Annotated in this window: 103 protein-coding genes, 2 rRNA genes and 3 pseudogenes (2 of these 108 running past the window's edge); 36 read left to right on the top strand and 72 right to left on the bottom strand. The window is 43.7% G+C overall.

The window, feature by feature from the left end:
• Positions 1-438, bottom strand: partial view of a hypothetical protein gene (locus tag NI389_RS13125; RefSeq protein ID WP_308360318.1) — the 5' portion only. Its footprint begins 84 nt before the window's first position; only the first 438 of its 522 coding nucleotides appear in the window; it begins with the start codon at positions 436-438; its stop codon lies off the left edge, out of view.
• Between the two features lie 370 nt (positions 439-808).
• On the opposite strand from NI389_RS13125, the gene NI389_RS13120 reads away from it, so the two are divergent.
• Both NI389_RS13120 and NI389_RS13115 read left to right on the top strand, forming a co-directional pair.
• The gene (locus tag NI389_RS13120) at positions 809-1858 is read left to right on the top strand and encodes a hypothetical protein (protein WP_308360317.1); all 1050 of its coding nucleotides are present in this window, start codon (positions 809-811) and stop codon (positions 1856-1858) included.
• A gap of 78 nt (positions 1859-1936) precedes the next feature.
• Positions 1937-2587 carry a hypothetical protein gene (locus NI389_RS13115; protein WP_308360316.1) on the top strand — a complete coding sequence of 217 codons (651 nt, stop codon included), beginning with the start codon at positions 1937-1939 and terminating at the stop codon, positions 2585-2587.
• Between the two features lie 17 nt (positions 2588-2604).
• Here the strand turns inward: NI389_RS13115 and NI389_RS13110 are convergent, their stop codons facing one another.
• From NI389_RS13110 to NI389_RS13080, 7 genes are all read right to left on the bottom strand, one after another.
• Positions 2605-3444, bottom strand: a complete 840-nt coding sequence (locus tag NI389_RS13110) for a glycosyltransferase family 8 protein (RefSeq protein ID WP_308360315.1) — start codon at positions 3442-3444, stop codon at positions 2605-2607.
• A 217-nt stretch (positions 3445-3661) separates the two neighbouring features.
• On the bottom strand, positions 3662-5512 hold the full coding sequence (locus tag NI389_RS13105) for an Lnb N-terminal periplasmic domain-containing protein (protein WP_308360314.1): 1851 nt from the start codon (positions 5510-5512) through the stop codon (positions 3662-3664).
• Positions 5513-5551: 39 nt separating this feature from the next.
• On the bottom strand, positions 5552-6028 hold the full coding sequence (locus NI389_RS13100) for a DUF3015 family protein (RefSeq protein WP_308360313.1): 477 nt from the start codon (positions 6026-6028) through the stop codon (positions 5552-5554).
• 435 nt (positions 6029-6463) lie between these two features.
• Positions 6464-7744, bottom strand: a complete 1281-nt coding sequence (hemL, locus tag NI389_RS13095; protein ID WP_308360312.1) for a glutamate-1-semialdehyde 2,1-aminomutase — start codon at positions 7742-7744, stop codon at positions 6464-6466.
• Positions 7745-7755: 11 nt separating this feature from the next.
• Entirely contained in the window at positions 7756-8772 is a 1017-nt protein-coding gene (locus NI389_RS13090) for an aspartate carbamoyltransferase (protein WP_308362559.1), read from the bottom strand.
• Between the two features lie 140 nt (positions 8773-8912).
• Positions 8913-9347, bottom strand: a complete 435-nt coding sequence (locus tag NI389_RS13085) for a CopD family protein (RefSeq protein WP_308360311.1) — start codon at positions 9345-9347, stop codon at positions 8913-8915.
• A gap of 13 nt (positions 9348-9360) precedes the next feature.
• Positions 9361-11043, bottom strand: coding sequence for a chloride channel protein (locus NI389_RS13080; RefSeq protein WP_308360310.1), 1683 nt, complete (start codon positions 11041-11043; stop codon positions 9361-9363).
• 312 nt (positions 11044-11355) lie between these two features.
• Here NI389_RS13080 and erpA point away from each other — a divergent pair, with 312 nt between their 5' ends.
• Entirely contained in the window at positions 11356-11694 is a 339-nt protein-coding gene (gene erpA, locus NI389_RS13075; protein ID WP_208842400.1) for an iron-sulfur cluster insertion protein ErpA, read from the top strand.
• A gap of 33 nt (positions 11695-11727) precedes the next feature.
• On the opposite strand, the gene NI389_RS13070 is transcribed toward erpA, so the two are convergent.
• The 3 genes from NI389_RS13070 to NI389_RS13060 all read right to left on the bottom strand — a co-directional run bounded on the left by NI389_RS13070 (position 11728) and on the right by NI389_RS13060 (position 14873).
• Entirely contained in the window at positions 11728-12576 is an 849-nt protein-coding gene (locus NI389_RS13070; RefSeq protein ID WP_308360309.1) for an HDOD domain-containing protein, read from the bottom strand.
• Between the two features lie 111 nt (positions 12577-12687).
• Positions 12688-13350: a hypothetical protein gene (locus NI389_RS13065; protein ID WP_308360308.1), complete on the bottom strand. Its 663-nt coding sequence runs from the start codon at positions 13348-13350 to the stop codon at positions 12688-12690.
• Between the two features lie 2 nt (positions 13351-13352).
• Positions 13353-14873 carry a CYTH domain-containing protein gene (locus NI389_RS13060; RefSeq protein ID WP_308360307.1) on the bottom strand — a complete coding sequence of 507 codons (1521 nt, stop codon included), beginning with the start codon at positions 14871-14873 and terminating at the stop codon, positions 13353-13355.
• 249 nt (positions 14874-15122) lie between these two features.
• Between NI389_RS13060 and NI389_RS13055 the strand changes: the two genes are divergently transcribed.
• Positions 15123-15770 (top strand): TIGR04211 family SH3 domain-containing protein, encoded by a 648-nt coding sequence (locus tag NI389_RS13055; RefSeq protein ID WP_308360306.1) that lies wholly within the window; start codon positions 15123-15125, stop codon positions 15768-15770.
• Between the two features lie 34 nt (positions 15771-15804).
• Here the strand turns inward: NI389_RS13055 and NI389_RS13050 are convergent, their stop codons facing one another.
• On the bottom strand, positions 15805-16296 hold the full coding sequence (locus NI389_RS13050; RefSeq protein ID WP_208842395.1) for a winged helix-turn-helix transcriptional regulator: 492 nt from the start codon (positions 16294-16296) through the stop codon (positions 15805-15807).
• Positions 16297-16432: 136 nt separating this feature from the next.
• Between NI389_RS13050 and putA the strand changes: the two genes are divergently transcribed.
• Positions 16433-20233, top strand: a complete 3801-nt coding sequence (gene putA, locus NI389_RS13045) for a bifunctional proline dehydrogenase/L-glutamate gamma-semialdehyde dehydrogenase PutA (protein WP_308360305.1) — start codon at positions 16433-16435, stop codon at positions 20231-20233.
• Positions 20234-20435: 202 nt separating this feature from the next.
• On the top strand, positions 20436-21659 hold the full coding sequence (locus NI389_RS13040) for an HD-GYP domain-containing protein (protein WP_308360304.1): 1224 nt from the start codon (positions 20436-20438) through the stop codon (positions 21657-21659).
• A 76-nt stretch (positions 21660-21735) separates the two neighbouring features.
• On the opposite strand, the gene NI389_RS13035 is transcribed toward NI389_RS13040, so the two are convergent.
• Positions 21736-22722 carry a general secretion pathway protein GspB gene (locus NI389_RS13035; RefSeq protein ID WP_308360303.1) on the bottom strand — a complete coding sequence of 329 codons (987 nt, stop codon included), beginning with the start codon at positions 22720-22722 and terminating at the stop codon, positions 21736-21738.
• A 6-nt stretch (positions 22723-22728) separates the two neighbouring features.
• Positions 22729-23643 carry an ExeA family protein gene (locus NI389_RS13030; protein WP_308360302.1) on the bottom strand — a complete coding sequence of 305 codons (915 nt, stop codon included), beginning with the start codon at positions 23641-23643 and terminating at the stop codon, positions 22729-22731.
• 90 nt (positions 23644-23733) lie between these two features.
• Here NI389_RS13030 and NI389_RS13025 point away from each other — a divergent pair, with 90 nt between their 5' ends.
• On the top strand, positions 23734-24846 hold the full coding sequence (locus tag NI389_RS13025; protein ID WP_308360301.1) for a tRNA nucleotidyltransferase: 1113 nt from the start codon (positions 23734-23736) through the stop codon (positions 24844-24846).
• Positions 24847-24895: 49 nt separating this feature from the next.
• On the opposite strand, the gene NI389_RS13020 is transcribed toward NI389_RS13025, so the two are convergent.
• Genes NI389_RS13020 through folB form a run of 3 tightly spaced genes read right to left on the bottom strand, consistent with a single transcriptional unit; the run spans position 24896 to position 26553 of the window.
• Positions 24896-25702 (bottom strand): undecaprenyl-diphosphate phosphatase, encoded by an 807-nt coding sequence (locus tag NI389_RS13020; RefSeq protein ID WP_308360300.1) that lies wholly within the window; start codon positions 25700-25702, stop codon positions 24896-24898.
• A complete protein-coding gene (gene folK / locus NI389_RS13015) occupies positions 25702-26187 on the bottom strand; it encodes a 2-amino-4-hydroxy-6-hydroxymethyldihydropteridine diphosphokinase (protein ID WP_308360299.1) in 486 nt (161 codons plus the stop codon). The genes NI389_RS13020 and folK overlap by 1 nt, the downstream gene beginning before the upstream one ends.
• Before the next feature lie 15 nt (positions 26188-26202).
• Positions 26203-26553, bottom strand: a complete 351-nt coding sequence (gene folB / locus NI389_RS13010) for a dihydroneopterin aldolase (protein WP_308360298.1) — start codon at positions 26551-26553, stop codon at positions 26203-26205.
• Between the two features lie 157 nt (positions 26554-26710).
• On the opposite strand from folB, the gene plsY reads away from it, so the two are divergent.
• Entirely contained in the window at positions 26711-27289 is a 579-nt protein-coding gene (gene plsY / locus NI389_RS13005; protein ID WP_372588633.1) for a glycerol-3-phosphate 1-O-acyltransferase PlsY, read from the top strand.
• On the opposite strand, the gene tsaD is transcribed toward plsY, so the two are convergent.
• The 3 genes from tsaD to NI389_RS12990 are packed head-to-tail and all read right to left on the bottom strand — an operon-like array spanning position 27275 to position 29269.
• Positions 27275-28288 (bottom strand): tRNA (adenosine(37)-N6)-threonylcarbamoyltransferase complex transferase subunit TsaD, encoded by a 1014-nt coding sequence (gene tsaD, locus NI389_RS13000; protein WP_308360296.1) that lies wholly within the window; start codon positions 28286-28288, stop codon positions 27275-27277. The two genes, plsY and tsaD, sit on opposite strands and share 15 nt — an antisense overlap.
• Positions 28289-28346: 58 nt before the next feature.
• Positions 28347-28940 carry a YjaG family protein gene (locus NI389_RS12995; RefSeq protein WP_308360295.1) on the bottom strand — a complete coding sequence of 198 codons (594 nt, stop codon included), beginning with the start codon at positions 28938-28940 and terminating at the stop codon, positions 28347-28349.
• Positions 28937-29269: a putative signal transducing protein gene (locus tag NI389_RS12990; protein WP_208842385.1), complete on the bottom strand. Its 333-nt coding sequence runs from the start codon at positions 29267-29269 to the stop codon at positions 28937-28939. Before NI389_RS12990 ends, NI389_RS12995 begins: the two co-directional genes overlap by 4 nt.
• A gap of 55 nt (positions 29270-29324) precedes the next feature.
• Here NI389_RS12990 and NI389_RS12985 point away from each other — a divergent pair, with 55 nt between their 5' ends.
• The 3 genes from NI389_RS12985 to NI389_RS12975 all read left to right on the top strand — a co-directional run bounded on the left by NI389_RS12985 (position 29325) and on the right by NI389_RS12975 (position 32316).
• Entirely contained in the window at positions 29325-29717 is a 393-nt protein-coding gene (locus NI389_RS12985) for a DUF2721 domain-containing protein (protein ID WP_308360294.1), read from the top strand.
• A 65-nt stretch (positions 29718-29782) separates the two neighbouring features.
• Positions 29783-31312, top strand: a complete 1530-nt coding sequence (locus NI389_RS12980) for a DUF3369 domain-containing protein (RefSeq protein ID WP_308360293.1) — start codon at positions 29783-29785, stop codon at positions 31310-31312.
• Positions 31313-31422: 110 nt separating this feature from the next.
• Positions 31423-32316, top strand: coding sequence for a LysR family transcriptional regulator (locus NI389_RS12975; RefSeq protein WP_308360292.1), 894 nt, complete (start codon positions 31423-31425; stop codon positions 32314-32316).
• Here the strand turns inward: NI389_RS12975 and ubiA are convergent.
• On the bottom strand, positions 32313-33185 hold the full coding sequence (gene ubiA, locus NI389_RS12970; protein ID WP_308360291.1) for a 4-hydroxybenzoate octaprenyltransferase: 873 nt from the start codon (positions 33183-33185) through the stop codon (positions 32313-32315). The two genes, NI389_RS12975 and ubiA, sit on opposite strands and share 4 nt — an antisense overlap.
• Positions 33182-33718, bottom strand: coding sequence for a chorismate--pyruvate lyase family protein (locus tag NI389_RS12965; RefSeq protein ID WP_308360290.1), 537 nt, complete (start codon positions 33716-33718; stop codon positions 33182-33184). Before NI389_RS12965 ends, ubiA begins: the two co-directional genes overlap by 4 nt.
• 157 nt (positions 33719-33875) lie before the next feature.
• Here NI389_RS12965 and NI389_RS12960 point away from each other — a divergent pair, with 157 nt between their 5' ends.
• The gene (locus NI389_RS12960; protein ID WP_308360289.1) at positions 33876-34265 is read left to right on the top strand and encodes a flagellar basal body-associated protein FliL; all 390 of its coding nucleotides are present in this window, start codon (positions 33876-33878) and stop codon (positions 34263-34265) included.
• Here the strand turns inward: NI389_RS12960 and glpG are convergent.
• The 6 genes from glpG to NI389_RS12930 all read right to left on the bottom strand — a co-directional run bounded on the left by glpG (position 34243) and on the right by NI389_RS12930 (position 39488).
• Positions 34243-35079: a rhomboid family intramembrane serine protease GlpG gene (gene glpG / locus NI389_RS12955; RefSeq protein ID WP_308360288.1), complete on the bottom strand. Its 837-nt coding sequence runs from the start codon at positions 35077-35079 to the stop codon at positions 34243-34245. The genes NI389_RS12960 and glpG overlap by 23 nt on opposite strands.
• The gene (gene glpE, locus NI389_RS12950) at positions 35064-35381 is read right to left on the bottom strand and encodes a thiosulfate sulfurtransferase GlpE (protein ID WP_308360287.1); all 318 of its coding nucleotides are present in this window, start codon (positions 35379-35381) and stop codon (positions 35064-35066) included. The genes glpG and glpE overlap by 16 nt, the downstream gene beginning before the upstream one ends.
• A 126-nt stretch (positions 35382-35507) precedes the next feature.
• The gene (gene tdh / locus NI389_RS12945; RefSeq protein ID WP_208842377.1) at positions 35508-36533 is read right to left on the bottom strand and encodes an L-threonine 3-dehydrogenase; all 1026 of its coding nucleotides are present in this window, start codon (positions 36531-36533) and stop codon (positions 35508-35510) included.
• A 43-nt stretch (positions 36534-36576) separates the two neighbouring features.
• Positions 36577-37773, bottom strand: a complete 1197-nt coding sequence (locus tag NI389_RS12940; RefSeq protein ID WP_308360286.1) for a glycine C-acetyltransferase — start codon at positions 37771-37773, stop codon at positions 36577-36579.
• A 120-nt stretch (positions 37774-37893) separates the two neighbouring features.
• A complete protein-coding gene (gene gmhB, locus NI389_RS12935) occupies positions 37894-38445 on the bottom strand; it encodes a D-glycero-beta-D-manno-heptose 1,7-bisphosphate 7-phosphatase (RefSeq protein ID WP_308360285.1) in 552 nt (183 codons plus the stop codon).
• Positions 38445-39488: a glycosyltransferase family 9 protein gene (locus NI389_RS12930; RefSeq protein WP_308360284.1), complete on the bottom strand. Its 1044-nt coding sequence runs from the start codon at positions 39486-39488 to the stop codon at positions 38445-38447. Before NI389_RS12930 ends, gmhB begins: the two co-directional genes overlap by 1 nt.
• 119 nt (positions 39489-39607) lie before the next feature.
• Between NI389_RS12930 and NI389_RS12925 the strand changes: the two genes are divergently transcribed.
• Entirely contained in the window at positions 39608-40336 is a 729-nt protein-coding gene (locus NI389_RS12925) for a 3-deoxy-D-manno-octulosonic acid kinase (RefSeq protein ID WP_308360283.1), read from the top strand.
• 30 nt (positions 40337-40366) lie between these two features.
• Here NI389_RS12925 and hldE read toward each other — a convergent pair whose 3' ends face one another.
• The 3 genes from hldE to NI389_RS12910 all read right to left on the bottom strand — a co-directional run bounded on the left by hldE (position 40367) and on the right by NI389_RS12910 (position 43885).
• Positions 40367-41806, bottom strand: coding sequence for a bifunctional D-glycero-beta-D-manno-heptose-7-phosphate kinase/D-glycero-beta-D-manno-heptose 1-phosphate adenylyltransferase HldE (gene hldE, locus NI389_RS12920; RefSeq protein WP_308360282.1), 1440 nt, complete (start codon positions 41804-41806; stop codon positions 40367-40369).
• Positions 41807-41809: 3 nt separating this feature from the next.
• Positions 41810-42394 carry an SIS domain-containing protein gene (locus NI389_RS12915; RefSeq protein ID WP_308360281.1) on the bottom strand — a complete coding sequence of 195 codons (585 nt, stop codon included), beginning with the start codon at positions 42392-42394 and terminating at the stop codon, positions 41810-41812.
• A 72-nt stretch (positions 42395-42466) separates the two neighbouring features.
• A complete protein-coding gene (locus NI389_RS12910; protein ID WP_308360280.1) occupies positions 42467-43885 on the bottom strand; it encodes a capsule assembly Wzi family protein in 1419 nt (472 codons plus the stop codon).
• A 191-nt stretch (positions 43886-44076) separates the two neighbouring features.
• Here NI389_RS12910 and waaA point away from each other — a divergent pair, with 191 nt between their 5' ends.
• Together waaA and NI389_RS12900 are read left to right on the top strand one after the other, a co-directional pair.
• Complete coding sequence (waaA, locus tag NI389_RS12905) at positions 44077-45348, top strand: lipid IV(A) 3-deoxy-D-manno-octulosonic acid transferase (protein ID WP_308360279.1); 1272 nt, start codon at positions 44077-44079, stop codon at positions 45346-45348.
• Positions 45345-45887: a DUF1415 domain-containing protein gene (locus NI389_RS12900; protein ID WP_308360278.1), complete on the top strand. Its 543-nt coding sequence runs from the start codon at positions 45345-45347 to the stop codon at positions 45885-45887. Before waaA ends, NI389_RS12900 begins: the two co-directional genes overlap by 4 nt.
• A gap of 100 nt (positions 45888-45987) precedes the next feature.
• Here NI389_RS12900 and purL read toward each other — a convergent pair whose 3' ends face one another.
• Complete coding sequence (gene purL, locus NI389_RS12895) at positions 45988-49872, bottom strand: phosphoribosylformylglycinamidine synthase (RefSeq protein WP_308360277.1); 3885 nt, start codon at positions 49870-49872, stop codon at positions 45988-45990.
• Between the two features lie 541 nt (positions 49873-50413).
• Here purL and NI389_RS12890 point away from each other — a divergent pair.
• On the top strand, positions 50414-50572 hold the full coding sequence (locus tag NI389_RS12890) for a hypothetical protein (protein WP_208842369.1): 159 nt from the start codon (positions 50414-50416) through the stop codon (positions 50570-50572).
• On the opposite strand, the gene tadA is transcribed toward NI389_RS12890, so the two are convergent.
• On the bottom strand, positions 50563-51054 hold the full coding sequence (gene tadA / locus NI389_RS12885) for a tRNA adenosine(34) deaminase TadA (protein WP_372588602.1): 492 nt from the start codon (positions 51052-51054) through the stop codon (positions 50563-50565). The genes NI389_RS12890 and tadA overlap by 10 nt on opposite strands.
• 160 nt (positions 51055-51214) lie before the next feature.
• On the opposite strand from tadA, the gene NI389_RS12880 reads away from it, so the two are divergent.
• Positions 51215-52516 (top strand): inosine/guanosine kinase, encoded by a 1302-nt coding sequence (locus tag NI389_RS12880; protein WP_308360276.1) that lies wholly within the window; start codon positions 51215-51217, stop codon positions 52514-52516.
• A 57-nt stretch (positions 52517-52573) separates the two neighbouring features.
• Here the strand turns inward: NI389_RS12880 and glsB are convergent, their stop codons facing one another.
• From glsB to rplU, 7 genes are all read right to left on the bottom strand, one after another.
• Entirely contained in the window at positions 52574-53491 is a 918-nt protein-coding gene (glsB, locus tag NI389_RS12875; protein ID WP_308360275.1) for a glutaminase B, read from the bottom strand.
• A 103-nt stretch (positions 53492-53594) separates the two neighbouring features.
• Positions 53595-53903, bottom strand: coding sequence for a ribosome hibernation-promoting factor, HPF/YfiA family (hpf, locus tag NI389_RS12870; RefSeq protein WP_308360274.1), 309 nt, complete (start codon positions 53901-53903; stop codon positions 53595-53597).
• A gap of 294 nt (positions 53904-54197) precedes the next feature.
• Positions 54198-54572 (bottom strand): DUF3718 domain-containing protein, encoded by a 375-nt coding sequence (locus NI389_RS12865; RefSeq protein ID WP_308360273.1) that lies wholly within the window; start codon positions 54570-54572, stop codon positions 54198-54200.
• 77 nt (positions 54573-54649) lie between these two features.
• The gene (folA, locus tag NI389_RS12860; protein WP_372588601.1) at positions 54650-55141 is read right to left on the bottom strand and encodes a type 3 dihydrofolate reductase; all 492 of its coding nucleotides are present in this window, start codon (positions 55139-55141) and stop codon (positions 54650-54652) included.
• 61 nt (positions 55142-55202) lie between these two features.
• Positions 55203-56363 (bottom strand): Obg family GTPase CgtA, encoded by a 1161-nt coding sequence (gene cgtA, locus NI389_RS12855; RefSeq protein WP_308360272.1) that lies wholly within the window; start codon positions 56361-56363, stop codon positions 55203-55205.
• 288 nt (positions 56364-56651) lie between these two features.
• A complete protein-coding gene (gene rpmA, locus NI389_RS12850) occupies positions 56652-56909 on the bottom strand; it encodes a 50S ribosomal protein L27 (protein WP_005490996.1) in 258 nt (85 codons plus the stop codon).
• Between the two features lie 19 nt (positions 56910-56928).
• Positions 56929-57240: a 50S ribosomal protein L21 gene (gene rplU, locus NI389_RS12845; protein WP_208842362.1), complete on the bottom strand. Its 312-nt coding sequence runs from the start codon at positions 57238-57240 to the stop codon at positions 56929-56931.
• Between the two features lie 365 nt (positions 57241-57605).
• Between rplU and ispB the strand changes: the two genes are divergently transcribed.
• Positions 57606-58577, top strand: coding sequence for an octaprenyl diphosphate synthase (gene ispB / locus NI389_RS12840; RefSeq protein ID WP_208842361.1), 972 nt, complete (start codon positions 57606-57608; stop codon positions 58575-58577).
• 113 nt (positions 58578-58690) lie between these two features.
• Here ispB and rpoH read toward each other — a convergent pair whose 3' ends face one another.
• The 4 genes from rpoH to ftsY form a co-directional block, all read right to left on the bottom strand.
• A complete protein-coding gene (rpoH, locus tag NI389_RS12835; protein ID WP_308360271.1) occupies positions 58691-59557 on the bottom strand; it encodes an RNA polymerase sigma factor RpoH in 867 nt (288 codons plus the stop codon).
• Positions 59558-60050: 493 nt separating this feature from the next.
• Positions 60051-61037 carry a permease-like cell division protein FtsX gene (gene ftsX, locus NI389_RS12830; protein WP_308360270.1) on the bottom strand — a complete coding sequence of 329 codons (987 nt, stop codon included), beginning with the start codon at positions 61035-61037 and terminating at the stop codon, positions 60051-60053.
• Positions 61034-61711 (bottom strand): cell division ATP-binding protein FtsE, encoded by a 678-nt coding sequence (gene ftsE, locus NI389_RS12825; protein WP_208842358.1) that lies wholly within the window; start codon positions 61709-61711, stop codon positions 61034-61036. Before ftsE ends, ftsX begins: the two co-directional genes overlap by 4 nt.
• 140 nt (positions 61712-61851) lie before the next feature.
• Entirely contained in the window at positions 61852-64173 is a 2322-nt protein-coding gene (ftsY, locus tag NI389_RS12820) for a signal recognition particle-docking protein FtsY (protein ID WP_308360269.1), read from the bottom strand.
• 281 nt (positions 64174-64454) lie between these two features.
• On the opposite strand from ftsY, the pseudogene rsmD reads away from it, so the two are divergent.
• The 11 genes and pseudogenes from rsmD to purD all read left to right on the top strand — a co-directional run bounded on the left by rsmD (position 64455) and on the right by purD (position 76514).
• A pseudogene (gene rsmD, locus NI389_RS12815) lies at positions 64455-65035 on the top strand (16S rRNA (guanine(966)-N(2))-methyltransferase RsmD).
• A gap of 152 nt (positions 65036-65187) precedes the next feature.
• The gene (rpsU, locus tag NI389_RS12810) at positions 65188-65403 is read left to right on the top strand and encodes a 30S ribosomal protein S21 (protein ID WP_208842356.1); all 216 of its coding nucleotides are present in this window, start codon (positions 65188-65190) and stop codon (positions 65401-65403) included.
• Positions 65404-65423: 20 nt separating this feature from the next.
• Positions 65424-65870, top strand: coding sequence for a GatB/YqeY domain-containing protein (locus NI389_RS12805; protein WP_308360267.1), 447 nt, complete (start codon positions 65424-65426; stop codon positions 65868-65870).
• Between the two features lie 131 nt (positions 65871-66001).
• Positions 66002-67759: a DNA primase gene (gene dnaG / locus NI389_RS12800; RefSeq protein WP_308360266.1), complete on the top strand. Its 1758-nt coding sequence runs from the start codon at positions 66002-66004 to the stop codon at positions 67757-67759.
• A 103-nt stretch (positions 67760-67862) separates the two neighbouring features.
• On the top strand, positions 67863-69719 hold the full coding sequence (gene rpoD / locus NI389_RS12795; protein ID WP_208842353.1) for an RNA polymerase sigma factor RpoD: 1857 nt from the start codon (positions 67863-67865) through the stop codon (positions 69717-69719).
• A gap of 71 nt (positions 69720-69790) precedes the next feature.
• Positions 69791-70666 carry a 50S ribosomal protein L11 methyltransferase gene (prmA, locus tag NI389_RS12790; protein ID WP_308360265.1) on the top strand — a complete coding sequence of 292 codons (876 nt, stop codon included), beginning with the start codon at positions 69791-69793 and terminating at the stop codon, positions 70664-70666.
• 344 nt (positions 70667-71010) lie between these two features.
• Entirely contained in the window at positions 71011-71991 is a 981-nt protein-coding gene (gene dusB / locus NI389_RS12785; protein WP_308360264.1) for a tRNA dihydrouridine synthase DusB, read from the top strand.
• Positions 71992-71993: 2 nt separating this feature from the next.
• Positions 71994-72284 (top strand): DNA-binding transcriptional regulator Fis, encoded by a 291-nt coding sequence (gene fis, locus NI389_RS12780; RefSeq protein WP_005491017.1) that lies wholly within the window; start codon positions 71994-71996, stop codon positions 72282-72284.
• A 423-nt stretch (positions 72285-72707) separates the two neighbouring features.
• Positions 72708-74294: a bifunctional phosphoribosylaminoimidazolecarboxamide formyltransferase/IMP cyclohydrolase gene (purH, locus tag NI389_RS12775; RefSeq protein ID WP_308360263.1), complete on the top strand. Its 1587-nt coding sequence runs from the start codon at positions 72708-72710 to the stop codon at positions 74292-74294.
• A 95-nt stretch (positions 74295-74389) separates the two neighbouring features.
• Entirely contained in the window at positions 74390-75211 is an 822-nt protein-coding gene (locus NI389_RS12770; protein WP_308360262.1) for a class I SAM-dependent methyltransferase, read from the top strand.
• A 16-nt stretch (positions 75212-75227) separates the two neighbouring features.
• On the top strand, positions 75228-76514 hold the full coding sequence (gene purD, locus NI389_RS12765) for a phosphoribosylamine--glycine ligase (RefSeq protein WP_308360261.1): 1287 nt from the start codon (positions 75228-75230) through the stop codon (positions 76512-76514).
• 617 nt (positions 76515-77131) lie between these two features.
• Here purD and NI389_RS12760 read toward each other — a convergent pair.
• The 11 genes and pseudogenes from NI389_RS12760 to NI389_RS12710 form a co-directional block, all read right to left on the bottom strand.
• On the bottom strand, positions 77132-78100 hold the full coding sequence (locus NI389_RS12760) for a PstS family phosphate ABC transporter substrate-binding protein (RefSeq protein WP_208842348.1): 969 nt from the start codon (positions 78098-78100) through the stop codon (positions 77132-77134).
• A gap of 86 nt (positions 78101-78186) precedes the next feature.
• The gene (phoR, locus tag NI389_RS12755) at positions 78187-79503 is read right to left on the bottom strand and encodes a phosphate regulon sensor histidine kinase PhoR (RefSeq protein ID WP_308360260.1); all 1317 of its coding nucleotides are present in this window, start codon (positions 79501-79503) and stop codon (positions 78187-78189) included.
• Between the two features lie 103 nt (positions 79504-79606).
• Entirely contained in the window at positions 79607-80296 is a 690-nt protein-coding gene (gene phoB / locus NI389_RS12750; RefSeq protein WP_308360259.1) for a phosphate regulon transcriptional regulator PhoB, read from the bottom strand.
• 155 nt (positions 80297-80451) lie between these two features.
• Positions 80452-81402, bottom strand: a complete 951-nt coding sequence (locus NI389_RS12745; protein WP_308360258.1) for a porin — start codon at positions 81400-81402, stop codon at positions 80452-80454.
• A 382-nt stretch (positions 81403-81784) separates the two neighbouring features.
• Positions 81785-82849, bottom strand: coding sequence for a class II fructose-bisphosphate aldolase (fba, locus tag NI389_RS12740; RefSeq protein ID WP_208842344.1), 1065 nt, complete (start codon positions 82847-82849; stop codon positions 81785-81787).
• 118 nt (positions 82850-82967) lie between these two features.
• On the bottom strand, positions 82968-84143 hold the full coding sequence (locus NI389_RS12735; RefSeq protein ID WP_308360257.1) for a phosphoglycerate kinase: 1176 nt from the start codon (positions 84141-84143) through the stop codon (positions 82968-82970).
• A 33-nt stretch (positions 84144-84176) separates the two neighbouring features.
• Positions 84177-85196 (bottom strand): erythrose-4-phosphate dehydrogenase, encoded by a 1020-nt coding sequence (gene epd, locus NI389_RS12730; protein WP_308360256.1) that lies wholly within the window; start codon positions 85194-85196, stop codon positions 84177-84179.
• Between the two features lie 98 nt (positions 85197-85294).
• The gene (locus NI389_RS12725) at positions 85295-85927 is read right to left on the bottom strand and encodes an exonuclease domain-containing protein (protein WP_308360255.1); all 633 of its coding nucleotides are present in this window, start codon (positions 85925-85927) and stop codon (positions 85295-85297) included.
• Positions 85927-87764, bottom strand: a pseudogene (locus tag NI389_RS12720) (DUF294 nucleotidyltransferase-like domain-containing protein). Before NI389_RS12720 ends, NI389_RS12725 begins: the two are co-directional and overlap by 1 nt.
• A 62-nt stretch (positions 87765-87826) precedes the next feature.
• Positions 87827-89551, bottom strand: coding sequence for a sodium:solute symporter family protein (locus NI389_RS12715; RefSeq protein ID WP_308362555.1), 1725 nt, complete (start codon positions 89549-89551; stop codon positions 87827-87829).
• A gap of 11 nt (positions 89552-89562) precedes the next feature.
• Positions 89563-89826 carry a DUF4212 domain-containing protein gene (locus NI389_RS12710; RefSeq protein ID WP_208842340.1) on the bottom strand — a complete coding sequence of 88 codons (264 nt, stop codon included), beginning with the start codon at positions 89824-89826 and terminating at the stop codon, positions 89563-89565.
• 422 nt (positions 89827-90248) lie between these two features.
• Between NI389_RS12710 and NI389_RS12705 the strand changes: the two are divergent.
• Positions 90249-93670, top strand: a pseudogene (locus tag NI389_RS12705) (PAS domain-containing hybrid sensor histidine kinase/response regulator).
• A 90-nt stretch (positions 93671-93760) separates the two neighbouring features.
• On the top strand, positions 93761-94591 hold the full coding sequence (purU, locus tag NI389_RS12700) for a formyltetrahydrofolate deformylase (RefSeq protein ID WP_308360254.1): 831 nt from the start codon (positions 93761-93763) through the stop codon (positions 94589-94591).
• 34 nt (positions 94592-94625) lie between these two features.
• On the opposite strand, the gene NI389_RS12695 is transcribed toward purU, so the two are convergent.
• Entirely contained in the window at positions 94626-95279 is a 654-nt protein-coding gene (locus NI389_RS12695; RefSeq protein ID WP_308360253.1) for a response regulator transcription factor, read from the bottom strand.
• Between the two features lie 93 nt (positions 95280-95372).
• The gene (gene acs / locus NI389_RS12690) at positions 95373-97313 is read right to left on the bottom strand and encodes an acetate--CoA ligase (RefSeq protein ID WP_308360252.1); all 1941 of its coding nucleotides are present in this window, start codon (positions 97311-97313) and stop codon (positions 95373-95375) included.
• Between the two features lie 350 nt (positions 97314-97663).
• Here acs and NI389_RS12685 point away from each other — a divergent pair, with 350 nt between their 5' ends.
• Complete coding sequence (locus NI389_RS12685; RefSeq protein WP_308360251.1) at positions 97664-98827, top strand: DcaP family trimeric outer membrane transporter; 1164 nt, start codon at positions 97664-97666, stop codon at positions 98825-98827.
• Positions 98828-98899: 72 nt separating this feature from the next.
• Here the strand turns inward: NI389_RS12685 and recA are convergent, their stop codons facing one another.
• On the bottom strand, positions 98900-99949 hold the full coding sequence (gene recA, locus NI389_RS12680; RefSeq protein ID WP_208842337.1) for a recombinase RecA: 1050 nt from the start codon (positions 99947-99949) through the stop codon (positions 98900-98902).
• Between the two features lie 58 nt (positions 99950-100007).
• On the bottom strand, positions 100008-100505 hold the full coding sequence (locus NI389_RS12675) for a CinA family protein (RefSeq protein ID WP_308360250.1): 498 nt from the start codon (positions 100503-100505) through the stop codon (positions 100008-100010).
• A 20-nt stretch (positions 100506-100525) separates the two neighbouring features.
• Here NI389_RS12675 and mutS point away from each other — a divergent pair, with 20 nt between their 5' ends.
• A complete protein-coding gene (mutS, locus tag NI389_RS12670) occupies positions 100526-103129 on the top strand; it encodes a DNA mismatch repair protein MutS (RefSeq protein ID WP_308360249.1) in 2604 nt (867 codons plus the stop codon).
• A 114-nt stretch (positions 103130-103243) separates the two neighbouring features.
• Here mutS and rpoS read toward each other — a convergent pair whose 3' ends face one another.
• From rpoS to NI389_RS12620, 10 genes are all read right to left on the bottom strand, one after another.
• Positions 103244-104239, bottom strand: a complete 996-nt coding sequence (rpoS, locus tag NI389_RS12665; RefSeq protein WP_208842335.1) for an RNA polymerase sigma factor RpoS — start codon at positions 104237-104239, stop codon at positions 103244-103246.
• Between the two features lie 49 nt (positions 104240-104288).
• Positions 104289-105116 carry a peptidoglycan DD-metalloendopeptidase family protein gene (locus tag NI389_RS12660; protein WP_308360248.1) on the bottom strand — a complete coding sequence of 276 codons (828 nt, stop codon included), beginning with the start codon at positions 105114-105116 and terminating at the stop codon, positions 104289-104291.
• 58 nt (positions 105117-105174) lie between these two features.
• Positions 105175-105816 (bottom strand): protein-L-isoaspartate(D-aspartate) O-methyltransferase, encoded by a 642-nt coding sequence (locus NI389_RS12655; protein WP_308360247.1) that lies wholly within the window; start codon positions 105814-105816, stop codon positions 105175-105177.
• Positions 105817-106563 (bottom strand): 5'/3'-nucleotidase SurE, encoded by a 747-nt coding sequence (gene surE / locus NI389_RS12650; RefSeq protein WP_308360246.1) that lies wholly within the window; start codon positions 106561-106563, stop codon positions 105817-105819.
• Positions 106564-107589, bottom strand: a complete 1026-nt coding sequence (truD, locus tag NI389_RS12645; protein WP_308360245.1) for a tRNA pseudouridine(13) synthase TruD — start codon at positions 107587-107589, stop codon at positions 106564-106566. It abuts the gene before it with no gap.
• Positions 107583-108062, bottom strand: a complete 480-nt coding sequence (gene ispF, locus NI389_RS12640; protein ID WP_308360244.1) for a 2-C-methyl-D-erythritol 2,4-cyclodiphosphate synthase — start codon at positions 108060-108062, stop codon at positions 107583-107585. Before ispF ends, truD begins: the two co-directional genes overlap by 7 nt.
• Positions 108059-108760, bottom strand: coding sequence for a 2-C-methyl-D-erythritol 4-phosphate cytidylyltransferase (gene ispD / locus NI389_RS12635; RefSeq protein WP_308360243.1), 702 nt, complete (start codon positions 108758-108760; stop codon positions 108059-108061). The genes ispF and ispD overlap by 4 nt, the downstream gene beginning before the upstream one ends.
• Positions 108757-109038, bottom strand: a complete 282-nt coding sequence (ftsB, locus tag NI389_RS12630; RefSeq protein ID WP_308360242.1) for a cell division protein FtsB — start codon at positions 109036-109038, stop codon at positions 108757-108759. The genes ispD and ftsB overlap by 4 nt, the downstream gene beginning before the upstream one ends.
• A 13-nt stretch (positions 109039-109051) precedes the next feature.
• Positions 109052-109696 carry a hypothetical protein gene (locus NI389_RS12625; protein ID WP_308360241.1) on the bottom strand — a complete coding sequence of 215 codons (645 nt, stop codon included), beginning with the start codon at positions 109694-109696 and terminating at the stop codon, positions 109052-109054.
• 70 nt (positions 109697-109766) lie between these two features.
• Positions 109767-110246: a DUF2947 family protein gene (locus tag NI389_RS12620; protein WP_308360240.1), complete on the bottom strand. Its 480-nt coding sequence runs from the start codon at positions 110244-110246 to the stop codon at positions 109767-109769.
• A gap of 47 nt (positions 110247-110293) precedes the next feature.
• On the opposite strand from NI389_RS12620, the gene NI389_RS12615 reads away from it, so the two are divergent.
• The 3 genes from NI389_RS12615 (at position 110294) to NI389_RS12605 (ending at position 112602) form a co-directional block, all read left to right on the top strand.
• Entirely contained in the window at positions 110294-110518 is a 225-nt protein-coding gene (locus NI389_RS12615) for a DUF1653 domain-containing protein (RefSeq protein WP_308360239.1), read from the top strand.
• A 61-nt stretch (positions 110519-110579) separates the two neighbouring features.
• On the top strand, positions 110580-111416 hold the full coding sequence (locus NI389_RS12610) for an AAA family ATPase (RefSeq protein WP_308360238.1): 837 nt from the start codon (positions 110580-110582) through the stop codon (positions 111414-111416).
• A gap of 1 nt (position 111417) precedes the next feature.
• The gene (locus NI389_RS12605; protein ID WP_308360237.1) at positions 111418-112602 is read left to right on the top strand and encodes a vWA domain-containing protein; all 1185 of its coding nucleotides are present in this window, start codon (positions 111418-111420) and stop codon (positions 112600-112602) included.
• Positions 112603-112629: 27 nt separating this feature from the next.
• Here the strand turns inward: NI389_RS12605 and NI389_RS12600 are convergent, their stop codons facing one another.
• The 3 genes from NI389_RS12600 to NI389_RS12590 form a co-directional block, all read right to left on the bottom strand.
• Positions 112630-112998 (bottom strand): hypothetical protein, encoded by a 369-nt coding sequence (locus NI389_RS12600; protein ID WP_308360236.1) that lies wholly within the window; start codon positions 112996-112998, stop codon positions 112630-112632.
• 283 nt (positions 112999-113281) lie between these two features.
• Positions 113282-113396 (bottom strand): 5S ribosomal RNA (rrf, locus tag NI389_RS12595).
• Positions 113397-113526: 130 nt separating this feature from the next.
• Positions 113527-115343: ribosomal RNA gene (locus tag NI389_RS12590) — 23S ribosomal RNA — on the bottom strand (it continues 1067 nt past the right edge of the window).

Below are 115343 nucleotides of genomic sequence, written 5' to 3'. Positions count from 1 at the left end.
ACGATAGTTCCAACCACAGTCGGTACGATTCAAACCTTCCGATTTAGATGTACAAAATGATAATTCGCCATTTTCTGTCATCATTAACTCTGTAATTTTGAAAAAATAGCGACCATTAACGGTAATCACACCACCATTTTGAGTAAAATCAATAAACTTCAATCCTTTATCGTTCGCATACTCTAAACGCCAACGCGTACCCGGTAAGGTATCTAACGTTGCTTTCGCATCATTATTGCGTAGTTTGTACTTAACACTGCCATCTGAAGTGACCCACACTAAGTCTTTACGATTATCAGCATTAATATCAACGATATGAAGCGTTTTAACATCTTCATTGACGAGCAGGCTTTGCGTTTCGCCATATTCGTTAGCAACGTCTGCAAAAGTAAGATTTGTCATTCCTAATGCGCAAAGCGCAAGAAGTGTTTTTTTCATTTTTATTCCCTAAAAAAATGTTAGCGCACCTAAAATCGCGCCAAGACATTTAACAATAAAAACACATAAATTGCGAATACTTGGGGGAATTTAAGTACAAAAATTTAAAGACCCAAATAAACTGCATAGGTTATCCCTATAAAACAATAAATTAAAACTGTAAGACTGTGTAACTAGAATGAAACTAAATCATTAACTATATTAACAAAGAAATTACTCACATTTGCTCAATAACGGCGAGTCACAGCTGACCTAGAATTCTTTTAGTCATTCAGCCAATGTAGAAAAAAGAAATAAAAACACCTTAAACCCTTGATTAATAAAATAAATAACTTAAACATCTAAATTCACCGCAGAAAAAGGAATGATTATGGCAACATCTGACCAAACGGTACCGCTGAAGCCAGCAGTAAAAAATCCAAACAACATCGAAGCAAAAAAATATTATATCTTTAATGAAACGGGCAACATCATGATGGCTAGTACCATTGATGCCAACACCCCGCTTTCGGAGTCAGTACAAAAAGTATTTGCCGAAGTGTCCGTATTTTTCGCTGGTATGTCACGAGCGATCACAACGACGAAAAACCCCGCGACGAATAAACCTTACTCGTTGTACAACTACGAAGCTCTGCAAAATATTATCAGTGGTTCCGGCCTTTTCGTACACGTCACTGAAGAAGATGTAAAATACGAAACCAAGAGCTTTGGCGCTGACTTCAGCAAAGAACTGATTGAATCCTTATTAGGCCTTGCAACGGGTGCAGGTGAAATGAGCTTCGCGTCAGCCATGGTCTCTTCGATAGGTAAAGAAGGTTTGAACATCTCTGGGTCTTCAAGCCAAACCAATAGCAAAGTCGGTAATATTGTATTTGTTTGCGAATATTTAATGGGTATGCCAATTGTCAGCGCAATCGTTGTGTACGCCGATTGTCAGCAAAATAAGCAGCAATTAAAACTAGGTCCTTGCTTTAGCGAATCCTCTATGTCGACATCTTGGACACTTCACAAAGACACGTACATGTTTGTAACCCCCTCCTTTATTCGCTCGTACGCGGGTGACCTCGATTCAATTAACTCGGATCCGGATTATTTGCAATTGATCAATTGGCTAAGTGGCTTACTCACACAAACTCCAACTATTAATGATATTGTTGATGCCAAAACGTTTGTCGCAATTCCATCAGGAACCGCTCTCGCGACAGGCACGACTTATCGAATTCAAGGTCAGTTCTTACCTGTAGAAGCTGGCAAAGTGAAATTCGCTGAAGGAGATGGCGTAATCACTGCTGCAAACTGGGGCACAGACGCCATCGATTTTACCGTGTCTGGCACGCAAACTGCGGCATCGACGCTTCAGGTGCTCGACAAATCGGGCAACGTGGTCGCAGAATCTGCCGAAACGTATACGATAGGTTAATCGCTATTCTTCAAACATGCGCCCTACTAAGGGCGCATGTTGAATTATTCATTATCTTAAAACTTGGAGTGACCGCGTTTGACTTGGTTTCGTTCTCTTACAAAATTGTTTACGCAGTCAAAACCTGTTCAACGTAACGAACTGCCCGTTCATTATTTTTTTAATGCCACAGGACATATCTTGTTCTCCACGTGCCATACCTTGGATCAACCCGTACCACAATCCGTTGCTGACCAATTCTCACAAGTCAGCGCATTGCTAGGGGGAATGATGAAAGTGGTCACGACAACGCTTAACCCACATACAGGACAGTACTACTCCCCGTTCAACTACCACGCCTTAAATCAACTTATTGAGCGCAGCGGACGCTTTATAAAAACCTCTAATGAAATACTTACGGTCCCCAACTCAACACTCTCTTCGGCGCAATATCTAGGACTTGCCGAAGTATTACTCGGATTTACCCTACCCGATGTTCATCTTCCACCTATTCGTTCAATTGTTTCAAGTTTTGCGAATGAAGCAAAGCGAATGGCTCTAGCTGACAACCAAAACGACATACGAGCAGCACATATTCTTTTTATCTGCGAGTATATTGGCGGGATCCCTCTCGTCTCAGTACAACTTTTTTCTATTGATAATCGACTGCATAAGACTTTATTGATAGATAAAGCTAAGTCGACATCACAAGTTTGGCGAATAGAGAAAGACTCGTATTTGTTTACTTAGCTTTAAGTGTAGATATATCAGTTAGGTACAAACTGTTCACTGCATAGTCTAATTAACCAATTTGGCATTGGATATTTGGTATACACGCTCTCTAAATATCGCTCCCAAGCCAATTTCCTCAATTTCCTTATTTCTGAGTCATTAATAATACCGGAGTACATGGTTGCAAAGTCTCGTAAATATTGAACGTCGCGTCGTCGGCTATTTTTCGTATAACCTTTTCCTGCGTAATGAATAAAATCAGCTTTGTGATAACCCTGTTTGCCAAACATATCCATACGATTAAAGCGTGAAGGAAGCGCTTCATGTTCTAAATTATGTTTAAACAACAGGTAATTGAAATAAGTTTGCTCATAAAATCGAATTCGATTGCAAACCGATTGCAAGCCTTGTAGATCTGCAAAATCAAAAAGCTTACACGGCTTAGAGGCTAAAATAACCCCGACGTTATAATAAATCGGCTTCCCATTTTGCAAAGGCCAATCCACCTTTCCCAAATATGATTCTATCAATGCTCTTTCGGCACTGCGGTCTTGGCTTTCCCCTTCGTTCAGCATATAAACCACATCTGGATTTTTGAACTGCTCAAAGATGTCTGCAGCATGAGGGGAAATGAGAATATCGGCATCTAAGTAAAGTACACGGTCATATTCATTGAGTAACTCTCCTATTCTCAGCTTTTCAGCCCACGCAGGACTTGCATGATATTGAGGATTAATGACATCAATCTTATAGCTCAACGCATCAGATATGATGAGGTCTGCCCCAACTCGCTTAGCGTAATATTTAAAACTCAGTATCGCAGCCTGATACATAGGATTATCGCCAATTGCTAACGTAAAAATTGCCTTTTTCATAGACACATCAACACCAAAAGAAACCAATAAGGGTACATTTGTATCATATCAGGAACAAAATAAACAATTTATTACCGAGCAACACCCGTCAATAGAAATAAATTTAGTTTGGATTTCTAAGATAGGGATGAAAAGGTTTGTAGAGAAAACGATGTTTACAATTCAATTCCTAGAAAACTTGGTTTTTTATATATTAAAGTTTTTAGCCTTTTTACTATTACCAATACCAACCAACTTCCACGCCAACCAAATTTTCCTTAATTTCTTTCTGATAGCGGTAGTTAAATCGCAAATCCATAGCATCGTTTACTTTATGTCTAAACGTCGCTTTGAGCGCTGTTGCTTGTTGATCAAAGCCATATTTTCGTTCTAGTTGAATATTCCAAGCCTGAAGGTCATTTAAATAGCCATTGAGAATCAAATTAGTGCTCAAAAAAAGGCCTGAACTATCGAGTTTAGTATCGTGAAATCCGGCACCGAAGAAACCAGCCAATGAAACAGAATCTTTAATAAAAGAACCTGCATAGCCGTAACCAGCATGTACAAAACCAGCTAAGGGGGGATTGTTGTTATTAAGCTTTCTTTGCAGGCCTACTTGTAGGAACCATGAGTGACTCTGGTCACCGGGTAGCATAGTATAATTTTGCCTCACATTCAGAATATTCACTAAATTCAAAGATTCTATTGTTGTAGCTTTGTTTTGGGAAATTCGCATCTTGATTTCTCCCATGGACAGACCTGAATGCCTGACATGTCCGTAACTTGAATCAAGCGGATCATAATAGGCTGGTCTAATTGAAAGTATTCCCCAAGAATCTGATTCTGTATGAAACAAACCGAGCGATGACCTGCTTAAAGGACGACCAAGGTCAGGTACATTTGATGAATTAAATAGAACGTGCCCATTACCAGAAGGTAATTGATACCTAAGTGATAACACTTTTGAATAATGAAGATTATTGGGGTCTTGCTCTTTCAATTCAGGTTGTCGTAGAAATTGATAATAGTCAATCAAAGTGTCCAATACATTGTGCTGAGAGGGAATAGATTCGTTTTCAAGAGCCTCGATTGATAGTTTTTCTGGGTTTTCAGCAAAGTAAGTTACTAAGGCTATTTCTGACTCAGATAGTTTTGCATAGCGCTGATAAAGACGACTCTGTCTAGACGGATGATATTTCCGCTTTTTTATTTTTTCGGGCTGAAATTGCGCTAGCTGTTGTACGACAGTTTGGGGGGCAACCCAAGGTTTCCAACTTTGTGAGGCCGGGATGTTTAATACAAGATTAAGTGCATTAGCCATGAAAAAAGCACAGTTTTTATTTAAAAAGTAGTAAGTAAATTTCCTATTTTGCAGTTCCCATAAGTGGGCTATAAGAAAAATACGTTCTTCATCCGTAAGGTCTAGTTGATACTCCCATAGGTCACGGAACTCATTCTCACCGTAGTTTTGTAAATGATAGAAAAAGCCCTGAGTAGTGAACGAAGAGCTATATCCACCTACCAATCCTTTTATTATGTAAATCAGCATGTTCTCATCTGGAGGAACATCTGCACCAAAGTTAATAGCAGGATCGTATAGTCTACCTAATGATGAAGTGTTCAGTTTGAGGAGTAAATGGCCGTAATAAGATGCTGGATTTCCTAAATACCCAGTTGCAAAAACCAAGCTAATCGAATCAATTTGGGTATAATTCTTGAATTCCTCAAAGCTAGGGCATTTAATATTCTTAATTTTTTGATTGAATACAGGTAGTTGACTTTCCAGCCAAATTTTACGTGCTTTGTATTTACACAGCGCATGATTATTAGGATTGTTCCCTACCGGTTCATTAAATGCACGAAGCGTATTTCTAAGCTCTTGCTCCGGTGAAAAGTCCTGATATTGTGATAGATAAAACCCATCATTAGAAACGGTTGGCTCACCTTGCTCATTTAGAAAAAGGAGCTGATGCCACTTTTTTTCATTCGCTAACTGAGGAATGAGGCCTGAATCAATAGATTGACTAATAGCAATTTTCGGTGAAAGCAGTGTTGCTAAAAGTAACACTGCATAAAAGTAATATCTCATTGTAAAATGGCGTCACTCTGCAAGTGAAACCTCAATACATTAGATAGCTGCAACTAGTGCATTGTAAAACGCAATTGATTTTGCCTTTTTATCCGCAGAATTAAACTCTGTAGATGCCAAGTTTGACGACATCTCCGAGCGAATACCGCTGATCACTTCCATATGACGAGTTGAATTAACTTCCATGATGTTTAATAGAGCAACAAGGTGTTCACCTTCGCCACGAGCAGCTTCTTCAGATAAGTTATCATAGCTTTCAAGGATAAATTTCGCCGCAGTTACCGTTTTACCATTACATGTCTCTGGACTTGCTGTAGCAGAAGTTACCGCCGTTGTACCGATATCCCAAATAATGTTTGACGTTACTGCTAGCACTTTATTGTTTTGGAAAAGAGCTGCACCAATACCACAGTCAGAAAATGGGTTTGGACCTGTGCCAACTTTTTTATCTTCAGCATGTACATTCACAGACATGACAGCAAGCAATGCTAAACTAGTAAACATTTTTGATTTCATTTTCGCAGTTCCTTTTTTGCGTTTTTGGAAATATTTCAGGTCGGGTTTGTACATAAAAAAGGAATTACTTGCAACAAATTATTGTAACTTATGTAATTTAATGAACAATCCATGTGGTTTCAGTATGATATTTGAACTATTTTCAGGTATTTCTATTTTGTAATGACATTTCATTTTTGGCTAATTATGAACTAAAAAATCATTTGAGGTGACTTTCTCAAGTTTGCTGACGAATAGATTGATTCTCAACCATATATAAATGGCTCACAGGATTAACGTTTTCACATACTTTGAGCAAGGCAAAAGCGGGGAAATTAAGAAAAAGTTAGGTTAAACATAAAATGATTGATGACGAGAGAAAATAGGGTCACGTCATAATCATTCTCATAGAGAATGGGGACACTGTCCCCCCTCTTTTTTTAACACTGACAACATTTAAAGCTTAGCAAACACGCGTTCCGCAGCATCAATTGTTGCCTGAATGTCGGCATCACTGTGCATAGTGCTGACAAAACCTGCTTCAAACGCAGAAGGGGCAAGGTATACTCCCTCTTCCAACATGAGATGGAAGAAACGTTTAAAACGTTCAACGTCACATTCTGTTGCTTGTTGATAACTCGTCACTTTCTCAGCTGTCGTGAAGAAGAAACCGTACATACCACCAGCGTAGTTTGTGGTCAAAGGAATGCCCGCTTTGTCAGCCGCCGCTTGGAAACCTTCGCATAGCGCTTTGCTTTTCGCTTCTAGCGATGTGTGAAGCTCAGGCGCGTCAAGTAATTCGAGCGCTTTCAAACCTGCAGCCATAGCAATTGGGTTACCTGACAACGTACCCGCTTGGTACACTGGACCTACCGGCGCAATGTAATCCATTATTTCACGCTTTCCACCAAATGCGCCCACAGGCATGCCACCACCAATGACTTTACCTAAACAGGTTAAATCTGGCTTAATGTCGTAATATGCCTGAGCACCGCCTAGCGCAACACGAAACCCCGTCATAACTTCATCAAAAATCAGAACACTTTGGTATTCATCACAAACGGTGCGTAAACCTTCTAAAAAGCCATCAACCGGTGGTATGCAGTTCATATTACCCGCAACTGGTTCGACAATAATACACGCTATCTCTTCTGGATATTTTGCAAAAATAGCACGCACTTCTTCTAGGTTATTGAATGAAACCGTTAGCGTGTGCTTCGCAAAATCCGCAGGGATCCCTGGTGAATTTGGCACACCCATTGTTAAGGCGCCAGAACCCGCTTTCACCAATAATGAATCCGCATGACCATGATAACATCCTTCAAATTTCAGAATTTTATCACGACCTGTGTAACCACGAGCCAAACGGATAGCGCTCATTGTTGCTTCCGTACCGGAGCTCACCATGCGCACTTTTTCGATAGATGGAACCAGTGATTTTACTTTTTCCGCCATCAAAATTTCGGTTTTGGTAGGTGCGCCATAGCTCAGGCCATTTTCAACCGCGTTCAACACAGCAGCTTTAATCTCTGGGTGATTGTGGCCTAAGATCATCGGCCCCCAAGAGCCGACATAATCAATGTATTTGTTATTATCTGCATCAAAAGTATATGCACCTTCTGCACGAGTAATAAACAGAGGCGTTCCACCAACGCCGTTGAAGGCACGAACTGGCGAGTTTACCCCACCAGGAATAGATTCTTGCGCTCGGGCAAAAAGTTCTTGGCTGATAGTCATGCTTTATCCTATTAGCTGTTGCGTTTACGGCTAAACCAAGGCACCTCGGCCTCGTATTTTTCCACTACATTATCGACACCTAGCGTTAACGCAAAAAGCGCCATTCGGATTAAAACGCCATTTTGAACCTGGCGGAAAATTGCTAAGTTGTCGTTGCTATTCAAATCATTATCAAGTTCATTTGCATCTAGACGACTGTCTCGAGGCAACGGATGCATCAATACCGATTCAGGCTTACAGTGAGCGTTGTATATCGCTTGACTGATTTTAAACCCACCACGGTATTTATTTGCTTCTTCTTGTGACGGGAATCGTTCTTCCTGAATACGTGTTTGATACACGATATCCGCAGCCAAATTACCTTCCATTTTTGACACCAACTCTATTTGGTGCCCAGCATTTGATACTGTATCTAGAATGTAATCTGGCATTTGCAATCCATCAGGTGCCACCATAGTAAATTTTACGTTTTTGTAATGACACAGAAGTTTTGACAAAGAATGGACCGTACGACCATATTTTAAATCACCAACCATGGCGATGTGAAAACCATCCACGTTTTTACCGTAGCGTTCCAGTTCACGCTCAATGGTCAGCAAATCCAGTAAAGCTTGAGTTGGGTGTTCATTTGGACCGTCACCACCATTAATGACTGGTACGTCAGAGCCAGTCGCAAATTCAGCAACAGAGCCTGCATCAGGATGGCGCATTGCAACCGCATCCGCATACGCTGAAATTACGCGAGCTGTGTCATAGAGCGATTCGCCTTTGGCAAGCGCAGAACTTTGCATACCGGTTGTTTCACGGACCAAACCACCCAATAAATTGAACGCCGTACCAAAACTGACACGAGTGCGCGTACTTGGTTCAAAAAACAGATTTGCTAAAATTGCTCCTTCCAACACACGCGTACGCTTGTGTTTTTTTGCGTATGGCTCCATACGTTTGGCCACCGCAAAGATCTGCTCAATAGCGTCTCGATTGAGCTGATTTACAGAAAGAATATGTTCACCTTGGAAACTTAACATGGAGGCAATTCCTAAATCACAATTTGATATCGGGTTTGCATTACGCTCACCCATCCCAACGCTTTGTTCTGTATAGTCGAATAAGACCACACATTCACCAAACCATTTGGCCGGCGATTTTAACAGAATTTGTCTTAATTTTAGAGTGCTGGTTTCACAATCGCTAAAAATACGATGGCAAGTAAAACCAACACCGGGAACTCATTGAAAATACGATAAAAACGATCACTTCTTCGATTTCTATCATGCTTAAAATCCGCTAACAGTTTAAAACAATAACCATGATAAATATAAAGCGCGATCACCAGCACTAATTTATAGTGAAGCCACATACTCATTCTGAACCACTCTCGACCGTATTCCATGATCATGAGCAATCCAAATACGGCGGTGAAGATGGCAAAAGGCGTCACGAAATAAAGTAGGCGACGTTCCATGATTTTTAACATCGCGCTGGCATTTCGGTCTTCTGTCATGGCGTGATAAACAAACAATCGCGGTAAATAAAAGATCCCAGCGAACCAAGCAACCATAAAAAAGACATGCAAAAATTTATAAATTAGTACGACGCTCATCTTGCCCTCAAATTTAAAGTAAGGTTTGTCGGTGAGTAATAATATTACGCAGTTGATCCCAACGTAAAATTCCCATAATTTGCTGTTTATCTTTACGGTTATAGACGTAAACCGCTCCACTGCGCTTATCTTTTAAAATGTCGAATGCGTCCGCGAGTGTAGCTTGATTGGACAGTCCTTGTAGGGGAATATACGAAATAGACACACTGCCCTCGCCGGTTAGACTCAAATCATATTCCGCCAAGCGGTAGCCATTTTGCTCATCGTAAACGATGAGCGGCGTTTGACTGTTTACCGCGCCCAATGTGTCCTTTATTTGCTCTTTATCATCGGAGTAGAGCAGTTTAAAGTCTTCTTCCATTTCAGCCATGATCCCTACTTTTTGCAACGCTTCAGTGGCCGGTGAAACTTGGTACGGCAGTCCTTGAAAATCGAGCTGCTGCAAGAAAATTGAACGATTCCCAAACACTTGCAGTGCAGTCACGTAGGCTGTCGAAATCACCAACATAGCCGGAACAATGATTTGTGGGCTAGAGGTTAATTCCATAACGGCAGTGAGCGCTGCCAGCGGCGCGTGTAACGTTGCAGCTAAAAGCCCCGCCATTCCTAATACGCCGTAGGTACCGCTGACATCAACACCAGGACTAATCCATTGACCAAAAAACGACATTAAGGTGCCCATGACAACCCCGAGCCCAATCACCGGCCCTATCAATCCGCCAGGAATACCAAGGCCTATAGCAAACAAGGTGGCCAATAATTTAGCTATCAAAATGGTGGTGAGTAATTGAATGTCGTCAGGTGATTGCAAAGCTTGTGTAATCGCACTCATTCCAGATCCCATCGCTTCGGGCACTAAATAACCGATACCGCCAGCTATCAATCCAGCCAACAGCAACCGTGGGAACATATTGATAGATTTGAACGTACGAATGATGAGCATTAAATTTTGATTGAACGCAAATGCCACTGCACCAAGTGCAGCTCCACAAAGTACTAAAAATGGATAGTGCCATCCAGAGAGCGGGTTAATCGTGATCAGGGCTAATTCTGAATCAGTTCCAAAAACGTTTTGCGTTAACAGCGCCCCCGTTACCGCAGCAAGCATTATAGGCACGAAGATGTGAACTTTATATTCCCTTAGCACGACCTCCATTACAAATATCACCGCCGCAAGCGGCGTATTAAACGATGCAGCAATACCCGCAGCGACACCGCATCCACCTAGAGTTCTCGCTGCATTTAGAGGTAAATGCATGCGTTCAGCTAAAATACTGGCACCGGTCGCCCCTAAATGAACTGATGGACCTTCTCGCCCTACCGAAAAGCCACAGATTAAAGCGACTGCCCCACCGAAAAACTGGTTTGCCGTATTCCAGATTGGCATTTGACCGTAGTGATGCTTAATACGATGAATGACGAATGGGATCCCAAGACGATAATGTTTAAACCCTGTCATATCGGCAAACACAGCGATGAACAATGCGGCCATAACAGGAAGCACTACACGGTCGGCTTCGGAGAGTGAACTAAAATTATCCGCAGCCGTTAGATATAGACCTTGAAAGAAGTGAATAGATAGTCTGAAAAGAATAATTAACACCGCAGCGATCAGTCCGGCTGCGATGCCTAGCAAGCACAATTGAATAGATGTTTTTGGTATTGCTAATCGACGCCTCAACGTATCCAGCGACATTGACGTATTCCTACTTTCAGTATGTGGCAAGTTTACCAAACAATGTGGAATAAGTCTTTGTGCAAGCGCAAGGTTTTAGAAATATCTGAACGCTTTAAAGTGATCTAGGTATTGGTACTCTGCCACGACGTAGTTTTCCGACGCTTCACGCCACAATACTTTGTTTTTCCTATATAAACCCGAATCAAGAAACCTTACAGTCGCTATCGCGTGCCTTTGTTTCGTATTTGGTATGCGACTGTGAGCTATACTTGATTAAAATACTCAGGTATTAGATAATTCGCCTATTCAAGTTTTGGGGCTTTTAGTGACATGTCAGAACAGATTCCAATTAAATTTACAGATGCTGCGGCAAACCGCGTAAAAGAGCTTATCGATGAGGAAGAAAATCCGAATCTGAAATTGCGCGTTTATGTAACCGGTGGCGGTTGCTCGGGTTTCCAATACGGTTTTACATTTGATGAGAAAGCCAACCCTGGCGACCTTGAAATCGTCAAAAATGGCGTAACGATGGTTGTTGACCCAATGAGTATTCAATACTTGGTGGATGGTGAAGTTGACTATACTGAAGGTTTGGAAGGCGCACGCTTCTTCGTAAACAACCCGAATGCAACGACAACATGTGGCTGTGGCGCAAGTTTCAGCGTTTAACGGTTGTAATCACTAAAGGTGCTGCTCGCGCCTTTAGTGAATGAAAATTTCTTCAGCGTCCTCTTTAATATCTACATATTCATCATCATGAATATCCAAATTCAGCATTACACTGTCTTTAAAAACATACCAATCAGCCGAACTTCTAAAACGTTTTCCTTCATTAACAAGGTTTTCCGCCAGTTTTAATGCAGCAAAAGTCAATTTATCTTCTTGATTCACACCAGACTCATTTAAAAACTCAGGATCGTGATGGCGCAAGATCATTTGGCAAATATTCTTTGGTAAATGCCAAGACGACGCCAAATAGTAACCAACGACTGTATGGGTAGTTACAAATTGCTGACGTTCATAATACTCTAACGTTTGCTCAGGGCGCTCTGCCGCTCGGGTTAGTACTTCATGATAATTCTTATATCGCATCGACATAGCTGGGATCCCTGCATCGTGAAACAGTCCAAGCAACTGTAAATTCTCAACAGGAACGCGTGTTTTTAATCGCTCGCCAATCAACACCGCGACCTGCGAAATATCGGCAGCGGTATCCCAAAATCGTTCAAGTGAAATACAACAAGCGTTTTGGTCAAACGCTTTTTTCAATAAAAAGCCAGTCACAACTTGAGTAATGCAGTTGACGCCAAGAAACATCACCGCTTGTTTAATATCCGTGATCGTCCGAGATAAGCCGTATGCAGGAGAGTTAATGATTTTTAACACGGCAGCAGAGGTCGCAACATCGGAGGAGATAATGTGCGCAATATGCGTTAGCTCAGGTTCTGGTTGACTCAATTCATTTTGAAGTGCTTGGAGGATTTCAGGTTTAGGGGGAAAGCTAAAACCTGAACGTAAATCTTCCAGCACTTTGTCATCAATTTCAATCATAGCAACGTACAAAGAATGCGGGTCTTTAAAGTGTAGTCGATGAATCAGTACGCGGTTAAATCGATTTAAAGTTTATTTTGCAACGATGAACTAGAACACGAGTAGGCGCTTTTATTCAAAATGCTCAAATGTAGTGCAATCCCCCGGTTCGAAACCATGCGAGAAATGCTGATATTTCGGCTTCAGCATCAGCGAAGCCAAAGCCTGAAACGCCGCTTTTGTGCTAGCTAATGTATTTCGATTAACCAGCCACAATGGTACACGCCCGTTCGGGTGTGCGAGCGCGTCGTATTCAACCACTAACCCATCTACCGTCTCGTAAAAACGCCATTGTGCTCGCATCGGCGTAACGGTGACGATATCTTCAGGTAAAGAGCTGTTGACGATATCACGGACTTGCATTTGATAAACCAATCTGGAATTAACGGGCTCAACCGACAGACAAGAACGTGTAAATAACTGGCGCTTTGCCAACGGAAACGGCGCATCAAACAGGGTATAAACAATACTTTGGGCAGGTGTTGGACGACTGACTAACGTCACGTGTTCAACATGGGGTAACCAGCTTTTGGCATTATCTACATCCGCAAGGACACTGAGTAAATTATCCTTTTTGGCGGCATCTACCTGCATCCAGACTTTAATTTCAACGACACCTGTTTGTGCGAGGCGCTTTTGGATAGTAAGATTATCTGATTGGTACCAAGTAGACCAATCTACCGCTTTACTCGACCAGCTCATCAGGCAAAGTAAAGCGATAAACAGATGGCGCATAATTATCGCCAGTATGGTGTGTTATCGAGTGATGCGACGCGACTTTGCTCCATCGCCGTCACCAAAAAATTGGCTTTTTGTTCAAGCCACTTCTGTATTTCCTCAAGTTGCTCATCACCGTGACCGACGCACAGTTGTTTCAAATAAGACAGCGTTTGAAGTTCATAAACACCATAGAGGATATCAAGCCATGGCGTTCGGAAAATACGTCTGTCTTCTTTATCAAAAAGCGACCCTAGACAGTTGCCGTTCAACATCGTGTTTTCGAGATGTGGCTTTAGTTGCAAATAATCATTTGAATTAAACGATTTGTCTTCTAAAACCATTTGTTTTAACTGCTGCCAGTCACGCTCAAACAACTGAGCGGCTACCTCTACAATCGGTTTCTCCGCTGCAATTGCCGCTTTTTGGTTCCACGTTTTACGCCACGTACGCTCAAGTAAAAAGCGCGTTAATGCCAGAAGCAATCGGTTATAGCGCGCACAGTGAAATAAGTCCTGCATATCGGTTTCGCTTGGCTGCACATCCTGCAGATCGGTGATCACTTGCGCGAGCTCAGGCGCATTATTGATTTTTTTATAGTAGGCGTGACGCTTTGAGGTGTATGTTTTAAGTTGCATTGCGTTTTCAACCCAACTTAGTTCTCCCAGCAACCATTTTAACTCTTTACGAAGGTGTTCCGTTGCCTCTTTTTCGACAATTTCGTCAAATAACCAAAAGATGTGGCGGATAAGTGAAATGCCATCTAACACTCGCTTAAGCGTTTTAAGTTTCGGTTCGTCGAAATAACATTGCTCATGCTTCTGTACGAAACGAATTGCGTAACCCAGCGACTCTTCAAGCGCTTGCTCTTGGGTGTCGCGTTTAGAAAGCGGCACAAAACTCAACGCTTTGTTGGCAATCAGAGGCTTGTTATCAGCCATGCGGTAGCCACGGGCCGCTTTCGAATAAAGTCCTAAACGAACACCTAATTGGCTGATGAGATGTTCTGCAAACGCAAAAACATCACTACGATCGCCTTCAATGAGCTCCACTTCCAACTCTGAAATTGGTTCACTTTGGTTGCCAGCCGTTACTTCACCTTTATCTAAGACGACTTCCAACTGGCTGCCATTTTCAGTTTCAATTAGCCATTTTCGGCGCGTGAAATTGGTGCTAAAAATCGGTTGTAAGTTTGCTGAAATAAACGCCACATCCATGCCTGTAGGCCAAATGTTAGCGTCAAATAACGCGATGTTAGGTTTACCACCTTCAATGGGGAGATTGTATTCTGGACGCTGATGTAAACCACCGACGACTTCACCGGATAACTTGATGGTTTGCTCACATTCATCGTTGCAGCAACGAGTGCGTAAACCAATATCCAGTTTTCTGAGGTGTCTCTCAGGCGTATCAAAATAAGCGTTTTGGAGTTGTTTCGTTGGTTTGTTATTAACGGTTTTCGCAAATTGCATCAACAAACCAGGGACGAGGGGTACTTCATTGTCTGAAAGTAAAAACTTCAGTTCTATCTCAGTATCCATGTAGTGGGTGTAAACCTAAAAAATTATCGAACGCTCAAAATATACAAACTAGCCTTTCAATGCAAATAAATTCTCGTTTGCGTTCGCGCCAAGCCCCTTTAAAATTGCATACGTTAAGGATTTAGGGGTACAAGAAATTTAACTTAGAAAATTCTCACTCCATCCGCCTAAATGCTTGCACTTGTCATGTTTAATTCATACTATCTGTGCAAGAATTGGCAGAATTTCATATACGATAAAGGCTTAGAAATGAATACACGGACCTTGCTGTTGTCTTGCATGCTTGCGCTACCAACACTCTCTTTTGCACAAACAGAGCTTACTGAAGCGCCAGCAACGACTGAGCAAGCAGAACAAACCTCTTCCGAATCGACATCGATTGTTCCTAATGCCTATATCACCGATAACCTCTATATTTTTGTGCACAGTGGAGCTGGCAAAAATTACCGAATTCTGGGATCAATCAATGCGGGGACGGCTGTTCAAGTTGTTGGCGATGAAAAGAATGGTTTTGTAAACGTCATCGATGACAAAGGCCGTGAAGGTTGGGTTGAAGCTGAATTCGTGACGACAGAAGCCGGCTTACAGATCACCAATCAAAACTTGCAAGCGCAGCTTGATGCGCTGAATGTGGAGCTACAAGACAGTCAAAACGAAGTGCCTACATTGCAAGCAAAACTGAATTCTCTTGAATCCGAAAATGCAGAACTTCGACAAGCAGTGAAAGATTCGGAAACGCAAAAAGTGCAAATACAAAAAGAGGCAATGAACAAAAAACAAGAACAACAGCATCTACTGTTAAGTTATGGTGCGGCAATTGCGTTTTCAGGTCTTATCTTGGGTGTTATTTTGACGCTGTTTTTATCACGTAGAAAACGTTACGACGGTTGGGCATAATTCACCTAACCAAAAAATAGGCGGTAAATACCGCCTATTTTTTTGGCATTAAAACTTGCACACCAACATCAGGCTTGACGTGTTCTATCACCATATAGGTATGGTTCGTCGCAACGCCCGGGATTTCCACGATAATTCCTAGCACTTCTCGGTACTCACTCATGTCTCGTACACGAATTTTAATGAGATAATCAAATCCGCCCGCAACCATGTCACATCCTGCCACTTGCGGCACCCGCAGAATATGCTGCTTGAATGTCTCAAACACAGCTTCTGTCGAACGATTTAACGTTACCTCAACATGAGCAACTAAGTTTTGCCCCAGCCTAGTTGGGTTCAATCTCGCCGTGTAACCTTCAATGTATCCTTCCGCTTCCAACTTTTTGACCCTGTCCAGACAGGGACTTGGGCTTAAGTTAACCTGTTTAGCGAGATTTACATTCGAAATCCGACCATTTTTCTGTAAGGCGTCTAAAATTGCTAAATCAATTCGATCAAGCACACGTGTTTTGATTGAAGTAGTCATACAGAATTTTATGCTGAGTTACGTGAAAATTTAGCCGTAAATTACCGTAATTAGCAAAATTAAACCAGCATATTCTGCTGAGTTTTATATAGAATGCACGGAAAATCGTCCCAATTAATTCTTTGAGGGTTTACCTATGCTATTTCATGGCGACTTAACGACGCAGTGCCCGATCCGTCAAAAGATCCGTGAGTTTTACCGCATCGATGAAGAGCAAGTTATCGATCACATTTTGCCACTGGCAGAAGTGGGTATCTCAGCTCGTACACGTGCTTGGGAACGCGCTCGCCAGATGGTTTTGAACATCCGTAGAGATCAAAAAGGTCAAGGTGGTGTTGACGCACTTTTAAATGAATACTCACTTTCTTCTGAAGAAGGTGTGGTACTGATGTGTCTTGCTGAAGCACTGCTCCGAGTACCAGACAAGGAAACTCAAGAAGAACTGATTCGTGACAAGCTAACGAAAGGTGATTGGTTCTCTCACTTAGGTAACAGCGACTCGCTTTTTGTAAACGCATCAGCGTGGGGCCTGCTTGTAACAGGCAAAATGGTGAACTACGCCGACCGCTCTAAAGAAGAACAATTTGGCGTTTTAAAACGTTTAATTGGTCGCGTTGGTGAACCAACAATCCGTAAATCTGTACAAACTGCCATGAAGATCATGGGTAAGCAGTTTGTTATGGGCACGACAATCCAATCTGCTGTTGAGCGTGCAAAAGAAAAAGAAGCAAAAGGCTATGCTTATTCTTACGACATGCTGGGTGAAGGCGCGCGCACGATGGCGGACGCTGAGCGTTACTTCGATAGCTACATGAAAGCTATTCATGTCATTGGTAAAGCCGCAGCCGGCCGCGGTCCAATCAAGAGCCCAGGTATTTCCGTAAAACTTTCTGCTATCCACCCTCGTTACGAATTCACTCACCGTGACCGCGTAATGGAAGAGCTTGTTCCAAAACTGAAAGAATTAGCGCTTGCAGCAAAACAGTACGACATCGGATTTACCGTAGATGCCGAAGAAGCAAACCGTTTAGATATCTCTTTAGACATCATTGAAGCGGTATTCTCTGATGACGCACTCGGCAACTGGAATGGTTTTGGTCTAGCCGTACAAGCGTATCAAAAACGTGCCACATTCGTAATTGACTGGCTTGAAACGCTTGCTCGCCGTGTCGGCCGTAAATTGATGGTTCGTCTAGTTAAAGGCGCGTATTGGGATACGGAAGTTAAGACGACACAAGCTGACGGTCTTGAAGACTTCCCTGTGTTTACACGCAAAGCGACGACAGACGTTTCATACAAAGCGTGTGCTATCAAACTAATGAAAGCCCGCGATGTTATTTTTCCTCAATTTGCAACGCACAACGCCTACTCTGCGGCGACGATTCTCGAGCTGGCTGATGGTCAATTCTCTAACTTCGAATTCCAACGTCTTCACGGCATGGGCGAATCATTGTATGACCAAGTGGTCACTAATGACAAAGTTCAATGTCGCGTATACGCGCCGGTTGGACACCATGAAGATCTTCTAGCGTACTTAGTTCGTCGTCTACTTGAAAACGGTGCGAACTCCTCTTTCGTTAATGCAATCGTTGATGAAACCAAACCAGTTGAAGACTTACTTGTCGATCCGGTTGAAAAACTGCAACGCTTGCGTAACCGCCGCAATAAACAAATCACAATGCCACTGAACGTATACGGTGAAGAACGTAATAACTCAAAAGGCATGGATTTAACAAACATCAACCTTATTACTCCGCTACGTGATCATTTATCAACGTGGGTAAAAGAGAATCTAAAAACCGTTGATGATGTGCCAGAAGGCCATGAAGCAGTCGTAAACCCTGCTCGTCTTTCTGAAGTTATTGGTAGCATTCGCCACCACAGTGCTGAAGAAATGAAGCAGCTTGTGGCAAACGCAGAAGCGGCGTTCCAAACGTGGACTAAAACACCCGTTCAAGAACGTGCCGATATTCTTCGTCGCACAGCAGATGCATTAGAGCGTCACCGTGATGAGCTCATCGCAATGTGTATTAAAGAAGCCGGTAAGGTTACGCAAGACGCGATTGACGAAGTACGTGAAGCCGTTGACTTCTGTCGTTACTACGCTGCTCGCGCGGAAGAACTTTGCGCGGATGACCGTTTTGAAGCGCGTGGCGTGATGCTATGTATCAGCCCATGGAACTTCCCTCTGGCAATTTTCCTAGGTCAAGTTGCTGCAGCTATCGTTACCGGTAATACGGTTATTGCGAAGCCAGCTGAGCAAACGTCTCTGATTGCCCTTCGTACCATCGATCTTATGCGCGAAGTTGGTTTACCTGAATTTATTGTACAACCAGTATTAGCTCGTGGCAGTGAAGTTGGTGAGCACATTGTTCCAGATAACCGCGTACAAGCCGTTATGTTTACAGGTTCAACAGAAACGGGGACCCGCATTTCTCAAACTTTGGCAACACGCGGCGGCGAACAAGTTCCTCTAATTGCGGAAACGGGTGGCCAAAACTGCATGATCGTTGACTCAACGGCACTGCCTGAGCAAGTGGTTGATGATGTCATTTCATCTGGCTTCCAAAGTGCTGGCCAACGTTGTTCTGCACTTCGTGTTTTATTCGTGCAATCAGAAATCGCGGATAAAGTGATCCGAATGATCAAAGGCGCGATGCAAGAACTTCATATTGGCGATCCTGCTTACCTTGAAACGGATGTGGGTCCAGTTATCGATGAAAAAGCACTTAATGCGCTAAATGCACACGTTGAGTACTTAAAAGGCAATGCAACGCTTCATTACGAGTGTGAATTAACGGAAGAACACAAAGCGGGTTACTTCTTCGCTCCACGCTTATACGAAATTGCCGATTTATCCGTACTGAAAAAAGAAGTGTTCGGTCCATGTGTTCACGTGATCCGCTTTAAAGCGGGTGAAATTGACAAAGTAATCGACCAAGTCAATGCGACAGGTTTTGGTTTAACCATGGGCGTGCATACACGCATCGAAGAGCGAGCACAGTACTTAGCGAAGCAATCGCGTGCGGGTAACGTGTACATCAACCGTAACATGATCGGTGCTGTCGTTGGCGTACAACCATTTGGTGGTCGTGGCCTTTCTGGTACAGGTCCAAAAGCAGGTGGTCCAAACTATTTGACGCGTCTTGTGAAAGAAACATCGGTCGCAGATCGCTTTGATCAAGCGGATTTCAGTAAAGCAGGTGAAGAACTTCAAGTACTTCCAGGCGCACAAGAACAAGTTAATCGCATGATGAGCAACGCTCAACGTGACGAAAAACTATGGCGCTTTATGCCAGTGGCAAATCGCGTATCGGTAATGCGCCAACTACTCGCAAAACTAGCGACAGTTAACAGTATGGACGCGTTGGCCGATGATTTAGCAAGAACACTTCTAGATGCGCGTGAACAACTTGTCCGTGTTGAAAAACGCTTGTCAAAAGGCGTTGTGATGCCTGGCCCAACAGGTGAATCGAACATCATGTACTACGAGCCGCGCGGTACAGTACTGTGTTATGCAGATAAAGACACCTCATTTAACTTCTGGGTAATGTCTGTGGTTACAGCACTTGCTGCAGGTAACTCAGTGATCACCGTAGTGTCTGATCTTTTCCACGATGAAGCGGTAGCGTTTCGTGAAAAGTTAGTGGCATGTGGCGTGTCTGAAGGGATCTTACAAGTTGCGAAGTTAAACCAGCTTCCTGCGTTACTTGCCCATCCGACGCTCACATCCGCAGTGGTAAGCACAAATTGTGACCGTACTTCGTACATCACAGCGCAGCTTGCAGCACGTCACGGTGCAATTTTGCCAGTGATCAGTGCGCTTCACTATGACAACCTTCTGACACGTTTAGTGACAGAAAAGACCGTTAGTATCGACACCACGGCTTCAGGTGGTAACACGTCACTCATGACGTTGGTTGAAGATGACGAGTAAGTCTTAGTCGCAAAAAAAGGGCATGATTTTCATGCCCTTTTTTATTTTATTAGCTGGATATTCATACCATGTGACTGAAAACTCACCCAGTCTAAAGTTCATCTTTTAGGATGATAATATTCATCGACAAATTGGTGATCATCCACAGATCCTTTGCTACGCTTAAATGACCGAAGTCTAGTCTGGTAATATCGTGTCAGCCTTGAAAATAATCAATGTCAATGAACTTGAACCTGGAATGTTTGTTGCGCGAGTAACAAGACAAACTGGTCGTGTCAAAGTTAAAAACCAAGGTTGGGTTAAGACGCAAAAAGCGATTTCAGCGCTTGCTGCGGCAGGGATTGTTGAAGTTGAAATTGATCCAAGTAAAACACTTCAATCTGAGCAACCTGTTGTGGCGGATCCTACTGTTGAAACGTCCTCAACGCCCGTTATTGAAACTCCAACATTAGAAGAAAAACCTAAAGCCTGGCACAAAGTAACGAAGATAGACAAAGAGTTAGATGTCGCCGTCGAACTCTATAATGAAGCAAAACAACTTCAGCAGAAGGCGTTTGATGACATCCGAGATGGGCGCAATATCGATGTCGAACCGTTCAAAGCCGCAGCAAATGGCATTATCGACTCAATCTTCCGAAATCAAGATGCCCTGTCATGCATTGCTCGCATTCGAGAAAAAGACAGCTACTTACTCGAACATTCACTTAATGTCTCAATATTAATCAGTATATTCGCGAAGCATTTGGGTCTTGAACGGGACATCATTGAGCAGCTCGCTACGGGTGCCCTCCTCCATGACATCGGTAAGATCCAAGTACCAGATGCCATTTTGCATAAACCTGGCAAGTTAACGGATGAAGAGTTTGCGATAATGCAACAACACGCCAATTACAGTCGCGATATTGTGGAAACTGCAGGCCTTGGTGAAATTGCTTCACAAATCGCAGGCTTTCACCATGAGCGACTGGACGGCACTGGCTATCCATTTCGCTTGAAAGGTGATGATCTCAGTTTGTACGTTCGAATGGCGAGTATTGTCGATGTTTATGACGCACTGACTGCTGAACGTGTTTATAAGGTTGGTATGACGCCCATCAAAGCGTTCAAATATCTAAAAGACAACTGTCCAAATCACTTTGATGAAGCGCTGGTAACGCAATTTATTCAATGTATTGGATTATATCCGGTGGGAACGTTAGTTAAGTTGCGCAGTTTTAAAGTTGGGGTGATTGCAGAAAGCAACCATGAAGCGCCTTTAAAACCCGTTGTGAAGGTGTTTTACAGCGCCAAACACATGCATTATGTACCTGTGCAAGATATTGATTTGAGCTCTAAAAAAATTGATGACGAATTAGACGCCGCAATTAAGCCGGAAGAGTTCAGTATCGATCTAATTCGTTTCTTTAGACAGTCGATGTTGCCGTAAGGCAGGCTCTTTATGCCACATAACAGTAAACGTTCCATCATTAAAAAGGCAGCGATAAGCTGCCTTTTTAATGACTTTATTGGGACTTTGGCCAGTCTTCCATCGCTTCGACAGAGAATTCAACGCCATCAAAATTGAACACGGTTAGATCAGGTGTTATTTCAACAACGCGCAGTGCGCCAATATTGTCACCTTCATAAAGCTCTCGACCATTGATTTTAATAAAACGCATTGAGGGTTCAGTCGAATAAATATGGGTCAGATATTTAATGGGTGGGATACTTGCCTGAAATCCACTTGGCAATTTATCAATAGGGGTAACACGAGCTGAATTATTTGAACCCGTGATGACTTCTTGGGATGGATTGTCTTTAGTCGCAGCCACGGCATCATTAAATGCGGCTTGTAGCTCAGGTGAAACACCTTGAAAGTCCATTTTAGCCGTTTCTGTATTACTCGATTCCAATGGCTTACCGACGATGCGAAATCCCTGTTTGGCCAATTCATCCAAATCTTGTGATTCAGTTTGTACTTCCTTCGCACGATTAGTGGGGACAGTTAAGACTTGAGGATTATTAACAGTTACCATGCCATTTTGCGATACTGGTACTAATTGCTGTTGATAAATAGCTTGTCCGAATTGATCAACACCGACCTGAACGGAGACCCATTGAAAATGTTGCGCTGTAGAGTTCTGTGCCGCGTCCGTTACGACCTTTTGTACAACTGGCGTCTTAGCTTGTTGCGTCATCTCTGGTGCGCTTGCATCTTCGTTTATAATTGGTTGTCGTGTCGGACTTATTTCTTTAGAAGGCATAGCGTTTTGCGCTTTATCGGCCTGTTCTACACTGAAATTTGAACGTGTTACATCAATCGTTGGCTTTACCCACGTCCCCGTCGCAAAACCAGCGCCAACACAAAGCAACGCGGCGAATAACCATGCACCTTGACGTATACGCGCCTGATAAAGCGCTAGACGCGCTTCCATCATCGCATTCATTGGGTTATGTGCAGCACGCCCCTGCTGTTCCATATTTTTCGTTGCTTGAGATACAAAACTCATCGCGCTTTAACTCCAATACGCGGCGGCAAAACCGACTAAAAACAAACAAGGAAAGGCAACGTAAGGTAACCAATTTATCGAAGAACCTGCCGTAGTTCGTTGGCTCGACAACACAGCCGTTGGTAATGCTTCTTCAGCGGCTTGTTTTACGATGGCTTTAGATACGACCATTTGATGCTGAGAGAACGCACCTAATAAACAGCGGTCGGCTAATAGGTTGATCAGTCGAGGAATACCTGCGGTTAATTCATACATTAATTCAACGGCCGTTGGCTCGAAAAGCGCCTTATTGCAGCCCGCTTTAAGCAAACGATGTTGAATGTAATCGAATACCTGAACCTGAGTTAGCGGTAATAAATGGTAACGAGCCGTTATCCGTTGTGCCAGCTGACGCAGTTCTGTCCGTTGCAGCAACTGCTGCAATTCAGGCTGACCCACCAACACGATTTGCAGTAACTTTTTGTGATCCGTTTCAAGATTGGTAAGTAGTCTGAGTTGCTCAAGGACCTCTGGTGCTAAGTGTTGAGCCTCATCAATGATAAGCATTGTGTGGCCACCCGCGACGTGATTTGCGAGCAGCTTTGCTTTGATGCTATCGGTCAACTGTTTGAGCGTTGCCCCTTTTTCAACGGGTATCGTCAATTCATCGCAGATACTTTCTAACAATTCATGTGCAGACAACGTCGGATTTAGGATAAACGCCACTTCCGTGTTCTCTGGAAGCGAACTTAGTAATGTTCGCGTGATTGTTGTTTTACCCGTGCCAACTTCCCCAGTAAGCAGCACAAAACCACCGGCATCACCCAAACCATATTGAAGATGAGCCAGTGCTTCTTTGTGACGTTCACTTAAAAACAAATACTCAGGATTGGGCGCAATGGAGAAGGGTTTTTCCGATAAACCAAAATAACCTAAATACACTGCAATTCTCTTTCTTGTTATGATGTGCCCTATGATGGCAAAAAACCGCAATAAGTTAAAACCTTGTTTGCTAATTTTTGGAACAGACCCATGCAAGTTTATTTAGTTGGCGGAGCTGTCCGCGACGAATTGCTCGGCCGACAGGTCACTGAGCACGATTACGTGGTGGTTGGCAGTACACCCGGACACATGCTTAAAGCAGGCTTTACCCAAGTTGGTAGAGATTTTCCTGTCTTTTTGCACCCAAAAACCAAAGAAGAATATGCCCTTGCCCGCACCGAGCGCAAGCAAGGACAAGGATATACCGGTTTTATCTGTGACTTTTCGCCCGATATAACGCTTGAAGAAGATCTCGGGCGGCGCGATCTCACGATCAATGCGATAGCAAAAGCAGAAGATGGCTCGTTAATTGATCCCTATGGCGGTCAAGCGGACTTAAACCATCGATTAATTCGCCATGTCAGTGAGGCTTTCAGCGAAGATCCATTACGTATTCTTCGTGTCGCAAGATTTACCGCTCGCTACCGAGATCTGGGGTTCGTTATCACAGAAGACACACGCAAACTCATCACATCGATGGTTCAAGCAGGAGAACTCAACACATTAACGATTGAACGTGTGTGGCTTGAATGTGAGAAGTCGATAAAAGATGGCGAATTTGCGACGTTTCTAAAGTTACTCAACTCGTTTGGCGCGCTAGGTTATATCTGTTCTGCGATAGCATCGAAATGGAGCGACACGCTATTCGAAAAAATTGAAAAACAGCAACATTTCGCACATCAACACCATTATGATAGCGAAGTCAGTTTCGCCGTTCTTGCACACTGGTTATCACCGGAAGAGATTGAGGATCTTGCTGCGCATCTAAAACTGCCCAATCAGCAAACACTGGCACTGAATATCTATCATCAGCTTAACTGCGATGGGATTGCACAATTACACCCGGAGGCCGTTGCTTCGGTATTTAACGCATTTGACCTATACCGCAGACCTGAGCGCTTTTCTTTATTAATTCAGCTGTACAATACACTTCATTTAGGTAACAACTCCGTCGATACGTTAAGCAAGGCATTTGAACTAGCAAAGGGCGTCACGGCGAAGGCGTTCATCGACGCTGGACTAAAAGGACCACAAATTAAGGACGCTATCAATACTCGACGAGCAGAACTTATCGCGAGAGCATTGAAAAGCGAAAGCTGCTAAAAAAATGGAGCCTAGCGCTCCATTTTTTTGTTCCCCAGTGCGGTAACTACTAAGCCCACATCAAGAAAATAAATAAACCGACACCAAGCAATAGGCGATATACAACAAATGGGAACATTCCCATACGTTCAATGACTTTTAAGAAGAAATGAATACAAGTAAACGCTGAAACGAATGACAGTACACTACCTGTTAACAACATCCCCCAATCGACCGATGCCTCCGAAGAAATCAGTTTATAAGTGTAATAAGAACCAGCAGCGAGGATCACTGGAATAGACATCAAAAATGAAAAACGTGCAGCGCTTTGTTTGTTTAGACCAAGTAACAACCCTGTCGTCATCGTGATCCCAGAACGAGATGTACCGGGAAACAACGCGGCAATTACTTGAGAAAATCCTATCAGTAGCGCACTTTTCCAATTCAGTTGGTAAATGGTTTTAGTTTGCTGCGCTTTGACATCTGCGTACCAAAGTAATAAACCAAATAAGATGGTCGTTGTCGCAATCACCCAGGCATTACGAGCGTAAGCTTCAACAAAATCTTTGGTTAAATAGCCAATAACAACGGCTGGAATGGTTGCAAGGATAATGTACCAGCCTAAGCGGCTATCATCCGTTTGCCCTTGTTTCCCAAAGGAAGCAAACCAAGCCATTAATATTTCAGCAACTTCTTTGCGGAAATAAATCAACACCGCCAGCAAACTACCCATATGCACAGCGACATCGAACGCTTCACCTTGGTCCTGCCAACCCAGTATTTGTGATGGAAGAATAAGGTGTGCAGAACTTGAAATAGGTAAAAACTCAGTAAAGCCTTGGATCAGTGCAAGGACAATAATTTCTATTAAACTCATTACGTTGGAAACTCCACTTTCCATAGTTGTTGCTGGGTCTTATCGTATTGTTGCCACATTTCAGCAAGCGTAACACCTGTTACGGGATGCACTAAATCAGGGGCAATCTCAGCCATCGGCTGAAGTACAAACGCATTTTTTTCGATTTCATGGCGTGGTAATTGTGCAGGCATATCGCACACAATATCGTCGTAAAGCAAGATATCAAGGTCAAGTGTACGGGGACTGAATTTTTTATCACTCGGCTTTCGACCATGATCACGCTCGATTTGTTTCAAAAGCGCACACAATTCTTCAAGAGGTAACAACGTTTCCATTGCAAACACAGAGTTGTAAAATGGATTACCACTAAAACCGACTGCTTCGCTTTCGTACACGCTTGAATGTGAATAGTCAGGAAAATGCAGCCTTAGCGCATCCAAACCACGGCGAAAATTCGTTTCTCTATCGACATTGCTGCCAATACTTATAAAGACTCTAGCCATACTGCCGTTCTACCTCTAACGCGAGCGCGTAATTTCTACCCCAACGGTTGACGCTTTCGCAACCGCTTGTGGTTTACTCACTCGAAGTGTAACTTGGGCCACAGAGAACTCGGATAAGATCATTGCCGCTAACGTTTCAACTAACGTTTCAAGTAACTCGACTGTGTCCTGTTGGCAAACCTGTTCAATTCGTTCACTTACTTTTGCATAATCGACAGCTAGTTGGATGTCATCCGTCTTCGCGGCTTCACGTATGTCGGTAAGCATTTCAACATCGAAGTACAAGCTTTGTTTACTTTCTTTCTCAAAGTCGTACACTCCTATTATTGTCTCAACATGTAACTGTGAGATATAAACCTTATCCATGCTTACTCCAAATTGGTTAGGGTTATGGCTTCCCGCTGTCGGTAGTTCACAAATATTCATGAACCGTTCAAGACTAACGCAGCCAAATAGGCGGAAGTGGCGATAATAGCCTAAAACCAATGATTAAAAAATAAGGAAACGTGTGTTAATCGGTGTAATGTGTCTAGTTGCCTACTTAATGGGTTCTATCTCGTCAGCTATTCTGGTTTGTCGAATATTTCGCTTGCCTGATCCGCGATTTGCTGGCTCAAATAATCCCGGTGCGACGAACGTATTACGTTTGGGTGGGAAGCTACCAGCTCTGTTGGTGTTAGTCAGTGACGTGCTAAAAGGCACTATTCCCGTTTGGGGTGCATACTTTTTACAAATTGAACCAATTTGGCTTGGCACCATCGCGGTATGCGCGTGTCTTGGTCACATCTACCCTGTGTTTTTTCATTTCAACGGCGGGAAAGCGGTAGCGACAGCCTTTGGTGCATTGCTACCTATTGGTTTATCGTTAGCAGGGCTACTTGTTGCAACTTGGATTTTGATTTTGTGGATAACACGCTACTCGTCTTTAGCCGCGATTATTACCGTTGGATTAGCTCCACTTTACACCTTCCTCATTAAACCGCTTTATACCTTGCCAGTTACGTTTTTAACGATACTTATTATTTTTCGCCATCGTGCAAACATCAAACGCTTATGGCAAGGTAAGGAACCCAAAATCGGTAAAAAATCAGAGCGGGAGTAAACTATCTAAAGGCCAACGAGCCTTTGTTTTCATATCCAACTCAGCAAATTGACCCGCTTTCAAACGTTGCATACCAGCATAGGCTATCATCGCGCCGTTATCTGTACAGAATTCAGTGCGAGGGTAATAGACTTTGCCTTTCATGCCTATCATCACTCGTTCAAGTTTTTCTCTAAGCGCTTTGTTTGCACTTACACCACCGGCGATAACGAGACGATTGATACCTGTTTCTTTAAGCGCTCGTTTACACTTTATCGCAAGTGTATCAATCACTGCACTTTGGAACGCGTGGGCAATATCGGCTTTCGTTTGCGCGTCGTCACCTTCACTGCGTATCGTGTTTGCTGCTGCCGTTTTTAATCCGCTGAAGCTAAAATCAAGGCCAGGTCTATCAGTCATCGGTCTCGGAAATTGGAATCGTCCGTCTACACCTTGCTCAGCCATTTTAGCGAGTAAAGGTCCGCCCGGATAATCCAGACCCAATAGTTTTGCGGTTTTATCAAACGCTTCACCTGCCGCGTCGTCAACAGATTCACCAAGCACTTCATACTCGCCAATGCCCGCCACTTTCACCATCATAGTGTGACCACCTGAAACCAACAGGGCAACAAATGGAAATTCAGGCGCTTCAGGTTCAAGCATCGGCGCAAGCAAATGCCCTTCCATGTGATGGACTGCAACTGCGGGAAGTCCCCAACCATATGCTAAAGAACGACCAATAGACGTACCTACAAGTAGCGCGCCCACAAGTCCTGGGCCCGCTGTATATGCCACACCATCAAGAGACTCGGGTCCACACCCAGCCTGTTCAAATGCAGCTTGGATTAAAGGCAATGTTTTACGTACGTGATCGCGCGACGCGAGCTCAGGCACTACGCCACCGTAATCGGCATGCACCTTAACTTGACTGTAAAGTTGATGCGCAAGAAGCCCAAGCTCATCATCATAAATCGCAATACCCGTTTCATCACACGAGGATTCAATGCCTAAAATGCGCAACGCATTTCTCCTTACTAAACTCTATTTCTGTACTTTAACCAAAAAGCTCGCTCATGGATTAATTCAGTTCTAACCCAATGTTCGTTTGCCCGTCTGCAACGGCTAACGCCTTTAATTCACGAACCGATTCCGGCGTTACTCGACCATTTTGTTCAACGAAGTCGATAAGCTCGCCCAGCACCTCTATTTCGTATTGCATAAGAGGGTGTTCACGGACCAATTTGTTATCAGGCTCAACCCCTTCACTTTCCAATAAAAATTCAATGTAGCGTGCAACTGTCGCTTGAGAAATTTTGGCTATACTCACAAACTCTTGCTCATCTTTTGCCATCATTCCATGCATAAATCCCAAAAGCGCCGTGGCAGTATCAATGGCTAAATAAGTCCCAAACATATCAAAATCAGTGAGTTCAGGCACAAGCGGCTCAACTTTCTCAACCTGCTTTTCTAAACTGATTTTGCTTTTTGGAAGCATTAACTTTTCCCAGCACACATTTAATGCGCTACGCAATACAGTTTCGTCGCCAAATCCAGTCGCTTCGGTAAAAAGACCGTAATTAGGCAGCATACGTTCAAGGACAGCACCAGCAAGCGCAGCCTTCTGCACATAACTCAACTCTCTAATACGCTGAAAATTATTTGCTTTATTCATATTCTTTGCGTCTCACAAGACCAGCAATAGTCAAATGCAGGCCCATTTTCTTCATGGCAAACAGGACACTGCCAATGGGTTTTTTGTTGTTGTTGATAGTTTACCAAGATTTGTTGCGCTCGGGCTAACTTTATCGCGTAGACCATAACTTGAACGCGAGTTTGTTCAAACGGGATTTCACCCAACGCACCTTGAAGAAATTCTCCTTTTAGATGCGTTTGAATACCAGCCTGAGTCAACAGTCCACGAACAATATGCGCTTCGAGTTGGTGTTCTGCCATGTACACACATTGCCAAATAAAAGGATCGTCAACCTCTTGAGTTGTCATCCATTTCCCCCTATGTTTAACACTACCCTTTGAGTCTATACCAATTTGTGAAACTATGACGTTAACAACGCCCGCTTTACTCTTTCCTGCTATTTCTTTATTGCTTTTAGCGTACACTAACCGATTTTTAGTATTGGCTCAGCTGATCCGAGAACTCAACGCACGCGAAGGCGACTCAATTCGCCCACTTGTTGTTGCGCAAATTGAAAACTTACGTAAGCGCATCAATTTAATTCGCCGAATGCAAGTGTGGGGAGTCGTTGCCTTCATTTTGTGTACACTCTCGATGTTTGCGATTTTTATTGAAATGACGCATTTGGGTATATGGCTTTTTGGAATTAGTTTATGTGGCCTAACCCTATCTTTATTGTTATCGCTCTACGAAATCCACATTTCTTGCGATGCAATTTCAATTGAACTCAGCAATATAGAGAAAAAAATCCGCTGAATAACTCGCTTTTCACATCACCGACTATACTAAAAAATACAAAATCCTTTTTTTAGCAGGTGACTATGAGCGACTTTTTGTTTTCTGAAGAGCCGGTGACCACCAGCATTGATGCGCCGCTCAAAGACGACAAATGGCATGTCCTGATCATTGATGATGAGCAGGACATACATCAAGTTACTAAGCTCGTACTTAGCGATTTTCGCTTTTCAGACAAACGCCTCGAATTCCATCATGCTTATTCAGCAAAAGAAGCTATCGAATTTTTTGAAAGTGGGCAATTTAGTATTGCTGTTGCGTTGGTCGATGTGGTGATGGAAACCAATCATGCAGGACTCGAACTCATTAAATACATCCGAGAATCGCTAGGCAATACTGAAATTCGTCTCATTCTCAGAACAGGACAACCCGGCGAAGCCCCCGAAGAGGCAGTCATTCGTGATTACGATATCAACGATTACAAAAACAAAACCGAACTGACTTCCGTTAAACTGAAAACGTTACTCTACTCCGCACTACGCTCTTACCGTGACATCCTAACGATTAACAAAGCCAAAAAAGGGCTTGAACGCATCATTGAAGCGTCTTCAAGCTTTTTGCAATGCAACAGCATAAATGAGTTTGCCTCAACTATTTTAGGTCATGTGACCGATATTATGGGCATCTCAGATACAGAGATTTACTGCGTGGCCGCAGTAAATAATGACGCCAATCCTCCGCAAGACTTCACCTTGCTTGCGGCATCAGGCGATAACCGAGTCGCAACCTGTAATCACATTCCTGAGCCTGTAGTGAAAAGCATTGTATCAGCTCGCGCTAAACACTCTTCAAGCTGTGACGAGAAAACCTACGTGGGTTATTTCCATACCCAAGGCGGGTTGGAAACAATGTTGTATGTAAATAAAGAGTCGCACTTGCAGGAAACTGATTATCACTTGCTTGAATTTTTCGCAAATAACATTGCAATGGCGTATGACAATCTGCGATTGCGAGAGAGCATTAAAGAATCTCAAAAAGAATTATCCTATATTTTGGGAGAGGCGGTTGAAAAACGTTCAAAAGAAACGGGTTCTCACGTGAAAAGGGTCGCGCATTACAGTCAACTGCTTGCGCAATTGTGCGGATTAAATGCTTACCGTTCCGAAATAATTAAACTGGCCTCGCCCCTTCACGACGTCGGTAAAATTAGTATTCCAGACCGAATATTGAATAAACCTGACAAGCTCGACCCGGAAGAATGGGCGGTCATGCAAACTCACGCTGAAATGGGCTACGAGATATTGAAAAATTCTCAAAATGAGATTCTACGATGCGGCGCAATAATCGCAAGAGAGCATCATGAGAAATGGGATGGTTCAGGTTACCCTCAAGGTCTTGCAGGAAAAGACATTAATATCGTTGGTCGAATTACTGCCCTTGCTGACGTATTTGATGCATTAGGCAGCGATAGATGCTATAAACCAGCTTGGCCTATGGAAAAAGTCATCGAATTGATTAAGGCCGAAAAAGGGAAACATTTTGATCCAAATTTAGTCGAGCTATTTGTTGCAAATTTGGATAAATTCATCGCGATAAGAGATAGTTATCCCGACTAAAAATGTAACTTTATTGTAAAAGAATTCACTTTTCTAAAAAACGCACTTGTAGTAGAATCAGAGACAATACACCACAAAGTGTAAAAAACAGGAATTAAAAGGAATTTCTTATGAGATTTGATCAACTCGAGCAGTTTTTGGCGCTTGGTAGTTTGCGTCATTTTCGCCAAGCTGCTGAGCAAACCAATATTAGTACATCTGCTTTAACTCGTAGCATTCAAACCCTCGAAGAGGAAATTGGATGTGAACTTGTAAAACGTTCAACTCGTTCAGTCAAATTAACTGAACAAGGCGAATTGTTCTTGGCGTATTGTAAAAATACCCTAACCGAACTGGAACACACCAAGAAACAAATTCATCAAAGTTTGTTTGGTCGTGATCAACAACGTTTGGTGATTGGCTATACCAATCAAGCTAGCAAAATTGTTCCACTGTCATGTGGTCAGTTTTTAGCTGACTTCCCGAATGTAAAAATTGAAATGCAACTTCAAGATGAGCAGGAGCTTAGCCGTAAGTTACAACTCGGTGAAATTGACATCAGCGTCTTTTTACAAAAAGCGTGTCAGATTGAAAGCGATGTGCACTTACCTGACCAGCTTGTTATGTTTGTTGCCAAGCATCATCCTCTTGCCTCAAAAGACATCATTCGTCGTGAAGAGTTGCTTCAGTACTCTATGTTTGGCTGTTTCTCGCAGTCGAAACAAGTACAAACAATGCTAAACGAAGTCATTGATGGCTTAAACAAAGCAACTAGCGTTAAAATAGGCAACATCGAGCAAGTTATTCAAGGTTTGAAGACGAGCTCAAGTTTCGCTATTGCAAGTATTGAGCATGCTAAAACAGTAGCACAAGATGCTGATTTGGTGATGTTGAAAACAAACAAGGCGCTAGAACAAGAGCAGTTAGTAGTACAGACAAACCACAATTTAGGTGCGTCCAACTACATCACTCATTTGTTGTCTTTGATTGAGAAAACAGCTCAAGATGGACAGTATGTAAGCTAAATACTTACATACTGCAAAACGATACCAACAAAAACAAACATTCCCACGTAGTGGTTGTTTAAAAAGGCTTTAAAACACGCTTCCCTTTCTCTTAGGTGAATGAGTTTTTGTTGGTAGAGCAATAATGCGGTGGCAATACTAAGTGCCACCCAATAGCTAATACCGAAATTCAGCGTCAGACCGACGCCAATCAAAATGGCAACAAATACGGCATTTAATACAAAGATAATTTGCCTGTCGGCTTTGCCAAATAGAATCGCCGTGGATTTAACCCCGATTTGCAGATCATCATCTCTATCGACCATTGCATACATCGTATCGTAAGCGACTGTCCATAAACAATTTGCTGTAAACAATGCCCACGCCAAAAGTGGTGTATTTTCGTTTGAAGCCATAAACACCATTGGTATAGCAAAACTAAAAGCCGCCCCCAAAACAAATTGAGGTAAGTGGGTAAATCGTTTCATGAAAGGGTAAAGCGTTGCCAATGCCAACGCACCAAAAGACAATGCAATTGTTTGCCAATTTAAAAACAACACCAATACAAAGGCGCATAAAAGAAGAACCGCAAATAAGGTCAACGCTTCTCGCTCGGTAACTTTGCCACTGGCGAGTGGTCGTTGCGATGTGCGTTTTACCGCTCCATCTACACGTCTATCGGCGTAATCATTAATAACGCAACCGGCACTTCGCATAACAAAAACCCCGGCTGTGAACACAAACAATAATAACCAAGGTGGAAAACCTTCATTAGCGATCCACAATGCCCACATCGTTGGCCAAAGCAGTAGGAAAGTACCTATCGGTTTATCGGTACGCATAAGCTGTTGATAATAAAGCCAGTGCGAACGTTTTAATGAGAAGGTCATGTTATCTTTGGTTCCAATAAAAAGGCTTCACACACTAACATACTAAACTCACCTTGAGTAAAAAGACTACGTCGAGCACATTTAGTCTCATGTTTGAGCTTTAGTTTATCTAACAATTCATATAACGGTTCATCAATGAGCGTTATTTCAACTTCGCCTCTAGACCACTTTGGCGTTTGAAATAACACCTCCCCGAGTGGCGTTGTACCTAGTTTTGTCATGGCTTGCAAAGATTCTGGTATCCAACTTTGAGCGTAGACAACGGGTTGGTTATCACACCAAAGCAACACTTCTCGGCACCACATTTGTATTTCATCGTCATGGACAAGACGAGATAATTCATCAGGTACAGGTTGACAAGATTCACTTAGCACTTCAACAAAAAATTCTTCACACGTTGTTTTCAACCGCGCAGTTAAAGAACCCTCTTCGAGCAACCAAGATCGAAGATAACGAGAAATCATGCGGAGTTCAGGTGCTTCAAAGGAACCTGAATACCACTTACGAGGCAATGAGATTGGAAAAGAAAGCAAATCAATTCACTTGAAATGTAAAACACTCGCGCATCATATCATCCTCACAGTCCATCCAAAAGCCTGCTCGGAAAATCACAAGACACCTGTCTTTTAAGATTAAATGCGTATACACTTACTGCAGAAATGTACTAGTTAGTAGGAATATCAAGTCATTATGAAGCATCTGCTAGCCCTTTTATTTTCATTGGTGCTGTTTATACCAGCTGCAAAAGCGGACTCAAACGTTGGTTATTTTGGTTTTGAACCTGACATCATCACCAATTACATTGGGCAAAACAGTAAAAAGCTTGGATATGTGCGTGTAACGGTCGATCTGATGCTTAAAGATGTTTCGAGTATTCCTGTTGTCGAACACCACACCCCATTATTGCGCGACGCAATTGTACAGATTTTAAGTAAAGAACCTGAAGAATCTATTAAGTCACTCACAGGACGAGAAGAAATTCGCAAGCGTTGTGCGGAAAAATTAAAAGCGCTGCTCAAAGAAGAAACGGGTGATGAAATTATTCGAGAAGTGTTGTTTACGAAGTACTTGTACCACTAGGCTCTCCCCAACTCCAGCCTAATATGCCGCCAACGATAAGGCCAAATAAGTGTGCCCAATTGGCCATACTAACATAGAGTATGTCTGCAAACCCGACGAGCATCCATACTAACATCAACCCAATCATAGCCTTAGGAAGTACCACTGGACTTTGAGGATAACGGCTATGGTTCAACCACAAAAATCCACACAGCGCATACACCACCCCACTCATCCCACCAAAATTTGCATCAACTATCAGGTATTGTGTCCAATTGCTGGCTAATGCACTACAGGCAAAAAGCGTGATTAAGGTTAACGGGCTAAATTGCTTTGCAATTTTGTCACCCAAATAAATCCACCACATTAAATTAAACACGAGATGCAAAACATCAAAATGCAGAAACACAGGCGAAAACCAATGGAATGCATTGCTTTTTTCAAATTGAAATGCATGAAATGTAGGTTCTGGTGCGAAAACATGTAGGCTGAAAAAAATCACGAAACATACCAAAGCCGTCAATAAAACAAACGGATCTAACGCTTTAGCTCGAGACAGTAAATTGAGTGAACTGCTGGGGTAAGAAAAGAGCGGTGAAGTTTGGTTAAGTGCCCACGCTGCGTCTTGAAACTGCTGAGCATGTGGATCTCGAATAAACTGCTGCCAAATCGGAAGTGCTTTTTCTAAATGCGTGTCTTGCACCCAAAGCTCAGCAGTCTGGCTATCAAGCACGCGGATCGTGACGTCGATATGTTGAGTTTTGAGGTAATCAACCACCCCTTGTAGTAAACGAGGGCGGTTGTATTCACCTAGACGAACTAACGCTCCACGCAATCAGCACACTCCGATGCCCATTGTGTAAATCCGCCATCCATACTGAACACGTTTTCAAATCCCTGCTCAGACAGATAGTTCGCTGCACCTTGCGAGCTAATACCGTGGTAGCAAACAACCACAATCGCATCATCAAACTCTTTATCCTGCATAAACTGCGCAAGGTTTGCGTTAGATAGGTTCTCCGCACCTGGGATACGACCGCTTGCAAAGGAGCCTGCATCACGAATATCCGCGATGACTAGTTCGCCAGAATCTAAACGATTGCGCACTTCAGCAACAGAAATGTGTTTAAAAGACATATATCCTCAATTTAACTCATTGATTGTGCTTCGTAACTCTGAATGGTAAGAACGCCAATTCATGGAATTTTGAAAGCACAGTAACACGGAGTGAAAAGGTGGTCTGCACCACCTTTAATAACGTGATTAGTCCCAGTTTAAGATGACTTTACCTGATTGACCAGAAATCATCGTGTCGAAACCTTCTTGGAAATCATCGATGTGGAAACGATGTGTGATAATCGGGTCAAGATTTAAACCAGACTGGATCAAGCTTGCCATTTTATACCACGTTTCAAACATTTCACGACCGTAAATACCTTTAATGACAAGACCTTTAAAGATCACTTGGTTCCAATCAATTGCCATGTCTGACGGCGGAATACCCAACATTGCGATTTTGCCACCGTGATTCATGCTGTTAAGCATGGCATTGAATGCACTTGGGACGCCTGACATTTCAAGACCGATATCGAACCCTTCAGTCATGCCAAGGTCTTTCATGACGTCTTTAAGGTTCTCTTTCGCCACATTGACTGCGCGCGTCGCGCCCATTTGCTTTGCAAGGCTTAAACGGTATTCATTTACATCCGTGATGACGACATGACGAGCACCAACATGCTTAGCCACCGCCGCTGCCATAATACCGATTGGACCCGCACCAGTGATAAGCACGTCTTCACCGACTAAATCAAAAGACAGCGCCGTATGCACTGCGTTACCAAATGGATCAAAAATAGACGCTAAATCATCTGAAATGTTGTCTGGAATTTTAAAGGCGTTATAAGCTGGAATAACAAGGTATTCAGCGAATGAACCTTCACGATTTACCCCAACCCCAATTGTATTGCGACATAAATGCACACGACCTGCACGGCAGTTGCGGCAATATCCACACGTGATGTGACCTTCACCAGATACGCGGTCCCCCACTTTAAAACCGCGAACTTCTTGACCCATATCCACGACTTCACCAACGTATTCATGGCCGACAACCATCGGGGTAGGAATCGTCTTTTGCGCCCAATCATCCCACTTGTAAATATGTACGTCCGTACCGCAAATCGCTGTCTTACGAATTTTGATTAATAGATCATTGTGGCCCACTTCCGGCTTAGGCGCATCGGTCATCCAAATCCCTGGTTCCGCTTTCAATTTAGACAATGCTTTCATGATTTTACTCTTTAAAAAATGGTGGGATTGCCCACCATTAAGTTTAGATAACGCCTAACTCTTTACCAATACGCGTGAATGCTTCAATCGCTTTATCCAGTTGCGCTTTGGTATGAGCCGCAGAAATTTGTGTACGAATACGAGCTTGACCCTTCGGTACGACAGGGAATGAGAAACCTGTTACATAGATGCCTTCCGCCAGCAACTTTTCAGCCATGTTCGCGGCAATTTTTGCATCGCCCAGCATAACTGGGATGATTGCGTGATCTTTACCTGCGCAAGTAAAGCCAGCTGCTTCCATCTTGGTACGGAAATACGCTGCGTTATCCCAAAGAGTATCGCGAAGTGCCTTACCCTGTTCCATCATATCGATGACTTTAATCGATGCTGTTACAATCGATGGAGCAAGTGAGTTAGAGAATAAATATGGACGTGAGCGCTGACGTAACCATTCAACAATTTCTTTACGGCCTGATGTATAACCACCCGATGCACCACCGAGCGCTTTACCTAACGTACCAGTGATAATGTCTACACGACCCAAAACGTCGCAATATTCCGGTGTACCACGACCATTTTCACCTACAAAGCCAACCGCGTGTGAATCATCTACCATCACTAATGCATCGTATTTGTCTGCAAGGTCACAAACTGCTTGCAAGTTACAAATCACGCCATCCATAGAGAAAACACCGTCCGTCGCGATCAGTTTCACTTTAGCACCCGCTTCATTTGCTGCAATAAGTTGTTGCTCTAGGTCAGCCATATCATTATTTGAATAACGGAAGCGTTTTGCTTTACAAAGACGGACACCATCGATGATTGAAGCGTGGTTTAACGCATCACTGATAATAGCGTCATCAGGACCTAATATCGTTTCGAATAAACCAGCGTTGGCATCAAAACAAGAAGAATACAGAATGGTGTCTTCAGTTTGTAAAAAATGGCTGATTTTTGATTCAAGTGTTTTGTGGATATCTTGCGTGCCACAGATAAAGCGTACTGAGGCTACACCAAAACCATGATCGTTGAGCCCTTGTTGAGCAGCTGCAATAAGCTCAGGATTATTAGCAAGACCTAGGTAGTTGTTGGCACAAAAGTTAATTACTTTTTCGCCCGTGGATACTTCGATTTCTGCCTGTTGTGAAGACGTAATAATACGCTCGTTTTTGTACAGACCTTCCGCTTTCACTTCTTCAAGTTGCTGCTGAATTTGGCTATAAAATGCCGCTGCTCGCATGTGTTCTCTCCATATTTTGCACGGCTAATCTTGTCATTATACAAGATTAGAAATTATGGCTATTGTAAAAGGTAAATGCTGCTAATGCACGGGTGCAGCATAAAATCTCAATGGTATTGATTACTTCAAACCAAGCGTTGTTGGTACTTCCGCAAGGCTATCAACAACATAAGTCGCCAATGCTTGACACGACTCACTAATTTTGTGACCAGACCGCACTAATATTCGGCTAGGTATGCCTGCTGCGTGAGCAGCTTCCATATCAGATGATTTGTCACCGACCATAACGCTATTGGCTAAATCTAAGGTATGTTCGTTCGCGGCTTGCAGCAACATCCCTGGATAAGGCTTACGACAATCACACTCACGTAGGTACTCGCCCTGAGCATTTTTAGGGTGATGGGGGCAAAAATACACGCCGGTAATTTCAACGCCATGGCGCTGAAACTCATCACACATCCAGTTTGTTAGTTCATGAAACTGAGCTTCGCTGTAATAGCCTCGTCCAATACCGGATTGATTAGTTACAATAACGAGCGCGTAACCCTTTTTTTGGAACAGTTTACAGGCTTCAAACACCCCTTCGATGAACTGAAAATCGTCCGCTTTATGAACGTAGGCGTGATCTACATTCACGACACCGTCACGGTCTAAAAAAATCGCTTTTTGCATTACAAGTTCTCTTTCTCAACAACGTGGTCAAACATGGAAAGCACGGTTTCGGTCTTAATTTGCGCCATTAAATCATGTCCTTTTACACGTGTACCCCAAGGTAGCTGATCTGCATCTTTGCCTTTTTGTTGTTTTACGTTGGCGTGATACACCTCAACCACGTAATCTTGGTAGAGATATGGACCCGTTCGTTTTGGATTAGAATGAGCATATAGCCCTATCACAGGAGTCCCCATCGTCACAGCCATGTGAGCGGGTCCCGTGTCTGGTGCAACAACCAAACTTGCTTGTTCTAGCACGCACAACAGTTGCTTTAAGGTTGTTTTACCAATCAAATCAACAATTGGCGCACTGCTCTTAGCCAATATTTGCGCTCCAAGCGTGCGTTCAAGTTCTGTCGGGCCACCACTCAATACAACGGAGAAACCATTTTTATGGGCATAGTCAGCAAGCGCCGCATAGCGCTCTGGTAACCAATTGCGCTCCGCCTTACTCGCAGCTGGTGCAATCACCAAAATGCGGGTTAATCCATCGAGTAACTGTGAAGCCACGTCTTTGTCTTGTTGCGTTACGGGCATTTCCCAAGTAGGCGCGGCAAAACTAGCTCCTATTGTTCGAGCAAACTCCGCAAACCCCTCCAATACATGAGGTTCAGATTGAGGTGCTATACGTTTGTTAATAAACAAACTATGAAGTTCCTTTGAGCGCCCTCTATCAAAGCCAATTTTTTGCTTTGCAGGGATACAACGCGCCGCCAAATTAGCACGAAAAGCAACTTGCATGTGTAACAACACATCAAACTGGCGGCCTTTAAAAGTTTGTTTTAACTGTAAATAAGCCTGCTTACCGAGTTTTTTATCAAAAACGACCAGTTCAACACCCGGTAAATCTTTGAGCATCATGGCTTCTATTTTACCAATCACCCATGTAATAGACGCCTTAGGATGAGCGCGCTGGATAGCTTGAACCGCGGCGACGGCATGACAGACGTCTCCAATGGCTGAAAGGCGAAGAATACAGATGGACTGGAAGGCTTGACTCACAACAAACTCTATACGCAATAAAACTGAGCGGTGATCTTAAATTAATCAGCTTGCTTTGCAAGTTTCAGACGACGAAAAAACACGATACACTAACGTTTTGAAGTTAAAAATTGCGATACATGAACGTTAAACAGCAAGGCAATACCTATTTCATTCATGCCGATGATTATTCTGCGTTGAACTCGGAGTCATTTGATCCAAACTATTGGCGAGAACAAAATGCCATCGTTAATGAAAAGAAAGGCCGTGCTACCGCGTATTTTGTGAAATTACCTCATTCAACCATCGCAGTACTCCGACACTACTGGCGTGGTGGCTTGATTGGTAAAATATTGAGTGATCAATATTTGTTTTTGGGCTTAAAAAAAACAAGAATTTATCAAGAGTTTGCGCTGCTATGTGCGTTACATTCACAAGGATTAACCGTACCAAAACCTATCGCGGCACACGTAAAACGTTCTGGCCTAATTTATCGCGGCGATATTTTGACTCAAGCAATCGCGAATGCGGAATCGTTGTGTGAGCGCATGCAAAAACAGCGCATGAGTGATAGCTCATGGGAAGCTATCGCTACAACAATTGCTAAATTCCACAAAGCTGGTGTATATCATGCTGATCTCAACATCAACAATATCTTGTTTTCGACCAATAACCGTATTTATCTCATCGATTTTGACCGAGGCGAACTCAGAACACCCGCTCTTCAATGGCAAAAAGAAAACATGGCGCGATTAAAACGATCGTTTTACAAAGAAGCACATAGACAAGAGACGTTTTATTTCAGTGAAAAAAATTGGCAGACACTGGAACAATACTATGAAAACGCGATGAGAAAAGCCGTCGTGTGACGGCTTTTTAGAGTGAGATTTAAAATCGCTTTACGCTTTAATTTTCTTAATCACGTTCGATGTTGAACAACCATCTAAAAATGCGAGAACTTCGACTTCGCCACCTTGACTTAACACAAAGTCAGCGCCCGCAATTTGTTCAACCGTGTAATCTCCGCCCTTCACTAGGACATGAGGATTGACTTTTTCAATCAGCGCCGCAGGCGTATCGTTTTCGTCCACGCTACCAAATGGAATAACCCAATCCACTGACGCCAGCGCCGAAAGTACCATGGCTCGCTCATTTAAAGGATTTATCGGTCTATCCGCACCTTTCAGACGCTTAATCGATTCATCGTTATTCAGACCAACGACTAATCGGTCTCCGCGAGCTTTGGCTTGGGCAAGATAACGTACGTGACCTGCATGGAGAATGTCGAAACACCCATTAGTGAATACAATTTTCTCTCCATTTTGTTTCGCAAATTCAATGTGTTTTAGCACGTCGTCAAATGGGGTTTGGTAGTGCTCGCCCGTCGCTCTTAAATACTGGCCTAATTTACGGCTCAGCTCTTCTGGTGATACTGTCGCTGCGCCCAGTTTACCAACTGCAATACCGGCGGCTAAGTTCGCCATTTCTACGGCGTCTTTTGCAGGCATACCCGCCCCCAACATCACGGCAAGTGTCGCAATTACCGTGTCACCGGCACCAGTTACGTCACTAACTTCAAGCACTTGAGCGGCAAAATCGTATTTTTCTGTCGCTGTAATCAGCGACATCCCTTGCTCTGAACGCGTCAACAGCATGGCTTCAATGCCTGCGGATTTAATCAACTCACGAGCACTCTGAGTAAGCGACTCTTCGCTGTCCACTAAGCCACCCGCTAATTTAAATTCGTTTAAGTTAGGTGTGACAATATTCGCGCCGCGATAACGGGCCAAATCGTGCGACTTAGGATCGATAAGCACAAACTTGCCTGCAGCTTTCGCAACGTCAATCATCGCTTCAATTGAGGCCAGAGCACCTTTGTTGTAATCCGAGAACAACACGATGTCGTATTCGTCAACAACCGTTTTCAAACGTTCAAGCAAACTCTCGCTGTGTGCTTGGGTAAACGTTTCTTCCATATCTAGTCGAACAACTTGCTGATGACGCGAGATCACACGCATTTTGGCAATAGTTGGATACCCTTCAACTTTAACAAGCTGCGAAGCGATATGGTCTTGTTCTAAGGTCTTTTCAAGCGCGATACCGTCCGTATCATGGCCAATAAGACCGAGCAAACCAACTTGACCATCCAAATGTGCAATATTTTTTGCCACATTCGCTGCTCCACCGGCTTTGTCTTCAACTTTACTGACCTTTACAACTGGCACTGGTGCTTCTGGCGAAATGCGCCCAGTGTCACCATGCCAATAGCGATCTAACATGACATCGCCGACCACCAGCACTTTAGCTTCTGTTAGGTGATGTAGACGTGATAATTCCATGAATTACTCCGCTACCAGCATATCAACAGCTTCACACAGCCAATGACCGATAAACATGTGTGCTTCTTGAATTCTCGCCGTTTCATCATTACGAATGATAATGGGCAATTTCGCGATGTCTTTCACTTTTCCACCTTCACGTCCAGTGAATGCAACCGTATATGCACCAATCTCGTTTGCAGCGGCAAGAGCTAAATTAATATTTGCACTCGTACCAGAAGTGGTTAAGCCAATAACGAGATCCTCTGGTTTACATAACGCTTGCACTTGACGTTCAAAAACCGTATCAAAATGATAGTCGTTACTGTGCGCTGTTAAAATTGACGTATCTGTCGTCAGCGCGATTGATGCCAAAGGGCCACGTTCTTTTTTATAACGTACTACGAACTCGGCAGCTAAATGCTGTGAATCTGCGGCGCTACCACCGTTACCAAACCAAATAACCTTACCACCGCTATTCAATGTTTTTTCGCAGGCGGCTAAAAGAGCCATACATTCTGCGTGATAGTTTGCCATTGTGGCGAATAAGGTATTGTGGCGCGCTAGGCTTGCCTCATAACTTGCCGATATTGCGTCTAGCTTTGACATAATGAATCCTATTTATAACCCGTGTTCTAACACAATCTAAATGAAGGCTATGCTATTTAGACTGGTATTATCCTACCAATATACGTTTAAAGAAAGCCAAGCGTAATTCTCACCGAATACGTCTCTGCCCGCGGCTAATTTTGCTTCAACCTGATTACCTTGCCATTTTTCACTGCGGACTACCTCTAACTCATGGGCTTGATGTTCATAAACATATTCAATGTCGTCATATCCCTGATTCTCTTCGTTACGATTACGAGTTGTCGTATACTTTACACGCCATTGAGATTGCATGTCCGAGTTATATACCCACTCTAAAACATGTGCTTGAACTGGGTTATTATCACCAAACAAGCGATTGTCAGCAGCGAAATTACCAACGACAAAACCATCAATTGTATTTCCATTTTTGAAATACAATTCATTTATATACCAACGAGTATTCATCGTTGAATATTCGTATCGTAACGTCGACTGTTGGGTCAATTTTGGTAAATACAAACCGCCATTCATTACTAAATTACCAAACTGGTAATTTTTATGGCCACTGGTGTCTTCGCCACCGTATTCGAAATACACCTCTGCGTTGAACCAATCCGTAAATTGGTGATGAGACGTTAATGATGCCCATTGATCGCCTAGTTCACTGTCGAATCCCCCGCCGGTAACTCCTCGGTTATCTTGTCCTGCCGGATCGAAAAACGCCTTCATCACGTCACCAAACGAAACTGGACGAGGTCCGCCACCAAATTGCATCATTCGGTTGAAACCAATTGTCCAGCCATCCATCGGTTCGATACTAAAACGTGAACCTGCCAATTGAGGCGTGCCACTTACAGGCTTTCCTTCATAGTAAAAACCGTCCTCAACATAATCAAGCTCAGAGTAAAAAACCTCGGCATCGAAATTCCACCAATTATTCAATGGCGACACAAAGCTGATTGAGAGTGAAGGGGATGATTTGGCGTTATTTGAGAAAATTTGCCCGAAATGTTTAAAGGGTGAAAGCCAATGTTCACGATAACCGGCATCAACCTGAATGTTACCCAGTGAATAAGCAACAAACGTATTGTAAGGCACTAGTTCACTTTGTTTTACACGATATTCGAGGCCGACTTGCATTAGCGTATTTTCAGTGCCTCGCCAAATGCCTTCGAATGCCAACTGCAAATACTCTTTCGACGTATTACCGCGCTCATTTGCCAATTTGTCTTCTTCACCTGAGCTAATCGTGGCTTTCACACCTTGCCGGGTTATCCCATCTTTACTCTGATAAACCTTCAATTTGCTCGAAATCGAGCGATACAATTCAGGATCTGAGACGCGGACATAGCGAAGCGCTTGATAGACATCATTGATCCGATATGGTTTTCGAGAGGGGGTTCCAGTCGTTAATGAAAACAATTGGTCAATCTGGTATTCCAGCAAGGGATCGCTGCCAAGTGGGAGATAGGCAGTCGGGGCAGCAAAAGTGTGTGTACTAACTAACATACTTATGCACGTTAGAATGGCGGTTTTCAATTTCATCACAGTGTAAATTCTACAGACATGTTGACCCATATTAACAAATTTAATGACGAGAAACAGAACATTCCCTGTTTAAAAGTGTAACTAATTCAATTGTCAGTTTGCGTACCAAACGTAGACCGTTACAATAGGCACTCCATCGATTCAGGTGCATTATGGCTAGATTTATTTATTCATTCGTTTTGTTGCTATTAGCTCCCGTATTGATTACCTACTTATGGGTTTTCAGAGGGAAAAAACAAGCGGCATACCGTATTCATTTTAAAGAACGATTCGCGTATGGTTTAAGTGCACTGCCAGAGCACGCTCTCCTGTTTCACTGCGCGTCTGTCGGTGAAGTACTCGCGGCTGCGCCATTAATAAAAAAATATAAGCAACTACATCCCGACGATAAAATTATAGTAAGCACAAACACCCCCACAGGCCGAGCTCAAATTGAAACGATTTTCCAAGAGTCGGTAAACTGTGTTTATCTGCCCTTAGATTTTTATTCCACTTCACGACGCTTTATAAAAACGCTTCGTCCTAAAGCACTTTGTGTACTTGAAACGGAGCTTTGGCCAAATCTTTTCGCTCATGCGAAAGCAAATGATATTCCTGTCCTTGTGCTCAATGCCCGCTTATCTGAAAAATCAATGAAGGGTTATCAACGCATTCAACCTCTCACCAATGTGTTAATGCGCGCCGTGACCTATTTGGCGAGTCATAATGAGCAAGATGCAAGCCGATTTATGAAGCTTGGGCTACGAGAAGATAAAGTTAGAGCTACAGGTTCTATTAAATTCGACATTCAACTATCTGAACAAGAACAGCTTAAAGCAAGGCAACTTAAGTCTTTGCTATCAGGCCGCTATGTATGGGTTGCTGGCTCAACTCATCCCTTAGAGCATGAGCAAGTACTCGCTGCGCACAAACTGTTGTTGAAGCAATATCCGACGGCGTTACTGATTATTGCGCCAAGGCATCCAGAACAGTTTGAACCCGTTGCATCTTTACTTGCCGCTCAGCAATTCAGTATGACACGACGCAGCAACATGAAATCAATGGAAGAATCACAAGTTTTACTTGCCGACACATTAGGTGAATTAAAATGTCTGTATGGCGCTTCTGATGTCGCCTATGTTGGCGGCAGTTTAATTGAACGAGGTGGGCACAATCCACTGGAAGCTGCTGCATTCTCCGTTGGCATCCTGTCAGGGCCCCATACCTATAATTTTGCTCATATCTACCCTGAGCTCATCAATGCTTCGGCAGCTATCACCGTATTTGATAGCGAATCGCTGTTTGAACAGCTCCATACTCTTTTTAACGACAACGATGCGCGTACACAATTGGGCTGCAATGCTTATCAAGTATTAATGAATAATCAAGGTGCGATTGATAAAACGTTAGCGTTGATCGATAAGTCTTTAGGACGCAATATATGAATTCAGATGCTATTAATGCAATGAAGAACTGGGTGAGTTCCGTCATCGTAAAATACAATTTTTGCCCATTTGCACGCAAAGAAGTTGAAAACAACACAATTCATTATGAACTGTCGGACGCATTGACAATTGAAGATGCTGTGCTCGCCATGATAGATAGTTGTATCGCTCTTGATAGTCACCAAGAACGCGAAACAACACTGTTGATTTTTACTACTGGATTTCAGGATTTTGATGCGTTTTTGGATCTGGTCGATCTTGCAAACGCTTTACTGGCAGCACAAGGCTACGAAGGGAAATACCAAATCGCAAATTTTCATCCAGATTATGTATTTGCAGACAGTGATGAAAACGATCCAGCCAATTATACTAACCGCGCACCTTACCCAACGCTGCATTTGATCCGTGAAGAAAGCATGGCGCAAGCCCTTGCAACGTATGATGACCCAGAGCAAATTCCTGAAAATAACATTCGCCTAGCGAGACGCAAAGGTGAAGCTTTTTGGCAACAACTTCTATCGAGCTGCAAGCCTCACTAGATAACCCCAACAGGGAAAATCGAATTCACTCTTTAGGTAATATGTACCTAAGATACAAAAAAGGCGCTCTAAGAGCGCCTTTTAACTGTTTGATGTTAACTTAGCCTACGTATTTACGTGCGTTACGGAACATTCGCATCCAAGGGCTATCTTCTTTCCATTCATCAGGGTGCCATGAGTTAGACACTGCACGGAATACGCGTTCAGGGTGAGGCATCATAACGGTTGCACGGCCATCATTTGATGTAATCCCTGTAATACCTGCCGGAGAGCTATTCGGGTTCGCTGGGTAAGTCTCAGTTGGATTACCGAAGTTATCAACGAATTTAACCGCGACAGTGCCGGTTGCAAGGGCATGTTCAACCGCTGCGCTATTACGGAATTCTGCATGACCTTCACCATGTGATACCGCAATTGGCATACGCGATCCAGCCATACCTTGGAAGAACACCGACGGACTGTCTTGGACTTCAACCAAACTAAAGCGAGCTTCAAATCGCGCTGATTTGTTCTGCACAAAACGAGGCCAATGCTCAGTACCAGGGATAAGTTCACGTAACGTTGACATCATTTGACAACCATTACATACCCCTAAGCTAAACGTATCTTGACGCTCAAAGAACGACTGGAATTGGTCTCGAGCCATGTCGTTAAACAGAATTGATTTTGCCCATCCTTCACCTGCACCCAGTACGTCACCGTATGAGAAACCGCCACAGGCAACTAATCCTTTAAACTGATCCAGTGTGATACGACCTTCTAGAATATCACTCATGTGAACATCAATGGCCGCAAAACCAGCACGATTGAACGCGGCAGCCATTTCTAAATGCGAGTTAACACCCTGCTCACGTAGGATTGCCATACGCGGTTTAGCACCTGTTGCAATGTATGGAGCCGCAATATCGTCGTTAAGATCAAAGCTCAGTTTAACGTTTAGACCTGGGTCTTTTGCATCAAATTTTGCTTCGAACTCTTGTTTTGCACATTCAGGATTGTCACGCATCGCTTGCATTTGGTAAGTGGTTTCAGCCCAAATAGTGCGTAACGCTGTACGCGTATCGGCAAGAATAGTATTGCCATTACGTGCAAAGGTGACGTTGTCTTCGTTATTCAGTGTACCAATAACGTGAGACACATTCGCAAGGCCATTAGCCGCTAAGATTGCTTTAACAGCATCTAAGTCGTTTTGTCGAACTTGTACAACCGCACCGAGTTCTTCATTAAATAGCACCTCGATATCTGACCCCGTCAATGCATCTAGTTCTACGCTCACACCGGTATGGCCTGCAAACGCCATTTCCGCAACAGTGGTAAATAAACCACCGTCTGAACGGTCGTGGTAAGCCAGTAGCTTGTCTTCTGAAACAAGCGTTTGCATTGCGTTATAGAAACCTTTCAATAACTCAGGGCTATCCACATCTGGCGTCTTGTCGCCTAATTGCTTATAAACTTGCGCGAGACACGATGCGCCTAAACGGTTTTGGCCCGCACCTAAATCCACTAGTAGTAGGCTCGTTTCACCTTTGTCGGTACGAAGCTGCGGCGTCACTGTCTTACGCACATCTTCTACACGACCAAATGCTGTAATGATGAGTGAAAGCGGCGCAGTAACGGCTTTCTCTTCACCATTTTCGTCCCACTTCGTTTTCATCGACATCGAGTCTTTTCCAACTGGGATAGTAAGACCCAGTGCCGGACATAATTCCTCACCTACGGCTTTTACTGCTTCATAAAGACCCGCATCTTCACCTGGGTGACCTGCAGCCGCCATCCAGTTTGCTGATAGCTTGATGTTTTCCAAACCACCAATATTCGCACAAGCGATGTTGGTTAATGCTTCACCGACCGCTAAACGCGCAGACGCACCGTAATTTAAAAGTGCAGCGGGTGTACGTTCACCCATCGACATAGCTTCGCCATGATAGGTATCAAACGAGGCTGCGGTTACAGCACAGTTAGCGACTGGCACCTGCCAAGGCCCCACCATTTGGTCGCGAGCAACAAGGCCGGTTACCGTGCGGTCACCGATAGTGATGAGGAAGGTTTTTTCTGCAATCGTCGGTAGACGAAGTAAACGTTCAGCAGCGTCTTTCAACTCAATCGTTGACGTATTTAACGCCTGACCAGTCGCTTGTTGTGATTTTACATCACGGTGCATTTTCGGTGGCTTACCCAAAAGCACGTCTAATGGTAAATCCACAGGATTGTTGTCGAAGTGACTATCTGAAACGGTCAAATGACGCTCTTCTGTTGCTTCACCAATAACTGCATATTGAGCACGCTCTCGTTTACAAATCGCTTCAAAACGAGCGAAATCCTCCGCAGCAACAGCCAGTACATAACGCTCTTGTGATTCGTTACACCAAATTTCATGTGGTGCCATGCCTGGCTCGTCATTTGGTACGTTACGAAGTTCAAACTTACCACCTCGGCCGCCATCATTCACCAATTCAGGGAATGCATTTGAAATGCCACCCGCGCCCACGTCGTGAATAAATGCGATTGGGTTTGCATCGCCAAGCTGCCAACATTTGTCGATCACTTCCTGACAACGACGTTCCATTTCTGGGTTTTCACGTTGTACGGACGCAAAATCTAAATCTTCGTTGGACTGACCTGACGCCATCGACGATGCAGCACCGCCGCCCAGACCGATGTTCATGGCAGGTCCACCAAGTACGATGAGCTTAGCACCAACTGGAATTGAACCTTTTTGTACGTGATCTTCACGAATGTTACCTAGGCCACCAGCAATCATGATTGGCTTGTGGTAGCCACGCACTTCTTCACCGTTGTGGCTATTTACTTTTTCTTCGTATGTACGGAAGTAACCTAATAAGTTAGGACGTCCAAATTCGTTGTTAAACGCAGCGCCACCAAGTGGACCGTCAACCATAATATCTAATGCGCTAACGATACGGCCTGGCTTGCCAAAATCGCTTTCCCACGGCTGCTCAAAACCCGGAATACGTAAGTTAGAAACCGTAAAACCGACAAGACCGGCTTTTGGTTTTGAACCACGACCAGTCGCACCTTCATCACGGATCTCACCACCAGAACCCGTTGAAGCACCAGAGAATGGCGCAATCGCTGTTGGGTGGTTGTGTGTTTCCACTTTCATTAGGATGTGAATATCTTCGTGGTGATAATCGTACTCACCTTGCGTATTCGGGAAGAAACGTCCTGCTTTTGAGCCTGTCATTACGGCAGCATTGTCTTTGTAAGCCGACAACACATTTTCACTGTGAGTTTCGTACGTATTTTTGATCATTTTGAACAACGACTTAGGCTGTTCAACACCATCGATTGTCCAATCTGCGTTGAAAATTTTATGACGGCAATGTTCTGAGTTAGCTTGTGCGAACATAAACAGTTCAATGTCGTTTGGGTTACGACCTAGTTTTTGGAAGCTCTCAACAAGGTAATCAATTTCGTCGTCAGCTAAGGCAAAACCTTGCTCTACGTTAGCCTTAGCAAGTGCATCTCGACCACCGCTAAGAATATCCACTGATGACATTGGGCGTGGCGTTTCAACACGGAATAACTGCCCTGCCGCTTCTAATGTTGTATGCGTAGACTCAGTCATGCGATCGTGTACTAACTTAGCTACCTCGCTCAATTGTGCTTCATTCAGTGCACCTTCAACGTAATAAGCAATACCACGTTCAACGCGGTGTACTTTAGTTAGGCCACAGTTTATTGCAATGTCAGTTGCTTTTGATGCCCAAGGAGAAATAGTACCTAAACGTGGAGTCACCAGAATCAACGCACCAGTTGGCTCATGCTCAGGAATGGTTGGTCCGTACTTTAACAGCTTTTGCAGCTTGTCTAATTCGGCCTCTGTCAATGATTCGGTGAGATCGGCAAAATGCATAAACTCAGCATACACACCTGTTACTGGTAAATTAGCTGCTTGACATTTTTCGAGGATCTTTTGAACTTTAAACTCAGAAAGTGCTGGCGCACCACGTAAGATTAACATAGGTATTTTCATCCGGGGTTAGGGATTGAACGATATTTAAGGTCGCTATTATAGTCGAATTGGCGTCTGGATTTAACACAAAAATGTCAATTCCGAGAAAAATTGAAGGACAAAATGCCGCTGCTCTCAATATCGACCTAAAATAATAGAATAAGCGATTGAATTTAAAATCAACTCTGTCTTTTCATTAACCAAGTAAAAATAGGTTTTGTCTTCATTTTCGAGGACTGTAAAAGGTGACAGCTTGAAATTTCATCCATTCACTACAATATTTAGAGCAGATAAGGATTAATCCAAATTCGGCGTTTATACGTTCAAAAATGCTAGGCGTTAGGTGAAAAAACGGCTAGTATCGAGGAAAATTTGAGGTTCTGTTCGTTATGATAAAACACGCACGAGCCTTTAACTTTGAACTGCAAACCCGCTTTTCAATCCTATTTACATGTTACTAGAAATCAAGTTTCAACCCGCCTTGTCAAACTAATGCAACATTATGCGGTCTAATCTCTAGGAATAGTTACTCTCACAAAAGGAGGTTCTGATGTTAAATAGACGTCGAACTACACGTTTTAAACGAAATATTCGTAATGCTTCGCCAAATCGTCGTCGTATTACGCTTAAAAACATTCACAAAAAGATTTTACACCGTCGCAGTCAATACGCGATGATGTTACTCGACAGCTGCGCGGCTCAATCTTGAGCCGCCTGCTTTAAGGCCTTTTTCTCTGCTCTTCTTGCTTTAAAAAACGCCGATATTTTTTCTGAACAAGCATCCGCTAGCACCCCTCTTGTAATATCGACTTGATGATTTAATCGAGGTTCTTGTAATAAATTCATAATAGAACCAGCGGATCCTGTTTTAGCGTCACACGCCCCGTAGACGACGCGTTGTATCCGACTATGTACCAACAATCCAGCACACATTGAGCAAGGTTCAAGGGTAACATACAGCGTACAGTCAACTAATCGATAGTTTTCCAATACCTTGCCTGCTTCGCGAATTGCCATCATTTCGGCATGCGCTGAAGGATCATGTAAACTAATGGACTGATTCCAACCCGCAGCAACAAACTCGTTGTCTTTTACAAGGACCGCACCGACTGGAATTTCACCTTGCTGCCAAGCTTTGTCTGCAAATTCGAGTGCCATGTGCATCCAATGCTCATCAGAGGGTGTCATCATGCTATTTTTTCCTGATATTTTTACTCGCAATTATAACAAGTTCCGCCTGATATGTGGATTATTGCTAAAATTAGACAAAATGGCGTGGCTTCGCTTTTATGCTTTGGGCTATAATTCGCCGCTTTTTTTATTCTTGGCACACACTACACACGGGCATAAGATGAAATTTCCTGGCCGCCGCAGGCATAAACACTATTTTCCAGTGGAAGACAAAGATCCACTTATTAGCCAGTTCCATTCGAGCGATCGATTAACTCACAACTACATTTGTGGGATCGACCAAATCGTAGTGGATATAGAAGCTAAAGTTGACCAAGCCTTTTTGGACGAGTTCCAATTAAAACGAGGCATGTCTCAAGTTATCGACAGCACTATCACCAATGCGCTCTACGATCGTTTAAAGCGTGATAAGCTCGTTGAATACGAATTTGCCGGTGGCACGATTGGTAACACCTTACATAACTACTCCGTACTCGCGGACGATCGTTCAGTGTTACTCGGTGTAATGAGTGAAAACATCAATATCGGTAGCTACGCTTATCGTTTTCTTTGTAACACTTCAAGTCGTGTTGATTTGAACTACCTCCAACCTGTTGATGGCCCTATTGGCCGTTGTTTTACGTTAATAGATGACACAGGGGAACGTACGTTTGCCATAAGTGCTGGCTTAATGAATTACTTGCGCCCTGAATCTATTGATAAGGCACTAGTTCAAAATTCATCAGCTCTGCTCATCAGTGCGTATTTAATGCGTACACAAGGCGATGAGACAATGACTGAAGCAACAATGCAAGCCGTTCAATACGCCAATGAGGCTGGTGTTCCAGTGGTTTTGACGCTGGGCACTAAGTTTTTAATTGAACAAGACCCAACTTGGTGGGCTGAGTTCGTAGAAAAATACGTTGATATTTTAGCGATGAACGAAGAAGAAGGTGAAGCAATCACCGGATTTAGTGATCCACTACTTGCCGCAGATAAAGCCCTTGATTGGGTTGATCTTGTCATTTGTACGGCGGGTGCTCGCGGGATGTTTATGGCTGGTTACGTTGAAGAATCGTTTAAACGAGAGACAGAGCATCCATTACTTCCTGGTGCAATATCTGAATTCAACCGCTACGAATATTCTCGTGCCATGCGTAAATCAGAATGTGAAAATCCGATCCGTGTTTACACGCATTCGGCTCCATACATGGGTGGGCCTGACGCGATTAAAAACACCAACGGTGCCGGTGACTGTGCCCTTGCTGCCGTGTTACATGACTTATCAGCAAATGTTTATCACAAGTTAAATGTGCCAAACTCGGCTAAGCATGAGCAAAATGCCTTTACGTATTCGTCTCTTGCGCAGATCAGCAAATACGCAAACCGTGCCAGCTATGAAGTCCTTGTACAACACTCTCCTCGTTTGTCGCGCGGACTTCCTGAACGGGAAGACTCGCTAGAGCAAGCTTATTGGGACTAACAAAAAAGGCGCATCTTGCGCCTTTTTTACTTCTAGCGTAGAAAAATAGTCAGGGCATTAGAAAGCGTTAAACTCTATCATCTCTGAGAGCTTAGCTAATGCTTCTATTCCCGCGACAGAATTACCCACTTTGTCCAAACCTGGCGAATAAACAGCAACAGTAAACTTCCCGGGCACAACCGCAATGATTGTACCGGAAACACCTGATTTGCCCGGCATGCCCACTCTATAGGCGAAATCTCCGGCGGCGTCATATAGCCCACTTGTAAAAAGTAGTGAATTCAATTGTTTGGTTTGTCGAGCCGTCAAGAGTTGCTGATTGGAAAACTGGCAATAACCGGCATTTGATAAATAGCTATACGCCTTGGCAAGCTCCACGACGTTTAGTTCAATTGCGCAATAGTGAAAGTACGCTTTGAGTACATCATCAACCTGGTTATCAAAGTTACCAAATGACTTCATAAGATGCGCCATAGCAGCATTACGATGCCGATGTTCATACTCTGAATTAGCCACTTTCTTATCGATGATAACACGAGGGTTGTCACTTTGAGCTCGAAATGCTTCCAACATACTATGGATGGGCGCAGATAAGCGCGAGTAGAGCGCATCACAGGTTACTATCGCGCCGGCATTAATAAACGGATTACGTGGTATACCTTTTTCAAATTCAAGCTGAGTCAATGAATTGAACGCCGTACCGGATGGTTCTTTGCCTACTCGTCGCCAAAGCGCTTCTTCATACCTCTGCAATGCCAGAGTTAAGGTCATGACCTTGGAAACAGACTGAATCGTGAAGCGAGATTCGCAGTTACCGGCAGTATAAGTTTGACCATCCGTTGTAACGACCGCTATTGCAAACTGTAACGGGTTGACTTCAGCTAACGCAGGAATGTAATCAGCTACCTTTCCCTTTCCGACGAAGGGACGGCTATGTTGCTCAACTTGATTTAATAGGGCTTGAAAATCGTGCAAGGCTCGTTTTCCGACTTTTCTGGATTTGTTGCAGTCTACCGCATACTCCCTTAACGAAAAAAGAGCCCGAAGGCTCTTTACATAAACAAATTAACTTTTAGGGTTAGCCCGTAATTTTTTCGTGTTTGTTAGCCTTAATTTGGCCTTTACGGTGGCGTAGCGCCGCATCTAATTTTTTCGCCGCGTTGGCGATAGATGGGTACATCACTTCGTCTTCTCCTTTCACTGAAAGATGTACGCCAATGTAATTCGCATTTATTTCTGTATAAAAATGGTTGTGATCTTTACTGACAATCACGTCCAACGTCAGTAACGAAGGATAATGACTCGCTATCTTTGCAAACTTCTCATCGAAATGGTTTCTAATTGCGTCTGTGATATCTACATGATGACCAGAAACATTAATTTTCATAGCGACTCCCTTTTTTTGCTGTTTTCAATATTAGTATTGAGGGCATTTTTGCAAACCTCAAGGGAGAAATAAGATATTTTTTTGTCGTTTTGATGAATCTTTGATTTTAGCCATAAAATCTCTAATTCTATTTTTCACTAATGGCTATCTGCTCTAGGTGATGGGAAAAGGACGAAAGATAGAGTGAATTGGCTCATTAAATTTAAAGGCCATTAAGCAGGAAGTAAGTGGTTATTTCTTCAAAAATAAAAAACCCGCTCGACGCGGGTTTTCGTTAATTCGTTAGCCTACGGCTTAAAGGCCTGCACGCTCTTTGATAATAGCGATAAGCGCTGAACCACCGTGGCCATTGCCTTCAGCCCAAGCGATATCTGCACCGTCCTCTAGCGCGCTTTTTGGTAGATTCTTAACTACAAATTCACCAGCATCCGTTGCATTGCTTGCGATAGCATGACGAACGAGGTTGTTACCATTACAAACAACTGCGTCGTACACTGCACGTAATTTTACCTTTGCATCTTTCAACGTGTCTCTCAAACGGCCTTTGTCGTTTGCTGCAACATATTCACACAAAGACAATGCTAATTGATCATTTGCTTTCGCTTGGTGAGAAAATGTAACAGACGCTAGGCATAAAGACGCTGATACAAGCACGGTAGATAATTTCATAGAGGACCCTTTTAATACTTTGTTCGTATAGAAGTACTCCGAATATTATAGCTTTCAATGCAAATGTTAGCAACAACTCATAGTTTTTTATGTAACGTTACGAATTGATAATTATACGGGTTTTTATCATCTGACTGATAATTTTCGGTACAAACTTGTTGCCATTTCGCGACAGATTCGTAATCCGGGAACTGCGTATCCCCCTCTACATCAAGGTCGATAAAGGTGAGATAAAGCTTTTGTGCACTAGGTAAAAAGGTTTGGTATATATGACCACCACCGATAATCATGACTTCTTCGGCTTCTTTAACCAGTTCAATTGCTGCAGCAGGTGACGTCACAACATCAATCCCCAAGGCGCAGTAATTCTCGTCACGTGTAATCACGATATTCTGACGACCGGGCAAAGGACGACCTATTGATTCAAATGTTTTGCGTCCCATGATCACAGGCTTACTCATTGTAACACGCTTAAAATGGGCGAGATCCGCAGGAAGATGCCAAGGCATTTGGTTGTCCAACCCAATCACTCGATTGTTTGCCATCGCTGCAATCATTGAAATTATCACATAGACCTCTTTATCGTTCTAAATTTTGAATATAAAAAAGGGCCTTTTAGGCCCTATTCTCTTAGCGTTCGTAGATGACTTCAACGTCGTAATCATCGTCGTCCCAATCATCCCAATCGTCGTCATTACCCTTATGACGAGTCGCCTCTTTGTGGTAAGTATCCCACTTGAACTCAACTTCCTCAGAGCTTTCTTCTTCGGCAAATTTGTCTCTAGGCATAGAATCTAGCAGAGCCATAATATCGTAACACAATTGTTGCGTATTCAATTTATTCGCGGCAGAAATTCGGTAAACGTTAGTTTCTTCACCTAGCTCTTCAGCAATGCGCCCACAAATTTCGTCTTGCTCTTCTTCAAGTAACAAATCGATTTTATTGAGTACCAACCAGCGTGGCTTTTCAGCTAATTTAGGGCTGTATTGATGTAATTCATTGATAATAGCAAATGCGTTTTCAACTGGATCGCTGCCATCCACAGGCATGACATCAACTATGTGCAGTAGTACACGACAACGCTCTAGGTGTCTTAAGAAACGAATACCAAGACCTGCACCATCTGATGCGCCTTCAATTAAGCCCGGAATATCCGCAACCACAAACGATTTGTTCGCATCGGCACGAACAACCCCTAAATTTGGTACTAGCGTTGTAAATGGATAATCAGCCACTTTTGGTTTTGCTGCTGACACACTACGGATAAACGTTGATTTACCAGCATTTGGCAAACCAAGTAAACCTACGTCAGCAAGCAATAATAGCTCTAAACGAAGTCCACGTACTTCGCCTTTTGTACCCATTGTCTTTTGACGAGGCGCACGGTTTGTACTCGATTTAAAACGAGTATTTCCTAAACCATGCCAACCGCCTTTTGCAACAATGAGCTTTTGACCATTCGCCGTTAAGTCACCAATGACTTCGTCGGTGTCTACGTCGGTAATACGGGTTCCAACCGGTACACGAAGGATAAGATCATTCCCTTTTTTACCGGTACAGTTACGAGACGCACCATTTGTACCACGTTCAGCAAAATGAAAACGCTCAAACTGGTAGTCAATTAGAGTATTCAGGTTTTCGTCGGCTTGCAAAAATACGCTACCGCCATCACCGCCGTCACCACCATCAGGACCGCCATCCGGAACGAATTTCTCGCGTCGGAATGATACGACACCATTGCCGCCATCACCGGCTTCTACACGAATTTCAACTTCATCGACAAACTTCATGCTTACTCTCTTTTGACTCGCTTGAGGTTTCAGACCAAACAAAGTTTGGTACTAATATTGGGGTATTATAACAATGATTTGGGGATTGCACCGAGACATAATGCGAATTTGCTCAATATTCGCAGCTGACATGCTTATTCATGACAGTGCCAATTGCCCTAAGCACAAACATCGCTTTCGATATTTGCCAATCCACTGAACAACAGGAGTTATCTTTTGGAATGGACCTTACTACCCCATAAAAACAAAAAACCCCGCCTAAGCGGGGTTTTTCTAATTCTTTACCGATTACTCAGCAACGATGCTAACGTATTTACGGTTAAGCGGACCTTTTTGCTCAAACACAACTTTGCCATCTGCAGTTGCGAAGATAGTGTGGTCACGACCGATTGAAGCGTTAGTACCAGCGTGGAATTTAGTACCACGTTGACGAACGATAATGTTACCCGCTAATACTGATTCGCCACCGAAACGCTTAACACCTAAGCGTTTGCTTTCTGAATCACGACCGTTACGAGTACTACCAGCTGCCTTTTTATGTGCCATCTTTCTGTACCTCTAAATATTAAGCGCTAATGCCAGTGATTTTAACTTCAGTGAACCACTGACGGTGGCCCATTTGCTTGCGAGAATGCTTACGACGTCTAAATTTAACGATCTTAATTTTCTCACCACGACCGTGTGAAACAACCTCAGCTGTCACTTTGCCACCGTTAACGAACGGTGCACCGATCTCGATTTTTTCGCCATCAGCAATTAGAAGTACTGAATCGAATTCAACTGCCGCACCAGTCTCAACGTCTAGCTTCTCTAGACGAATTGTTTGACCTTCAGTCACACGGTGCTGTTTACCACCACTTTGGAAAACCGCGTACATAATTAACTCCGTCTGTGCGCCCTCAAATCGACGCAACTAAATATTCTTCAATAGGGCGCGAAGTTTACGCTAACGCGACCCTATGCGCAAGTCCATTTTGGACAAAAAACGAATAAAAAATAATTCGAGTGAGGGCGGATAAATTTTTTTTGCTATTGTAGCGATTTTTCGCCTTATGCCAAGCGCTTTTTACATCGAATTGTCACATTTGTAAAATTGCCTATATGAGGTCCATTTCTGCTTAGGAATTAAGCAAAAAAGATCGTCTTCATGCTTTTTTTACTCCAACCCTACAAAATCTCGAGACAATGTAATTTTTGTAGTACAATCGCGGCGTTTATCTCACTCACATGGCTTGGAAAGAAATGGATATTAAAGCTATCCAGACGCTAATAAATAACGATATGAAAAGCGTCGATCAATTAATCCATGCGCAAATGCGCTCCGATGTGGCATTAGTCAGCCAACTTGGTTTGTACATCATAAATAGTGGTGGCAAACGCGTACGCCCAATGCTCGCACTTTTAGCTGCTAAAGCGCTAGGTTATGAAGGTGAGAAGCACGTAACACTCGCAACCATTATTGAATTCATTCACACAGCAACTCTTTTGCATGACGATGTCGTTGATGAATCGTTACTTCGTCGAGGTGAGCCAACTGCAAATGCGGAGTTTGGTAACGCGGCAAGTGTTCTAGTGGGCGACTTTATTTATACTCGTTCTTTCCAATTAATGGTTGGTCTGAATAACATGGAAGTCATGCGTATTTTAGCTGACGCTACAAATATTATCGCTGAAGGCGAAGTACTACAGCTAATGAATTGCAATGACCCGGATACTACTGAAGCCAGCTACATGCAGGTTATTTACAGTAAGACAGCAAAACTCTTTGAAGCTGCAACTTTATTGCCTGCTATCATTTTAGATAAAGATGCACAGTGCCAAGAGGCCATGAAATTGTATGGCATGCATCTGGGCACAGCATTCCAACTTGTTGACGACGTGCTGGATTACAGCGCAGATGCAAAGGCGATGGGTAAAAACGTCGGTGATGACTTAGCTGAAGGTAAACCAACGTTGCCGCTTCTATATGCGATGAAACATGGTAATGAGGCACAAGTCGCGCAAATCCGTCATGCCATCGAACACGCTGATGGTTTAGATTATATTGATGAGATCCTAGAGACACTGTCTCAGACAAAAGCGCTCGAATTTACTATGGAGAAGGCTCAGCAAGAGGCTGACAAGGCAATTGCTTGCCTAAGTGTGTTAGATGCATCGCCATACAAAGAGGCGCTAATTTCTCTCGCAAACATTGCTGTTCATCGCGACCGTTAAAGTCGAAAACAGTCGAGAGTCGAGCTGAAAAACCGCAGCATTAGACACAAAAAAGCCCAATCATTGATTGGGCTTTTTTGTATTAATACGATGCGAATTCCGCTAAATGGTTGTTACACCATTGCTTGCTGTAACTTTTTCATCGCGGTTTTCTCTAGCTGGCGGACTCGTTCAGCCGAAACTTGATATTTCTCTGCAAGTTCTTGTAGTGTCGCTTTGTTATCATCTAACCAACGCGCCGCAATAATGTCTTGCGAACGTTCATCAAGTGTTTTAAGTGCAGAGAACAAACGGTTGTGAGACTGCTCTTGCCATTGCTCTTCTTCTACTGCATCGGCTAAATCACCGTTACCATCAGTAAGGTATTGTACAGGAGAGAATGCACCACTTGTTGAGCTGCCTTCATCTTCATCAGACGTAAGATCAAACCCCATGTCCTGACCACTCATGCGCGATTCCATTTCACGTACTTCGCGCTCACTCACACCGAGTTCATTAGCAACGGTTGTAACTTCTTCTTGGTTGAACCAACCTAAACGCTTTTTGTTTTTACGTAAGTTGAAGAACAATTTACGCTGCGCTTTGGTTGTAGCAACTTTAACGATGCGCCAATTTTTCAATACGTACTCATGGATTTCAGCTTTAATCCAATGTACCGCGAATGAAACCAAGCGAACACCGACTTCTGGGTTGAAGCGTTTCACTGCTTTCATTAGACCGATGTTACCTTCTTGAATTAAGTCAGCTTGCGGCAGGCCGTAGCCAGAATAGCTTTTGGCGATATGCACCACAAATCTGAGATGAGACATGATAAGCTGTTTAGCTGCATCCAGATCCCCTTCTTCGTGAAGGCGAGTGGCTAGCGCTTTCTCTTTTTCAGCATCGAGCATAGGAATAGTGCTAACCGCATGTACGTAGCCTTCTAAACTCGCGCTTTGCTGTCCAGTTGTAAGTGCCATTGCATATAAATCGTTACCCATTTTTCACCTCAGTGACAAATTTCACGTTAAACTTTAGCACTCTCCCCTTGAGAGTGCTAAAACAATTTATAACGTGGATCGCTGTGCTATGCAAGTTTTTTTTACCCTTAGATGTAACAAGTTACAAACCACTGATAAATAATAAGAAAAAACATTAATACAGCATTCAGTTTAAGACAATAATGTGACAGTTATGAGACTGGAGAGTGCTAAAGAGAGTCTGAACTTACGCTGAAAAGTGCTAAATATACCACTTAAAATACTGCACAAAACACAACAGCAGTACGCAACCGTTTGAGTTTTTAGCAATTTATATGTAATTGAGATTTTTACCTTAGACGGAGTGCCGCTTTTAAAGCTAAAGCAACTAACGCCCTAGAATCATAGTCATGAACGTCGATTTAGCACTCTTTTATTTCAAATGACTTAGTGAAGGGCAGTGCTAACAATCCAACTAGCCATTTTACTGCCCTATGCTTGCGGTATCGTTGAGTTAGACTTTATCTGGCTCTATTTCTTTTATATAGCGATTCACAGAAAGGAATGAACCAAAGAATCCAAGTCCGATGGCCATTGACAGCAGAATACCGAATTCGCTTCCACTTAAGCCTGTCATCACAAAATCTGTTTGATACACCCCTGCAACACGATGTACTGCGGATTCAAGCCACCACATCATCAAAGTCAAACAAATAAACGCGATAAAACCACCTATCACACCATACCAAATCCCCGTCCACAAAAAAGGCGTGTGTATAAAACTATTCGTAGCACCCACAAGTTTCATCACCTGAATCTCAGCTTTCTTGTCCATGATAGATAAGCGAATTGTATTACCGATAATGAGAGTTACCGAAGTCAGCAACAATATAGCTATCGTGATGACGCTTTCTCGTAGCAAACTGAGTAAGGCATTCAATCGCTCAAGCCATTCAATATCTAACTTACCAAATTCCACTTCACGTTCTGTAGTCAATTTTTCCAACAGCGCTTTCGCGGCATCCGCATTACGATGACGGCTTGTCGGCGTGACTAAAACGACTTCTGGCAAGGGATTTTCATCTAAATAATCCAAAGCATTACCGAACCCAGACAAACTTTTGAATTCATCTAGTGCCTGCGTTTTACTGATAAAGGTTACTTTTTCAATTTCAGGATAGAGAGCTAACCTTTTCACAAGCGATTGCGTTTGCTGTTCATTCATTTCCTGTTTAACAAACAGTGAGATTTCCGCTGCATCTTGGAAGCCGCTTCTTACCTGTTGTACATTTTTAACAATTAAGTACAAGGTCGACGGTAGAGTTAAACTTAGCCCCAATACACAAATTGTCATGATGGATGCTAAAGGTGTTCGCCACATTTCACCTAAACTTTGCACGCCTTGACGAATAATCATCAAAATAAAGAAATAAACACGGGCGATAATGGAACTGCGCTTTCGTTCGTAGGAGGCTTGTCGCCCCTTAAACAATAGACTCATTGTAATGCCTCCGCTAACGGGTCTTGAAGCAGGCGACCATGCGATAACGTCAATGAACGATATTTCATACGCGCGATAAGACCTAAATCATGTGTTGCGATAAGCACAGACGTACCATGGCTGTTAAACTCTTCAAACAGATTCAAGATTTCCATGGACAATTCAGGATCTAAGTTCCCGGTGGGCTCGTCTGCAAGCAGTAAAGGTGGCGATGTGACAATTGCTCGCGCAATGCCAACTCGTTGCTGCTCACCACCTGATAACGTTTGAGGGTAACACTTCACTTTATCGAGTAATCCCACTTTATCTAAAGCTGCGTGAACACGTTTAGTGACGTCACCATGATGCGCACCTTCAATAATCAGTGGCAACGCAACGTTGTCAAACACAGTGTAACGGTCAAGCAAACGATGGTTTTGAAAGATAATACCAATATCACGTCGAACGTACGGAATGTCCTTATTACTAATCGAGTTGAGATCAACACCATTAATATATACCTGACCCGCTGAAGGGCGTTCCATCACACTGATGAGTTTGAGCAAGGTGCTTTTCCCCGCTCCACTGTGACCCGTCAAAAACGCCAACTCGCCTTTGGCTAATTCAAAGCTCACCTTTTGCAGCGCTTTGTGTCCGCCGGGAAAGGTCTTACTTACCTGTTGAAACTTAATCATCCTCTCGCCTTATTCTTCTAATTCCCTTCAACTGTTAACCAAGTCGAACGTTTTGACATTCGCTCAAAGCGCCCTTATCAATCCCCAATTTAAAGGCTGTTATGGCAAGAGGCCAATGAGGCCTCTTTGAGTGTTGTTTTCTAATCTTCTTGACTGAACAATGCTTCAATAAAATCGTGACTATTGAATGCTCGCAAGTCATCAATGCCCTCACCGACACCGATATAACGAATAGGGATCTGGAATTTATCTGCGACTGCAAAAATAACTCCCCCTTTCGCTGTGCCGTCAAGCTTCGTCAACGTAATACCGGTTAAACCAACGGCTTTATTAAAGAGGTTAACCTGGCTAATTGCATTTTGGCCTGTTCCAGCATCGATCGTTAACATGACTTCATGTGGAGCCTCAGGGTCAATCTTTTTCATCACTCGAGCAATTTTCTCGAGCTCTTGCATTAGGTTATCTTTGTTTTGCAAACGACCAGCCGTGTCAGCAATTAAAACATCAATGTTGCGCGCTTGCGCAGCTTGGAATGCATCAAAAACCACTGAAGCGCTGTCAGCCCCCGTATGCTGGGCGACGACATGAATGTTATTACGCTCACCCCAAACTTGTAACTGTTCAACAGCTGCCGCACGGAAGGTATCACCCGCTGCCAACATGACACTCTTGCCCTGTTCTTGGAATTGCTTAGCCAGTTTACCAATCGTCGTTGTTTTACCAACCCCGTTTACGCCAACCATTAAAATAACAAATGGTTTTTTGGTGTCAGGAATGACCAAAGGCTGCTCTGCAGACTTCAACATATTAGCCATTTCTTGTTTAAGTAACTCGTAAAGCGCATCACCATCTTTTAGCTGTTTACGATCAGCAACGTCAGTTAGGGTATCAATCAACTTCATCGTTGTATCTACCCCAAGGTCTGCCGTCAAAAGTTGAGTTTCGAGTTCTTCAAATAACTCATCATCGATTTTCTTGCCCTTAAATAAAGACGCAAACCCCGACCCGATATTAACCTTTGTTTTTACCAGACTCTCTTTCAGACGTGTGAAAAAACCTTTCTTTGGCTGTGTTGCTTCTGTTGCTTGACGCTCGGCTTCTACACGCGCCGCTTCTTCCGCGGCTTGACGCTCAGTTTCTAAACGCGCCGCCTCTTCCGCTGCTTGACGTTCTGCTTCTAAACGCGCCGCTTTTTCCGCGGCTTGACGCTCGGCTTCTACACGCGTAGCTTCTTCCGCTGCTTGACGCTCGGCTTCTACACGCGCCGCTTCTTCTGCGGCTTGGCGTTCTGCTTCTACACGCGCGGCTTCTTCCGCGGCTTGACGCTCAGTTTCTAAACGCGCCGCCTCTTCCGCTGCTTGACGCTCTGCTTCTACACGCGCGGTCTCTTCCGCGGCTTGACGCTCAGCTTCTAAACGCGCGGTCTCTTCCGCTGCTTGACGCTCGGCTTCTACACGCGCAGCTTCTTCCGCGGCTTGACGCTCTGCTTCTAGACGCGCAGCTTCTTCCGCTGCCTGACGCTCAGCTTCTATACGCGCCGCTTCTTCTGCGGCTTGACGCTCAGCTTCTACACGCACGGCCTCTTCCGCGGCTTGACGCTCAGCTTCTACGCGCGCGGCCTCTTCCGCTGCCTGACGCTCAGCTTCTAAACGCGCAGCTTCTTCCGCTGCTTGACGCTCAGCTTCTAAACGCGCGGTCTCTTCCGCTGCCTGACGCTCAGCTTCTATACGCGCAGCTTCTTCCGCGGCTTGACGTTCTGCTGCTACACGCGCGGCCTCTTCCACTGCTTGACGTTCTGCTTCTACACACGCCGCCTCTTCCGCGGCTTGACGCTCTGCTTCTACACGCGCGGTCTCTTCCGCTGCTTGACGTTCTGCTTCTAAACGCGCCGCTTCTTCCGCGGCTTGACGCTCAGCTTCTACACGCGCCACCTCTTCCGCAGCTTGACGCTCTGCTTCTACACGCGCGGCCTCTTCCACTGCTTGACGTTCTGCTTCTACACGCGCAGCTTCTTCCTCGGCTTGACGCTCGGCTTCTATACGCGCGGTCTCTTCCGCTGCTTGACGTTCTGCTTCTAAACGCGCCGCTTCTTCCGCAGCTTGACGCTCAGCTTCTATACGCGCAGCTTCTTCCGCTGCCTGACGCTCGGCTTCTACGCGCGCGGCCTCTTCTGCGGCTTGACGCTCGGCTTCTAAACGCGCGGTCTCTTCCGCAGCCTGACGCTCGGCTTCTAAACGTGCGGTCTCTTCCGCGGCGTGACGTTCTGCTTCTACACGCGCCGCCTCTTCTGCTGCCTGACGCTCAGCTTCTAAACGCGCGGTCTCTTCCGCTGCTTGACGTTCTGCTTCTACACGCGCCGCTTCTTCCGCTGCTTGACGCTCTGCTTCTACAAGTGCCGCCTTTTCTTGCTCTGCTTTTTTGCCAAAACCAAACCAAGATAAAATTTTATTCGTTTTTCCCATAAACCTTAATTACCGCATAGTGAAATCTGGTAAACTGAAAAGAATCAATTTGTCGTATTAGTGCATCATCGATAACACCACCGACAGATCCTCTCCAACTACTTTGCTTTATATAAGTTGGAGGTAATACATAAAGCAAAACGCGTAAAATACATTTGGTTAAGAGTGTATCATGCTTTAACTTGCTTAAAAATGACGGTAAGCGGTTCGTTCATCATTTTATCAATGCCTTGAACAACGCCTGTGTTTCGCCTTGCACTGTAAAATCTGATGAGAATAACATGAGAAAAAATACGCCTTCGGCCAGCTCAAAAAATGGGTTTATCCGCATCATTGGTGGCAAGTATCGCGGCCGAAAACTACCGGTCAAAGACGTTGAGGGGTTAAGACCCACAACAGATCGTGTGAAAGAAACCTTGTTCAACTGGTTGATGCAAGACATTCGTGATGCAACTGTACTGGATTGCTTTGCCGGTTCTGGTGGCCTTGGTTTTGAGGCATTATCGCGGTTTGCTGCAACAGTCACCTTTATTGAGCGAGACAAAAGCGCTGCACAGCAAATAGAAGCGAACATGGCGGCAATAAAAACGACCAATGCACGCGTTATTCAATCAGATGTACTCACCACAACGCAAACTCAAGCGACCCAACAATATGACTTAGTGTTTGTTGACCCTCCTTTTCGAAAAGCACTAGCGGCGACAATTTGTACACAACTAGAGACTAATGGTTGGCTTGCTAAAGAAGCCATCATCTATATTGAAGTTGAGCAAGAACTAGAGTTAAATGTGCCCGAAAACTGGCGACTTTATAAAGAAAAAAGGCGGGCCAAGTGGCCTATCGCCTGTTTTTACGAGAGTAATTACCTAGTTTTCTGAACTCAAATTATTAGCTATAATTTAAGCTTTACAAGTGCTGTAGTGTCGGATTACAATACCGCACCATTTTTGAACCATATGATCATTTGATGATCAGCCTGAGCGAAAGCTCATTAATTAGGTAGGTGAATTTTTAATGCCAGTTATTAAAGTAAGAGAAAACGAGCCGTTTGACGTTGCATTACGTCGTTTTAAGCGTTCATGTGAAAAAGCAGGTATCCTTGCTGAAGTTCGTAGCCGCGAACACTATGAGAAGCCAACAACTGAGCGTAAGCGTAAGAAAGCTGCTGCAGTTAAGCGTCACATGAAAAAGCTTTCTCGCGAAAACGCACGTCGCGTTAAACTTTACTAGTCGAGTTTGGTTTGGTTTCAATGAGCCTTCAAGAACAGTTAAAGTCAGCCCAAAAAGACGCCATGAAAGCCAAAGACAAAATTCGTCTTGGCGCGATTCGTTCAGTACTTGCTGCTGTTAAGCAGCGTGAAATTGACGAACAAATTACGATAGACGATGCCGTTGTTACTGCCGTTATCGTAAAGCTGGTAAAGCAGCGTCGCGATTCTTACACTCAGTTTAAGGACGCAGGCCGTGACGATTTAGCTGATAAAGAAGCAAGTGAAATCGAAGCGCTTGAAACATTCTTGCCACAACCTCTTACAGAAGCTGAAGTAGCCGCGCTTGTCGAAAGCACGATTGTTGAGCTTGGTGCATCAGGTATGCAAGACATGGGTAAAGTAATGGGAGTTATTAAAAGCAAAGCCGAAGGCCGAGCTGATATGGCTGTAGTTTCTGCTCTAATTAAGCAAAAGCTAACAGCATAAAGACTTCCTGCCCAAGCGAATATGAAGACCGAGCACTATGCTCGGTTTTTTCTTTTCTAAAGGGTGCAATCTCATGGATAGTGTGGTGAAATTCACGCGAGTTAACTTTTTGAGTGAGGAATAGTCTCAAGATGGCAGGTAAGATCCCTAGACAGTTTATTGATGATTTACTTGCTCGAGTCGATATTGTCGATCTCATTGATGGTCGCATTGGACTTAAAAAAGCCGGCAAAGATTACCAAGCCTGTTGTCCTTTCCACAATGAAAAATCCCCTTCTTTTACAGTTTCTCGTGACAAACAGTTTTACCACTGCTTCGGCTGCGGTGCGAACGGCAACGCTATTTCCTTTGTAATGGAATACGACAAGTTAGAATTTGTCGATGCAATTGAAGAACTCGCTGCCACTCTAAATCTAGACGTGCCAAGAGAACAAGGATCAGGTGCGCCGCAACGCACACAAGCAGAACGTCGTTCTGATTATGAACTGATGCAACAAACTGCAGTATTTTATCAACATCAGCTTAAACAACACGAAAAATCAGCTGAGGTCATTGAATATGTTAAGCGTCGGGGCATATCGGGTGAAACCGCGAAACGCTTTCAAATTGGCTATGCGCCTGCTGAGTGGGACTCGCTTTATAAGTATTTAGGTAAAAGCAAAGAATTGCAGCAACAGCTTGTCGATCTGAAACTGGCTACTGAAAACCAGCAATTGCGTCGATTCGACTTTTTCCGTGACCGTCTTATGTTCCCCATCCGTGACAAACGGGGGCGCGTCATTGCGTTTGGTGGTCGCGTAATGAGTGCCGATCAAGGTCCTAAATACCTTAACTCGCCAGAAACACGTATTTTCCACAAAGGGTTCGAACTGTATGGACTCTATGAGGCAAAACAAGCGCACAACAAACTCGCTCAGGTTTTAATTGTTGAAGGCTATATGGATGTTGTCGCGTTAGCTGAAAAAGGCATTGACTATGCAGTGGCTGCCCTAGGTACAGCAACGACGGCAGAACATATGCAAACCTTATTTCGCACCACGGACAAAGTAATTTGTTGTTATGATGGCGACCGTGCAGGTCGTGATGCAGCATGGCGTGCGCTCGAACACGCTCTTCCTTATCTAAGTCATGGTAAGGCGCTCCAATTTGTGTTTCTTCCAGATGGTGAAGACCCTGATTCACTCGTGCAAAAAGAAGGCAAAGAAGCATTCGAAGAGCGGCTGAAAAATGCGGAAGACTACAGTAACGTACTGTATCAGAAGCTGACCTCGCAGGTAGATATGACAAGTGATGCAGGCAAATCTAAGCTCATGTCGGACGCACTCCCTCTTATCGATAAAGTACCCAGTGATTTTTATCAAGACACTTTACTCGACTTACTCGCTCGTTTTATTGGTAAGACTCGTGAGCAGCTTTCCAAAAAACTCACGACCCCAAAACAGCAGCAATCAATTGAACGCAAATTCAAAGTCACACCAATGCGCCAAGCTATCGGCCTACTAGTGCAACATCCTGTTCTTGCAAAGGAAGTGGATTATTTACCTGAGCTCGCTGAAATGGGCATTCCTGGTATTGAGTTATTTTTGCGAGTGCAACAATTGTGTTTAGAAAACCCGAATTATTCGACGGCGCAACTTTTTGAAGCCTTTCGAGACACAAAAGAGTATGACATCCTCAAAAAGCTCGCATCTTGGCCACATAACATCAAAGAAGAAGCACTAATTAAGCAATTCCAACAAACTTTTCAATTTATCGAAGATCAGTGTTTAAATTTGCGACATGAGACCCTATTAATGAAGGACAAAACTGAGGGTCTTAGTAGCGAAGAACGACACGAAGTGGCACTATTAACTATTGCCTTAAAGCGACGAAGTTCTAGTCAAAATTGATTTTTGCTGCTAATATACTCTATTCACTGCGTCTTCATTTGAGTTACAAACCTCGGGGGCGCCTTGTTGTAAACAACTTATCAGAGTGGAAGCATATTTCTCTATGGATCAATCTCCTCAGTCACAACTTAAACTTCTGATTCAGAAAGGTAAAGAGCAAGGTTACTTAACTTTTGCAGAAGTCAATGATCACCTTCCACAAGACATCATAGACTCAGATCAAGTAGAAGACATCATTAGTATGATCAATGACATGGGTATTACTGTTGCTGAAAACGCACCAGATGCCGATGAACTAATGATGCAAGAGACAACGACTGACGATGATGCTGCTGAAGCTGCTGCGGCTGCGCTCGCAACAGTTGAAAAAGAGATTGGCCGTACAACTGACCCCGTGCGTATGTATATGCGCGAAATGGGTACTGTTGAACTTTTGACACGTGAAGGCGAAATCCTAATCGCAAAACGTATCGAAGAAGGTATTAACCAAGTTCAATTGAGCGTTGCAGAATACCCTGAAGCAATCGCTGAACTTCTCGAGCAATGGGACAAGTTTGAAGCAGAAGAAATTCGCTTGAGCGACATTGTTTCTGGTTTTTATGATCCAAATGCCCTTGAAGAAGACGATGGTTTCCCTATTTCAGCAACTCACGTTGGTTCTGAGCTAAGCGATGAAGACTTAGACGACGAAGACGATGACAGCGATGAAGACAGCGACGACGATAGCGATGATGGCGATTCAGGTCCTGATCCAGAAGTAGCACGCGAGCACTTCGAACAACTTCGTGTTTTATACAATAAAGCACGCGATGTCTTCGAGCAAAAAGGCCGTTCACACCCAGACGCACAAACGGCGATTCAAGAAATCGGCGAATTGTTCCGTATGTTCAAACTAGTACCTAAACAGTTTGACCGTATGGTTAACAATATGCGCTCAATGATGGATAAAGTTCGCGTTCAAGAACGTATCATCATGAAGCAAGCGGTTCAGGTTGCTAAAGTACCCAAGAAAACATTTGTGAAGCATTTTGCGAACAATGAAACAGACATGTCTTGGATCGACGCAGAAATTGCTGCGGGTGAAAAGCACTCTGCGAAATTGGAAGAAGTTCGTCCTGAAATCGAGCGTTGCGTTAACAAATTAAAAGCTATTGAAGAAAGCACGGGTTTAACTGTTGAGCGTATTAAAGACATCAACCGCCGTATGAGTATCGGTGAAGCGAAAGCGCGCCGTGCTAAAAAGGAAATGGTTGAAGCTAACTTACGTCTTGTAATTTCAATTGCAAAGAAATACACCAACCGTGGTTTACAATTCTTGGATCTTATTCAAGAAGGTAATATCGGTCTGATGAAAGCGGTAGATAAGTTTGAATACCGTCGTGGTTATAAATTCTCAACTTATGCAACATGGTGGATCCGTCAAGCGATTACGCGTTCAATCGCGGACCAAGCTCGTACAATCCGTATTCCAGTGCATATGATCGAGACGATCAACAAACTAAACCGTATTTCTCGTCAAATGCTTCAAGAGATGGGTCGTGAGCCAAGCCCTGAAGAGTTAGCTGAGCGCATGGCAATGCCGGAAGACAAAATCCGTAAGGTATTGAAGATCGCTAAAGAGCCTATTTCAATGGAAACACCTATCGGTGACGATGAAGATTCGCACTTAGGTGATTTCATTGAGGACACAACCATCGAGTCACCAATTGACTCTGCAACGATGGAAAGTCTTCGAGCTGCGACGAATGAAGTGTTAGCAGGTCTAACAGCAAGAGAAGCGAAAGTACTTCGTATGCGTTTTGGTATTGATATGAACACAGACCACACGCTTGAAGAAGTAGGTAAGCAATTCGACGTAACGCGTGAGCGTATTCGTCAAATCGAAGCAAAAGCACTTCGCAAGCTTCGTCACCCTTCTCGCTCTGACTTGTTGAAAAGCTTCCTAGACATCAAGTCTTAATCAAATCATAAAGAGGCCGCATCAAGCGGCCTCTTTTCAATCCAGATAACCAAATTCAAGTGGGTATAAACATGGCTTGGATCCAAATACGTATCAATGCAACAAGAGACACCGCCGATCAAATCAGTGATTTACTAGTTGAAGCAGAATGTCCCTGCGTAACCTTTCTAGATGGCAGTAACAATCCAATTTACGAACCTAAGCCGGGTGAGAAAATCTTATGGCCTGAAACGATTGTTGTCGGCCTGTACGAAGCAACTCATGATATGGATGCAGTGGTTGCCTATCTTACTGAGCAATGTGCAGAACCGCTGAACTATAAAGTTGAACAACTCGAAGACAAAGATTGGGAACGCGAATGGATGGATAACTTCCACCCTATCCAATTCGGTGAGCGTTTATGGATCTGTCCAAGTTGGCGTGAGATCCCTGATCCTACCGCAGTAAACGTATTGCTCGATCCAGGCCTTGCGTTTGGAACAGGCACTCACGCGACGACTGCGCTTTGTTTAAAATGGTTAGACGCACAAGATTTAACTGGCAAAACCGTCGTAGATTTTGGCTGTGGCTCTGGGATTTTGGGTATTGCTGCACTTAAATTAGGTGCTGCACGGGTTATTGGTATAGATATCGATCCACAAGCTATTGCCGCAACTTACGACAACGCAGCTCGAAATGGCGTAGCAGACCAAATTGAAGCCTACCTACCCGAAGATCAACCGGAGTTCCAAGCAGACGTTGTTGTGGCCAATATCTTAGCTCAACCACTGCGAGAACTGCATGAAATCATCCTAGGCTTCTTAAAGCCAGGTGGCGGTATCGCGATGTCCGGTATTTTAGAAGAACAAGCACAAAGTGTAGCGGATGTTTATGCACCGTTTGTTGAACTAGACCCTATCGCACAAGAAGGTGAATGGACACGTGTCAGCGGTCGTTTTAAAGGTTAATCTCGCGCTTTAAACATTGGCATGGATATGCTAGTCGACAATGAACACATTCCTGAAATGTGGGTGACTAAGTGAGAGTTAGTGCTTTGTAACAGCTAAAGCCTGTATTTAACAGGCTTTACACTTTTTTTACTGGTCATTTTTAAAATCACACTTTTCCACTCAGCGCATTTTTCGCGCTAAAAGATTAATATTCGAACAAATCCCCAAGCTTTGTAATTTGTTACCAAAAGTCAACCCGAAAAGTTCAAAAAAAAAGCAATTATGTTCAATTTATAACCTTTGATTTTTCCAAAAAAAACCGTAAACTTAGCGCCCCTTGAACGAAGGCTAGTTGAAGTATTGTGCGTATAGGTCCTTACCAACTTGAAAACAACCTCATCGTCGCGCCAATGGCAGGTATTACTGACCGCCCATTTCGCGAACTTTGTCGGCGTTTAGGAGCTGGTCTTGCAGTCTCGGAGATGATGTCTTCGAACCCGCAAGTATGGAGCACGGACAAGTCAAGAAACCGTATGGTACATCTCGACGAGTCAGGCTTACGCTCAGTGCAAATTGCCGGAGCCGATCCTGATTGGATGGCACAGGCAGCACAGTTCAACGTCGAAAACGGGGCACAAATTATTGATATCAATATGGGTTGCCCTGCTAAGAAAGTGAATAAACGTTTAGCAGGCTCTGCATTGCTGCAGTTTCCTGAGCTTGTAGAAGAAATTATTCAATCTGTGGTTGGTGCGGTTGATGTGCCAGTAACGTTGAAGTTTCGAACAGGTTGGGATCCTGAAAATCGTAATGCAATTGAGATTGCTAAAATTGCAGAACGGAACGGTATCGTTTCTTTAGCCCTACACGGACGCACGCGTGCGTGTATGTATAAAGGCGAAGCCGAATACGACACTATCCGAGCTGTAAAGCAAAGTGTGTCGTTGCCTGTGGTCGCAAATGGTGACATTACGTCGCCAGAAAAAGCTAAGCAGGTGCTGGAGTATACGGGCGCAGATGCCATCATGATTGGTCGAGCCGCCCAAGGTCGTCCTTGGATTTTCCGAGAGATTGGCCATTATTTGCAAACTGGCGAACATCTGCCTGAACCTCCAATTTCGGAAGTTCGCAGTATTTTGATGGAACACTTAGTTGAACTCCATCAGTTCTATGGTGAGCCTATGGGGGCGCGTATCGCACGCAAGCATGTGTCTTGGTATTTGCAAGCTCATGACAATGAAGGTCAATTTAGGCGAGTTTTTAATGCAATTGAGACGCCAGATGAGCAGATCAACGCATTAGAGAATTACTTTGAAACACTAGAGAAAGAAAGAGACAGATAACGATGTTCGAACAAAATGTGACTTCTCCATTTATCACTAACGCTCATGTTCAGTCACAAGAGAAACCGCAACCTTTGCGCGATGCAGTTAAAAAAGCTGTTCACCACTACTTGAAACAGCTTAACGGCCAAGATGTGCAAGACGTTTACGATCTTGTTCTTTCAGAGTTAGAAGCGCCACTACTTGAAGAAGTAATGACGTACACTCGTGGTAACCAAACTCGCGCTGCGATCTTACTAGGTATCAACCGTGGTACTCTACGTAAAAAATTGAAAAAGTACGGCATGAACTAATTTGTTCACAAAGACTTTATAACAAAAGCACCTTCGGGTGCTTTTGTTGTTTATTTATCCTGAAAAATATTCACGTTAAAGCGTTGTCAAAACGCCCTGTCTAGCTCTAGCTTTGTGTATTACATCTTTGCGCAGACGCTAAGTTCACCCCTTTGTATTGTGATTGTTATTTATTTCAATATATTAAATACCGCTCTGAGTCGTTGTCACATCGACAAAACAAGCATGTCCTCTACTTTAAGCCGTTTGGCTAAATCCCGCCCACTCTTCCAAATCATAGGCCTTGATACACGTGCAATGCTTTCATCTTAATATAGATAGGCGGGCGCCGCCTGAAAACATCGTTTTTCAAGTCAAATTGGGCTAAAATACGCCTTTCTAAGCTAGCCCCTACAATTTGTTATTGAGGAAATCGTAACCATCATGGATATACATCGTCCAATTCGTCGCGCGTTGTTAAGCGTGTCTGATAAAACCGGTATCGTTGAATTCGCTCGTGCCCTTGCAGCACAAGGTGTAGAACTACTTTCTACAGGCGGTACTTGCAAACTTTTGGCAGATAACGGCATCACCGTTACTGAAGTATCTGACTATACTGGTCACCCTGAAATTATGGATGGTCGTGTAAAAACGCTTCACCCGAAAGTACATGGCGGCATTTTAGGCCGTCGAGGTATAGATGAAAGTGTTATGGCAGAAAACAACATTTCTGCTATCGACATGGTGGTAGTAAACCTTTACCCATTCGCTCAAACAGTAGCTAACCCAAACTGCGCTTTAGAAGATGCGATTGAAAACATCGACATTGGTGGTCCAACAATGGTCCGTGCAGCCGCTAAAAACCATAAAGACGTCACCATTGTGGTCAATGCAGCAGATTACAATCGTGTGTTGGAAGAAATGGCAGAAAATAATGGTTCTACGACGTTTAAAACGCGTTTCGATTTAGCCATTGCTGCGTTCGAACATACGGCTCAGTATGACGGCATGATTGCGAATTACTTTGGTAAAATGGTGCCTGACTATACCCCTGAGTCAGAAGAAAACACCAAATTCCCACGTACGATCAATTTCCAATTCACTAAAAAGCAAGATATGCGCTACGGTGAAAACTCACACCAAGATGCCGCTTTTTATGTCGAAAACAATATTGAAGAAGCGTCTGTTGCGACAGCTAAACAACTTCAAGGCAAGGCACTTTCTTACAACAATATTGCGGATACGGATGCGGCACTTGAATGCGTAAAAGAATTCGCGGAACCGGCTTGTGTTATCGTTAAACACGCCAACCCTTGTGGTGTTGCTGTTGATAAAGACATTCTTAGCGCCTACGACCGTGCATACAAAACAGACCCAACGTCTGCCTTTGGTGGCATTATTGCATTCAACCGTGAGCTTGATGTTGATACTGCTGAAGCGATTATCTCTCGTCAATTCGTAGAAGTGATCATTGCACCAAAAATCTCTGAAGCTGCAGCACAAATCGTTGCAGCAAAGCAAAACGTACGTTTACTTGAGTGTGGTGACTGGTCGAAGAAAACCACAGGCGTTGACATCAAACGCGTTAACGGCGGTATTTTAGTCCAAGATCGTGACCAAGGTATGGTGACGTTTGATGACCTTAAAGTCGTGTCTAAACGCCAACCAACTGAGCAAGAGCTTAAGGATCTGATGTTCTGCTGGAAAGTGGCTAAGTTCGTTAAATCAAACGCAATTGTGTACGCTCGTGATGGCATGACAATTGGCGTTGGAGCGGGTCAAATGAGCCGCGTTTATTCAGCGAAAATCGCAGGTATTAAAGCGGCTGATGAAAACCTAGAAGTGGTTGGTTCAGTCATGGCATCGGATGCGTTCTTCCCATTCCGTGATGGCATTGACGCAGCGGCCGCGGCTGGTATTACTGCCGTTATCCAACCTGGTGGTTCAATGCGTGATGAAGAAGTGATTGCTGCTGCTGACGAAGCAGGCATGGCGATGATTTTCACGGGAATGCGCCATTTCCGCCATTAATCAGTCAAGCGCGAAACTTAACGTTTCGCGCTTTTTGTTTGTGACTAATTCCAGTATGCTGCTCAAAAGACAATCATAACTAGGAAGGACTTCCCATGAAATTCGCATTCAAAACGCTTGCTGTAATAGGAGTTATTGGCGCACTCAATAGCACCGCTCTTGCACAAAGCTCAGACACCACATTAACCAGTGCAATCCAAGATACAGCTCGTAGCGAGAAAAGTCGTGCGCGTGATGAATTCAGACATCCTCTAGAAACACTTGAATTCTTTGGTTTCAAACCATCACAAACGGTTGTTGAAATTGCACCAGGAGGTGGCTGGTATAGCGAAATATTGGCACCGACATTAAAAGAACACGGACAGTACTACGCGGCGCATTTCCCGAAAGACTCAGACGTGGGCTATTACCAACGCTCATTGGCGAGTTTTCAAGAAAAAATAGCGAAAGATAGCCGTTTTACCAAAACGTTGTTAACCGAGTTCGCTCCTCCATCACACCTAGACATCGCCCCTGCTGAAAGTGCAGATTTAGTCTTAACATTTCGCAATGTCCATAACTGGTACATGAAGAACGGCGATGAAACCGTATTAAGCGCGTTCAAAGCGTTTAATAAAGCGTTAAAACCGGGTGCAATATTAGGTGTTGTTGAACATCGTCTGCCAGAAGATAAAGCTGACGAAGAACAAAAACGTTCAGGTTACATGAAGCAAAGTTATGTTGTCAGTATTGCAAAGCAAGCTGGCTTTGAATTAGTCGCAGCGAGCGATATAAACGCAAACCCCAAAGATACCGCGACTCATCCAAAAGGTGTGTGGACTTTACCTCCAACATTGGCTTTAGGTGATGAAGATGCAGATAAGTATCGCAAAATTGGGGAAAGCGATCGTATGACTCTCAAATTCAAAAAGCTCTAAATAGGAAAATTTCGCCATGAATGTACTCGTCATTGGCAATGGTGGCCGCGAACACGCCCTAGCGTTCAAAGCCGCTCAAAACCCAACCGTAAAAAACGTGTTTGTTGCACCTGGCAACGCGGGCACTGCACTTGAATCAAAACTGCAAAACGTTTCAATTGCTGTTGATGACTTAGACGGCTTGCTGTCATTTGCTCAGCAAAATAATGTAGGTTTGACCATCGTTGGTCCTGAAGCACCACTAGTCATTGGTGTCGTGGATAAGTTCCGCGAAGCAGGTTTAGCGATTTTTGGTCCAACCGCAGCGGCAGCTCAGCTCGAAGGTTCTAAATCTTTCACTAAAGACTTCTTAGCTCGCCACGCTATTCCAACAGCTGAATATCAAACGTTTACCGAGATTGAACCTGCTCTTGCTTACGTTGAAGATAAAGGTGCACCAATCGTTATCAAGGCGGATGGTCTTGCCGCAGGTAAAGGTGTGATTGTAGCTATGACATTGGAAGAAGCACAAGATGCTATCCGCGACATGTTAGCAGGCAATGCGTTTGGCGATGCGGGTAGCCGTGTTGTAGTAGAGGAATTCTTAGAAGGCGAAGAAGCGTCTTTTATCGTCATGGTTGACGGTAAAAATGTATTGCCTTTTGCTACGAGCCAAGACCATAAGCGCGCTTATGATAATGATCAAGGTCCAAATACTGGTGGCATGGGCGCTTATTCTCCAGCTCCTGTAGTCACTGCCGATATTCACGACCGCATCATGAACGAAGTCATTTATCCAACGGTTGAAGGTATGGCATCAGAAGGTAATCCTTACACCGGTTTCCTATACGCCGGTCTAATGATCACCGCTGACGGCACACCTAAGGTTATTGAATACAATTGCCGCTTTGGTGACCCTGAAACTCAACCAATTATGCTACGTTTGCAGTCAGACTTAGTCGAATTGATTGAAGCTGCAAATCGTGAAGAACTGGATAAAACCGAAATCAAATTCGACCCTCGTGCTGCAGTAGGCGTCGTGTTAGCTGCAAAAGGCTATCCAGGTGACTATCCTAAAGGCGATGCAATTTCGGGTCTGCAAGTTAACTATGCGGAAGGTGAAAAAGTGTTCCATGCGGGCACAAAACAAGATGGTGAGCATGTTGTGACAGCCGGTGGACGTGTGCTTTGTGCAACCGCACTTGGGCACACAGTAACGGAGGCTCAAAAACGCGCATACAGCCTGGTAAAAGACATTCACTGGGATGGTGTGGAATTTCGCACTGACATCGCATATCGCGCGATTGCACGAGAAAACACGTAATTTATTGGCTCATGCCTAAATTAAACAAGGAAGCGTCTGCTTCCTTTTTTTCTGGGTCAAATATCCATGTATAGCTTGTAACTTAGATCTGTGTTCCCCTGTAATCATTGTTTTAGACATGGTAATTTCGTTAGTTGTTTTTGGCGAAATTCATAAGCGAATTGCCTACTTTTTATTTAGCTACAAAAGGCCATCACGCCCAAACAAATCCCCCACCCAATACGCTACACTCGCCATTTCTGGCGTCTTCATGAAAACGCGTTTCTTCCATAAAGTTCTTGTGCGGTTAACATCTTAAGCTGCGTGCTAGGGTCGAAACGAGAGACTTTTTTATCTAGCTAACAGTGACAATACCCAACTGATTTCGAGTGGTGCAGCACCAATTATTGTGCTGCAAATTTTACGTACCCACGACATTCTTTTTCTCTTTTTCTAATTAACAATCAGAACGTCTATTCATATCGAAAACTTCCATTAAAGACCAACTAACCTGATTATCATTGAACTGCCACAGTTAAAGTATCACACCATTTATACAAATATGGCCTCGCTACTCAAAAAACTGAAATAAAAAAGCCGCTTAAACAAGCGGCTTTTTTATTGAGCATGATTGGTACTTAAAGCAGACCTAACTTTTGTAGTTCTGCCGCAGCCAATTTGCCAGAAAGAGGCACATAGCCATCTTTTTCAACAATCTTTTGACCTTCTTGAGATAGAACCATCTTCAAGAACTCAGCTTCAATTGGTGATAAAGGTTTATTTGGGTGCTTGTTCACGTAGATATATAGGAAACGTGACATTGGGTACTTACCTTGAGCAACATTTTCAAGAGTTGCATCGACAAAGTTATCACCTTGCTTAGCAAGTGGTACTGTACGTACACCTGACGTTTTATAACCAATGCCTGAATAACCAATCGCATTCACTGAAGATGAAATCGATTGAACTACTGACGCTGAACCTGGTTGTTCGTTCACGTTATTACGGAAATCACCTTTACATAGGGCTTTAGACTTAAAATAGCCATATGTACCAGAAACAGAGTTACGACCATAAAGTTGGATATCTTTAGTTGCCCACTCACCTTCTAGACCAACATCACCCCAACGTGTAATTTCTTTGTCTGCACCACACTTGCGTGTAGACGAGAAAATAGCATCTAGTTGGTCAATACGAAGACCTTGAATTGGGTTATCTTTATGAACGAATACAGCCAATGCATCGATCGCAACACGAATTTCGGTTGGCTTGTAGCCATAGCGCTTTTCGAATGCTTCGATTTCTTTTGACTTCATTTTACGGCTCATTGGGCCGAAGTTTGCCGTCGCTTCTGTTAACGCCGGTGGAGCCGTAGAAGAACCTGCTGCCTGAATTTGAATGTTTACGTTTGGATAGATACGTTTGTATTCTTCTGCCCAGAACGTCATCATGTTTGCTAGAGTGTCAGAACCAACTGACGAGAAGTTACCTGAAATACCAGATGTTTTTTGATATTCCGGTAGAGTTTGATCAACAGCTAACGTTTGAGTTGAAACTAGCGCAGTAACCGCCACACCCATCGCGGCAACAAGGTTTTTAAATTTCATTGGGTAACTCCAATTGTGTCCCATTAACTTAACGAGTCCATTGTGCGGCCATAAAATGACATTTACATGTCTTTTGTTTTACACTTTTATGACAGCTCTTTAGGTATAGCTACTTTCTTGCTTTGTGGCAAAGAAAAGGAAAAACAGGAGCCTTTCCCAACTTCGCTTTTAATTTGTAACGACGCATCGTGACGGGACAGCACATGTTTCGTAATAGCAAGACCAAGTCCGGAGCCTCCTGTTTTTCTGCTCCTTGCTTTGTCTACACGATAAAAACGTTCGGTCAGCCGATGCAAGTGTTCAGGCGCGATTCCGTCACCATTATCTGTCACCGCAAAATAAGGCAATCCATTCTTTTCTGCCCACTCTACCTGTATATGGCCATTTGGTTTTGTGTAATGAATCGCGTTGAATACGAGATTAGAAAACGCACTACGAAGTTCATCAGGCGCGCCTCGTACGTCTAAACTCGCATCAATATTAAATTCAATCTTATGATGCTTGTCTTGATTGAGTGAATTAGCTTCTGTTTCGATGATCTTCAATAAGTTGGGCACATCTATTGGCTTATCCTTATCCTGCTTACGCGCCCCTTCAATTCGCGAAAGCGAGAGTAACTGATTAACCAAGCTATCCATGCGTTTGCACTGCTCAATCATTGTGGTGTGCGCTTTCTCCCACATTGCCGGTGGAGGCATGTTGTCCGCATCCATCATTTCCAAATAACCAGTAACAACGGTAAGTGGCGTGCGTAATTCGTGAGATACATTCGCCACAAAGTCTTTTCGCATCTGTTCCAGCTGTTTTAGACGCGTAATATCCCTAACGACGACCATCAGTTGTGTTTCGGCATAAGGCATTACACGGAATTCGAGTACCTGCTCACCCGAGAGTCCCATGTCCAATTCAAGCGGCTCGTCGAACTGTTTGGTTTGCATATAGCGTACAAATTTTGGATCACGTACTAAGTTATCTAGTCGTTGACCATGATCGGTTGGCCATTGCAGTCCAAGCACTTTTAATGCGAGCTGATTACACCACACGATACTAAGATCGAATTGCAATACAATCACGGCATCAGGCACGGCTTCTGCACCTTCACGAAAACGGCGGATCAGATCTGCAAGCTCATTGCGTTTTTTTCGATTACGATGCTGAAGATGATAAATCCCTTCAAAGATTTGTTCCCAAGCACCTTCACCTTCAGGTGGATTAAAACTGCGTTGGTTAAGAAGCCAATCGCTCAATCGATATAACTGATGGTAATGCCATAGAAGCAAAGAGAATGCACCAATAAATAGCAACACGAATGGCGCGCCAATTAAAAGCCCGATTAAAACTAACGGTAGGAAATACAAAAACAGGCGCTTATATAACGCCTGTTTGGTCACCACTTTGTACATACAAGATGAGTTCCTTCACTCAAGTGCAGTGTCTATCACAAATCTTAATGCTTAGTGCGTCTTTTCAAAAGAAAAAAGCCTAAAAATCTTTCACTAAAGCAGTTTAAAGTTTGCTTGAGAAACGATAGCCCGCACCACGTACCGTTTGTACTAAACGGTCATGTCCAAGCGGCGCAATCGCTTTTCTTAATCGACGAATATGCACATCAACAGTACGGTCTTCAACATAAACGTTGGTACCCCATACATGGTCTAGTAATTGTTCACGGCTGTACACACGTTCAGGGTGTGTCATGAAGAAGTGCAACAAACGGAATTCCGTTGGCCCCATGTCTAATTCGTTTCCAGCAGAAGTCACTCGGTGAGAAACTGGATCTAATCTTAAACCATGAACTTCTATCGCCTCTTCAAGCGACGTTGGTGATACGCGGCGAATAACGGCTTTAATACGTGCCATCAACTCTTTTGGAGAAAAAGGCTTCGTTACATAGTCATCTGCGCCAACTTCAAGTCCACGCACTTTGTCTTCTTCTTCACCACGCGCAGTCAGCATGATAATTGGAATTTGTCGCGTATACTCGCTTTGCTTAAATTTCTTGGCAAGTTGAATACCGCTGCCACCTGGCAACATCCAATCTAATAAAACCATATCAGGGTATGGCTCAACCATCGCAGCTACCGCAGAGTCATAGTCCTCTGCTTCGATGGCCTGAAATCCATTCTGTTCTAAGACGAAGACCAACATCTCTCTGATTGGTGCTTCATCATCCACCACAAGTACTCTACGTGACATTACGACAAATCTCTTTCGTTACCGAACTTGATGTCATTATTATGACTTACTATGACATTTTTATGAAAGTCTAGCGAGTATCTTGAAAAGAAACAAAATTGTTCACTATTTAGCCAAACATGAATAGAAAAGGGCTATCATATAGCCCATTTAAGCTAGAAATCGTAGCGCAACCCTACCGCTATATGGTCTTGATCTGGCTTGTTATCTAGCTCAAATTGAGAGTACCAAAGGAACATACGTACTTGTTTTGACATCATTCGTTCAACCCCAATGGAAGTACCGGTGCCTGAATCTTTCATTTTTCCAGCTTCACTTTCACTGTCTTGGTACTGAGCAAGTAGATTATAATCGTCAATCTTGTAGGATGCGCTCACAACATAGCTATCTCTCTTATCATCGGTATCAACTTTTTCACTTTGTTGATACATCCCGCTCAATGTTAACGCTCCCATTTTCCCCTGTACGGTGACTCGATTTACATCTTGTCCTGCAACTTTACTGTCTCGAGCCACACTCACAAAAAACGGCATAGACTTAAACTTGCGATCACCATAGGAAGCAGCAAGCGACATACCTGCGTCTCCATTTTGCTTGTTGTTGTCTTTAGCAATATAACTTACTTCAAATTGTAAGTGCGCTAACGACGGCGTGGTGTATTGAATGGTGTCACCTAAACGATTTTCTCCGACCATCAAACTGCTGATATCCCCAGTGTAATCATTCATTAGATCCGCTGAATTTTGAGAACGTTTCATGGGCGTATCATTTCGACCAACAATAAATTGACCAAACGCACCTTTAACACCAATGTATTCCGACCGCGCACTTAGATTATCAGCGGTCTTCCCATCATTCTCATTTTCAGTTGGCTTCACCTCAAATTCAAAGACATAAAACGCTTCAAGTGAATCCGAAACTTTAGTATTTCCTTTAACGCCGATTCGAGAAGCATAACTTTCTGCAGATACGACACTAGACGTACCATCATCTTTGGACTGGATCCCGATGTTAGCTCGTCCATACAATTTGACTAGATCATCAGCCAAAGCTGACGAGGAACAAAGCAAAGTTGATATAGCAACGAAAATGAGATGGTTTTTCATGGCGCAGCCTCTTTTACAATTATGACGAGGATATTTCTAACGGCATCCCTACATTGAATTTAGACGCTGGCGGATTAAGATCAAGTTGAGCTAAAGATCATTTTTTTACCAACCACATGAGGAAGGATCACGATACTACTAACCAGATCGACTTTGGATCATTATTTTACCAAGCAAGATCGCTTTTTTATCAACCAACTCTTCCTAACTCATTGATCTTTTGAACTTCTAGCTACTACTCAGCGTAAGTCTTTGTTATTTGAGCCTAATAAATAAACAGCTTGTTCATTTTCTTAGTAAAATAATGATCTACACACGAATAGTTAGTATAAATTTGATCCAAAAAAAGCCCCTGATCGGGGCTTTTCAATTGAGTTAGTATTTATTTGATCTTTGGATCAAGTTTGCCTGCTTCATACAATCCAAACATTTGCTCAAGCGATAATGGCTTGATCTTGCTAGCTTGTCCTGCAGTACCAAATGCTTCGTAACGAGCAATACAGATATCTGTCATTGCTGTTGTTGCTTCAGCTAAAAACTTGCGTGGATCGAAATTAGAAGGATTCATTGCCAAGTGACGACGAATAGCCCCTGTAGATGCCAGACGAAGATCGGTATCAATGTTTACCTTGCGAACACCGTGCTTGATCCCTTCAACGATTTGCTCAACCGGTACACCGTATGTTTCTGGAATTTCGCCACCGAATTCATTGATAACGGCCAACCACTCTTGTGGTACTGAAGAAGAGCCATGCATTACAAGGTGGGTATTAGGAATACGCGCATGGATTTCTTTGATTCGGTCAATCGCAAGAATGTCACCCGTTGGTGGTCGTGTGAACTTGTACGCACCATGAGATGTACCACACGCGATGGCTAACGCATCTACGCCTGTTTTACGAACGAAATCCGCAGCTTCTTCTGGATCAGTGAGAAGCTGATCATGGCTAAGCGTACCCTCAGCACCAATGCCATCTTCTTCACCTGCTTGACCTGTTTCTAGAGAGCCTAGCACACCAAGCTCTCCTTCAACCGAAACACCACAAGCGTGTGCCATTTCTACCGTACGACGTGTTACATCAACATTGTATTCATAGCTTGAAGGCGTTTTACCATCAGAAAGTAAAGAGCCATCCATCATGACTGATGAGAAACCCAGTTGAATTGAGCGTTGGCATACCGCAGGCGATGTGCCGTGATCTTGATGCATTACAACTGGAATATGAGGCCATTCTTCAACTGCAGCCAAAATCATGTGACGAATGAACGCAGCTCCTGCGTATTTTCTTGCACCCGCGGAGCCTTGTACAATAACAGGGCTGTTTGTTCGGTCTGCCGCTTCCATGATTGCACGCATTTGCTCTTGGTTGTTCACGTTAAACGCTGGAACACCATAACCATACTCAGCCGCATGGTCGAGTAGTTGGCGCATACTGATTAAAGCCATTTGCTTTTCTCCACAGTTTGGTAACTGGGTTACCTGATTTGAACGGATAACTAAATTTTTTGGCCAATTAGCCCTAAAACAGGCAAAAGTGAGAGAGTTGCCTGTTATTAGTATAGATTTACTTTGCGCGTGATTCTAACATCGCTACAGCAGGTAATTGCTTTCCTTCTAAAAATTCAAGGAAGGCACCACCGCCCGTCGAGATATAAGAAATTTTGTCTGCAACACCATATTTGTCAATAGCCGCCAATGTGTCACCACCACCCGCAATACTGAACGCATTTGAATTTGCGATAGCATTGGCAATCGCTTGTGTACCGTTACCAAACTGATCAAATTCAAAAACGCCGACAGGACCATTCCATACAATAGTGCCTGCATTTGCGATGATCTTAGCAAGCGTATTCGCAGAATCAGGGCCAATATCAAAGATCATGTCATCTGTGGTTACTTCACTGACGTCTTTAATGGTTGCGACCGCACTTTCAGAAAATTCATTTCCGACAACGACATCAGTTGGCACTGGAATATCACCACCATTGTTACGGGCAGCTGCGGTTAACTTATTTGCTTCTTCAATTAAATCAGCTTCATATAAAGACTTGCCAACCGGGTGGCCCGCAGCAGCAATAAATGTGTTTGCAATACCACCGCCGGTCACCAACTGATCAACAACTGAAGACAGAGATTCTAATACCGTAAGTTTAGTCGATACTTTTGAACCGCCAACAATTGCCACAAGCGGACGGGCTGGGTTTTCTAGTGCCTTGCCAAGCGCATCAAGTTCAGCCGCTAACAACGGGCCTGCGCAGGCGATTTCGGCATACAAGCCAACGCCATGAGTTGATGCTTGCGCACGGTGAGCTGTACCAAACGCGTCCATTACGTATACGTCACACAATGCCGCCATTCGCTTGGATAAGACTTCATCGTCTTTCTTTTCACCGATGTTGAAACGTACGTTTTCGAAGACAACCACTTCATTGTCAGCCACTTCCACGCCATCTAAATAATCTTTTTCCAAACGAACGCTTTGTGAAAGCACACCGTTTAAATAATCAACCACAGGTTGCATTGAAAATTCCGGGTTGTACTCGCCTTCTGTTGGACGACCTAAATGCGACATCACCATTACTTTTGCACCTTTTTCAAGTGCAAGTTGAATAGTTGGAAGCGATGCACGAATGCGCGCATCAGAAGTGACTTTGCCATCTTTAACCGGCACATTCAGATCCTGTCGGATCAAAACGCGTTTTCCCGCTAAATCCAAATCTGCCATTTTAATGACTGACATTGATTTCTCCTTAGTGAACGATACGTAACTAACTCAATAACGTGTTTTGGCCATTATAGCCACGGAGGTGTCGAGCATACGATTGGCAAATCCCCATTCGTTGTCGCACCACACTAATAATTTTACTAATCTTTTATGACTTACACGTGTCTGTGTACCATCGATGATACAAGAATGCGGATCATGATTAAAATCAACGGATACCAGCGGCTCTTCAGTATAACTTAAGATCCCAATCAATCGGCCTGTCGCCGCTTTCATCAGTTCATTATTGACCTGATCTATCGTCACATCCGTATTAAGCGTGACACTCAAATCCATCGCCGTAACATTAATTGTAGGAACACGCACGGCAATAGCCTCAAAGCGCCCTTCAAATTTAGGTAAAATACGCTCGATACCACGTGCAAGCTTTGTATCTACAGGAATAATCGACTGGCTGGCCGCTCGAGTACGACGTAAATCTGAATGATAGGCATCTATCACTTGTTGATCGTGCATCGAAGCATGAATTGTGGTGATTGCGCCCGACTCAATACCGAATGCATCGTCCAATACTTTAATCACGGGGACAATACAATTGGTCGTACACGAGCCATTTGACACAAACGTATCGCTGGATTTTAGTTCGTCATCATTGATACCAAAAACGATCGTGGCATCTAAATCACTATCGGCTGGTTGCGAATACAGCACTTTCTTGGCGCCGGCTTGGATATGCGCTTCACCGTGCGCGCGAGAATGAAAGACGCCAGTACATTCAAGCACCACATCTATTTCCAACTCTTTCCATGGCAAGTTAGCCGGCTGTTCTTCAGCAAACAACGCTATACTATCACCTGCAACCAGGATAGCATTTTCTTCTAATTGAACTGGGAATTTAAAACGACCGTGAGAGGTATCATATTTGAGGAGGTGAGCTATCCCTTGGGGGTCAGCAAGTTCGTTAATTGCGACGATGTGGATTTCTGACTGTCGCCCTGTCTCGTACAACGAACGCAAAATGTTACGCCCGATACGCCCAAATCCGTTAATTGCGACTCGAATAGCCATTAACTTTGTCTTTCCACCTTAATAACGGGAACAAAACCCAAAAGATGGCGCTATTGTAATCGACCTGAAGCAAATGTGTAAGGGATACTGGTAACTTTTTACAGGAGTTGCCCAAGTTTAAGCGACTTTAAATTTCCAATTTGATGACTTTGTGCTAAGAGCAATTCAGCCGTAGCTAATGCGTCGGTTAACGCATGGTGGCTCGAGTACAGAGGTAAGCCATAACGAGTTCGACACTGTTCTAACGTTAAATCATCCAAAGCAATTTCATGGCCTTGAGACAATAACCTGCGACGTTCAATCGATAGGGTATCTAAGATCAATGCTGGCCGTGCACGTATCCCTGACTCTCTAAATAATTCTCGAATAAATGCCATATCAAGATAACTGTGATGAAACACCACCAGCTTTCCCTCGATTGCGTGTGCAAGTTGTTCAGTAAATCGCTTTAAATCGATACCTTGCTCAACGTCATTGTGGCAAAGGCCGTGAAAAACGGGACTTTGCGCAAGTGACTTAACGTCTTTATTGACAATATGTACGGCGTCATTCAGTTGAATACATTGTTTCGTAATCGGCAACCAAGCCGCGGACACCACTTCATGCTGTTTTGCATCAAGCCCCGTGAGTTCTAAGTCTACGACAACAAAATCACAATCAATGAATTGCCGATTTGCCATTTGCTGCCGATGCCACCACTTGGAAAAAAATTGAATACAATGCGTGACCATTACAAGCTGCCTCGAGCAAACTTAAAGGCGCAGGCTTGCTGGGCCTGTTTGATAAGATAGAATGCTTCTTTAAGTTGATGGCGCTCAAGAGAAGATAAATTCTCTGGATTAATGCAATTGCCTGGCAGTCCTTCTTGATTGATCTGAGTGCGTAGTCTCAACTGTGTCAAAAATCGCCAACAGTCTTTGAGATCAAACAGATCTTTTTGCTGATTAAATTGAATTTCGCCAAGGCGTCCAATCGCTCCAACGTATTTGAACGTTTTATGCCAGCCTTTAGTGCGTACAACCGCGCAATATCGTTAATGATCACAACCCCACGCTTTTTTAGATCCAGAAAACGACTGGTGGTTTTACTCTTTTCCAGCTTGAATTGGTTAAACAATCCGATCGGAACGGAATTTGCGTTGATGTCGGTTGCCATCGCCGCGTAAAAAAGATCGTTACGTGCAATCTTAGTTAAGCCGTGCACAAGATCGTTGTATAGATCGTTGTTACCTTCAATAAACCGAATATCAAAGTATATTTTGCAATTCAACATTGCATGCGGTGTTGGCTCTGTGATCCAGTTGTTGAATCGCTTGACCCACTGTACCACCGAACCTCGACATTCGGGATTACTCGCCATGATGTTGCCCGGACAATGGATAATCCCACATTCGTGAAGATGGTCACAGACATAACGCCCCATCTCACTAAAATAAACTTTTTGCTCTTCATTCAATGTATTAGGGAGCACTAAGCCGTTGTCTTGATCCGAATGCAATGTCTGCTCTTCACGGGCCTGAGAACCAAAACATATCCATGCAAATTGGCAAGGAGCATCGCCCCGCTCGTGCTGAAAGAGTTGAATAAGTCTCGACGTCAATGCATCGCTAAGTCCACTGAGTAATTTCCCCATAAGCGAGATGTCGTCGATGTTATTGGAAAAGCGTTTAAGTAAATCAGGGATCTCAGCCGCGTAACGCTTTAGCATGACCACGCTTTCCGCTTTGTATAATCTACCGATCAATTGTACAGGATCGCTTTTTTGCTGTCGCAGTAAGTCTGTACTTGTGATCATGCCAAGCGGTTTACGCTCTTCATCCAGCACCGGTAAATGATGTATATTGTGCTTTAGCATCAAATGCAGCGCAGAAAAAACTCGGTTATTTTCAAATATGTATTTTGGCTTAGTGGTCATGATCGATGCCACCGGTTCGTGAGGATCGACACCAGCTGCTAACACACGGTTTCTGAGATCTCTATCGGTGACGACGCCTAATAGTGCCGAATCATCTGTGATCATAATAGAAGATACTCGTGCTTCACTCATGGTTTTTGCCGCTTCTTGGATACTCGCTGAAGGGAGCAGTGTAACCGCTGTGCGCGTCATCAGTTCCGCAATCTTACGCTCAGACCAACTGTCGCTACTTTGCTTGTAATGAGAGGACAATAAGCGATTTGCGTGCGCCCTCACAAAGTACTGCTCAAACGCTTTGTACTCTCGCCTTAGAAAATCAAAATGTGTTTGAGTTAATACATACACTAACCCTGCGGTTTGCACTTCCAAGCGATTTTGTATCATGTCCCCTGTCAGCAAAGACGGGAAGCCGAAATAATCACCTTGTGACAAACGGGTGACCAATTCGCCTTTGCCATTCACCAGATCAAAATGCCCAGATCGGACAAGATATAAATGAGGATTGTCTGATTTTAACCAATCTTGTTGATTTTCATGAGATAGATAAACGACTTCAAGGTGAGAACAGAAATAGCGTGTTGCGGATTCCTGTAATTGATTAAACGGTGCTTGAGTTGAAATAAACTGAAAAACGTCTTGTATTTCGCTTGTCATGAGTTCTCCCTACAAAACAACAACAGCTCGGCACAAAACCGAGCTGTTGAATAAGGTCGAGATTAGTGCGCGTGCGCTGCACTCGAACCTTTTGGACTACGAATACTTTCAACCATTTCTTGTACTTCAACAGGCGTTTCTTTGGTTAGTTTCAACACGACGGCTGCGACAACAAAGTTAACGGCCATACCGATTGTACCGATGCCTTCAGGAGAAATTCCAAACAACCAATTCGCTGAAGAATTCAATTCTGGGCTCACAAATTTAAAGTAGATAATATACGCTGCAGTAAACGTAATACCACTCACCATACCCGCAATCGCACCTTCCTTATTCATACGTTTAGAGAAGATCCCCATGATAATTGCTGGGAAGAAACTGGATGCCGCCAATCCGAAGGCAAATGCCACTACTGAAGCGACGAAACCGGGTGGATTGATACCGAAGTATGCAGAGATAGCAATCGCCACCATTGCAGCCAAGCGTGCAGCGAGAAGCTCTTGTTTGTCGCTAATATCAGGCTTTAATGTGCGTTTTAATAAATCATGTGAAACCGACGTTGAAATAACCAGCAACAATCCCGCAGTTGTCGACAATGCCGCTGCAATACCACCGGCTGCAACCAATGCAACAACCCAAGCAGGAAGGTCAGCAATTTCAGGGTTTGCTAGAACCATAATGTCACGGTCGATTTTGACTTCGTTCGCGCTATTTGGATCTTCAATCTTACCCGCTGAATACTGCATTCTGCCATCCGCATTCTTATCTTTAAATACGATAAGGCCTGTTCTTTCCCAATTCTTAACCCACGCCGGTGCTTCTTCGTAAAGCGTACCGCTACCATCTTTGCCGTTAATAGTGTCTATCATGTTCACACGAGCAAACGCTGCCACTGCAGGCGCGGTTGTATAAACAATCGCGATGAAAACGAGTGTCCATGCTGCTGAAATACGAGTGTCTTTTACTTTTGGCACAGTGAAGAAACGCACGATTACGTGAGGCAGACCAGCTGTACCAACCATAAGGGCAGCTGTGATTGCAAACACGTCAATCATGCTTTTTGAACCTTCAGTATACTGCGCGAAACCGAGTTCAGCACTCAATCCATCGAGCTTGTCCATCAGATACATTCCAGAGCCATCAGCTAGTGTTCCACCAAAACCGGTTTGTGGCAGAATGTGCCCCGTCATCATCATTGAGATAAAGATAGCAGGTACAAGGTAGGCAAATACTAATACACAGTACTGTGCTACTTGCGTGTACGTAATGCCTTTCATACCGCCAAGCACCGCGTAGAAAAATACGATCACCATACCGATGTAAACACCTGTTTCAATGTCCACTTCTAAGAAACGAGAGAACACCACGCCAACACCACGCATTTGACCTGCAATGTAGGTGAAGCAGATGAAGATAGCGCACAAAATTGCCACGATACGAGCAAGCTGCGAGTAATAACGGTCACCGATAAAGTCAGGTACTGTGAACTTACCAAATTTACGCAGGTACGGAGCAAGACACAGTGCTAAAAGTACATAGCCGCCTGTCCAACCCATCAAGTAAACACCGCCGTCGTAACCCGCGAATGAGATGATACCAGCCATGGAAATGAATGAGGCGGCACTCATCCAGTCGGCAGCTGTTGCCATCCCATTAGCAAGAGGAGGTACACCGCCTCCTGCAACATAGAATTCTTTCGTTGAGCCCGCACGAGCCCAAATTGCAATGCCGATGTAAAGCGCGAAGCTCAGACCGACTAGTAGAAACGTAAAACCTTGAACATCCATCATCGTGCTCCTTATTCATCTACGCCATATTTTTTATCAAGCGCATTCATTTTGAAGGCGTAGACAAAAATTAAAGCAACGAAGGTATAGATTGCGCCCTGTTGTGAGAACCAGAAGCCTAACTTAAACCCAAAGAAACGGATTTCGTTGAGTACATCTACCAGCAAAATCCCAAAGCCAAATGAGACTAAGAACCAGATTGCAAGTAACTTGAATACAAGACTTAAGTTCTCAGACCAATAAGCTTTTGCGTCATCTTCACTTTTAAAAGCCATTTTTATTGTCCCCTATCACTTCACCCATAAAAGGCTGTGTTGGTATTAGTTGTCATTATTGACTGTAGCAACAGGTTATCTGATTGAAATTGAGACCTTAGTCGTAACAGTTGATTTACGTTTACGTAAACTGTTAACCGGCATGACCACTGATATTGTATTCTCTTTAAATTACATACACTTAAAAAACATGACTCTGTTTGCTTCACAAAGGTTAGACCAGTTAAAGTTACATTCGACATTAGTCTATAAGCAACGAGAAAAAGACTCATATCCATATGATTTTATGCAGTTTATTTAAATAGAATTTATCTCAACGAGTGAAGCACTACTTTTGTTCATAAGTTTGATATGGTTACATTTATGCGTTCAGAGACTTAACATGACCAACGTTGCCATGTTACCGATAAAAAAGAGAAGTTATGACGGCTGCACTATTATTTGTCGCTATTTGCTACATAGGGTTACTTTTTTGGCTTGCAAGTTGGGGGGATAAAACAACTCCACTGGCTAAAAAAATTACGCACCACCCCTTTGTCTATGCTTTTTCATTGGGAATTTATTGCACCTCTTGGACGTATTACGGATCTGTTGGGACTGCGGCCAGTAGTGCCTGGCATTATCTCCCCATTTTGTTAGGGCCAGCGTTGTTATTTCTGTTCGGGCAAGGCTTTTTACGAAAACTGATCCTGGTCAGTAAAAAACAAAATATCACGACTATCGCAGACTTTATTTCTGCACGATATGGCAAACGCCAGACCACCGCCATTATGGTTACTATCATTGCGTTACTTGCGACCATTCCCTACATCGCGTTACAGCTAAAAGCGCTGAGCAGCAGTTTCTTACTGCTACAAAGCCAAGAAACTCAACTTTCGGGGACCATGCTCGCTTTGTCTGGCACTATCATAATGGCGATGTTCGCTATTTTCTTCGGGACACGAAAAGTCGATGTCACCGAATACCGTTCGGGGCTGATGCTCGCAGTAGCATTCGAGTCTATCATCAAACTTTTAGCCCTTAGTGCTGTTGCATTTGTTGCTGTTCTAACACTGTTAAAGGTTGACCATTCCCAGATATGGGCGCATTGGCAGGATTTTGATTTTGGTAATTTTAATTTTATTGGACAGACGCTTATGGCCGCAGCCGCGATCATTTGCTTACCAAGGCAATTTCATGTAACTGTTATTGATAACCAAGATAGAAGACATTTAAAAACCGCGCGTTGGGCGTTTCCACTTTACTTAATGTTAATTGCAGCGATGATAATTCCAATCGCGTCGGCTGCAATTCATCCTGCAATTGGCCTAGGTATTTCCTCAGATAGCTTTGTGCTCGCACTCCCGCTTATTGAGGGACATCCCCTGATCACAACCTTTGTGTTTATTGGTGGCCTGTCTGCAGCCACTGCGATGATAGTGGTCGCGACGTTGACGCTCAGTACCATGATCTCCAATGATGTTGTTTTGCCGCTCCTGTTTAAACGTAAATTCAAACGTAATCTCATTTCGAGCAACTTTAAAACCCAAATTTTGCTCGTACGCCGATTTACCATTGCCGCCATTTTACTGCTGTCCTATTTTTATCAGCAGTGGTTCGGTCACGGCGAGGCTTTAGCGAGTATGGGGCTTGTCGCATTTTCTTTAGTAACTCAGCTGCTCCCCGCCATTGTCGGTGGGCTGTATTGGCGAAAAGGACACGCATATGGCGTTTACGCGGGACTGCTCGCCGGTGTCATTTGCTGGATGCTGTTCCTCATGCTTCCGGTGCTTGATGCAACGGGAGGCATCGATCCTGAGTTTCGACAAACGCTCATCACCCGAGGAACACTTATTGCCTTATTTGCTAACGTTGCTTGCTACATTAGCTTCTCATTAGGTGCAAATGAGCGACTCATAGATAAAATACAAGCTGCGGCGTTTGTGAGTCCAAAAGAGCAGGCTATCTTAACCAAGCGTCTCAACAAACACGTTAAAGCAAGCATTTACGATTTCAAAATTCTTCTACAAACCTTTTTAGGCGTACAACGTAGCCAACAAGTGCTTGCCGTATATTCTATAAATCACGATATTAGCGACAACAACGCTCAACCTGAACAAGACTTTATCGCCTATTGCGAGCGTGCGCTCGCTGGCGTACTTGGCGCATCCTCAGCCCAAGCGCTTATTCATACTGTTGCATCTGGTAAACAAATGGCGTTCGAAGAAGTGGTCAATATTTTCGATGAAACCACGCAAGCGCTACAGTTCAATCAAAACTTATTGTTTACGTCGCTTGAAAACCTCTCTCATGGAATTTCGGTTGTTGATAAAGACCTGCACCTCGTTGCTTGGAATAAGCGCTATAGCGAAATGTTTAATTATCCCGAAGGATTTTTGGAAGTTGGCATGCCAATCGAGACCATTATTCGCTTTAATGCCGAGCGTGGTGAATGTGGTCCGGGTGAAATAGAGAAGCACGTGGAGAAGCGAGTTCAACATATCCGCAATGGCACACCGCATCATTTTATTCGCCACAGACGCAATGGCCAAGTGTTCGAAATGATTGGAAATCCCCTACCCGAGGGGGGTTCGTGACGAGTTTTTCAGACATCACAACGCACATCGCAACTCAAAATGCGCTTGAAGAAATTAACATGGATTTGGAAAATCGGATCGAAGCTCGGACCCAAGAAATTCGTAACATTAACTTAGATCTTCAAGCTCAAATTGCGAGCCGAGTCGAAATTGAGAAAGCATTAACTGAAGCGAAAAAAGAGGCTGAACGAGCAAACGACAGCAAAACGCGGTTTCTTGCCCTTGCGAGTCACGATATTTTACAACCGCTAAATGCTGCTCGACTTTATTTAGCGTCGATAGACAACCCGCAGCTATCAAAGAACAACCAAGATACGTTGCACAAGTTAGGTGATAGCTTGGACTCTACGGTTCATTTAATGTCTTCACTATTAGAAATAGCTAAGCTTGAACAAGGAGCAATGAGCCCTACACCTCGGCATTTTTCAATCCACGATATTCTCTCACCGTTAGCAAATGAATACGCTATCTTGTCCAAAGACAAAGGCTTAACGTTAAAAGTACGCGGTAAAGATTATATCGTTCACAGTGACACCACCTACCTGCGTCGAATCATTCAAAATCTTGTCTCAAATGCGGTGAAATACACGGATAACGGTCAAGTTCTCGTTGCATGTCGACATCGAGGTCATAGCCTTAGAATTGAAGTGTGGGATACAGGACCCGGCATCTCCGTGGTTGAACAACAGAAAATTTTTAACGACTTCTATCGGATTCACAAATCGGACAACAAAGGGGTCGGGCTTGGTCTTGGTGTTGTAAAACGCCTATGCGATTTAATGAGCATTCCGCTAAATGTTGCTTCTTTCCCGGGCAAAGGCAGTCGTTTTAGTATCGAGGTGCCTATTGGAGACAATGCCCTAGTGCAGCAAAAAGTGACGCTAAAAAGTGCAGTGGAAAGTAAGCCTCAGTTGTCTGTGTTAATCATTGATGACGACCCAAAAAATCTCGAAGCAATGGCAACACTATTGCAAAAGTGGCATTGTCAATTTACGTCGTTTTCAAGTGTGCAAAGCGCTATCGACTTTGGCAAACAACACAAGGCCCCGGATGTAATGCTCGTTGACTATCAACTTGGTGAAAAATGCGACGGCGTGACGCTCATCAAGACACTCCGTGAGATATGGCAACATGAAGTTCCAGCTATCCTCATAACCGCGGTCCGAGATCCTGAATTGAAAACGAACGTAAAGACACAGGGTATCCATTACCTCTCGAAACCGGTAAAACCGGCGAAGTTGAAAGCGTTGTTGAATCATAGCCATTAGGGCAGACATTTGACCTTAAAACGCACTACCGATCGACGATATAACATCGTATAGTGGTTAACCCAGTTTATATCGGTAAGGAATGAGGAAATGTCGATAGTATTAACCGCGGAATGTCCCGACGATGTTGGACTTATCGCGAAAATAACGGGCTTATGTTACGAACACCAGCTCAACATCACCCGAAATCAGGAATTTGTAAATAAAGAAGCCGCACGTTTTTTCATGCGTACAGAGTTATCTACACGCCCAAGTGATAGCTTTCTAACTGAGCTGCAAGCTCGGTTACCCGTTGGTAGTAAAGTAGAGCTACACAGTAATGAAAAAACCAAGGTGGTGCTACTCGCCACAAAAGAAGCTCACTGTTTAGGTGGGGTGCTACTCAAACAGTTTGAACAAGCAATGAACATCGACGTGCTTGCGGTAATCGCAAACTATCCTGATCTAGAACCACTGGTAAAAGGGTTCAATGTGCCTTTCCACGTTGTCTCACATGAAGGGTTGACGCGTGAAGAACACGATAAAAAAGTGGGTGATTTAGTGGATGAATACAAACCTGATGTGATTGGGCTTGCTAAATACATGCGTATCCTAAGTCCCAATTTTGTTTCTCGTTTTAGTAACCGAATTATCAATATTCATCACTCTTTTTTGCCCGCTTTTATCGGCGCAAGACCTTATCACCAAGCTTTTGAACGAGGTGTAAAAATCATTGGTGCAACGGCACACTTTGTTAATGATGAGCTTGATGAAGGGCCTATTATTTTGCAAGATGTCACTCAAGTGACTCATGCAGATAACGCCGAAGATATGGCTAAAATTGGTCGAGATATTGAGAAAACCGTTTTTTGTAAGGCTTTACAATTAGCCTGTGAACAGAAAGTGTTTATCAATGGCAATAAAACGGTGGTTTTTGCTTAAACATGAAAAGTTTGGCTGTAAGAGGCTTTGCCTCTTACGCTGATGGTTCGATTGGTTCTAGTTGTAATTTTGAGGCGATCAGCACAGCTTGAGTACGATTGTACACACCCAATTTTCTAAATATTGCAGTAATGTGGGCCTTAATGGTGGCCTCAGATATATTCAATTCATATGCAATTTGCTTATTTAACAGACCTTCATGTAAATATTGCAGCACTTTGTATTGTTGTGGAGTTAAAGAAGCTACCTGCTGTGCAAGTTCTTTATCTTCTACAGTAATGGCAGCCACTTTATCTTTAATTGATTCCGGCAACCAAGACTCCCCTTCAAGTATTTGCTCAATGGCATAGGCAATATCATCTGAGGATGAAGCTTTTGGAATAAAACCCATTGCTCCATATCCCATGACTTTAGAGACAATAGTTAAATCTTCACTGCCTGACACGACGGCAATAGGCAAACTGGGGTAATCTTCGCGAATACGAATTAGTCCATATAAGTCGCCATTACCGGGCATGTGGAGGTCTAACAACAACAAATCTAAGTCTTCTTGCTCAGACAAAACAGCCAATGTACAGTCGAAGTTATCCGATTCGAATACAGTTAAGCCTTCAATTCGAGACAGTAAGGCTCCTTTTAGTGCTTCCCTAAACAGAGGATGGTCATCTGCGATTAAAAACTGACTCATGGTTTGCTCCTAAAAAATCGGCTGCCCTTGAGCGCAAGGGCAGCCGTTATAGTACGTTTATAACTCAATGAGAATCAAGTTTTTAACGCTCAATTAACGGTTCAAGCGATTCTCAATTAACTCTTCAACCACAGATGGGTCTGCAAGCGTTGATGTATCACCCAATTGTTCGTATTCGTTCGCTGCGATTTTTCGCAAAATACGACGCATGATTTTACCTGAGCGTGTTTTTGGCAGGCCTGGAGTCCATTGGATCATGTCAGGTGAGGCTATGGGGCTCAACTCTTTCCGCACCCAATTACGCACTTCTTTCGTTAACTCTTCAGTGACGGTTACACCCTCATTTGGCGTTACGTATACATAGATACCTTGGCCCTTAATGTCATGCGGATAACCAACTACCGCAGCTTCCGCTACCGACTCGTGTGCAACCAGCGCACTTTCAATTTCTGCAGTACCTAAACGATGTCCTGATACATTTAGAACGTCGTCCACACGACCCGTAATCCAGTAATAACCATCTTCGTCACGTCGACAACCGTCACCAGTAAAATAAACGCCAGGATAAGCCGAGAAGTAGGTTTGTTCAAATCGCTCATGATCACCAAATACTGTACGAGCTTGAGATGGCCAACTATCGAGGATCACTAAGTTGCCTTCATTCGCTCCATCCAATGTATTGCCTTCCGCATCGAATAGCGCCGGCGCAATACCAAAGAATGGCCGCGTTGCGGAACCCGGCTTCATATCAATTGCGCCAGGTAGTGGCGTGATCATGATGCCACCAGTTTCAGTTTGCCACCACGTATCTACGATTGGGCACTGCTGGTTACCAATTTTATCGTAATACCATGTCCACGCTTCTGGGTTAATCGGTTCGCCAACCGACCCAAGCAAACGTAATGATTTACGAGTAGAAGAGGCTATTGGTTCATCACCTTTTGCCATCAACGCTCGAATTGCTGTGGGTGCCGTATATAGAATCGTAACGCCATGTTTATCAACAACATCACCAATTCGACCCGACGTAGGATATGTCGGAACACCTTCAAAAATAACTTGTGTGCAACCATTTGCAAGTGGACCATAAGTCATATAACTGTGACCCGTGATCCAACCCACATCCGCTGTACACCAATAGACATCATTTTCTTTCATGTCGAACACGTATTCGTGCGTCATGGATGCGTAAACTAAATAACCACCAGAAGTATGTACAACGCCTTTTGGTTTACCCGTTGACCCAGATGTATAGAGAATGAAAAGCGGATCTTCCGCATTCATTGGTTCGGGTTCACATGTTGCAGGTAAATCGGCAACGAGGTCATGCCACCAAACGTCAACATCATTCCACTCGACTTCACCACCGGTCAGTTGATGAACGATAACATGTTCAATCGTTTTCACATCTTTATGTGTTAACGCTTCATCGACGTTCGCTTTCAAAGGTACGCAATTTCCACCACGTCGCCCTTCATCAGAAGTTATAACGACTTTCGCGCCCGAATCTACGATTCGGTCAGCAATTGCGGTTGGCGAAAAGCCACCAAACACCACAGAGTGAATTGCACCAATTCGCGCACACGCTTGCATCGCATAAATTGCTTGAGGCGTCATGGGCATATAAATCGCAACGCGATCGCCTTTTTTAACACCAAGTTTGCGAAGGCCATTCGCCAATTTTGCGACTTCATCGTGAAGTGTTTGATAAGTAATGTTTTCACTGTGATTTGGATTGTCGCCTTCCCAAATCATGGCTACTTTATCCGCTTTGTCTTTTAAATGACGGTCAATACAGTTATACGATACGTTTAGTACACCGTCTTCATACCATTTAATACTGATATGGCCTTTATCGAATGACGTGTTTTTTACTTTACTATACGGGGTAAACCAGTCCAGTCGTTTGCCTTGTAGAGCCCAAAATTGCTCAGGATCGTCTATAGATTGTTGGTATAGTTCGTTATAGCGATCATTATCAACGAGTGCAGTGTTCTTGAATGCTTCAGGAACTGGATAAATACTCTGTGACATAGTCATCTCCATATTAATTTATTGGCCTTGCGGCTTTCCTCAAGGATCTATCAGCAATATCCCTTAAAGTATTAGACCTTAGTTGTAATTCGGCTATTTATACTCGGCTAAATTTATCTGTTTCCGAAAAATTGTCTAAGCTTCACGCAGTAAGTTGTTCTAATTCCATTATTTATATCAATAAAGTTAGATTTACCGTTACAATTAGTACCTATAACAAAAACACATTAACACACGCGACCTTAGTCTCATAGACCAAAGGGTAATTGAGTAAAAAGCAACCTTAGACAAAAGTGATTTTGACCAGTTGGCTCGTTTTTTGTGCGAAGCCCATTAGAGGAACTTAATGTATGACAACCAAAACTATGACAACAAAATCTTTGTGTGCACTTGCGGTTGCAAGTGTTCTCAGCGCTCCTGCTCTTGCGGCAGACCTTAACGGTACATCAGTAAACTATGGCGGTTACATCAAATTAGATGCGATGTGGAGTGATTTTTCCGACGGCTCGCTTGGCGCGCAAAATCTAGGACGAGACTTCTATATTCCGAGTAGCACACCAGTATCGGCAACCTCAAGCGAGGATGCGGTATTTGACATGCATGCAAAGCAATCACGCTTCTTCTTTGGTACTAAAACAGCGCTTGATGATGGGAGTAGCATCGATACAAAAATCGAACTCGATTTTTTAGTGACACCTGGCGGTAATGAGCGTGTTAGTAACTCGTATGTGCCTCGCATTCGTCAGGCCTATGTAACCTATAAAGGTTGGTTGTTTGGTCAGGCTTGGTCAAACTTCCAAAACGTAGGTGCATTGCCAGAAACGCTTGATTTTGTCGGACCAACAGAAGGCACGGTATTTAATCGTCAAGCCATGATCAAATATACGACTGGTAATTGGTCGTTCTCAATGGAGAATCCTGAAAGTACTGTAACAGTCAATAAAGCAATGGTTGTTACCGATGACGCAAGCATGCCTGATTTCACGGCTCGCTACACACACAATGCAGACTGGGGTAATTTTGTTGTGACCGCACTTGCTCGTCAGCTTACTTACAAAGCCGGGGCTGCGGATGAAACTGAATCTTCATTCGGTATTAGTGCATCAGGTATGGTGAAAGTTGGTTCGAAAGACAACGTTAAGTTTATGCTCACACAAGGTTCTGGACTTGGCCGCTATGTAGGCTTGAACGCGGCACATGGTGCGGTTTATGATGGCAGCAGGCTAGATGCGATTGATTCAACATCAGGCTTTGTAGCGTATCAACACTTCTGGAATGATCAATTACGTTCTACATTCTTATATTCATTCTTTGATGCCGATAATAATGTCGACCTACTCGCTTACTCAGGCGACCCTACGAAAAAAATTCATAGTTATAGTGCTAACATCCTCTATTCGCCAGTTAAAAAACTAACGTTTGGTGTTGAATACAAAGTCGCAAATCGTGAAACAGAAAGTGGATTAGATGGTGATTTAGACCGCATTCAACTTTCAGCTAAATACGTTTTCTAATCAACATCTTCTCCCTAAAAACAAGAAAGCGGCTTACGCCGCTTTCTTTTCGCTTAAATCGATACTTGTCGATTATAGTTCTAATTCACTTTCAGCAAGACCTGGATCAACCCCTTCTTCAGGCTTAATAGTTGCCTGTAGAAGTAACATATCACGTAGTTTGCCCTCGATTTCGTTCGCGATCGCCACGTTTTCTTTTAAAAACTTAATTGAGTTCGATTTACCTTGGCCGATTTTGTTACCATTGTAGCTATACCAAGCACCCGACTTATCAACGATTTTATGCTGTACACCCAAATCAAGTAACTCACCTTCTTTGGAAATACCTTCACCGTACATGATGATAAATTCAGCTTGTTTGAATGGTGGCGCTACTTTGTTCTTTACGATCTTAACACGGGTTTCATTACCGACGACTTCTTCACCTTCTTTTACTGAGCCGATACGGCGAATATCGATACGAACCGACGCGTAGAATTTCAGTGCGTTACCACCAGTGGTCGTTTCAGGGTTACCGAACATCACACCAATCTTCATACGGATTTGGTTGATGAAAATACACAACGTGTTTGAGCGTTTGATGTTTGCAGTCAGTTTACGAAGTGCTTGCGACATTAAACGAGCTTGCAAACCTACGTGCGTATCACCCATTTCACCTTCAATTTCGGCTTTAGGTGTTAATGCAGCAACCGAGTCAACAATCACAACATCAACGGCGCCAGAGCGTACTAACATGTCACAGATTTCAAGAGCTTGCTCACCTGTATCTGGTTGAGATACAAGTAGTTCGTCAACATTGACACCTAACTTTTGTGCATAAACAGGATCAAGTGCGTGCTCAGCGTCAACAAACGCACAAGTTTTACCTTGCTTCTGAGCTTCAGCGATAACTTGTAAAGTCAGCGTTGTTTTACCTGAAGATTCAGGACCGTAAATTTCAACGATACGACCTGTCGGCAAACCACCAATACCAAGCGCAATATCGATACCGAGTGAACCGGTCGAAATCGCTTCAATATCTAAAGCTTGGCTATCACCCAACTTCATGATTGAACCTTTACCGAATTGACGCTCGATCTGCGACAATGCTGCTTCCAACGCTTTTTGCTTGTTATCGTTCATTTGCTTCTCCAAACTTGCTGAATACATCCAGTATACTGTATAGAATTACAGTATCAAGCTAATTTTTATCATTAAGCAGCTTCAGTAAATTTTCTAATGCAAAAGCAATAGCTTGGCTTCTAACTTCAGATCGATTTCCTGAAAAGATGTGTGACATACTCATTGTTTTATCCAGTACTTTCCAAGCAAACCACACCAGTCCCACCGGTTTTTCCACACTTCCACCTGAAGGTCCTGCGATGCCTGAAACCGCAATGGCCACATCAGCATGAGCAGCCAATGCGCCACCGTTAGCCATTTCACATACGACTTGTTCACTTACTGCACCAAAAGCTGCGAGGGTTTCACTTGAAACATTGGCCAGCGTTGATTTGGCTGCATTGCTGTAGGTGACAAAACATTGCTCAATGTAAGTCGAACTTCCTGGGGTATCCGTAAGTGCATAACTGATCCCACCACCGGTACATGATTCAATAGTAGTGATCGTCAATCTCTTATCCGTTAGAATACCCCCTACTTTTGCAGCAAGGGTCGTTATCTCTTGATGTAAGTTCATAGTTAACCTTAGGTAGCAACATGCCAATTGATCTCTATTCTGAACATACTATAAAACAACAAACTCCAATGATGCAGCAGTATCTGCGTATAAAGTCGGAGCATAAAGACATTCTATTGTTCTACCGAATGGGCGATTTCTATGAATTGTTTTTTGACGATGCTAAAAGAGCGGCCCAACTGCTCGATATTTCGCAAACTCATCGAGGAAAAGCTGGCGGAGAACCAATTCCTATGGCGGGAGTGCCTTATCATGCGGTTGATAACTATTTAGCCCGCCTTGTGCAAATGGGAGAATCGGTCGCAATTTGCGAGCAAATTGGTGATCCCGCCACCAGCAAAGGTCCGGTAGAACGTAAAGTGGTTCGTATCGTTACGCCTGGCACTGTTACCGACGAGGCTTTACTTCAGGAACGACAAGACACTCTACTGGCTGCGATTTGGCAGGACAAAACCACATGCTTTGGCATCGCTTACCTTGATATCAACTCGGGTGAATTCACCATTGTTGAACTCGACACTGAGGAGGCTGTGCTCTCAACGCTGCAACGCTTGCAACCCGCTGAACTGCTTTACCCTGAAGAGTTCAATGCGCTCCACATAGTGGAAAAATACAAAGGAGCTCGCCGTAGACCTCAATGGGAGTTTGATTTAGACACGGCAAATCATTTACTTTGCCAACAGTTTGGGACACAGGATCTCGTTGGATTCGGCGTATCACAGTCCACTAGAGGTTTGATTGCTGCGGGCTGTGTTATGCAGTATGTCAAAGACACTCAGCGCACGGCATTACCGCATATTCGAGCAATTCGCCTTGAGAAAAATGAACATGCCGTCATTCTTGATGCCGCGACACGTAGAAACTTGGAGCTGACGACTAACTTAGGTGGTGGCATCGAAAATACTTTGGCTCAAGTATTAGATAAAACGGCGACAGCAATGGGGTCCCGCTTACTTAAGCGTCGAATTCATACGCCGATACGAGATAGACTTGAACTGAATGCGCGTTTAAACGCCATTTCGAGCATTATTGACGAACAATTGTATTTGTCGCTATTTGAGCTCTTGAAGCAAATTGGTGATATCGAACGCGTAGTTACTCGGCTTGCTCTGTGTAATGCCAGACCTCGTGATCTAACTCGTTTGCGTTTTGCATTAGAAGTGCTCGCCCCCTTACACGAGAGCCTGGCACAAAGCCAAGACGCACGCCTAACTGCAATCTGCAGTAAAACACCTGAATTTCCTGAGTTACTCGACCTTTTAACTCGCGCCGTTGTTGAAAACCCACCCGTACTCATTCGAGATGGTGGTGTCATCGCCCCTGGCTACAACGCGGAACTGGATGAATGGCGCTCACTCAGCGAAGGCGCGACGGATATCCTTGAACAATTGGAAGAACGCGAACGTGTTCGTACGGGGATCAGTACCCTAAAGATAGGTTTTAATAAAGTTCATGGTTTCTACATAGATGTAAGTCGCGCAAATAGCCATTTAGTGCCAGCCGACTACATTCGCAGACAAACTCTCAAGAATAATGAACGATATATTATTCCGGAACTTAAAGAACACGAAGACAAAGTACTGGGGAGCCAAAGCAAGGCTCTCGCTCTTGAAAAGCAACTCTATGAAGAGTTGTTTGAATTCATCGCACCTTACATTGAACAATTGCAGCTTATGGCCGCCGCATTGGCTGACTTGGATGTGCTAAATACATTTGCAGAACGAGCACAGACGCTAGATTATTGCAAACCTGAATTACATGAACATGATGGACTTGATATCGAAGGCGGTCGTCATCCTGTTGTTGAGCAAGTTTCGAAGGCACCATTTATCGCAAACCCAGTAAAACTCAGTACAGACCGTAAAATGCTGATTATTACAGGTCCGAATATGGGTGGTAAATCAACTTACATGCGCCAAACGGCCTTAATCGCATTAATGGCTCATATCGGTAGTTTTGTTCCAGCTAGCCGTGCTCAAATTGGGGCTATTGATCGCATTTTTACACGTATTGGTGCAAGTGACGATCTTGCTTCTGGCCGCTCAACATTTATGGTTGAAATGACTGAAACAGCAACGATATTAAATAATGCGACGAGCCAATCCTTAGTATTAATGGATGAAATCGGGCGCGGCACAAGTACGTACGACGGCTTATCTTTAGCTTATGCAACCGCGGACTATCTCGCGTCGAAACTATCGGCTAAAACTTTGTTTGCAACACATTACTTTGAGTTGACAGAACTCGCTCAACTGAAGCATGGCCTTGTCAATGTGCATTTAGATGCGGTAGAGCATGGCGACACGATCGCGTTCAAGCACACCGTGTTGGAAGGCCCCGCGAGCAAAAGTTTCGGATTGCAGGTTGCGGCACTTGCGGGCGTACCCAAAGACGTGATCCAAACGGCAAAACGAAAATTGGCACTGCTAGAGTCGCATCAATCAGTGATTGAAACCGAATTAAATGAACGTGGAAACACCATGACGACGACCACACAGTCACAGCTATCACTGCTACCAGCAGCAAACCCACTTGAAGAGAAACTGACGAGCATTGACCCTAATGAGTTAACGCCAAAACAAGCGCTCGATTTATTGTTTGAACTCAAAGCGTTAACAAAGTAAAGACGACGTAGTCTGAGTCGTTGAATAACGAACGAATACTTTCATGAGTTTATGCGTACACGCATAAAGTAAAAAACCACTCTAGCGAGTGGTTTTTTTAACAAAATGGACCTATCAGAGCTGTTCAAAAAGGCTATCTGTACTTAACCCTTCGTGTTGCAAGATATCTTTCAAGCGGCGCAAAGCTTCAACTTGAATTTGACGCACGCGTTCACGAGTTAGACCGATTTCTCGTCCTACATCTTCAAGCGTAGATGGTTCGTATCCGAGTAAACCAAAGCGGCGGGCGAGTACTTCTCGTTGTTTTGGATTCAGCTCACCCAACCAATCAACAATATGGCGGTTGATGTCATTGCTTTGAACTTCATTTTCAGGACCGAAACCGCGTTCATCCGTAAGAACATCTAACAAGGCTTTGTCATTCTCACCACCTATAGGCGTGTCTACAGAGGTGATTTTTTCATTTAGTCGGAGCATCCGACTTACTTCTTCAACAGGCTTATCCAAACAAGCAGCTATTTCTTCAGCCGTCGGCTCGTGATCCAGTTTTTGTGTAAGCTCTCTTGCAGTTCGCAAGTACACATTTAATTCTTTTACAACGTGAATCGGTAAACGAATGGTGCGGGTCTGGTTCATAATCGCACGTTCAATAGTTTGACGTATCCACCAAGTTGCGTAGGTAGAAAATCGGAATCCGCGCTCAGGATCGAATTTTTCAACGGCTCGTATCAGACCCAGATTGCCCTCTTCGATTAAATCGAGTAGCGCAAGGCCACGGTTATTATAACGGCGAGCGATCTTTACTACCAAACGTAAGTTACTTTCAATCATACGTTTTCGTGAAGCTTCGCATCCTTTGAGGGCTTTGCGTGCAAAGTAGACTTCTTCTTCTGCACTAAGTAACGGAGAAAATCCGATCTCACTCAAATAAAGCTGAGTCGCATCGAGATTTTTGACGGCTTCATCTTTTAAAAAAATCTCTTCGTCAGCGTCATCTTCCTCGTTGAGTATTTCTTCATCATCAATCGATTCGTCGATCGTTACTTCATCTTCGAATTTGTCTTCAAAATCGCTCGTTTTCTTTGATTCAAGTTTCGCTGTTTGACTCATACCGTCCTCCCAAGCAACTTAATGATCATATCCATCCGATTGGATTAAATTAGTTTTTCGGTAAATAGATCACCGGATCAACAGACTGCCCTCTAAAGCGGATCTCAAATCTGAGCGCCGATGATTCAGCATCTGTACTTCCCATTTCGGCAATCTTTTGACCAACTTTAACCTGCTGTTGCTCTCTAACAAGCAATTTTGAGTTGTGCGCGTATGCACTTAAATAATCATCATCGTGTTTCAATATGATTAAATTGCCGTAACCGCGTAACGCGTTTCCAGCGTACACAACCACACCACCAGCAGCAGCAACGACGTTAGTCCCTTGTTTGTTACTTATCTGCAAACCTTTGTAGCCATTTTCCTTAATCGAAAACCGTTGAGTAATTTTACCCGACGTAGGCCAAATCCAATGTACCCCTTTACTATCCAACTGATTGGTACTACTGGATTTTTTATTGACCTCTTTTTGAACATACTCTGGTTGATTTTTCGGATCAAGATCTTTTTTTACAATTTTGTTATATTTTCGTTGTTGAGAACTAGACTTATTACTCAGATTGGTATATTTTTTGCGCTTTTTATTTTTATTATTGGAATTGTCAAAATACAGCTTCTGCCCAGGGTAAATAGTGAATGGGGCTGGGATATTGTTGCGCTTTGCAACTGTGCGGTAATCTTGATTTGCGGCGAATGCAATAGAGAAAAGAGTATCGCCTTGCTTTACAACATAGGAAGACCCCTTAATATTAATTTTTTGTGTTGAAGACGTCTGACGAGTATCTAAACTACTCACTGGTGCTGGTTTTTGACGGGAACTACACGCGCTTAAGGCGATACATAAAGACAACAATGTAACAACGCGCCAATGTAACACTGTCCTCTCCTCGGCCTATTTCCTAATCGATTAACTAATTAACGTCTTGAAAATAAGATTAAAGCACAATTTCTCCAGCGACTAAAGGCACAAACCGAACTGCGGCCAACTGCTCGCTCTGAATTCCTTGCTCTGTTTTCCTAAATAACATTAACGTTTGTTCACTCTCCCCTATGGGGGCAATCATAACGCCATTTAATGCTAGTTGTTCAAGAAGTGCTTCTGGCACGGTTTTGGCCGCTGCGGTGACAAGAATCCCATTGAATGGCGCTTTACTTGACCAACCTTGCCATCCATCGCCATGTTTCATTGCAACATTGTACAAATCGAGTTGGTGCAAACGCCTTTTCGCTTGCCATTGTAATGATTTAATACGCTCAATAGAGCAGATTTCATCAAACGTTTGAGCCAAGATAGCAGTTTGATAGCCCGATCCTGTGCCGACTTCAAGTACTTTGCCTTTCACACCCGCATCCAATAGTAACTCGGTCATTTTCGCGACAATGTACGGCTGTGAAATTGTTTGGCCTTGCCCTATTGGCAATGCGGTATTCTCATAGGCTTTATGTTTTAGCACATCATCAATAAATAAGTGTCTTGGTGTACGTTCTATAACTTGTAAAACACTCGTATGGCGAATGCCATTTTGCTGAAGTAACGTTTTTAACGCCGAAGCGCTACGAGAATAATTGCTAAGCACTTAGTCCACCTGTAACCACGTTTTCATTGCATTAATACTGGAATGAGCAGTCATGTCGATTTGCAATGGGGTAATCGATGCATAACCACTGTTAATCGCATGAAAATCCGTTCCTTCTCCGGCGTCACTTTCATTACCAAGCGATCCATACCAATAAATTTCTCGACCCCAAGGATCTTCTCGCTTAGTCATCGTTTCAGCTTTATGCCGCGCACCCAAACGCGTCACTTTCATTCCTTTTAGTTCAGAGAGCGGAATATCCGGTACGTTAAGATTTAGAATTTGATCTTTGGGGAGCGGGTGTGCATTTAAACGTTTAATGATATCCACGGTGACTGCTGCTGCCGTTTCATAATGAGCTTCTCGTTTTGAGCACAGTGAAACCGCTATCGCTGGCAACCCCATATGACGTCCTTCCATTGCAGCTGCAACAGTTCCCGAGTAGAGCGTATCATCGCCTAAGTTAGCACCACAGTTTATGCCTGCTACCACTAAATCGGGTTTTGTTTCCATCAGTTGGTTTACCCCCAAATGGACACAATCTGTTGGCGTCCCATTGACCGAAATGAAACCGTTATCCAAGGTTGTTGCTCGAAGAGGATTGAGTAAAGTTAGTGAACTGCTTGCGCCACTACAGTTTCTATCCGGCCCAATAACCGTAACCTCTGCAATTTGGCTTAGAGCATGGTATAGAATTGCAATCCCCTTTGCATGCACACCATCATCGTTACTTAATAGTATTCTCACTTACTCAATCTCCTCACTGATCACTTTGCTGACATCTTGATAAAGTGCAAGCTCTCTTAAAACCGCTGTTGCGAATGTGCCTTTTGGCAACTCAAAGCCCAGTTTTAACGTCGTGTCATTCAGAGATTCCACGGTAAAGTTTTTCGGTACTAGGCGAAGAGCACGACGCTCCATTTTTAATCCAAGCTGACACAGTCCTTCACACCATTTTTGATAGTCTTCTAGCCAATTGCGCTCTTGTTCTACTATGCCTCTGTCGCCTTTACCAAACAAGGGGGCTGATAAATGAATATCTCCCTCCAGTAATCGAGCTACATTTGCATCACTTAAATCCTCCTCAAAAAAGGCATTGCTCCCTTCTAAAAGGAAAATCTCTCTCGGCCAGCTGACAGCAAGTCCGTGTGCTTCCACTCTTTTACTGACAACGTGATTAAATAGTGCCGACCGAGCAGCAGAGATCACCAGTCCTCTGAGTTTTTTATCGCGAATGACTTCTCCATCAAACATGCGCTCTGCCATCGTCAAATTATGGCCATCGAAACCAAAACGCTGTTCACCAAAATAATTTGGTACGCCTTGCCTAACTGCATTAATACGCGCCAAAATAGCACGGATATCAGATACGTTACGCAACGTAATTTCAAATCGATTTCCTTTGTGACATCCCGTGCGTAACTTGCGATTATGCCTAAGCTGTTGTACCACCATCCGATGGTCATTGTTCAATGAACTAAAATCGATGTCTTTTTTAATAGGTACAGGCACACTAAACCACTGAGTACAAACACCGTGTCTGTCCTTGAGGCCCGCATAACTTACATCTCGAAGGCCGACACCTGCCGCTTTTGCAATTGCTTTTGCAAGACTGATGGTGTTTTCACCGCGTTTTATCATTTGCAAGCACACATGTTCACCGTCACCAGTAAACGCAATGTCCATGACCTCATCCACGACAAAATCTTCTGGCAAGGTCTTAAACTCAGCCGTGGCTGTCGGTTTCCCATAAAGGTAGTTAAGCGTTAACATGCTTTCACCAATAACACGACGGCATGACTTGAAATACCTTCCTTACGCCCTTCAAATCCTAATTTTTCTGTCGTAGTTGCTTTTACATTCACATTGTCGATGTGCGTTTCACAATCCGCCGCTAAATTGGCGCGCATTGCGTCAATGTGCGGGCGCATTTTAGGTGCTTGTGCCACTATCGTTACATCAAGATTACCTATCTGATAACCTTTGTCTTTTACTAAGCCAAAGACGTGTCTGAGTAAAATCCGACTATCAATATTTTCAAACTCACTGGCCGTATCTGGAAAATGCAAGCCAATGTCGCCTAGAGCAACTGCACCAAGTAATGCATCACATAGAGCATGGATAGCGACGTCGCCATCGGAATGAGCAAGAAAACCTTGTTCGTACGGGATCTTTACTCCGCCAAGCGTGATCGGCCCTAGCCCACCAAATTTATGTACATCAAAGCCGTGTCCAATTCTCATCATTGTGCATTCTCTTTTTGTTTGTCGAGCAGATAACAAGCCAACTCGTAATCTTCAGGCGACGTAATTTTGATATTGTCACTGCGCCCCGACACTAATTGCACAGGCAAGCATAACCGCTCCATCGCCGAGGCTTCATCTGTAATGGTATTCGGCGCTTCTTTAAGCCCTTGCTCTATAGCCGCCAACAATTCGCCAAATTTGAACATTTGTGGAGTCAGTGCCGACCAAAGTCGTTCTCGAGGGACTGTTTTTTCAATATTTGTATCGCCCTGTTTGATCGTATCTTTCACTCTTGATGCGAGAATACCTCCCTCATCATTTTCTAAGCATTGCGTGATTAACGTCGAGATATCCGCAGGCTGAACTAACGGTCGAGCAGCATCGTGAACCAGCACCCAATCGGGGTTATCGTCTCGTAAATGTTGCAGTGCGTTAAACACAGATTCCGCACGCGACGCACCACCCAAGCAAGCACTTACTCTGGTATCGGAGAACGAAATATCGGAAAAGTATTCATCTTCGTGACTAATCGCTATCAACACGGTCGAAATACATGGCAAAGCTAAGAGTTTGTTTGTCGTGTGTTCGAGAATGGTTTGATCTTGAATAACTAAGTATTGTTTAGGGAAATTTAGCTGCATCCGACTGCCGACACCGGCAGCGGGTATAACAGCGGCTATCTTAACTCGATTCTTCATGGCTGTTTTGCAGGTAACACTCGAATAAAGGTCTCGTCTTTCTTGATCAGGCCAAGTTCATGTCGCGCCCGTTCTTCAACGCCTTCTAATCCAAGTTTAAGGTCATCAATGTCCGCTTTGAGTAAGCGATTTCGTTTTTGTAATTGCGTATTTGTTTCTTTGTGTTCAATCACAGCGTGTTTGATATGAACATAATCTTGGATACCATTATGCCCAAGCCACAACTTGTATTGTATATACCCTGCAAGACAAAGCAGAATAAGCTGAAACATTCGCATTTATGCGCTCCAATTACGTCGTCGGCTGACGGAGGTTCAGTTTCGCTTTTTTCACGTCTTTCCAATTTATACTACTGGCCAGCAGCATTTCACGTAACGTTAAAAGCCTAGGGGCTGATGGCTTTCCCAATTTCCACTGGTGTCCACAACAAGCAGCCGTCATCAGTGCCAGTGTTGGTTTTAATAGTCTTAAATTCGGGTTCTCTGTGTGTTCACCCGTCAGATGAAACCAACCGTACTGATTGCAATGCACGCTATTTTCGCTCAACTGATCTAGGCTGTCCATGAATAGCTGACAATAAACTTCATCTTTGTGGAGGATTGGGACAACTAAGCCCAGTTTACTCGCTTGTTTAAAATAGCCTTCGGTTTTCATTGGATCAGCACTTGGTTGCTTACGAATAGGACTTAACCAACAGGCATTCTGCGTATCAAGTTCGATGGGAATATTACCTTGAACGATATGGCGAGCCGCACGCTCAACGTATATCGGTAGGCTTTTCAATAAACGCTGCATACGCGCTAAATCGGCCAATTGACTTAGATGGCTAATTTCTCTGGCGTAAAACACATTGGCAAGCTCAGCGAATGCTAATCTTTCCGCTTCATTTTGCCAAATCGTTGTTTGTAATTGATTCGTTGCTGCGTCACGCTTCAAGTGGCCTCCTTGATGTGTAGCCAGTTATAGCATGCCAAGGAGGACAAATAAACGTCAGTATGGAGGATTTTTAGTCTTTTGGCCTGTGGCCTAATTTCGCGCTGCCATCCGCTAAAAACTGAATAACCGCATCGCGCTTTTTGCCAAGTAGCAAACTGCCATCAGCCAAAAACATAAAGTTTTGCCAAGTACGTTTAAATACATCGAAACGTGTTTCAATAACATGTTCTCTGGATAAGCAGAAATACACGGTTGTGTTATCTTCCCAACCCAAAAATGTGGTAAATACGTCAGGAAGTTCAGGTTCTTCGGCTTCCCATTCCACTTCCCAATTGACGCTTTCTTGCCAAGACTTGCTATCACCAGTCCATTCTGACGAAACAAAGAAATCAGGATGATCTTTTTCTTTGCTCACCATGGTCGTCCATAACGTTGCCGCTCGAGCTGCGCTCATTAATTTGATCTGTGCCAGATCCTGATCATCTATGGGGAGATCTTTATGTCTAAATACCCAGGCTTTTTTAAATTCATCTAGGGCAATATAATTCATGCTTATGCCTAATTCGAAAATCACCTGACTATTATACGGAGCAGGACGTGCAAAACCAAATCAAACCTGGCCTTTACCAACATTATAAAGGCCCAATTTATAAAGTACTCTTTGTTGCTACACATTCAGAAACGGAAGAATCTCTCGTTGTGTATCAAACTCAATACGGTGACTTCGACCATTGGGTAAGGCCACTCGCTATGTTTACCGAAGTAGTCGACTTAGATGGTACTCACGTTCCTCGATTCAAATATGTAGGCCCTAGCAACTAAGTTGAGGTCACATAATGAGTATGGCAAGATAATCACCATACTCATTAGACCAGAGACTATTATGCTTTTTACCGGCACGGATTCTTACATTGCGACATCCGCTCTTCAGCAAGCCGTCAACGCGGCAGTTATACTAGAAAAACCGCTACTTATAAAAGGCGAACCAGGTACGGGCAAAACCTTACTCGCGGAAGAACTAGCAAAAAGCCTAGGGACAGAGTTAATTCAGTGGCACATAAAATCCACCACGAAAGCTCAACAAGGTCTATACGAATATGATGCCGTATCGCGTCTTCGTGATAGTCAGCTTGGTGACCCTCGTGTCCACGACATCAAAAACTACATTAAAAAAGGGAAACTATGGCAAGCCTTTAGCGCTGAAAAGCGTCCAGTATTGCTAATTGATGAGATAGATAAGGCTGATATTGAATTTCCAAATGACTTGCTGCTTGAACTCGATAAAATGGAGTTTCATGTTTATGAAACAGGTGAACAAGTCAAAGCAGCTATTCGCCCAATTGTGATAATTACCTCGAATAATGAAAAAGAGTTGCCAGATGCGTTCCTACGCCGATGCTTCTTTCACTATATTGATTTCCCTACGCTAGATGAAATGGAACAAATTATTGATGTTCATTATCCTAATATCCAACAGCGATTAATAAAAGAAGCGTTAGAAGTATTCTTTAAACTAAGAGACATACCTGGCCTTAAGAAAAAGCCAAGTACAAGTGAACTGCTAGATTGGTTAAAACTGTTAATGGCCGATCAGATTGATCCTCAGGTTTTACAGGACAAATCACATCAAGGAGGATTGATGCCACTGTTTGGTGCACTTCTTAAAAATAAACAGGACGTCAGCTTAGTCGAAAAGCTCGCATTTATGGCGAAACGATAAGATGTTACTCAAATTCTTCTTCACACTAAAACGTCATGGGGTCAAAGTTAGCCTTAGAGAATGGCTTGATTTACTTAAAGCACTTGAAAATGGCTTATGCTTTGCTGACATAGAGGGATTCTATCATTTAGCGCGTATTATTTTAGTAAAAGACGAAACACAGTTTGATAAATTTGACCGAGCGTTTGCTCAATATTTTCAAGGAATCGAGAACTTAGACTTATTTTCCGCACTGCAACAACATGAAATCCCGACCGAGTGGCTCAGGAAAGAGTTTGAGAAACACTTATCTGAAGAGGAAAAAGAGAAACTAGATACGCTAGGAGGGCTGGATGAACTGCTCAAAACTTTGCAGGAAAGGCTGAACGAGCAATCAGGTCGCCATGCTGGAGGAAATAAATGGGTTGGAACTGGCGGAACCTCGCCGTTTGGCGCTTACGGATTTCATCCTGAAGGTGTCCGAATTGGGCAAGATGGGAATCGCAATCGTCGAGCGGTAAAAGTATGGGATAAACGGCAATATCGCAATTTGGATGACAATAGCGATATTAGTAGTCGCACAATGAAGCTAGCGTTAAAAAAACTTCGTAAGTTTGCGCGTAGTGGAGCAAGTGACGAGTTGGATCTAAACGAGACAATCCGCGCAACAGCCCAGCAAGGAGGAATGTTGGATGTTGTCATGTCACCAGAAAGGCACAATGCAGTTAAGGTAATCATGTTGTTTGATATTGGTGGGTCTATGGACGATTATATCCATATCTGCGAAGAGCTATTCAGTGCAGCACGAAGTGAATTCAAGCATTTAGAATTCTTTTACTTCCATAACTGTGTCTATGAACATGTGTGGCAAGATAACCTCCGCCGCCACGCTAAAGTTATAGATACCTACCAATTAATCCACCGTTTTGGCAGAGACTATCGCTTAATCTTTGTTGGCGATGCCACTATGGGCCCATACGAAATCGCGTATCCAGGTGGCAGCGTAGAACACTGGAACCAAGAAGCAGGAAGCGTTTGGGTGAAGCGACTCACCGATCATTTTGAAAAATCAGCTTGGCTTAATCCTCAACCCAAAGAGCATTGGCGCTACTATCAGTCGATTGAGTTGATTAACGAGTTAATGGAAGGAAGGATGTTTGCATTGAGCCTTAATGGTATTAGTGACGCCATCCGTGAGCTCAGTTAGCAAGCCTAAATTACGGTGTAGAAAAATTTAGGCCTGCTTCAACCACTTTAATGCATTTTGGCAAGAGTAAAACACTCGAACGAAAAAACCGGCATATTGAGCGACTATTTCATTAAAGTCATGGGAATGATCTCCATCAGACACAAGAATTGCTGATCGAATATCTCTAGGAAGACCTAGATTTTTTACTTCTCTTGTAGCATATATAAAAGCTTGTTCGGCATCAATTTGATGAGGTGAAGCCCTCATGTCATTCAATATAAGTTTTATGCCTGTCTCTTCAATCTGCTGAATGTACATCTGAGCTAACTTATGCGCCTTTTCTATAGTCATCGTTCCTTTGACACGGCCTATCAAATAAGTTTTATCGTCTGATATATTAACCATCACTTCCATAAGCTGTAACTCTAAAATAAGTTGTCATTATAAATAGATTTTCGGCGCCAAAAAGCAAAAAAGCCCGACTCTTTCGGATCGGGCTTTCTTTAATTAAGAGTCGGGGGCGCCCAGCCTGGCGATGTCCGGTCTGCGGCCAGAGGCCTTCGACGTTCAAAGCCGGTGAAGCAAAACTGTTTGCTTCCCTAATCGACTTTTCACCCTACTTTCACGTAGCACATCCCTAAACACGTAATAAATAAAAAGGCCTCTTCTTTCGAAGAGGCCTTTTTATTTAATTAGAGCCTGGCGATGTCCTACTTTCACATGGCAGCTGCCACACTATCATCGGCGCTGTTGCGTTTCACTTCTGAGTTCGGCATGGGGTCAGGTGGGTCCACAACGCTATTGTCACCAAGCATAAGCTGGTCGTCTACTCGCTACCGCAAGTAAACTAAATCTGGAACGCTAATATTAATGTCTTTTACTTCGTCGTTGTCTACTTTAGTCAATACTTAACTTCTAACAACTAAACCACTTTGGCGTTGTATGGTTAAGCCTCACGGGTAATTAGTACAGGTTAGCTTCACGCCTCACAGCGCTTCCACACCCTGCCTATCAACGTTGTAGTCTCCAACGGCCCTTTAGTGGAGTTAAACTCCAAGTGAGAACTCATCTCGAGGCTCGCTTCCCGCTTAGATGCTTTCAGCGGTTATCGATTCCGAACGTAGCTACCGGGCAATGCCATTGGCATGACAACCCGAACACCAGCGGTTCGTCCACTCCGGTCCTCTCGTACTAGGAGCAGCCCCTCTCAATTCTCAAACGCCCACGGCAGATAGGGACCGAACTGTCTCACGACGTTCTAAACCCAGCTCGCGTACCACTTTAAATGGCGAACAGCCATACCCTTGGGACCGACTTCAGCCCCAGGATGTGATGAGCCGACATCGAGGTGCCAAACACCGCCGTCGATATGAACTCTTGGGCGGTATCAGCCTGTTATCCCCGGAGTACCTTTTATCCGTTGAGCGATGGCCCTTCCATTCAGAACCACCGGATCACTATGACCTACTTTCGTACCTGCTCGACGTGTCTGTCTCGCAGTTAAGCTTGCTTCTACCATTACACTAACCGAGCGATGTCCGACCGCTCTTAGCAAACCTTCGTGCTCCTCCGTTACTCTTTGGGAGGAGACCGCCCCAGTCAAACTACCCACCAGGCACTGTCCGTAACCCCGATTAGGGGCCAACGTTAGAACATCAAACATACAAGGGTGGTATTTCAAGGACGGCTCCACAAGAACTAGCGTTCTTGCTTCAAAGCCTCCCACCTATCCTACACATGTAGGTTCAATGTTCAGTGCCAAGCTATAGTAAAGGTTCACGGGGTCTTTCCGTCTAGCCGCGGGTACACAGCATCTTCACTGCGATTTCAATTTCACTGAGTCTCGGGTGGAGACAGCGTAGCCATGATTACGCCATTCGTGCAGGTCGGAACTTACCCGACAAGGAATTTCGCTACCTTAGGACCGTTATAGTTACGGCCGCCGTTTACCGGGGCTTCGATCAAGAGCTTCGTCCAAAGACTAACCCCATCAATTAACCTTCCGGCACCGGGCAGGCGTCACACCGTATACGTCATCTTACGATTTTGCACAGTGCTGTGTTTTTAATAAACAGTTCCAGCTACCTATTCTCTGCGACTCCCGTCTGCTTACACCGCAAGGGCTTAACAGACAAGAGCGTACCTTCTCCCGAAGTTACGGTACCATTTTGCCTAGTTCCTTCACCCGAGTTCTCTCAAGCGCCTTAGTATTCTCTACCTGACCACCTGTGTCGGTTTCGGGTACGATTCAATATGAACTGAAGCTTAGAGGCTTTTCCTGGAAGTAGGGCATCAACAACTTCACACCCGTAGGTGCTCGTCTCGTATCTCAGCTTTAGCGACCCGGATTTGCCTAAGTCACCAGCCTACATACTTTCACATGGACAACCAACGCCATGCTTGCCTAGCCTGCTCCGTCCCCCCATCGCATTCATATCAAGTACGGGAATATTAACCCGTTTCCCATCGACTACGCTCTTCAGCCTCGCCTTAGGGGTCGACTCACCCTACCCTGATTAACATGGGATAGGAACCCTTGGTCTTCCGGCGTGCGGGTTTTTCACCCGCATTATCGTTACTTATGTCAGCATTCGCACTTCTGATACCTCCAGCATACCTCCCGGTACACCTTCAACGGCTTACAGAACGCTCCCCTACCCCGCAGATAAAATCTGCAGCCGCAGCTTCGGTGGTATGTTTAGCCCCGTTACATCTTCCGCGCAGGCCGACTCGACTAGTGAGCTATTACGCTTTCTTTA

The organism is Pseudoalteromonas xiamenensis, assembly GCF_030994125.1.
Lineage (GTDB): Bacteria > Pseudomonadota > Gammaproteobacteria > Enterobacterales > Alteromonadaceae > Pseudoalteromonas > Pseudoalteromonas xiamenensis_B.
This window is presented reverse-complemented; position numbering and strand designations above follow the sequence as displayed.

Bases quoted from the DNA above. Each gene is read 5' to 3' on its own strand.
- NI389_RS13120 (WP_308360317.1), top strand. From the start codon at position 809: ATGGCAACATCTGACCAAACGGTACCGCTGAAGCCAGCAGTAAAAAAT.
- NI389_RS13110 (WP_308360315.1), bottom strand. From the start codon at position 3,444: ATGAAAAAGGCAATTTTTACGTTAGCAATTGGCGATAATCCTATGTAT.
- NI389_RS13105 (WP_308360314.1), bottom strand. From the start codon at position 5,512: ATGAGATATTACTTTTATGCAGTGTTACTTTTAGCAACACTGCTTTCA.
- NI389_RS13100 (WP_308360313.1), bottom strand. From the start codon at position 6,028: ATGAAATCAAAAATGTTTACTAGTTTAGCATTGCTTGCTGTCATGTCT.
- hemL (WP_308360312.1), bottom strand. From the start codon at position 7,744: ATGACTATCAGCCAAGAACTTTTTGCCCGAGCGCAAGAATCTATTCCT.
- NI389_RS13090 (WP_308362559.1), bottom strand. From the start codon at position 8,772: ATGTTAAGTTTCCAAGGTGAACATATTCTTTCTGTAAATCAGCTCAAT.
- NI389_RS13085 (WP_308360311.1), bottom strand. From the start codon at position 9,347: ATGAGCGTCGTACTAATTTATAAATTTTTGCATGTCTTTTTTATGGTT.
- NI389_RS13080 (WP_308360310.1), bottom strand. From the start codon at position 11,043: ATGTCGCTGGATACGTTGAGGCGTCGATTAGCAATACCAAAAACATCT.
- erpA (WP_208842400.1), top strand. From the start codon at position 11,356: ATGTCAGAACAGATTCCAATTAAATTTACAGATGCTGCGGCAAACCGC.
- NI389_RS13070 (WP_308360309.1), bottom strand. From the start codon at position 12,576: ATGATTGAAATTGATGACAAAGTGCTGGAAGATTTACGTTCAGGTTTT.
- NI389_RS13065 (WP_308360308.1), bottom strand. From the start codon at position 13,350: ATGCGCCATCTGTTTATCGCTTTACTTTGCCTGATGAGCTGGTCGAGT.
- NI389_RS13060 (WP_308360307.1), bottom strand. From the start codon at position 14,873: ATGGATACTGAGATAGAACTGAAGTTTTTACTTTCAGACAATGAAGTA.
- NI389_RS13055 (WP_308360306.1), top strand. From the start codon at position 15,123: ATGAATACACGGACCTTGCTGTTGTCTTGCATGCTTGCGCTACCAACA.
- NI389_RS13050 (WP_208842395.1), bottom strand. From the start codon at position 16,296: ATGACTACTTCAATCAAAACACGTGTGCTTGATCGAATTGATTTAGCA.
- putA (WP_308360305.1), top strand. From the start codon at position 16,433: ATGCTATTTCATGGCGACTTAACGACGCAGTGCCCGATCCGTCAAAAG.
- NI389_RS13035 (WP_308360303.1), bottom strand. From the start codon at position 22,722: ATGAGTTTTGTATCTCAAGCAACGAAAAATATGGAACAGCAGGGGCGT.
- NI389_RS13025 (WP_308360301.1), top strand. From the start codon at position 23,734: ATGCAAGTTTATTTAGTTGGCGGAGCTGTCCGCGACGAATTGCTCGGC.
- NI389_RS13020 (WP_308360300.1), bottom strand. From the start codon at position 25,702: ATGAGTTTAATAGAAATTATTGTCCTTGCACTGATCCAAGGCTTTACT.
- folK (WP_308360299.1), bottom strand. From the start codon at position 26,187: ATGGCTAGAGTCTTTATAAGTATTGGCAGCAATGTCGATAGAGAAACG.
- folB (WP_308360298.1), bottom strand. From the start codon at position 26,553: ATGGATAAGGTTTATATCTCACAGTTACATGTTGAGACAATAATAGGA.
- plsY (WP_372588633.1), top strand. From the start codon at position 26,711: ATGTGTCTAGTTGCCTACTTAATGGGTTCTATCTCGTCAGCTATTCTG.
- NI389_RS12995 (WP_308360295.1), bottom strand. From the start codon at position 28,940: ATGAATAAAGCAAATAATTTTCAGCGTATTAGAGAGTTGAGTTATGTG.
- NI389_RS12990 (WP_208842385.1), bottom strand. From the start codon at position 29,269: ATGACAACTCAAGAGGTTGACGATCCTTTTATTTGGCAATGTGTGTAC.
- NI389_RS12985 (WP_308360294.1), top strand. From the start codon at position 29,325: ATGACGTTAACAACGCCCGCTTTACTCTTTCCTGCTATTTCTTTATTG.
- NI389_RS12980 (WP_308360293.1), top strand. From the start codon at position 29,783: ATGAGCGACTTTTTGTTTTCTGAAGAGCCGGTGACCACCAGCATTGAT.
- NI389_RS12975 (WP_308360292.1), top strand. From the start codon at position 31,423: ATGAGATTTGATCAACTCGAGCAGTTTTTGGCGCTTGGTAGTTTGCGT.
- ubiA (WP_308360291.1), bottom strand. From the start codon at position 33,185: ATGACCTTCTCATTAAAACGTTCGCACTGGCTTTATTATCAACAGCTT.
- NI389_RS12960 (WP_308360289.1), top strand. From the start codon at position 33,876: ATGAAGCATCTGCTAGCCCTTTTATTTTCATTGGTGCTGTTTATACCA.
- glpE (WP_308360287.1), bottom strand. From the start codon at position 35,381: ATGTCTTTTAAACACATTTCTGTTGCTGAAGTGCGCAATCGTTTAGAT.
- tdh (WP_208842377.1), bottom strand. From the start codon at position 36,533: ATGAAAGCATTGTCTAAATTGAAAGCGGAACCAGGGATTTGGATGACC.
- NI389_RS12940 (WP_308360286.1), bottom strand. From the start codon at position 37,773: ATGCGAGCAGCGGCATTTTATAGCCAAATTCAGCAGCAACTTGAAGAA.
- gmhB (WP_308360285.1), bottom strand. From the start codon at position 38,445: ATGCAAAAAGCGATTTTTTTAGACCGTGACGGTGTCGTGAATGTAGAT.
- NI389_RS12925 (WP_308360283.1), top strand. From the start codon at position 39,608: ATGAACGTTAAACAGCAAGGCAATACCTATTTCATTCATGCCGATGAT.
- hldE (WP_308360282.1), bottom strand. From the start codon at position 41,806: ATGGAATTATCACGTCTACATCACCTAACAGAAGCTAAAGTGCTGGTG.
- NI389_RS12915 (WP_308360281.1), bottom strand. From the start codon at position 42,394: ATGTCAAAGCTAGACGCAATATCGGCAAGTTATGAGGCAAGCCTAGCG.
- NI389_RS12910 (WP_308360280.1), bottom strand. From the start codon at position 43,885: ATGTTAGTTAGTACACACACTTTTGCTGCCCCGACTGCCTATCTCCCA.
- waaA (WP_308360279.1), top strand. From the start codon at position 44,077: ATGGCTAGATTTATTTATTCATTCGTTTTGTTGCTATTAGCTCCCGTA.
- NI389_RS12900 (WP_308360278.1), top strand. From the start codon at position 45,345: ATGAATTCAGATGCTATTAATGCAATGAAGAACTGGGTGAGTTCCGTC.
- purL (WP_308360277.1), bottom strand. From the start codon at position 49,872: ATGTTAATCTTACGTGGTGCGCCAGCACTTTCTGAGTTTAAAGTTCAA.
- NI389_RS12890 (WP_208842369.1), top strand. From the start codon at position 50,414: ATGTTAAATAGACGTCGAACTACACGTTTTAAACGAAATATTCGTAAT.
- tadA (WP_372588602.1), bottom strand. From the start codon at position 51,054: ATGATGACACCCTCTGATGAGCATTGGATGCACATGGCACTCGAATTT.
- NI389_RS12880 (WP_308360276.1), top strand. From the start codon at position 51,215: ATGAAATTTCCTGGCCGCCGCAGGCATAAACACTATTTTCCAGTGGAA.
- hpf (WP_308360274.1), bottom strand. From the start codon at position 53,903: ATGAAAATTAATGTTTCTGGTCATCATGTAGATATCACAGACGCAATT.
- NI389_RS12865 (WP_308360273.1), bottom strand. From the start codon at position 54,572: ATGAAATTATCTACCGTGCTTGTATCAGCGTCTTTATGCCTAGCGTCT.
- cgtA (WP_308360272.1), bottom strand. From the start codon at position 56,363: ATGAAGTTTGTCGATGAAGTTGAAATTCGTGTAGAAGCCGGTGATGGC.
- rpmA (WP_005490996.1), bottom strand. From the start codon at position 56,909: ATGGCACATAAAAAGGCAGCTGGTAGTACTCGTAACGGTCGTGATTCA.
- rplU (WP_208842362.1), bottom strand. From the start codon at position 57,240: ATGTACGCGGTTTTCCAAAGTGGTGGTAAACAGCACCGTGTGACTGAA.
- ispB (WP_208842361.1), top strand. From the start codon at position 57,606: ATGGATATTAAAGCTATCCAGACGCTAATAAATAACGATATGAAAAGC.
- rpoH (WP_308360271.1), bottom strand. From the start codon at position 59,557: ATGGGTAACGATTTATATGCAATGGCACTTACAACTGGACAGCAAAGC.
- ftsX (WP_308360270.1), bottom strand. From the start codon at position 61,037: ATGAGTCTATTGTTTAAGGGGCGACAAGCCTCCTACGAACGAAAGCGC.
- ftsE (WP_208842358.1), bottom strand. From the start codon at position 61,711: ATGATTAAGTTTCAACAGGTAAGTAAGACCTTTCCCGGCGGACACAAA.
- ftsY (WP_308360269.1), bottom strand. From the start codon at position 64,173: ATGGGAAAAACGAATAAAATTTTATCTTGGTTTGGTTTTGGCAAAAAA.
- rpsU (WP_208842356.1), top strand. From the start codon at position 65,188: ATGCCAGTTATTAAAGTAAGAGAAAACGAGCCGTTTGACGTTGCATTA.
- NI389_RS12805 (WP_308360267.1), top strand. From the start codon at position 65,424: ATGAGCCTTCAAGAACAGTTAAAGTCAGCCCAAAAAGACGCCATGAAA.
- dnaG (WP_308360266.1), top strand. From the start codon at position 66,002: ATGGCAGGTAAGATCCCTAGACAGTTTATTGATGATTTACTTGCTCGA.
- rpoD (WP_208842353.1), top strand. From the start codon at position 67,863: ATGGATCAATCTCCTCAGTCACAACTTAAACTTCTGATTCAGAAAGGT.
- prmA (WP_308360265.1), top strand. From the start codon at position 69,791: ATGGCTTGGATCCAAATACGTATCAATGCAACAAGAGACACCGCCGAT.
- fis (WP_005491017.1), top strand. From the start codon at position 71,994: ATGTTCGAACAAAATGTGACTTCTCCATTTATCACTAACGCTCATGTT.
- purH (WP_308360263.1), top strand. From the start codon at position 72,708: ATGGATATACATCGTCCAATTCGTCGCGCGTTGTTAAGCGTGTCTGAT.
- NI389_RS12770 (WP_308360262.1), top strand. From the start codon at position 74,390: ATGAAATTCGCATTCAAAACGCTTGCTGTAATAGGAGTTATTGGCGCA.
- purD (WP_308360261.1), top strand. From the start codon at position 75,228: ATGAATGTACTCGTCATTGGCAATGGTGGCCGCGAACACGCCCTAGCG.
- NI389_RS12760 (WP_208842348.1), bottom strand. From the start codon at position 78,100: ATGAAATTTAAAAACCTTGTTGCCGCGATGGGTGTGGCGGTTACTGCG.
- phoR (WP_308360260.1), bottom strand. From the start codon at position 79,503: ATGTACAAAGTGGTGACCAAACAGGCGTTATATAAGCGCCTGTTTTTG.
- phoB (WP_308360259.1), bottom strand. From the start codon at position 80,296: ATGTCACGTAGAGTACTTGTGGTGGATGATGAAGCACCAATCAGAGAG.
- NI389_RS12745 (WP_308360258.1), bottom strand. From the start codon at position 81,402: ATGAAAAACCATCTCATTTTCGTTGCTATATCAACTTTGCTTTGTTCC.
- fba (WP_208842344.1), bottom strand. From the start codon at position 82,849: ATGGCTTTAATCAGTATGCGCCAACTACTCGACCATGCGGCTGAGTAT.
- NI389_RS12735 (WP_308360257.1), bottom strand. From the start codon at position 84,143: ATGTCAGTCATTAAAATGGCAGATTTGGATTTAGCGGGAAAACGCGTT.
- epd (WP_308360256.1), bottom strand. From the start codon at position 85,196: ATGGCTATTCGAGTCGCAATTAACGGATTTGGGCGTATCGGGCGTAAC.
- NI389_RS12725 (WP_308360255.1), bottom strand. From the start codon at position 85,927: ATGGTCACGCATTGTATTCAATTTTTTTCCAAGTGGTGGCATCGGCAG.
- NI389_RS12715 (WP_308362555.1), bottom strand. From the start codon at position 89,551: ATGGATGTTCAAGGTTTTACGTTTCTACTAGTCGGTCTGAGCTTCGCG.
- NI389_RS12710 (WP_208842340.1), bottom strand. From the start codon at position 89,826: ATGGCTTTTAAAAGTGAAGATGACGCAAAAGCTTATTGGTCTGAGAAC.
- purU (WP_308360254.1), top strand. From the start codon at position 93,761: ATGTCGATAGTATTAACCGCGGAATGTCCCGACGATGTTGGACTTATC.
- NI389_RS12695 (WP_308360253.1), bottom strand. From the start codon at position 95,279: ATGAGTCAGTTTTTAATCGCAGATGACCATCCTCTGTTTAGGGAAGCA.
- acs (WP_308360252.1), bottom strand. From the start codon at position 97,313: ATGTCACAGAGTATTTATCCAGTTCCTGAAGCATTCAAGAACACTGCA.
- NI389_RS12685 (WP_308360251.1), top strand. From the start codon at position 97,664: ATGACAACCAAAACTATGACAACAAAATCTTTGTGTGCACTTGCGGTT.
- recA (WP_208842337.1), bottom strand. From the start codon at position 99,949: ATGAACGATAACAAGCAAAAAGCGTTGGAAGCAGCATTGTCGCAGATC.
- NI389_RS12675 (WP_308360250.1), bottom strand. From the start codon at position 100,505: ATGAACTTACATCAAGAGATAACGACCCTTGCTGCAAAAGTAGGGGGT.
- mutS (WP_308360249.1), top strand. From the start codon at position 100,526: ATGCCAATTGATCTCTATTCTGAACATACTATAAAACAACAAACTCCA.
- rpoS (WP_208842335.1), bottom strand. From the start codon at position 104,239: ATGAGTCAAACAGCGAAACTTGAATCAAAGAAAACGAGCGATTTTGAA.
- truD (WP_308360245.1), bottom strand. From the start codon at position 107,589: ATGTTAACGCTTAACTACCTTTATGGGAAACCGACAGCCACGGCTGAG.
- ispF (WP_308360244.1), bottom strand. From the start codon at position 108,062: ATGATGAGAATTGGACACGGCTTTGATGTACATAAATTTGGTGGGCTA.
- ispD (WP_308360243.1), bottom strand. From the start codon at position 108,760: ATGAAGAATCGAGTTAAGATAGCCGCTGTTATACCCGCTGCCGGTGTC.
- ftsB (WP_308360242.1), bottom strand. From the start codon at position 109,038: ATGCGAATGTTTCAGCTTATTCTGCTTTGTCTTGCAGGGTATATACAA.
- NI389_RS12620 (WP_308360240.1), bottom strand. From the start codon at position 110,246: ATGAATTATATTGCCCTAGATGAATTTAAAAAAGCCTGGGTATTTAGA.
- NI389_RS12610 (WP_308360238.1), top strand. From the start codon at position 110,580: ATGCTTTTTACCGGCACGGATTCTTACATTGCGACATCCGCTCTTCAG.
- NI389_RS12605 (WP_308360237.1), top strand. From the start codon at position 111,418: ATGTTACTCAAATTCTTCTTCACACTAAAACGTCATGGGGTCAAAGTT.
- NI389_RS12600 (WP_308360236.1), bottom strand. From the start codon at position 112,998: ATGGAAGTGATGGTTAATATATCAGACGATAAAACTTATTTGATAGGC.